The organism is Brevibacillus porteri (assembly GCF_003013475.1).
Taxonomy (GTDB): Bacteria; Bacillota; Bacilli; order Brevibacillales; family Brevibacillaceae; genus Brevibacillus; species Brevibacillus porteri.
The window spans coordinates 1-101,374 of record NZ_PXZO01000006.1 but is presented as its reverse complement, the minus strand read 5'-3'; the positions used below and the strand labels follow the sequence as shown (position 1 = coordinate 101,374).

Here is a 101,374-nt window from a genome sequence, read left to right as displayed (position 1 = left end):
ATCGCCCATGCTGGGCGCACCGAAAAAAAGACCGATGCGCACATGTGCACACCAGTCTTTGCTTGCGATATCGATCGATTCCTAGCTGCGTGGTGGACGAGATTCGCCACTGCGTGGACGGGAGTCACCGCTGCGTGGACGAGAGTCACCACTGCGTGGACGAGAGTCACCACTGCGTGGACGAGATTCGCCACTGCGTGGACGAGATTCGCCGCCGCGTGGACGATATTCGCCATTGCGTGGGCGAGATGGGCGCTTTCCGCCAAAACCGGAACCGGAACCGAAGCCACCTTTTCCTTTTGGAGGTAGCTTTTTCTTCCCTACACGAAGAGGAGCCTCTTCTGTCAGGCGAACAGGAGTCATATCTGGTTCTTTAGTCAACAGCTTGAGTGCTGCGGACACGAGTGTTACGGAATCGACATCCTCCAGCAATTGCTCTGCCAGCGTTTTATAAGGAGACAGATCGTCTCTTCCAGATGCTTCGAGAATTTTGTCTACCGTCATCTTTTGTTGACCTTCCAAAGCCTCAGCCATCGAAGGAACCGCACGGCGCTCCATGCGACGGTTCGTTGTACGCTCAATCAGACGCAGATGGTCGATTTCACGGGAAGTCACAAACGTGATTGCCAGACCTGTTTTACCAGCACGTCCCGTTCTACCGATACGGTGAACGTAGCTCTCGGAGTCTTGTGGAATATCAAAGTTAAATACATGCGTTACACCGCTGATGTCCAAGCCACGTGCAGCCACGTCAGTCGCTACCAGCACTTCGATCGTACCTTCCTTGAACTTGCGGAGCACGCTGTCGCGTTTCGCTTGGTTCAAGTCACCGTGGATACCTTCTGCACCATAACCGCGCTTGGTCAGGGCTTCGGACAGCTCATCCACTCTGCGCTTGGTTCTACCGAAAATGATAGCCAGCTCAGGGGAGTGAATATCCAGCAAACGGCACAGTACATCGAACTTTTGCTTTTCAGCTACTTCCATGTATTCCTGTGCAATGTTTGGCACGGTTACTTCTTTTGCTTTCACTTGAATGATGGTTGGTTCGTTCATGAACTGTTGCGCAATTTCCTGGATCGCTCTCGGCATCGTAGCAGAGAACAATAGCGTTTGACGATTGTCTGGAACCTCTTTCAAGATTTCCTTGATGTCGTCGATGAAACCCATGTTCAGCATTTCATCCGCTTCATCCAAAATAACAACCTCAATGGCATCCAGACGAATGGTTTTTCTTCTCATGTGGTCCATGAAACGACCAGGTGTTGCTACGATGATTTGTGGACGTTTTTTCAACGCTTTGATTTGACGCGTGATGTCTTGACCACCATAGATTGGCAGGGCAGAGATGTTTTTAAATTGGGCAATTTTATTAATCTCTTCTGCAACCTGAACAGCCAGCTCACGTGTTGGAGTCAAAACAACCCCTTGAATATTTCCGCTTGTTTCATCCAAGCGTTCAATCAATGGAATACCGAATGCAGCCGTTTTACCAGTACCTGTTTGTGCCTGACCGATCAGGTCACGACCTTGCAGTGCTACAGGAACCGTTTGATCCTGAATCGCTGTAGCCTCTTCGAAGCCCATGTTGCTCAACGCTCTAACAATGGAGTGATGTAAGCCAAAATCATTAAAAGTCGCCAATGAATGTCAGTCTCCTTTATCAATACCTTCATCTATAAAATTCTCAAAAAAAAGGGCACTATTCCTTACGATCCGGAACATGCCCTTTTATCCCCGATTGTACGTAGCACCCTAAAGAACATAGCTGTAATCGTACCATGCAATGACTGAAAAAGCAAACTGCATATATACCCAAATTGCCTGATTTTGTGATGCTACCGTTTTTAAAAAATAACAAAGCAGCCAAGAATCGGGCTGCTTGTCTGTTATCGGATTATTTTACCCATTTGTTGTAAAGCTCATCAAACATTCCTTGCAGTTTCATCTCGTCCATCCACAGATCCAGGTAGTTAGCGAAGATGGTGTCTCCGCGATGGATCATGTAGCCTTTTTCACTCTTCGTGAACGGATTGTCGGTCAGAGCTGGATACAGGCGGGAATCTGCTTTGGAATACACAATCGCTTCCAGCGTATCTGTGATCATCACATCGTACTTACCGCTTGCTACCAGACCAGGAATGTCGAGGTTGTTTTGTTCAACTGTTACAGTTGCTTTTGTCAGATGTTCACGAACGAATTTTTCGTTGGTGCCACCTGGATTCACACCAATGCGCACCTCTGGCTTGTTGATGTCTGCTACACTCTTGTACTTGTCTTTATCTACTGCACGAATGAGCGGAGCTTTACCGAACATAATATAAGGATCGCTCATGTGCGCTTTTTTCTGACGGTCTGTGTTGCGCGTAACGCCTCCGACAGCAATATCGAATTTATTTGCCAAGAGATCGTTCATCAGTGTTGGCCAAGATGTTTGGACAAAACGCGCCTCTACTCCCAGGCTTTTTGCGAATTCTTTCATCGCATCGATATCGTAACCTTCGAATTCGTTCGTTTTTGGATTCAAATATGTAAATGGTTTGTAGTCACCTGGAGTACCTACGAGGATATAGCCTCTCGCAATGATTTCGTCCAAACGAGACTCAAACTTCTTCGTTTGCGGTTTTTTAGCAGCTTCAGCAGCTACGGTTGGCACAGGCTTAACCGCCGTTGCGGCAAAAGCACCTGTTCCGCCTGTCATGAGCATAGTTGCAGCGAGTGTGCTCGCCAAGATTGTTTTTGTAATTTTTTTCATCTGGTTTCTCCTCCTGTTAAACGGTAATGAATTTAGTTATCAGAAACAAACTCCCTCATCCCCTAATGGCATCCCCCCTTTCAAATGAAGAGGACGTACAACCTGTCGAGCTGCCTCTTACACAGTAAACCTGCCAATTCCTTGCTGTAATTCTTCTGCCACTGCGTTCAAACGCTCGACAGACTGGCCAATTTCCTGGATGGCTTGAAGTTGCTCTTCGGTCGCCCTTGCCACTGTTTGCGCGTCGAGTGAAGCATGTTTTGCAATGTTATGCATTTCATCTACAGAAGCACTCACCTGTTGGGAACCCGCTGACATTTGCTCAGATGCTGCGGATACTTCCAAAATGTGCGCAGCAACGTTACGGGAAGATTCCAAAATATGCCCAAAGATTTCGCGAACCTCTTCGACCAGTTGAATACCTTGCTGAGCGTTTTGGTTGCCCGCGGTCATGACTTCTACCGCGTGACGAGTATCCTGCTGAATTTCTCCGATCAGCATCGCGATTTTGGATGCGGATTCTTCGGATTGATTCGCCAGTTTTTTTACCTCTCCGGCAACCACAGCAAACCCACGTCCATGCTCGCCGGCACGTGCTGCCTCAATCGAAGCGTTCAAGGCAAGCAAATTGATTTGCGAGGTTAACTGACTGATCGTATCGAGAATGCCTTCGATTTCTTTGGAACGATTGTTGAGCTGCTCGATGGCTACTGTCGCCTTCGATGTTCCCTCCCCAATGCTTCCCATCTGGCGAACTGCCTGCTCTACCACAGCAGTTCCTTGCTCTGCCTGCTCTGTTGCTACCTGGGCAGCCTCTGAAACATGTGCAGACGTCTCCGCGATTTTCACGATGCCTGCTGCCATGTCATTCATAGACAACGCGACATCCTGCGAGCTGGTGGCCTGCGCCTCTGCTCCCTCAGAAATCTGTGCAATAGACAAACCGATTTGGTTGATGTTTTCCGTCGCTTGTTTAATACCTTCGGATACTTCCTGACTAAAACGCTGTACTTGATCAGACGACAGAGATACGTCTTCGATCAAATTTTTCAAGTGCGATACCGTCTGGTTAAAGTCACGTGACAGTACTGCAATCTCGTCTTTTCCCTCAACCGTTACGGTCTCTTTCAAGTTCCCCTGCGACACTACATTTACTGCGTGATTCAGACGCTCAATTGGTTTCACCATGCGTACAGCCAAGAAATAAACGAGGACAACCCCAATCGCCAACACGATGAGGGAAATTACCATCAATCGGACTGACAATTGATCGACAGGCGCATGCAGCTCCGCTACGGGTGCAGTGATGTATAGGCCCCAGTTCAAACTGGTAGGAGCATAGGAAGCAAATCGCTCTACATTCTCGTATTTGTATTGGGCGATTCCATGATTCCCTTGCTTGATATCTTCAAAAGCTGTCTGAAGCTCAAGAATACCCATGTCGAGAATCGATTCCTTCAGAATGTACTCGCTTTTCGGATGATAAATAAATGTTCCTGTTTTGCTTACTAAAAAGGCGTAACCAGCTTGGCCAAATTTCTCTTCGGACACCTTTTTTTGGATTTCGTTGATAGGAATAGTAGAACCGATATAACCGTATTGACGATTGTCCTTCATCAATGGAACGACAAGAGTCACGATGTTATTCCCTGTTCGCTTTGAAATGACTGGCTCGGAGACAACAACCTTCCCTTCCCCTTTGCCGGCTTCTTTAATATGCGGACGATCCGAGATGTCGGTCACTTCTCCCTTGAAATTGATTACTTTCTTACCGCTTAAGTCATGTGAAAAGAAGAACGTCTCAAACTCGGGATTTTCCTTTTGAGCTTCTTGAATAAGTTTCAGGTCCTGTTCGACATTTTGATCAGCCGACATCAGCCCTCCCACCGCATCTACAATACTAATTTTTTCTTGAAAGAAACCATCGATACGTATCGAGAGATTGCTAGCTGACAACTCAGCTTCTTTGTCCAGACTGTCTGCCAAAAGATTGGAAGCACTCCAATAGCTTGCACCGCAAACCGTACCCAAACTAATAACCAACAGCAGGCACAAAACGATAATTAGCTTATTCTTCAAACTATTTTTCATACCGATTCACTTCTCCCTTCTGTTTTTTCAACAAAAAAAGACTGCCCACCGACAGCCCATCATGACTACGGTATGGCAACCCGGCTGTCCTAGCTGCGAAAGTCATTTGACTTTCGTCCTTAGACCCGTGGCTTTGCGTCCCTGCCTTTCAACAGGTTTGCCTTTGTCATTCCTTGTTGTTTTTTCAGTTAATGTCCACTTTTTTTCAATCTCACCTTTCATTTCCCATAACTTTTCGCTAATAAACCTCAAAATGGACAAAAAGCTGACAACCTTTTACAGTTGTCAGCTTTTTGTCAAACTTTTTGATTAGCTTAATCCGATCACTTGCCCATCCTCGTCTACATATAACGATTCCGCAGCTGGCTTTTTCGGGAGGCCTGGCATTGTAACCAAGCTTCCGGTCAATGCGACGATAAAACCAGCTCCTGCTGATATGCGCACTTCGCTCACTTGGATCGTGAAGTCAACAGGTGCCCCCAATAGATCAGCGCGGTCCGTAAAGGAGTACGGTGTTTTCGCCATGCATACAGGCAGATGAGACATGCCCATTTCTTCTACCTTTTGCATTGTTTTCAATGCCAGCGGCGAAAAGACAACCCCTGATCCACGGTATACTTCTTTCACGACAGTCTCTATCTTGTCTTTAATGCTGAGGTCTTCCTCATACAAGAATCGGAAGGAGGAAGGTCGCTCTGCTGCACGCGTCACTTTTTCAGCCAGCTCGACACCGCCAGCTCCTCCTTCTGCCCATACTTTGGAGAGTGCCGCTTCGGCTCCGGCCGCTTGGCACAGCGCAATGACGGCATCAATCTCTGCCTGTGTGTCCGTCGCAAAATGATTGATGGCTACCACTGCTGGCACACCGAACTTCTGGAGGTTTTCCAGATGGCGCTTGACGTTTTCGAAACCTTTTTCCAGAGCAGACAAGTTCTCCACAGCCAGGTCAGGTACTTTTACCCCACCGTTGAATTTCAACGAGCGAACCGTAATGACCACAACAGCAGCCGATGGAGTCAGGCCTGCTTTTCTACACTTGATGTCAAAAAACTTCTCTGCTCCCAGATCAGCACCAAATCCCGCCTCTGTTACGACGTAATCCGCCAGCTTCAAGGCCATCTTGGTTCCGATCACGCTGCTGCACCCATGCGCGATATTGGCAAAAGGTCCTCCGTGAATAATGACCGGAGTTCCCTCGATTGTCTGTACGAGATTGGGCTTAATCGCTTCCTTCAAGAGAACGCACATCGCATCGACCGCGTTGATTTCTTCTGCCCGTACAGGCTGGTCATCAAAATCGTAGCCAACGATGATATGGTTCAACCGCTCGCGCAAGTCTGCCAGATTCTCACTCAAGCATAAAATCGCCATGATTTCTGACGCGGTCGTAATCATGAAACCATCCTCACGCGTCATCCCATTGCCGTCACCCAGACCAACAACGATGTTACGCAGTGCGCGGTCGTTCATGTCCATTGCCCGTTTCCAGACGATTTTCTTTGGATTGAGCCCGCGCGGATTGCCATGGAAAATATGATTGTCGATCATCGCTGCCAACAAGTTATGTGCAGCTGTAATCGCATGAATGTCCCCTGTAAAATGCAGGTTAATTTCATCAGCCGGGAGAATTTGTGCTTGGCCGCTTCCCGTTGCGCCTCCTTTGATCCCCATGCAAGGACCCAAAGACGGCTCGCGAAGCGCTGCAATTGTTTTCTTCCCGAGATAATTTAATGATTGTGACAGACCAATCGTCGTGAGCGTCTTCCCTGCTCCCGCCGGATTTGGGTTCATCGCTGTAACAAGAATCAGTTTGCCATCAGGGCGATCCTTCACTTGCTCCCATAGTTCATCTGATAGTTTGGCCTTATACTTTCCGTATAGCTCCAAATGCTGTTCTTCGATACCTGCACTCTTGGCAATTTCAACAATAGACTTCATTTTTGCCTCCCTGCCACACCAGAATGAAATGCACCAGTTACCAATCTTCTACATTCTGCATAATCATCCTTTCTCCTCTCCTCTTCGACACATTACGCAAAAGAAAAAGCCCACATTCCGACAAACGCTCAGAATGCAGGCTCTCTGTTATTTCCCAAAAATTTTTCCCGGATTCAAAATGCCGTTCGGGTCCAGCACTTGCTTCATGGCTTGCATGACGTCCAGTGCATCTCCATGTTCCTTGCGCTGGTATTTGATTTTCCCTACACCCACACCATGCTCTCCGGTGCAGGTTCCTCCCCGACTCAATGCGTATTCCACCAGATGGGCATTTACTTCCTCGGCACGCGCCACTTCTTCGGGGTCATTCAGGTCGATCATCAGGATAGCGTGATAGTTCCCATCCCCGACATGCCCTGCTATCGCTCCATCCAGCCCAGCGCGATCAATCGCTTGCCGCGCATCCACAACAGCTCCTGCCAGCTCAGAAATCGGCAAACAAACATCTGTCACCATCAGCTTTTTCCCGGGGGATTTGTGCAGGAAGGCATACGCCAGGTTATGACGAGCGTCCCAGAGCTGCGTCCGCGCCTTCGAATCGGTTTCAAAAAGAAACTGCGTGCAGCCATGTCCATCGGCGATGTTCTGCGCAAAGTCGATATCATACGCGAGACCTTGTTCACTGCCGTGGAACTCGATAAACAGCGTCGGTGCTTCCGGGTAACTCGTTTCCTTATAAAGATTCACTTGTTGGATAGAACGTTCATCAACCAGCTCGATTCGCGCTACTTGAATACCCGCTCCAAGAATATCCACGACGGTATCGACGGCATCCTGCACGGAAGGGAAGCTGGCACGTGCCGCCGTTGTCGCCTCAGGTATGCCGTAAACACGCAAGGTCAGCTCTGTAAACACACCAAGCGTTCCCTCTGACCCGACAAACAGCCCTGTGAGATGGTAGCCTGAGGAGGATTTGGCAGTCATGCTCCCTGTACGGATGATACGTCCATCCGCCGTCACCACTTCCAGATCACGCACCTGATCACGCATCACGCCATAGCGGACAGAGGTTGTTCCACTAGCGTTTGTAGCAGCCATCCCACCCAAAGTCGCGTCGGCGCCAGGATCGACGGAGAAAAACAATCCGTGCTTTTTCAATTCTTTATTGAGCTGGGTACGCGTCACACCTGGCTGGACTCTCACGAGGAAATCCTTCGGTCGCACCTCCAGCACCTGGTTCATCAAGGAAAAATCCATGCTAATTCCGCCCGCATAAGGAATCGCGTGGCCTTCCAGACTGGTCCCCATGCCAAACGGCGTTACCGCAATGCGCTGTTCGTTGGCCAGCTTCAAGATTTGACTGACTTCCTCTGCTGTCTGCGGAAACACGACCACATCCGGAAGACGCGGGGTATGATACGATTCATCATGGCTGTGGTGCTCCAGTATTGTGGGGTTAGTCGATACTCGTTCTTCCCCCAGCAATCCTACTAACGCTTGCTTGTAATCCACGTTGGTTCCTCCTCCGTTACTTGCTCAAGTTGACAAGGAATAAGCTGATTTCAGGAATGTAGGTGATGAGCATTAAGTCGACGATCATGATGACCAAAAACGGGATCACCGCTCGCTCAATCTCCGTATTCTGGAGCTTCGCAATATTTCCTGCTACCAACAAATTGATCCCAACCGGTGGCGTCAGCATACCGATCGCGGAGTTGACGACCATGATCACCCCGAATAGCACTGGATCAATGCCCAAAGAATTTGTGATCGGCAGCAGGATCGGTGTCAGGAGAATGATCGTAACCGCCGTTTCCATGAACGTCCCCAAAATGAGCAGCAAAATGTTAATAATGAGCAACGTAATGATCGTGCTGTCTGTAATCCCCAGCATGAATTGCGCAATTTCCTGCGGGATGTTTTCCCTCGTCATCAGATAACCAAACGCATTGGCGGTGGCGATAATCAGCATGATGACGGCTGTCATACTCGCAGAGCCGGCGAATATTTCCCCCAAGTCCTTCCACTTGATCTCCCGGTAGACGAAAAGCCCGACAACCAGACCGTAAATCACGGCTACCACTGCTGCTTCTGTCGGAGTAAAGATGGCTCCGTATATACCACCAAGAATAATGATCGGCATGAGTATCGCCAAAATGGCGTCCTTGAATGCCTCCCCTATCTCTTTGGGCGTATGCTTTTCTCCGCCACCCCAGCCGTTTTTCTTACTGATCCAATACGAGTACAGAATCAACGAAATGGCTACGAGAATGCCCGGCCCGATCCCGGCAATAAACAAGTCGCTAATCGAAGCACTCGCTGCTACCCCGTACAAAACCATCGGCACGCTCGGAGGAATCATGACACCGATCGTTCCCCCTGTTGCATGCAAGGCCGCAGAAAAGCGAATATTGTACCCTTTTTTGACCATGTGCGGGATCAATATTCCCCCTACGGCTGCCGTTGTCGCGGCAGAAGAACCCGATATCGCTGCAAAAAAAGTACAACCCATGACCGCCACGATAGCCAATCCTCCAGGCAGATTCCCGACAATCGTATTCGCAAAGCGAATCAGCCTAGCGGAGATTCCGCCTGTTTCCATCAGCTTTCCTGCCAAGAGGAAGAACGGGATTGCCATCAGTGGGAAGGAATCTGTTCCATTGAACATTTTTTGAATGACAACCAGAAGAGGGATGTTTCCCTCCAGCATAAACACGACAACCACGGATAACCCCAGTGCCACCCCAATCGGTACGTTCAGGATCAGGAGCACCAACAGTGTTAAAAACAAAATCGTACCCACAATCTGGTCACTCCTTCCCGGTAATGTCTTTCCACGTCACATGGATCACGTTCATGATGAGTAAGGCACCGCTGATCGGAATCACCATGTATACATAGCCCATGGGAACGAGCAGAGTAGGTGAGGTTTGTGTCATGCTTCTCGCAGATATCAAGTAGCCTTGCTGAACCATGATGAGAAAGAAGACCAGACTACACAAAGCGGCAATAACCAGTACCACCTTGTTCATGCGAGGCGACAAGTACTTTTGAATGTATTCCGTACCGATGTGTGCCTTGATCGACATCGCGTACGCTGATCCCAGAAACGTGATCCAGATCAGCAAATACCGGGCCAATTCCTCCGTCCAGGCCAAGGGCTGGTCGAGCAAAAAACGGAAAAGCACCTGCAGGAAGATGGCGATCACCATAATAGCCAGAAGGGCAATGATGAAAAAACGAAGGATGCTGTTTATTTTGGAAACAAGGTTGCCCACACACAATCTCCTTTCGCAGGAAAAAGGGGAGAAAAGCCAGAGTGGCCCGTCTCCCTTCTGCCGTTTATTTTGTATTTACAATTTGATCCACCAGCTCTTTGCCAAACTGCCCGGAAAATTTGTCGTAGACAGGCTTCATCGCATCGCGGAAAGCTTGCTTATCAACGTCCTCGGTAATGACTACACCTTTTGCTTTAATATTAGAAATGGCCTCATCCTCCATCTTGATCATCAAATCGCGCTCGTACTGACCCGCTTTTTTGGCTTCCTCGGCAAGAAGTTGCTGGACATCTTCCGGGAGCTTATCCCATACAGGCTTGCTGAACAAAATCATCGCCGCTGAGTAGACATGCCCGGTCAAGGCCATTTGCGTTTGCTTGGATTCATATAGCTTGTAGGTCTGTGCGACAATCGCCGGATTTTCCTGAGCATCGACGACTCCTTGTTGCAGCGCCGTCAACGCCTCTGTCCAAGCCATTGGGGTCGGCTTCGCGCCCAATGCTTCGAATGCAGCCAGATGGATCGGGTTTTCCTGTGTGCGTATCTTCAACCCTGCTACATCCTCCGGCTTCTTGATCACCTTCGAGCCATTTGTAATATGGCGGAAGCCGTTTTCAGCCCAAGCCAGCCCGACCAGATTGGCGTTTTCCAAATCCTTGAGGATGTCCTGCCCGACTTGTCCGTCGAGTACCTTGTACGCCTGCTCACGGCTATTAAACAAGAATGGGAGATCCAACACACCCAGCTTCGGATGGAAATTCATCACGGGCGCAGTCGAGGTAATCGACATATCCGCCGTTCCAAAGGTCAGCGCCTCTGTCAATTCACGCTCCGCTCCTAGCTGGCTCAGCGGATACACCTCGATTTTCACTTTTCCGTTCGATCGCTTGTCGACATCCTCGGCCATTTTTTTCAATGCCAAATGGTATGGATGATCCTCCGTCAGTGAATGCCCTGCTTTGAACACATAGCTTTGGCCGTCACTTTTCGGTGCTTCTGTCCCCCCGGCTTGTCCCGCAGGCGGGGCAGTCTGTTGACCGCCTCCTCCTCCGCATGCCGCCAGAAATAAAGACACAGACATGATGCTCGCTAGCACGAAGCTCCCCTTCTTCCGAAACATGCGATAGTACCCCCTGTTGATTCTTTTGTTTTTTAAATAATATGAAAATTTAGTTCATTTTACTAGATCCCTCTTCCGCCGTCTACATTCATGACCTCGCCCGTGACAATTTTGGATAGATCAGAAGCCAAATAGAGAGCCGCATGCGCGATATCCTCTGGCTGAATCAACATGCCCAATGGAACACTGCTGATGAAAATATCTTTTTTCCCGGCCTCTACCTCCGCTTCATCTCCATTGATAAACTTACCGAGCATCGGCGTCTCTGCCGGACCTGGATTGATGACATTGACCCGGATTTGAAAAGGGGCTAGCTCAATCGCCAGTGCCTTGCTCAACATAATAGCGGCCCCCTTGGACGCGCAATACGCATTCAGCCCCGGACGGGCGCGAATCCCGGCAATCGAAGCGATATTGATGATGCTGCCTTTCCCCTTCTCCTTCATGTGGGGAACCGCATGCCTTGTCGTCAAAAAGATCGACTTCGTGTTCACAGACATGATGCTATCCCACTGCTCCAAAGTCAGCTCCTCAATGGGGGTAAACGCTTGGGGAACACCCGCGCAATTGACCAGGACATCGATCGATCCGTACACTTCGAGCGTTTCCTTTACGAGTGCAGCAACGCTAGTATCGTCTGTCACATCTGTTTGCACCGCATGACCTTTCCCTTGTAGCAGCTCTTGAGCCACCGCTACTGCCGCCTCTTTGTTCAAATCAGCCAGGATGACGTTGGCTCCCTCGTCCGCAAAAAGCTTCGCAATGGCCTTGCCCATTCCGGACGCAGCCCCTGTTACAATCGCCGTTTTTCCTTGCAAAAGGTGCCCACTCATAGGTTGATCACCACCATTCGCTCTTCTGTCATTTCTTCGACTGCGTAACGCGGGCCTTCCTTGCCCAGTCCGCTGTTTTTAACTCCGCCGTATGGCATGACGTCATTACGATAGGTCGATACGTCGTTGATCACCACGCCACCATACTCCAGGACCCGTGCCGCTTTCATCGCGATGTTCAAATCACGGGTAAAAATCCCCGCCTGCAAGCCGTACTCCGAATCGTTGGCTTGGGCAAACGCGTCATCGAGATTACTGTACGGAATGATCGTAACGACGGGCGCGAACACTTCCTGGCAAACCACCTTCATCTCTGGCCTTGTATCCACCAACACAGCCGGATAGAAGAGAGCTCCCTCGCGTTTGACAGGCAAGAGCGATCTGGCCCCTTGGCTAATTGCTTCCTGTACCCATTCCTCAGTACGACTCGCTTCTTTTTCACTGATCATCGGTCCGACATCCGTCTCCGGGTCTTCCGGGTTTCCTACCTTCAACTGATGGACATGTGAGATATACAAGTCACTGAACGCCTGCATAACCGATTCATGTACGTAAATGCGCTGGACAGCAATGCACGCCTGACCGGCATTGTGAAAGCTGCGGGCGGCTGTTTGACGGGCTGCCAGCTCCAAATCTGCATCGAGGTGCACGATATTGGGAGAGTTGTTGCCCAGCTCCAGCGCAACGGGACGCATGCCACTTCGTTCCTTGATGCGGCGACCGACTTCTCCTGACCCGGTAAAGGTGTACATGGCAATGCGCTCTTCATCCAGCAGCCATTCCCCTACCTGACTGCCTGCCCCCGTCACGATATTTACATAGCCTTTTGGCAAGCCCGCTTCCTCCAGGATCTCCACCAATAGAAAGGTTGCGATAGGTGTGACTGTAGCTGGCTTAACCACCAGCGTATTTCCTGCTGCTAGCGCTGGCGCGATCTTGTGCGTGCTGAGCAGCAAAGGGTAGTTAAACGGCGTTATGGCACCGATCACTCCCTTTGGCACCCGAATGGTAAAGCCCAGACGGTTTTCCGAGCCTTCTGTTGCTTGCAGCGGAATCATTTCCCCGTGAATCTTCTTGGCTTCCTCTGCCGACAAGCGCAGTGTATTGATCGTCCGATCCAGCTCATTCATCGCATCCTTGCGCGTTTTGCCCACTTCGCGAATCAAGGATCGCTCCATCTCGTCTCGGCGTTCCTCCATTAGCTCAGAGGCTTTCAGCAAGATTTTGTATCGTTGAAAAGGGGTCAATTTGTCTGCCTTAAACGTCTCCCACGCAGCTTCAACCGCTTCCGTTACATGCTGTTGACGGGCCTTGGCAATACGTGCGATGCACTCGCCCGTGTACTTGTGAAGGACGGGAATGTAGCTCTCGGCTTTCACCCATTCTCCACCGATGTACAAATCATACGATCTCGCTTCCATGTCCTCTTCCTCCCTTATATTTATCTCGTTGTTTGATAGATGTGGCGAACGATTTCGTCTCCCAACTCTTTTGTTGTCGCCGTCCCCCCAAGATCAGGAGTGAGCACCTTGCCATCTTGCAACACGTTTTCGATCGCGTTCATGATGACAGCACTGAGCTCTGGCAGATCGAGATGATCCATCATCATGGCGAGGCTCCATACTTGTGCGATCGGATTGGCGATTCCTTTCCCCGCGATATCTGGCGCAGAGCCGTGAATGGGCTCAAACATGGATGGATACTTGCGCTCCGGATTGATGTTCGCAGACGGAGCCAAGCCCAACCCACCAACGATCGCCGCCCCGAGATCGGTCAAAATGTCTCCAAACAAATTGCTCGCGACAACGACGTCAAACGTTTCTGGTCGTGTGATGAAATACGCAGCAAGTGCGTCGATATGATACAGATTGGTCTGGATACCTGGGTATTCCTGACTGACTTCCTTTACGATCTCATCCCAAAATGGCATGGAGTGGTTAATGCCGTTGGACTTCGTAGCCGCGGTCACGCTCTTTTTCGAACGTTTTTCCGCCAGTGCGTAAGCGTATTTGAGGATGCGCTCTGTGCCGTACCGGGTAAATACATTGTTTTGCACCGCCATTTCGTACGGTGTACCTTGGTGCATGCGCCCACCCATGTTGGAGTACTCACCCTCTGTATTCTCCCGCACCACGACGAAATCGAGATCGGCATGCCCCTTATAGCGAAGCGGACTTTCCAGGCCTTTGAGCAGCTTGACCGGGCGAAGGTTCACATACTGCTGGAATGCTCGGCGAATCGGCAAGATCAACTCCCACACAGAGACATGATCAGGAACCTCGGGTGCCCCTATCGCACCAAGCAGAATCAAATCATAGTCTTTTAAAATAGGGAGTCCATTCTCCGGCATCATTTTGCCGTGTTGGAGATAGTAGCTACAGTTCCAATCCATGACATCACGAGCAAACCGAATGCCGCCGTGACTCTCTTCTATGGCTCCCAACACCTTCAGGCCTTCTTCCATGACCTCGGGACCGATTCCGTCTCCTGGAATTACTGCAATGGAATAGTGAAGCAACAGTCTCCCTCCTAAAAATCTAAATTTTTCGACTTCATGCAACGCTATTCACTTGCATGATTAATGCCAAGCTCCGGATCATGCACCCTGACCGAATAAAAGTCTTCCATCCGTTCCTCTCCATGCATCACTTGTCTGGTGACATTGCAAAACAACGCAACAAAATGTTGCAACACGCATTGCAACATTTGTTCTCGCCAAGCTATACCGTTTCATCCATTATCGGGTACAGCCGAGATACATGCAAAAATGGGTCATAGTCTTACTTTTATTTCCAAATGATGATTTTATCGAATTCTCCTGCCATGCCACAAACTGCATTCGAAAAATGACAATTGCTGTAAGCTTGCGACCCAAAATTACTCGTATCTCGGCTGTACCCCTAGATGTGCTACGGCTTTCCTTTGATGGAAAAGAAACAGCAACCATTCATAAATCCGGTTGCTGTTGTATCTCTCATTTTGGTTACTCAACATAACTATGTACAACATTGTGCTACTTTCAATTCATCACTTCTTCTTATCCATAAAGATCCGTCTTCTTTGATCATATAATCTATTTTATTACTCTTTAAAGCTTCTATCTGTTCTGAGGATGCTCCATCAGAAAATCTATAGTAATCATTTCCGGTCCCCACATATAAAAATCCAAATACTAGCACCACAACTATTGCTGTTGCAGCCAAAGACACGATTAATTTATTCTTCATAAATATCACCTTCTTTCAAAAAGGAGAATCAGGAATGATTATTCCTGATTCTCTTTTTTCTTACGTAATAGGGGGAAGATCTTGATCTGCATAATCTTCTTCTTTACCTGTAAATCTCTCTAGTGTCCAGGTACTCTCTTTTTTGTTTGGTTTATTTATTTTTTTAAGCTTTCCGCTTTTGTATAACTCATCAATCGCAATTTTAACGTCTGAACGACTGCTATCACTGTCTATCCCCTCTTGTGCTGCTTTGTATCGTCCTTCTTCATTATTGTGCATATCCATTTTATATGTTAAAGATTTTTTGTTTTGATAGGAAGCGCCATCTTCGTGTGCACTCGTCCACTTTTGCTAAAGTATATTTGGATTCGTATGAACAATTAGATTGTTTAAATGTACAGAAAGAATCTCAATATCTTCGAGCTATATTATACGCAAAGACTACGGATGATATTGAAAAAGCAGTACCATTATTATTAGATTGCTTGCACATGCGCCCGCAAAACGAAAAGTTACCAGTGGTAAATGATCTGCTGGATATTTATATAAGATTAGGTGATGAGTTGGGGGTCGTAGATATTTTTCGGTCAGAATCTTCATTTTTGCCGACTAACGTTGGTACACCGAACCAATGTACTCATCTAGGTTTATATTTTCGCGCAAAAGGGAATTTTTACATTGAAAAAGGCGATTTAGATATGGGGTGTGCCAGTTTATTAGAAAGTGCTATGTATTATAAGAAAATGATGAAATTGGAAGAAGCGATTAAAAGCATTGGGTATATATTTGAGTACTATACAGCTAACAAGGAAAATTTACCTTTCGGCATACTCCAAAAAATGGAAATATTGTATACTGTACATAATACCTAAACCCGCAAGGGGGTGATACTCGTGAAAAAGTTGATGATGTCTTTATGTATTTTATCCGCGTTATTTGTCGTACCAGTTGGGGTAGATACGTTAAGTAAAGAACCTCCGATTGCAAAACACTATCCTGACCCATGGTAAGCCAATTTGCTCCCGACTCCGGTCGGGTTTTTTTGTGTTCAAAGGGGTAGCGCCAACAGTTTGACCGATTTATACGCTTAGCATTAGCGGACATGTATTTTCATCGTTCCTGATGACCTTAGCGGACGTAACTGGCCGTTTTCTGGCATGCTGATGACCGATAATGATGTTTAGCGGTCATTCGCTTAGAGTAAGAGAAATCGGCTTTTTATACGGCTTAACGTCTTTAGCGTATATTTCCGTTAAAATGTTGGCGGTCGCCCTCAAAAAACATGCTTTTTAAGATTGCTCCAAATAGATGCAATCACCATTTTTTGTAAGTGTATGACCCAGAATTACTCGTATCTCGGATGTACCCCATTATGACTATTCCTGATTAATCGCTGCCCCAATCTGGTATTCTTCTATTTTGCGATACAAGGTATTGCGTCCGATTTGCAGCATTTTGGCCGCCCTGCTGACATTACCGCCACTTTTCTCGAGGGCCTTTTTGATCGCTTTTCTCTCTGTTTCACGCAACGAAGGAATGGCATGATCCGAAGACTCAGGCGTATCGGCTTCCATCAATCCCTCTAGCTGGATGTGATCGCAATCAATGATGTCCCCCTCTGCCAAGAACACCGCTTGAATCAGCACGCCTTGCAGTTCCCGGATATTGCCCGGCCACGCATAAGCACACAGCTTATCCTGCGCCTCGGTCGTCAGTATGTACGGTTGTTCTGTGTCGATTTGCTGCAATAGATGTTCCGCCACCTGGATGATATCACTGCGCTTTTTCAACGACGGCAAATGAATGGAAACCCCTTTGAGCCGGTAGTACAGGTCAGCCCGAAAACGTCCCGCCTTGATCTCCTCTGACAGGTTTCGATGCGTAGCGGCAATGATCCGCGCATAAATGGGGCGGGATTGATTGCTCCCCACCGGGGTGACGACCTTTTCCTGCAAAACGCGCAGAAGTGCCGCTTGCGCACGCAAAGACATATCCCCGATCTCATCCAAAAAGATCGTGCCTTTTTTCGCCGCTTCAAACTTTCCGATTCTTCCTTCCCGATGTGCCCCTGTGAATGACCCGCTTTCATATCCAAATAATTCACTCTCGATCAAATTTTCTGGAATCGAACTGCAGTTCACTGCGATAAAAGGCTCATGCGCGCGCGGACCTGTCTCATGGACCATTTGAGCGAACAGCTCTTTTCCCGTACCGCTTTCCCCCAAAATGATCACAGGAAAATCAACCTGTGCTGCCTTTTGTCCGAGCATCTTTGCCTGCAAGAAGAGCGGGCATGACCCAGCTAGACGCGGAAATGGTTTCAGCTGTGCTTTGGGTGCCGCAGACCAAAAGCGCAGGCGATGATCTCTCACATTGCGACTGGCACGCTCTTGCTCCGCACTTACTCTCGTTCCCAAGGCCTCCGCTCCGAGCTGCTGTTGCGCAGCCTCATTTAAGCCCACGATACGCTCGTCCCGATCCAAGCCGACGAGTGCCAGCTTTTCTCGACCGTCTCCTCGCCTTGATGAGACTGGTAAGGCAATCACGCGCTCGGCATCTGATAACAAAAAGCGGTTTTGCAGAGCCTCTGCGATCATGCAAGCAATGGTTAGGGCAAACGGATGGGAATATTCTTTACGCGTACTAATGTCAATGATGCCCAACATCTCACCCGCAGGTGAAAAAATAGGTGCCGCTGAGCATGTAAGAAAGCGATTTTCCAAAAAGTAGTGCTGCTCTCCCTGTACCTGAATCGGCTGTTGTGCGATTAGGGCTGTCCCAATCGCATTGGTTCCTTTGTAGTCTTCTGTCCAATTCGCTCCGATTTGCAGCTGTACTTTTTGTGCCTGGTTGGCGAAGACCGGGTCCCCGATCGTTTGAATAATATTTCCTTCCCGGTCAGACAAGAGTGCGATGTGCTCTGTCGATAACAAAAAGGGAGCAAGCTTGTTCAAAAGCGGGAGACTTTCACGAATCAGAGGGTGATTATCTTGAATGATTTCTTTGATTCGTCGGGCAGAAATGATTTGATCATTGGCCTTCTCCGTAACCTTGAGGTTCGATTCCTGACAGCGCTTCCAAGATTGCTGAACAATCGTCGACAACACGATTCCCTCCCCCAAAAATCATTCCTTCTCAGTATAACATGAGAGTCCTTGCTATTGAAAAACCAGTCGAACCACGAGCACATTTGTCCGACTGGCTGCTATTTACCTGAACTTCCTCGAATAGAAAAATTCCGTAATCGGCGCCACAATGAACGTCAAACCGACGACGACTGCCAACGGAATATTTTGAATGTCATTGAGTGCTGTAACCCCTTCGGACAGAAACAGGACCGCAGCAGACAGCACCATAAGCGCATAGTATCCGATTCTCGCACTTTGCGTCTTGATATGCTTGTCCAACTCGTCACTTTCACTGTATTTCCCGCCCTCGTAATCTCCCCAGGTGATCGAGTTCAACAAGTACGATAGCGCAATACAGCCGAAAATGATCGTGCTGACATCCAGCATCTCATAACGAGCCCACCGATAGCCACCGTGCCCAGCGATCGCCAACAATAGGATGGATGAAACAATCACGTTGAACTTTTTCATAGCTTCTCTCACTCCTCCCTATATGGTTGAAACAGTTCGTCAATCGTAACCCCTAGGTTTTGCGCCAAATCAAAAGCCAATTGAAGGCTCGGGTCGTATTTGTTGTTCTCTATCGCATTGATCGTCTGTCTGCTTACCTTGCACAGTTCAGCCAGCCTGCCTTGCGAGATGTTCCCCTTTTCTCGAAATTCCTTTATTCGATTTTTCATGGAGTTGTTCACCTTCCAATTACGGGGTGTAAAAAACTTTTTACACCCAAACTATAGAACATGACAACGTGATGTGTCAAATATGTTTTACACCCCTAGCCGTCATCGGTCATTTTCCGACAGATATCCACTCTTTTGTCCCAATACGGAACACGACATGATCCATTATGGAACAATTTCTACCCTCTTCCACGCAAGAAAACGCTGTCATTTCGAGCTTTTTCACGTTGGTACGAGACTTGCTTTTAGAGAGGGCTGTAAAGAAATATGTGATAAATGAGGAGGCGCTCGCAATGATCTATGCTCAGCCCGGCCAAGCCGGTTCCAAGGTGACGTTCAAAAATCGTTATGAAAACTACATCGGGGGTAATTGGGTTCCGCCAGTGAAAGGTGAGTATTTCGAAAACGTGTCACCTGTAAATGGCAAGGTCTTTTGCGAGGTAGCCCGTTCGACAGCCGATGATATTGAGCTGGCACTGGACGCTGCCCATGAGGCAAAAGACGCGTGGGGTCGTATCTCTGTTGCACAGCGCGCGAATATTTTGTTAAGAATCGCAGATCGTATGGAAGCCAATCTGGAGATGCTGGCAAACGCAGAGACGTGGGAAAACGGCAAGCCCGTTCGTGAAACACTCGCGGCCGACATCCCGCTGGCGATTGACCATTTCCGTTACTTCGCGGGAGCGATCCGCGCGCAAGAAAGTACACTCGCTGAAATCGATAACGATACGGTCGCTTATCATTTCCATGAGCCACTCGGTGTCGTAGGTCAAATTATTCCGTGGAACTTCCCGCTCCTCATGGCTACATGGAAGCTGGCTCCAGCCTTGGCTGCGGGCAACTGCGTCGTCCTCAAGCCAGCGGAGCAAACACCTGCATCCATCATGGTGCTGATGGAGCTGATCGGCGACCTGCTCCCTCCTGGCGTCGTCAACGTAGTCAACGGCTTCGGTCTGGAAGCGGGTAAACCACTTGCATCCAGCAATCGCATCGCGAAAATCGCCTTTACGGGTGAAACGACGACAGGGCGCTTGATCATGCAGTACGCTTCCCAAAATATCATTCCAGTGACGCTGGAGCTGGGCGGAAAATCGCCAAACATCTTCTTCTCGGATGTGGCTGCAAAAGACGATGCCTTCTTTAATAAAGCGATTGAAGGCTTCGTACTGTTTGCGCTCAACCAAGGTGAGGTTTGCACGTGCCCATCCCGTGCGCTCATTCATGAAAGCATTTACGACCAATTCATGGAGCGTGCCCTGCAACGCGTAGCCAATATCAAGCAAGGAAATCCGCTCGATACGGATACGATGATCGGCGCACAAGCTTCCTTGGAGCAGGTAGAAAAAATCCTCTCCTACCTGGATATCGGCAAACAAGAAGGAGCCGAATGCCTGATTGGCGGCGCTCGTGCACAGCTTGCAGGTGATCTCGAGGGCGGCTACTACATCCAGCCAACAGTCTTTAAAGGTCACAACAAGATGCGCATCTTCCAAGAGGAAATCTTCGGTCCGATCGTCTCTGTAACGACCTTCAAGGATACAGAAGAAGCACTCGCTATGGCCAATGATACGCTGTATGGCTTGGGTGCTGGTGTATGGACACGCGACACGAACACAGCCTACCGCATGGGCCGCGAAATTCAGGCTGGCCGCGTTTGGACCAACTGCTACCACGCTTACCCGGCTCACGCAGCGTTTGGTGGCTACAAAATGTCCGGTATCGGCCGCGAGACACACAAAATGATGCTGTCCCACTACCAACAAACGAAAAACCTGCTGGTCAGCTACAGCGATCAAGCTCTGGGCTTCTTTTGATCCATGAGCCAGCCACAAAAAGTGCTCGCGACAGATGCTGCACTAGCATTAATTGAACGGCTTCGCGCCAAACACGGTGACCTGATGTTTCACCAGTCAGGGGGCTGCTGCGATGGCAGTTCCCCCATGTGTTACCCGCTCGGAGAATTTCTCGTGGGTGAGCAGGACGTCCTGTTGGGCGAAATCGGTGGCTGCCCGTTCTACATGGGCAAAGCGCAGTATGAGTATTGGAAGCATACGCAGCTCATCATTGACGTCGTGAATGGGCGTGGCGGAATGTTTTCGTTGGAAGGACCTGAGGGGGTACGCTTCCTCACACGTTCACGAGTATTTTCAGACACGGAACCGGAATAAAAAGAAGACCGCTCCTGCCTTTTTACGGCGGGAACGGTCTTTTTTTGCTTGGATGGCTATCTCGATTTTTTGCGAGAGGTACGTTTTGCAGGAGCAGTGCTTGCTCGATTGCCTTGCTTTGCATTCGGGCGTGCTGAGCCGCGTTGAGCAGCTACTGGCTTCTTGCCAGAGCTGCTCGACTTGCGATCAAAACCACTTGCTGCACGATTCCCTTCCTTCGGCTTACGTCCAGTACCGCCTGTTGCTCGGCTACCGTCCTTCTGCCTACGATCAAAACCAGCTTCTACACGGTCGCGCTCCTTCGGTTTACGCTCGAAACCGCCTGTTGCTCGGTTTCCTTCCTTCGGCTTACGATCAAAACCGCCTGCTGCTCGGTCACGTTCCTTCGGCTTACGCTCGAATCCGCCTGCTGCTCGGTCACGTTCCTTCGGCTTACGTTCGAATCCGCCTGCTGCGCCGTCCCGATCCTTCGGCTTGCGATCAAAACCGCCGCTCTTTTGTTGACGCCCTTCCTCATCTCTTCGGCGTTCCCCAGAGCCTTGCTGTCTTCGCCCAGCTGACTTACCTTTGCCTCTACCTTGCTTGTCTCCGCGACGCTCGTCCTTCCCGAACCGCTCCCTCTCAGACCCTTGCTGTCGCGTCTGCTTCTTCTGATCACCCGATTCCCCGCGATCCATTTCACGCCGCTCCAGAGACAGATTGATCCCTTCTTCAATCTCCCTGAGTTGCCCCCAATCCTTCCCCGCCACCAACGTGAAAGCCGTTCCTTTTTCCTTGGCTCGCCCCGTTCTGCCGATCCGGTGTATATAACTGTCTACATCTTCTGGAATGTCGTAATTGAAAACATGTGTGACTCCCTCTACATCAAGCCCGCGCGCTGCTACATCAGTTGCGACCAAGTACTGAATCCTAGACTCGCGGAATCGCTTCATGACATCCTCGCGCTTCGCCTGTGACAAATCGCCGTGCAACTCGTCAGACATATAGCCTAAACCTTGCAGAGCAGCATTCAACGTACTAGCTCTACGCTTCGTTCGGCAAAAGATCACCGCGAGAAACGGCCGTACTTCATCCAAGAGACTACGCAACGTCGCTTGCTTCGCTCGGTCTGTCGTCTCCACCGCGATTTGGCGAATATCCTCTAATGTGATACGTTTGCCTTGAACTTTGATATTTTCCGGCTTTTGCATAAAACGCTTCGCAAGTGTTTGCACCTGCTCAGACATGGTGGCCGAAAACAGCAAGGTCTGTTTTTCAAAAGGCGTATTTGCCATAATATCTTCTACCTCAGGCAAAAAACCCATATGAAGCATTTGGTCCGCCTCATCCAGGACAAACATCGAAACTTGCGATAAATCAATCGTCCCTCTTCGCAGATGATCCAGCAACCGTCCTGGTGTCGCGATGACCACATGTATTTTTCCTTTCAGCTTTCTCAGTTGCTGATTGACATCTTGTCCACCATAAACCGCGAGTACTTGGATGTCTTCCAGCTTTTCCGTCAGCTTCTTTACCTCTGCCGTAATTTGCAAGGCAAGCTCCCGCGTAGGGGTAAGAATCAACGCCTGAACATGTGTCGCTTGTGGATCCGCTTTTTCCAAGATCGGCAGGACAAATGCGAGTGTCTTCCCGGTTCCCGTCTGCGCTTGCGCGATTACATCTTTTCCTTCCAGCACAACAGGAATTGCTTTTTCCTGAATCGGTGTAGGCTCGTTAATCCCGTTTGCTTGCAGAGCATCTATCAGTTCCTTATGTATTCCCAATCTCCAAAAATCAGCCAGTTTCGCCATCTCCATTCATAAATCTATCCGTTATTACTTCGTACAAACTGCCATGCCGATAAAGTATCGTACGCCATCGCGGGGGGGTTTTTCAAACGTAACGCCTCTCTGATAGTACATATCCACGTCAGAATAGCGTACAAACAGCTCCGCGAACTCTTCGGGCGTCAACTGATGAACATGGAAGGGCTCGCTCGTCTGCATGCCCCGCCCTCTGCCAAAGGGACTGGACAGCACGAGCGTACCACCTGGTTTCAGCATCCGATACAAGTTTTCCATAAACAGCAAATCGTCTGCGACATGCTCTATTGTCTCAAAGCTCAAAATCGTATCAAACAACCCCAATTGCTCGGGAAGCGTCGGATCAAGCGCGTCACCCTGCTGATACGTAATCTTTTGATGGTTGTATTCCCGATTGGCGTACCATATCGTCGCCTCATCGTTGTCGACTCCGATCAGTTCAGTCAGCTCTCGTTTTCGATCCTTTGCGATCATATGACATCCGTAGCCAGTACCGCAAGCGATATCCAGCACTCGACCTTTTACATAAGGCGCGGCAAAATAATATCTGGCTATATGCTCCAGCAGCATGCCATTCGTAGGTTTTAACAGCTTGGGGATGATTCTCTCCCCGGTCCATTCCAGCAAAAGCAATCACCAATTTTCTTGTATTCTTCCTCACATCTTACCTTATTTATCGGTTTGATCCTATTATCTAGCATTTCCTGAACGCTGTTTATTAAGAAATTTGTAAGACATTTCATTACTGTTTTGTTAGAGCTGGGCGTTAAGATAGTACCATGAATGCATTCATAAGGTGGGACGAATCATGACCAAGTATCAAGTCCTCGTAGTCGACGACGAGGCTGAAATCCGCGACGCAATCGAAATCTATCTCAAAAATGAATCCATGAACGTATTCAAGGCTAGCAATGGACTGGAAGCGTTGGAAGTACTGGAGAATAAAGAGATCCATCTCATCCTGATGGACATCATGATGCCAAAAATGGACGGAATGACCGCCACCTTTCAAATTCGCCAGAAAAAAAACATCCCGATCATCATGCTGTCTGCCAAGTCAGAGGATACCGATAAAATCCTCGGACTCAATATCGGTGCCGATGACTATGTGACGAAGCCTTTTAATCCCTTGGAGCTCATCGCCAGGGTCAAATCTCAGTTAAGACGTTTTACCAATCTGGGAAGCGCTCAAATGACAGAAGATGAGATTCAGGTACGCGGCTTGACCTTGAACAAAAGCACAAAAAATGTAGCGATTGACGGTAACGAGGTCAGGCTGACGGCTACCGAGTACAAAATTTTGGAGCTGTTAATGGAAAATAAGGGTCGGGTGTTTTCGATCGAGGAAATTTATGAACGGGTCTGGAGAGAGCCTTATATGAACGCGGAAAACACGGTGGCCGTCCACGTGAGACGCATTCGGGAAAAAATAGAGATCAACCCGAAGGAACCTAAATACTTGAAGGTGGTATGGGGAATTGGATACAAAATCGAAAAATAAACGCTTTGCGGTGCCCGTGCTCATTGTTATGATCGTGAGTATTTCGCTCGCTCTCGTGACGATGGCCGATCTGTACCATAAACGCGAGAACCTCCAAGAGGATAATTACTTTCAAAGCACAGGCTTCAATCGTGAATTAGAGACATTTGCCGAGCTGGTGAAAAAGGTTCATGTAGATTATGCAGACTACACTCCAGGAAAGCTGGACGAGAAGACAGCGAATCAGCTAAAAAAAGAGCATGAGGAAACCCTCCGATCGATTAAGGAAGATAACCAGCTCTTAGATATGATAAAACGGGCAAAAAGTGAGGGTGACAACGAGAGAGTCGCCCAATTAACCGAGGAACATTCACAAAGCTTGCAAGAAGACATCGCGAAAGCAACGTTGCATTATCAGGAGCAGGTGAACAACAGAATCGCCGAAAGAGATGCCGAGTACGAGGAACAAAAAAACAGCCTCACCTTGCGAAGCGGCTCCTTCAAATACTATGTCACCGATAAAAAGAACAACAGAGCTTACACCAATCTCGCGCAAGAACCTACAGAATGGGAACTGGCTCGATATGCGCGCTATACAATCAACCTCCCTAATACCAACGGGGATCTGGAAAGCATCAATCGCACTTATCAACTGAATCAACTAAGTGGTATTTTTTATGTCCCAAAAGAACCAGACGGATATAGTCAGGTCCACACAGATGCACTCTACTATGATTCCATTCGGGATCGGCTGATTAGCGAGTTTGTCCTGCTCGGGGGCACTCTGCTCATCCTTGCACTCTGCTACTGGTATTTGCCAGTCAGCAAAGCGCTAGAAGTACCGATTGTAGCGAAAAGCATGGCAATGTTCCGCTTTATCCCGTTGGATATTCGAATGGCGCTGGCGTTCGTACTTGGCTTTACGTATTTCATCATGATCGCGAACACGCGCTTTTTCTTCTTACCAATTGATGCTGAGCATTTCTTCACTCTTGCGTTCGTTTCGTTGTTTACTGCTTACCTGCTTCTACAATTCATGGAGGCATGGCTTATGTACAACCAACCTGAGAGATTTACGCAGCAGTGGCAAAAGAGTATTTTAGCCAGACAGCGTGTTCTTCTTAAAGAAAGCTACGCCAACCGCGGCATGTTCTTTAAAATATCCACCTTGTTCATCCTGACTGTCATGTTTGGGATGAGTATCGGTTTTGGATTCGTCGGCCTAGTCGAAGGCTCTGGCGCCCTACTGTTTTTTAGCTTCTTGTATGGCATGTTCTACATGGTCGTCGTTTTCCCATACACGCTACGTCGTTTGGGACTGATGAACCGCATCATGCACGGTGCCTCCGAAATGGCGGGGGGAAATCTGAACGCTACGATTCAAAAGGTGAAAAAAGGAAAGTTATCTGATCTCGCGCACTCTCTCAACAACATCACAAAGGGACTCAAGCACGCGATGGAAGAGCAGATGAAAAGCGAGCGCATGAAATCCGAACTGATCACGAATGTCTCCCATGACTTGAAAACACCGCTGACGTCGATTATCAACTACGTGAACCTGCTCAAACAAGAAAATCTGACGCCAGAGGAACGAAAAAACTACGTGGATGTATTGGATCGCAAAGCAGATCGACTGCGCGTTCTCATCGATGATCTGTTTGACGCAGCTAAAATGTCCAGCGGCGCGGTTGAGCTAAATATCGAGCAAGTGAATGTCGCATCCCTGCTCAACCAATCCATTGCAGAATTCAGTGACAAAATCGAGCAATCGACGCTCACCTTCCGCGTAACGACGGAGCAACCAAAGATTGTCGCCCCTCTGGATGGCAAGAAAACGTGGCGCGTATTTGAAAATCTAATCGGCAACGCCCTGAAGTATTCCATGCCGAATACGCGCGTCCTGATCCATTTGGCAGAGACACAGGATGAGGTCATCCTGACGTTCAAAAATGTCTCCGCCTATGAAATCGACTTTGATGCACAGGAACTGTTTGAACGGTTCAAGCGAGCTGATCAATCCCGACATACCGAAGGCTCTGGCCTCGGCTTGGCTATCGCAAAGAGCATCGTAGAATTGCAAGGCGGCAGGCTGTCGATCGAGATTGATGGCGATTACTTCAAAGTCATGGTCGTATTCCGTAAACACGCGTAAGGATCAAATAGGAAAGCCAGTGCCCGTTCGTCAGGCACTGGCTTTCTTACTTGATTTTCTCCCTGTTAGATGGCAAAGTTCCTTTCAAATAGGGACTCAAGCCTTTCAGCCACTTCTTGCTCGTCGGCCCCCTCCACCTCAAACATAATTTCATCTCCGGTCTTTGCCCCCAGAGCCATTACGCTGAGGATGCTTTTTCCATTCGCCTGCTTGTCATTGTAGATCATCTTGACCGACGAGCTGTATTGATTGAGCAGGTTCACCAAGACAGAAGCAGGGCGAGCATGGAGACCTCCACTCACGGCTACTTCCAGATTCATTCGGATCAATTTCACGCCTCCCTTCCTGTCCAAACTCTTACAGAAAAAACTTCTCGATGACTTCTGCTACCCCATGCCGATCGTTCGTTTCCGTGACATGCCGAGCCAGCTGTTTCAGATCATCAGGAGCATTGCCCATCGCCACACCCATTCCGGCGAATTGGAGCATCTCTGCATCATTGTAATTGTCACCTACAGCCACGATCTCGTCAGGCTGAATCGCAAGTCTCTCACTCACTACCGCTAGACCACTTGCCTTGGAGATGCCCACAGGCAATATTTCCAAATTATTCGCGCCCGATGCCGTCACGCGAATCCCCGAAAGCTCGGCTTTCTCCAGCTCTTGTCTTGCTGCCAACAGACGCTTTTCGTCACCCGTGACGAATATTTTCGGAGCACACACTTCATGTTTTCGAACGTATCCGGCTATCAACCGCGAGGCCTGAATTTTGAGCGGGTATTGATTTTTCCAGAGCTGGCGCAGTGTCCAGGCATTTAACAACGGAAACAAGTCCGTCCACTTCCACGTGCGATTCGTGACAGCATAAGACTCATGCAGCAGCATGACATCCAAGCCATGCGATACGAGTATATCTGTCATCCTCGCCGCTATCTCATACGGAATACGCTGTACATACAACACCTGATCCGTCTTGGGATCTGCGACGTATGCGCCATCATGGGAAACTAGTGGTGCGCTGATCTGGAACTGCTGCGCCAACGATTTGGCCGATGGGTATGCCCTGCCAGTTGCCAATGTGACGTGGACGCCTTGCTTCACTAACTGGGTAATAGCCCGCTCTGTTACTTTGGATAAGGTATGGTTCGACATCAAAATCGTTCCGTCCACATCCAAGGCGAGGAGTTTGTATTTCACACGAGTCCCATCCTTATGTGACGGGCTTGAAAAACTGGGGCAGGTACTCCTTGTGCGCCTCCAGCATCTCATCGAGTATTTTTTTGGCGACCACATCAGACGGCACCAGCGGGTTAATATTCATCGCCAATAGCGCCTTATGATAATCACCCGTTACAGCTGCCTCCGCTGCCACTCGCTCAAACGACTTGATTTGCTGTACGAGTCCACGCACGGGAACAGGCAAATCACCAACAGCCAAAGGAATCGGTCCTTCTCTTGTAATCACGCAGTTTACCTCGACCGCCGAATCATCCGGAATGCTGGCAATCGCTCCATTGTTGCGAACATTTACCGTCTGGATATCGCGCTTGTCGTTGTAAATGGAGTAAATGAGATTGCAGGCAGCTTCACTGTAATAGGCTCCGCCACGCTGCTCCAGCTGCGGAGGCTTAATATCTAAGTCTGGGTCTTCGTAGAGTGCGAATAGCTCCGCCTCCACCTGCTTGACCACTTCAGCCCGCGTACCCTTCTGCTCCGCTTCTTCCAGCTCATGCTCAAGCATCGTACGGGTCTGATAGTAGTAACGATGATACGGGCACGGGAGAATCCCCAATGCTTTGATGAAATCTTTATCCCAACCAAGGTCCAAAATGTTTTGCATCGTAATACCCGATTGGTCGCCCGTTATCTTATCGATTACCTGGGAAATGACGTTTTCCCCATCCAGGTACACACCCAGTCCGAAGATCATATGATTCAATCCGGCAAAATCAATATGAACCCGCGATTGCTCGACGCCTAAAACTGTGGCAACACCCATTTTCATCCCGATGGGAACATTGCACAGTCCAATGACCTTTTTGCGGTTGGTATACCGCAGCACTGCCTCTGTGACCATACCAGCCGGATTCGTGAAGTTAATCAGCCAAGCATCTGGACACAGCTCTTCCATGTCACGACAAATGTCCATAATGACCGGTATGGTACGCAAGCCTTTGAACAAGCCGCCAGGTCCATTCGTTTCCTGACCGATCACCCCGTATTTCAAAGGAATACGCTCATCCTTGATCCGCGCATCCAAGAGTCCTATGCGCATTTGTGTCGTGACAAAATCAGCGCCTGCAAGTGCTTTTCTGCGATCCAAGGTCAAATGGATCTCGATCGGTACCCCTGCCTTCTCCACCATCCGTTTTGCAAGAGCGCCCACAGTTTGAAGTTTTTTCTCGCCCTCTGGAATGTCAACCAGCCACAATTCCCGCACGGGCAATTCATCGTAGCGCTTGATGAAGCCTTCCACCAACTCAGGTGTATAGCTAGACCCTCCACCGATCGTTACAATTTTGATTCCGCTCATACTCCTGCCTCCTTGCCTGCATGGATTTGGCTGTACATCTCAACAAACTCCGTAGCCAAATCCTTGACTGTAATCGCGTTCATCAAATGATCCTGGGCGTGAATCAAGAGCATGCTGATCTCCGTTTTTTCGCCCGCAATTTCCTTCTGGATAAGTGCCGTTTGATTTTGGTGTGCACGACCGAGCTCTTCTCCTGCACGCTTCAACGCGTCCTCTGCGCCTGATAAGTCTCTATTTTTAGCCAGGGCGATCGCTTCCATTGCCAGACTCCGCGCGTTTCCTCCGTGAAGTATTAGTTGAAAAATAACGTCTGTATGGTCCAAATCTATCTCCACCTATCCAAGTTCGCTAAAAGTCACGAGCTGTATTTTTTGATCACGAATGTATTGCTTTAACTCTGCTGCTGTTAAGATTTTCAATTCTGTGGTTCGTTGCTTTGCGTATGAACTACCTGTCAGTACCGCTTCGTCCAAATAAGCAGGGTGCGTCATGATCTCCACTACAGGATAATCTGCCATATCCTCTACGATCCTGACGAAGGATTGTACGGTTAGGTCATCTCCATAAAAATGATGAGAAAAGCCTTCTGTCGTCAAAACACTCGACTGGTCTCGCTGCTCCTCCGTCCCGGACATCCACGGATAGCGAACTGGTACTCTATATTCCTCTGCCAGCTTCAAAATAATCGGCAAAACGGCTGGATGTGCATGCACATGATGATGGCTGTCAATGTGTGTCAACGTAAGCCCCGACGCCACGAAAGCCCCTAGTTGAGCGCGAAGCTCCTGCTCAATCTCCTCCGGTACAGCGGCAACCAAATGATCTTGCCCGCGTCGAAAACGCCCCTCTCCATCCGTTAGCGATGGTACATCCTGACTGACTGGCGATCCGCATGTGAGTACCAGATGAATGCCCACTCCGAGCGTTGGATGTTCTTTGGCCAGCCCTACAGCGTGCTCGAACCCCTCCATATTGACCATCAAGGTCGCAGAAGTAACGACTCCTTCTCGATGCGCTTCGACGATGCCCAGATTGACGCCTTTGGAATAACCAAAATCGTCAGCATTCACAATCAGTTTCATAGATAGCCTCTCCTCTAGCGATTACATAGTCACAGCTGTATCGGAAGCAGCACCCGCTTTTTCTTCGCTAACTTTTTGTTTATCCCACAGTCGGAAGAACGGGTAGTAGATCGCGAGCGAAATGATGAAGTTCACGGCTTGGAGAACCATCCCTGACACTTTTCCGCCCGTAGCCAAATACCCGCTGACAAGCAATGGTGTCGTCCACGGAACAGATACCCCGCTAGGCTTTGCTACCCATCCGAGCGACATCGCAAAATAACTGATAATGACCAATATGACAGGGGTCAGTACAAAAGGAATGATCAAGAGCGGGTTCATGACGATCGGCATACCGAATATGACGGGTTCATTGATGTTAAACAAACCAGGTCCGATCGAGAGCCGGCCGATGTTTTTCATCTGTTTACTTCGTGCCATGAATACCATCAAGAAAACGAGGGCCAAAGTTGCACCTGATCCGCCTGCATATACCCACATGTCAAAAAATTGCGTGGTAACGACGTTTGGCAATTCACCGTTCGGATTTGCCTGAAACGCCGCTCTGTTCTGGTCCATCAAGGTAAGCCAGATTGGACTCATAATTCCGCCGACAACCGCAGCACCGTGCAAACCGACGGCCCAGAGCACGTGAATAAGCAACACGCATATGATGGCCCCAATCAAGCTGCTACCGACCACACTCAATGGTCCGACAAGCAAATCTTTTACAATATTATGAATACTCTCGAAGGAGGTGTTTTCCAGAAGAATCCGAATCAGCCAGACCACGACAAGCACAGCACCCGCAGGGATCAATGCCACAAAAGATCGAGAAACGGCAGGGGGAACTCCGGGTGGCATGGAAATGACGATTTTCATTTGGATGATTTTGCGATAAATCTCCGTTGATAAGATCGCCAATATCATGGCTACAAAAAGTCCCTGACTCCCCATTAGCGTAAGAGGAATGACGCCGCCAACCTCTTGGGCTGCACTCGCTCCCTCAGGGGTGAACATGATTTTATACGGAGTGGCGAGCAAGAAGGATGCGACAGAGATTGCTCCAGCCGACAGCGGATCGACCTTGTACTTCTCCGCCAGTCGATAGGCGACGCCAAAGCTAACAATCAAACCCATGACGTCAAAAGTAGCACCTACCGGATACAACAGCTTCGTTCGCCATTTCTCGCCGAAAATACCACCCATGAATTCGTCATAACCGGGTATCGGTATGAAGCCAATGATGAGGAAAATGGAACCAATGATCAACAAAGGCAAAGTAAGGATAATTCCGTCACGAATGGCCTGCAGATGCTTTTGCTCCGCCATTTTTCCTGCAATCGGCATCATGCGGTTTTCCATAAAAGAAACAAATCCGCCCATACGCATCCCCCTCCTACTGTTTTAGACGAAGTGCAAACTCAAGCACGTTTTTCCCGTTCAACGTTCCGTAATCAACCGTACTGATTACGTCTACAGGAATTCCTCTGGATGCCCCTTCTTTTTTCATCTCTGTCAGCTTGTAACGAACTTGTGGCCCCAGCAAGAGCACTGCTGCTTGGTCGATATGATGCTTCACTTCATCTGCGGAAACTGCCCATATTTTTGCGTCCAACCCTTTTTCTTTGGCAGCTTCCTCCATTTTTTGAACCAGCAAGCTAGTCGACATACCTGCTGCGCAACACAATAAAATATTCATTGTACCCCCTCCTCTCGACGATATGCCTTTTTGTAAGAGCAAGTTACATGCCAAAACACCAAAAAATGTATGCGCTTTCCAAAAAAACCGCATGGCTAGTCATATTTCGCGGCCTCTTCGCTTGTCATCCCTATTAGTGTTTTTATGTAAGCGCTGTAGTGTTTTGTTTTGAAGGTGGAAAAATCAAAAAACAAAACACTGGTTACGCCAGTGTTTTGTTGTGTATAAAGAAATTCATGATAAAACAAACGTCATCTTCGCTGATCGCGACCTCATACTTGTCTTCCAGCGGCAATAATTCATGTCGGATTAAGCTGTACAGCTTGCGGTTCTCCAGCAAAAAACTATCTTTTTGAATATACGCTACGGATTGCGTTCCTGCTTTCAAGCGATCAACCAGGCAGCAGATGTGCAGGTAGGCGCCAATTCGCGTGTCAAAAACCAAAGAATTGTTCAGTCGCTCTTCCATACGGCCGACACACATCCTCACGTCAGCGAGAACATCTTGTCCCTCTACCATTTGCAAGTGCTCCCCCAGCGACTCTTGCATCTTCAGATAGGCCTCTTCCAGATCGATCACTTTCTGGATGTCAGCCATCGCCTCTCCGTTCAAAACATCGTCCATGCTATGGTGACGCAATTCGCGATCGAGAATGTAATTGCTCACCACGAAGAGAATTTTCCTCTCCTCCTTGATTTTTCGAAGCTGATTGCGGGCTTGTGCCTTATCGATCAGTTGCAGCGGCACAAATTCCAGCAGGTTATCATCGTACCTGAGCCTCGATTCCAGCAGCTTTTTCAAAAACAAGGCACTACCTTCCCCAGACAGGCAGGCTGCGACGATCGTCAGCGCGGGAACATGCTTTTGTACCTGCTCTTTCGGCTGCTCCTCCCGCTGGTAGAGCGAAATGCCCAAGACATCTCGGTAAACATCCTCCAGCGAATGGCCGAGCATGGCCTTTCGAGTGGCCTCAATCACATGTGGCGTGCTGACCATCGGAATGACCTTGACTGGGATGCCGATCTCCCGCTCGATGATCTCGCCAAAGCCGAGCAGCGACCCCATATCTACGAGCAACAGCAGTCCAGCCTTGCTCCCGATCTCTCTGGCTACTTTCAGTGCTTTTTCCAAAACACTCATGGAATCTTCTTCGAGCGGCAGATCGATGGCTCTCGCATATTGTGTGACTAGCAATCGGTTCGTCACATCGACCATCGCTGTCGCACCGCCGCTACCGTGCGTAATAACGAGTACCCCGATTGTTTCCCGTTCTTCCTCCATGCTGACATCGTCGAGCACGAAAAACATGGTCAAATATCCAGCCTCACCAATCGGCAGATCCATGAGTATCGCTTCTTCTATCATGCGCACGCACTCTAGCGCCACAGCAAACTCTTTCTTGTATTTGATTCGCACATGGTTGATTTGCGGATTTACGATCTGCTTGCCTTGTGCGAGGCGCTCCTTCGACGTCTGAATATGCAGCGCGAGACCAAAGATCACCTTCTGGCTCAAAATCTTCTCCAGCTTGGCCTCTGCGAAGCGAACGATCTCTTCCACGAGGTGAATGATGAACGGGTCGATAATCCGGGCCATGTCGCCCTTGTTCACGCGTTGGTGGACACCTTTGATAAAGGTCGTAAAATAATTCTCGATGTCAAACTCCAATTCTTCCTCACTCACACCGAGGTTTTGCAGTTCATATATTTTTTGCTCGATTTTTTCATAGACACTGTCCGTCGTATCCTCTGTTTCTCGCCCGATCCAGATGCCCTCTTTTGATGGCTGCACGACATAGCAATTGTGCTCCGTCCCAATGATTTCATCTAGCTCCTGCTTGTAATCCTTCACCAAAAGCAGCCCTTGCTTGACATGATGCGGCAGGTCCTGAACCGATACGTGCAGCTGATTCTTTTTTAACGAAATGAATTCGGCATAGGCGCTGGCGCAGGTGAGCTGAATATCCGTTTTTAACTGCCCAATGTTATTCGGGCAGTGATAGCACAAGAATGCCTGCACAGCATTGGCCGATATCTGAATCTCTCTCCCCAACCGAAAAGCTTCTTCTTGAAAAATTTCCATCGTAATACTAAAACGCTCTTCCAAGCCACGCTCAACCAAAGAGGGCAGCTTGATGACCATGGGAATGCGCCTCATAAACGTTTTTAAGAGACTCGACTCCGGATTTTCTGTCGTGGCCATCACAATCTGGACGTGAGCCGTCCGCTCCATCTCTGTTTCCCCTACGCGGCGGAATATGCCCTTATCCATAAAGGTAAAAAAGATTTCCTGTCCTTCCGCTGGCAGCCGATGTACTTCATCGAGAAATAGAATGCCACCGTCTGCCTTTTCCACTAGTCCTTTGCGGTCCATCTCCGCTCCAGTGTACGCCCCTTTTTTGACGCCGAACAATTGACTGATCAAGAGCTGCGGGTTGTTGGCATAATCGGCACAGTTAAAAATCACGAAAGGAGCATGCTTATCCAGGCGTCCAATATCAACGGCAAACTCGTGAATCATCCCAGCAAACCACGATTTGCCCACACCGGTTTCTCCCAAAATCAAGCAATGCATCCCTCGCGGCGGATACAAGACGGCCGCCTTTGCCTGCTCAATACGCGTGATCAGGCTCTTGTTGGTTTTCGCCAGTCTGTCCAGCGATGTCTCCGCTAAATAGAGCGAATCGTTTTCTTGCTTGGCAAAAAACAGCGTCGGACGCCCTTCTTCCTTCTCGATTCGGCCTTCCTTCCACAAACGGTTCAAATCACTGCTCACATTCGCTCGACTCAAGCCAAGCCGATCAGCCAACTCTGAAGCGCTTACTTTTTTATCAGGACCAGCGTCTACTAACGTCTGGAATATTAAATCTAATCGTTTCACTCTATCACCCGCCGTTGAATAGATAGAAAGTCACGAAACTCACAACCAATCCTTTTCATTTCCACGAATATTTGGAAAAACCTGCTTTCCTATGAATATGATGGGCATATATACATGCGATTTCGAAGACTACGGATAGCTATGTATATTCTGAATATAAACACCTGCATGCTTGTCCATCCTTTATTTTTTCCGTGTCCTTTGACTTATGTACGATATAATAGATAAATAATGTTTGACAGGAGATAGCAAATCCATGATGGTTTTCATCTTGTTTACCATATGGGCATTAGGTCTGTTCGTTCTGTTCACAGACCCGAAACGAACGTCGATCCGCTGGGCTTGTGCGACTGCCTTTGTTGGGGCTGGGGGCTTTATCTCAGGCGTGATTGACGAGACGATCATGCCCTATTTTGCAAATTACCTGGCCGCAAAGCCCGGGACCACGAACACCCTGATATTGGTGAGCCGCATCTCTTCTTTTGTTTGCCAAGTGGGTTTGCCGTACACGTTTCTCATGTTTGCCGTACATTCAGCTGAATTTTTGTCTCGCAAAGTAAAGCTGACGATACAATACGCTGCTCTTCTCATGCCGCTTGGGATGCTTTGGATTACACCCATTTATCCCGAGCTGCTTTTTAACTACTGGATTATGGTGGCATGGGTAATTCCGTTTTTTCTGTTCTCCTGTACGCTGCTTATCGTGCAGTACATGCGAGAAAAAGATCCACTCGTAAAAAAGAACAGCTTTTTCACGAACGTACTCATCATCATTCCGTTGTTTTTCGTCTTTATTTTCATCTATGTCATGCGTATCCAGAACGATTACGAAGCTTGGCGCTACAACATGGTCGTGGTCACAATCCAGTTTATCCTGATCGTTGCCATTAGTTTGAAATACGGCTTCCTTGGCGTCCGTCTCCGCGTAGAAAAACGACGTCTGGACAGTACCTTGCGCGCCTTGACTTCCGGTGCACAAATCATTAACCATACGATCAAAAATGAAGTAGGCAAAATCTCGCTATATGCCGACCGTATCGAGACATATGCAGATGAAACCAACCAGCCGTCGCTAAAAGAAGACGCACTTGTCCTGATGCAATCCTCGCAGCATATGCTGGACATGATGAATCGGATTCAAAACCAGCTGCGGGACGTCGAGCTGCGCGAAGAACCATGTGACCCCGGCCAAATTATCGGGCAAGTCACACAAACTCTGACGCCCTACACCCTGAAACAACAGGTAGAAGTCGTTAGTGAATTAGACGAAACCCTTCGCTTATATGGCGATGGCGTACAACTGCGCGAAGTCATCACCAACTTGTGCATGAATGCGCTGGAAGCCATGAAGTCGGGCGGCAAGCTCCATCTTCAGCTATTTTTGTCCTACAAGCATCTCATCATCACTGTCGCGGACACAGGCACAGGCATTACCAAAGAGAACCTACCTCATGTACTCGATCCTTTTTTCTCGACAAAAAGGACGGGACAAAACTTTGGTCTTGGGCTCTCCTACTGCTACAATGTCATGCAAAAGCATCAGGGCCAACTGGAAATCTACAGTGAGCAAGGCAAAGGAACCACCGTTTTCCTGTTCTTCCCGAAAAAGCGCGTCATCACAAACGACTCTGAATAGCGAAAGGACGCTCACACATGAATCCAATCAGGGTATTTTTAGTAGAGGACGACCCGGTCTGGCGCAAAGGTCTCATTGACTTCCTGAACAAAGAACCGGATCTCACCGTAGTAGGGGAAGCCGGGTTCAAAGCAGAAGCAATCGAGCGCTTTTTGCCTGCCCAAGCGGATGTCGTCCTGATGGATATTAACTTGACCGAGAACAATCTGGACGGGATCGAGACAGCAATCGAATTCATGGCACTCCAAGCTGACAGTAAAATCATCATGCTCACCTCTCTGACAGACGAGGCAGTAATCGTGGAATCCTTCTCAGCGGGTGCCGTCAACTACATCAGCAAATCTAGCTTCAAGGAAATACCCGATGCCATCCGTGCTGCACACAACAGCCAATCTGCCATTCACCCTACGGCAGCTGCGGCACTGCGCAACGAATTTTTGCGTTTGAAAAACGATGAAAATCAAAAGCTGTTATCTCCCGCAGAAAGGGACATCCTACAACTAATTCACCAAGGTCAGACGCAAACGCAGATTGAACAATCTCTCCACATCACGAAGCGTACGATCAAAAATCACATCAACCGAATCCTGAAAAAAATGGGCGTCAAAACAAGCAAGGAAGCGGCCGCAAAAGCCAGCCAAAAAAAGCTATTCTAGGTCTTATTACCAGGTACCAATAAATGTTGGTACTTTTTTTACATGCTCCACTCCTTACAATAAAAGCTATAAGCGAAAAGTAATTACATCATTTGTAAAGGTGTGGTCCACATGGCCCTTATTTATTCTTTCTTAAAAACGATATTGATGTTATGGTTTCGCCCTCGTGTACTTGGACTTTCAAAAATCGACTTGTCGAAGCCATCTCTTATCACTCCTAATCACGTCTCCTTGCTAGATGCGGTACTCCTATCCTTTTGCTTGCCAAAAGAAGCGACCTTTGTCGTCAATACAGAGATCGCCAAGCGGTTTGCGTTTTTCCTCCGCTTCCGCAAGCATATCGCGATCGATCCTCTCAACCCGTACTCCATCCGTCACATGCTCCGCGTCCTCCGCAACGGACAGACGCTGGTGATTTTTCCAGAAGGTCGGATTACGACGACGGGCGGCATCATGAAAATCTACAGCGGTGTCGGCTATCTCGCTCTACGTACTGGCGTACCAGTTTACCCGATCATCATTAATGGCCTGGAGCGTTCGATCTTCTCCTATTTGAAAGGAAAGCTGAAGCTCTCCTGGTTCCCGGATGTGACCATGACAGTAGGCACTCCGTTCACTATCGAGCGCGATCAAAACCTGTCGATGCGCGAACAAAAAGCCTCGGCCAATGATCGTATCCTGCGTATTCTCCAAGAAGGCTTGTTTGAGAGCCGGATGAAGCAAAACGTGAATCTGTTTGATGAAGTTCTCGAAGCAGCTCGCCTGAATGGTGCAAAAATGGAAATCGCCAAGGACTTGACGTCATCGATCGACTACAAGACCTTGTTAATCGGCAGCTACTTACTCGGCAACAAATTACAGCCGATGCTCTTGGGGAAGCCCGTTGTCGGTATATTTCTTCCCAATTCGGTAGGCCATCTCGTAACGCTGCTATCATTGTTCCGCATCGGGACCACTCCAGCCATCCTGAACTTTTCGCTCGGCATTCGTTCCCTTTTGGATTGCTGTGAGACCGCCCATATTGATACGATCCTGACGTCGCGCGTATTCATTGAAAAAGGGAAGTTAGAGCACATCATCGCAGGTCTTTCACCGAGCATGAAAATTATTTATCTCGAGGATTTGAAAGCATCAGCGACTGCTTTTGACAAAGTGTCCGCGCTCTTCTCTTATTTGTGGAAGAAAAAAGCTTCGGCTACTACGAACGAGCTGATCCTTTTTACTTCTGGCAGTGAGAGCAAGCCAAAAGGTGTCGTACTCACGCATACCAACCTGTACGCAAATATCCAACAGGTTACCTGTACAATCGATATTACGAGTCGCGACAAGTTTTTCAATGCGCTACCAATGTTCCACAGCTTTGGACTAACTGTAGGAACGCTTGTGCCAGTCATCAAAGGAATTCCAGTCTTTCTATATCCAAGTCCGCTACATTACAAGGCGATTTCGGAATTGGTTTATGATCAAAACGCGACGATTCTCTTCGGAACCTCGACCTTTATGGCTGGTTACGGACGTATGGCTCATCCTTACAATTTCTACTCCTTGCGCTACGTATTTGCAGGAGCAGAAAAACTAAAGGACGATGTGCGCAAGCTGTGGATGGAAAAGTTCGGTGTACGGATTTTTGAAGGCTATGGGGCAACGGAAACAGCTCCGATCCTGTCGCTCAACACCCCGCTGGCTAACAAACCAGGAACCGTCGGTCGTTTGATGCCAGGAATGACCGCCAAGCTGGGAGCAGTCGAAGGAATCGATGCTGGTGGAGAGCTTTTGGTGAAGGGTCCGAACGTCATGAAGGGTTATATGATTCACGGGAAAGGCTTTGTTCCCGCTGAGGAATGGTACCACACAGGTGATTTGGTTACAGCTGACAAGGACGGCTTTCTCAGCATCCAATCCCGCCTGAAGCGCTTCGCTAAAATCGGCGGCGAGATGGTTTCGCTCAATCTGGTTGAAGAACTGGCTATGCAATGCTTCGGACACTCTGGTTTTGCTGCAATCAACGTGAATGATCCGCGAAAAGGTGAGCGTGTCCTGCTATTTACCACAGATGAATCGGTTCAGCTGAGCCAATTGCGTGCGTATTTGACGGAAAAACAATACTCGCCACTGCTCATACCAGGTACGATGCAAGTCATCAAGGCTCTACCACTTCTCGGAAGCGGCAAAACGGATTACGTCAGCTTGAAACAACTAGCGGAGACTGGAGGAAAATGATGTGAATATACGATTAAAACCACTACAAGCTCTGTACTTCACTCAATTTCTATCGGCCTTTGCCGACAACATGATTTTGTTTGTCATTGCGAATCTGCTGCGGGAGAACGGCTTTTCTCCCGCGATGCTTGCACTCGTATCGATTTCATTCTTTCTTCCTTACGTTTTTCTCGCGCCACTAGTTGGGCCTTTTGCCGACAAGCATGCCAAGTCAATCGTGCTGGTGATTGGCAACCTGATTAAAGCGCTTGGTGTCGTCCTGCTGTTTTTCATTGACCAGTCGAGCATCATCATGCTGATGTTGTGTTACTTCACAGTTGGAGTCGGAGCGGTCGTGTATTCTCCGGCCAAGTACGGAATTTTGCCGGAGCTGACTCGAAATGAAGATGAACTGTTTCATGCGAATGCACGCATCGAAGCCTATACGATCTTTGCGATTCTCACAGGGATCGGTGGTGGTGGAGCCATCGCAAACATGACAGCGCCGTTTATCTCCTCAGGAATTTGTCTGCTGATCTATCTGCTGTCGCTCGGTATGACTTTCTTCATTCCGCGTATGAGAGGGAATTCATCGATTCGCTATGGGGCAGAAGCACGGCGCTTTTTCATCGACTTCCAACACCTGATGAATCGCCCAGAAACGAGCTTTGCCCTGATTGGAACCGGAGCATTCTGGATGTCCTCTGCTGTCCTGCGCGTGGCCGTACTCGCTTGGATTCCCCTCGCGCTGGGGATTAATCCGGAGAGCTTCTCTGTTTCGCTGATTCTCGCAACGACATCCATCGGGATTATCGCCGGAGCTTTTCTCGCTCCCAAGCTCATTCCTTTGTCTCATTTCACTCGATCGCTGACATACGGATTCGGAATGTTTCTCATCATCGTGCTATTTCCTTGGGTGAGCGTCACTTTTATTGCCATCTGTTTACTGCTACTCGTCGGGTTCATGGGCGGCGTGTTCATTATCCCGATGAATACCGTCTTGCAGGATGAAGGCAAGCGGATGGTCGGCTCTGGAAAAACGATTGCGATTCAGAACTTCATCGAGAATCTGCTAATGGCAGTAGGCTCCGGCATTTACTACTTGATCACCTATATCGGTATCTCCATCTCTGGTGCGATTGTTGGTCAAGGACTGCTGCTGCTCGGGTTCCTGTTGTACTTGGTCAAGTATCGCAGAAGAATCGTTCGTTGACAGATTGGCGTCATAGAAAAAGAAAAAGCCGTGACTACTAGCGTCACGGCTTTCTTGCGTTCATCTCTGTTATTTCTTTTGCTGCGTTTTGGTTGGCGGTGTGACCGACTTTTCCGCAGCCTTTCTCGCTTCGTTCAGTTGATGATAAAATTCGCCTTTGGTTTTGACGGTCGCGAACTTCGCTGCATCGACTTTTACTTTTGCAGACAGTTCCGCAATTTCTTCTTTGGTTACCGCGTCCTTGATGTTGATGGAAGCGATATTGGTGTATTTGCCATCTGCTGTTTTCGGAACGCTCAGAATGCCTGCATTGATCAGCTCTACGACGTCCTTGCGTTCAGGTGCAGTGGTATCCATACCTGTAATCTTCCAGTTGTTTTGTACTTTTGGCTCGTAAACGCCCTTTTTCACTTCTTTCAGATACGCAATAGCTCGATTGCGGATCGTTCCACCCGTTTCACCAAACGCCGTATTGTCTTTGGAAGACCACAGTTGTTCGAACTTGCGTCCTTCCAACGCGCCACCTTTTGCCTGCAAAGCTTCCATCCGGTATGAGTTCATTCCGAGCTTCAAGGTATCTTCCGCTTTGATCGGAGTCTCATCGAGCTTGCGCAGGTTCGTGATGCGGCTGCCATATGGCTTCGTCAGGTCGATTTCATATTTCACGCCACCGAAGAAATCGTTGGTGCTGTATTTGGAAGCGCGGCGTTTTGGATCAAAGCTTACTGTCACGTCACCAGGGCGCGTGGAATTGAAGTAGCCCACAGCCCATTCCATATAGTCCTTCAAGTCTTTTCCGGTTACTTTGTAAACAGTGATCTCGCCTCCTGCGTATTGGTAGTTGTAGGCGATATCCTTTTTCTTGATCGGACCAACATCCAGCTTGGCTTTGTCGTTGTCGATCTGGTGGGCAACCACGTCTGCTTTGCTGTAGTAGAGCATCACTTCATGGAAAAAGTCGGATAGAGGCGTCTCCTGAATTTGAACCGTCGGGATGCCCTCGATCTCGTTTTTCGGTACCAGGTTCATGCCTTTGAGCTCTGCTACGACGATGTTGGCATCTGCACGTGCGAACTCATGGAAAGGCTTGAGCTTGGTCTCCAGCTCTGCATCGGATACCGCTGGTGTGCCATCTGCGCCTTTTACAGGGAGCGCTGTCGCTTCCTTGTCAGTCAGCACGAGCTTGCCATCTTTCTTTTCAAAGGTCAGGTCAATGCGGGAGATATGGGTAGCATATTTGTCTGGCTCGGAAATCAGGACCCCGTTGATCTCTTCCTTTTTCACAAGCTTGTGCATGTGACCTGCAAAAATCGCGGTCAGTTCTGGAACGGCGTTCGCGATATCTGCTACGCCCGTACCCGGAATTCCGTTTTCATTCTCGATGCCCATGTGCATGAGACCGATCATGACGTCTACTTTGCCTTCCAACTCTTTTACAGCTTTCTTGGTTTCTTCTACCGGGTTTTTGATCACGAGGCCATCCAGATGATCGGTTCCTTTTTCGAAATCGGTAATCATCGGCGTGTTCATCCCAATGATGCCGATTTTTACACCTGCGCGTTCAATGATCGTGTACGCTGGCAAGAAACGCTCGCCATTTTCTTTATAAATGTTCCCTGCCAAAACAGAGCCTTTGTATTGGCTACTAACCTTGTCCAATACATCCAGTCCAAAATTAAATTCATGATTGCCAAAAGCCCATGCGTCATAGTTCATTTCGTTCATCGCGACCATGATAGGAGACTGCGGTTGGTCGTTGAAAAGCTCTGCCGAGTTGTCTTGGATCGAATCGCCTGCGTCCAGCAACACCGTGTTTGGATTTTCTTTGCGAATCTCTTTAATCATCGTGAACAGCTGCGTCATGCTGCCATTTTGATTCGGGCCATCCAAAGCATAATCCCACGGCATGAATCGTCCGTGAATATCAGATGTACCCAGCAGTGTAATTTTGGTTGGTGTTTCTGCGGCCTTTACCGGTGCGGCGATCCCCATCATCGCACTGCCTAGCACCATGGTTGTAAGTGCTACACTTAATAAGCCCTTCGCTAGTTTTTTCATGTTTTCCCCTCTGTCTCTCTTAATCTGTCAATGCCCCTCGATAGTGTTGCTCTTATTGTCCTCCTATTCTATTATGTAAGAAAATTCTGGGTTGCTATCTAACTATAGCAGGCATATGAAAGGAAAAATAGCAAAAAAGCCGTGACGTAAATGTCACGACTTGATCGCTGCATAGTTCTGCAAACACTCCAGAAAGAGCTCCCCGTACTTCTCAAATTTCGCCTCGCCTACTCCTTTGATCTTGAGCATGGCCTGTTTGTCAGTCGGGCAAACACTGCTCATTTCCTTCAAGGTACTGTCTGGGAAAATCACGTATGGTGGTACTTTTTGTCGCGTCGAGATTTCCTTGCGCAACGCGCGCAGGTGCTCGAACAACTCGTCATCCTCTGTCAGCTGAACAGGACGTATCGAGATTTTTTGCACGACGCGCTCTTCGCCCCGCAGAACAGGCAATGCCCGCTCCCCCAGCTTGACGATTGGATATTGGCTCTCCGTTACTTGCAAATATCCTTCGGCAATGAGGAGCTGGATCAAGTCTGCGATCTCTTTTTCCTTGTATTCCTTCATCAAACCGTACGTAGGCAACTCATCGAAGGAAAACTGGGTGACCTTTTTATTCTTGGAGCCTTTCAGTACCTGCGCGACGAGTGCGGCACCGAAGCGCTCTCTCATACGTTTGACGCAGGAGAAAATCTTCTGCGCTTCAAGTGTAATATCGGACAGCTCTGTCTCATCCGTGCAGTTTCCGCAGCGCCCGCACGCGGCAGCATCTATTTCGCCGAAGTATTGCACGATGTTTTGCTGCAAGCAGCGCGGCGTCCGGCAATAGTCGATCATTGCGTACAGCTTTTTGTATTCCAACTCCTTGCGTTCGTCCAGCACTTGATTCTGCTCGATGAAAAACGTTTGTGTCTGGATATCCTGTGGCTGAAACAGTAGAATACACTCACTTGGCTCCCCATCGCGTCCCGCACGGCCTGCTTCTTGGTAATACGCCTCCAGGTTTTTCGGCATGTTGTAATGAATGACGTAGCGCACATTGGACTTGTCGATGCCCATCCCAAATGCGTTAGTCGCGACCATCGTACGGACGTCATCAAACAGGAATGCTTCCTGGTTGGCCGCACGCTCCTCCTCCGTCAGTCCTGCATGGTATTTGGTCACAGCAAAGCCACGCTTGTCCAAATCTGCATGCAAGGCGTCCACGTCTTTTCTCGTTGCCGCATAAATAATGCCAGCCTGCTGTTTATTCGCCCGCAAGTACGCCTGGATGAATTCTCGACGGTTCTCTCCCTTGCGTACAGACAAGATGAGATTGTCTCTGCCAAACCCTGTGATAAAAAGGCGCTCGTCCTTTAATTCTAGCTGTCGCTTGATGTCCTCGGTTACCTCTGGAGTCGCTGTCGCCGTCAAGGCTGCGACGATCGGGCGCTGTGGCAAGGATTGAATAAAACGAGCAATCGCCAAATAGCTCGGACGGAAATCGTGCCCCCACTGCGAGACGCAATGCGCTTCGTCCACTGCCACAAACGAGATCGGTACATCCTGAATCAGGTTTTGGAACGCTTCAGATTCCAATCGCTCTGGGGCGATATACAACAGCTTGTACTCTCCCCGCGCCGCCATACGGAGTCGATCGCGAACCTCGCTATAATCCAGTGAGCTGTTAATTTGAGTGGCGGGAATGCCCATGCTGACTAGCACGTCGACCTGATCTTTCATCAGCGAGATGAGTGGGGAGATCACGATGGTTACTCCTTCTTGGAGCATCGCTGGGACTTGATAGCAGATCGATTTCCCGCCACCTGTTGGCATGATGCCTACGGTGTCATGTCCGGCTAACAGGCTCGTGATGATTTTCTTCTGGCCTTCCCGAAATGATTCGTAGCCAAAGTACTTTCGTAAAATCTCTTGCGCTTTATCTAACAAAGAGAATCACCTTCTCTTTCGACAGGTATTTTCAATGGGTTTCTATTAGTGTAAACATAGGCATTGGGACAAAACAAGGGGGGACTGGTTTGTTTGAGTCAACATTGTGGAGGAGAAGAAAAAGCACAGTTCTCTTCGACTCTGACACGCCAGCAGGGGGATTGACTGTCCGTCTACACTTCAAAAAGGGGACCGTCGAGCCAAAGCCACCCTACGGGCGGAAGGTTCTCAAAGAAGAAGTGTTCGACAAGCGTGGTCCCCTTTTTGAAGTTCCGACTGGGTAGGCGTTGTCAAGGTCTACGAGCCCTGTGCTTTTTCTTCTCACCGGCTTTGTTGGTTCATCCATACCTTTTCAAAAATAGTAAAAAAAGCACCACATGGGTGCCTTATAAGTAGACTACGAAGTTACTGAAATGATGAACCGTTTTTTCTGTATTACCCAAATGAACAAGTACACGATATATCCGATCATCCCGCCCGCTGTATTCAGGAGCAAGTCATCGACATCAAACGTTCCTACATTCATCACGAGTTGTGTCAGCTCCACACCGAGGCTTAACATCAGGGATAGCAGGGTGACTCTGAACAGTGAGCCAGCTTTTTTGGGAAACAGGAGTGGCAGCAGGAAGCCTAGCGGCATGAAGGCGATCACGTTGCCCACGAAGTTCACGGCACTATGCCAGCTTTGGTAATACCGAATCCCTTTGACATAGTTTTCGATTTCATGAAACGGCACCAAATTACTTTGGTAACGCAAACGCTTCACAATCACAGACGGATCGCTCCAAATGATTTTCCACTGATCTACTAGCAAACTGGTATCCAAACTGCCGAATTTAAACAGCAGTATCTTCACGACGAGAAACAAGTAAAGGGCAAACACTGCATAACCAGCAATAGCAAGCAGCTCTGTCGGTCTCTCCATTTTTTGCACGTTATCCATTGTCAAACCCTCTCTCCATCAGTTTTTTTGTCTCTGTAAAACGAGTGGTATCTTCTTCAGCGCCCATCACGACGGAAATGAGCCGCTTGTCCCCCCGCTTCGCTGTAGCCGTGAAGCAATACCCCGCAGCATTGGTATAACTCGTTTTGAGCCCATCTAGCCCTGCGATACTCCAATCAGCGTTTTTCCCATCGAGCATGAGGTTTGTATGGGATGGCTCGACCGTCCATTTGACAATATCGGGGAAGTCGTTGAGCAAGTGGTACGCGAGCATTCCTACATCGCGAGCCGTCATTTCATTTTGCCCATTTCCAGTATCCAACCCGGTCGCATTCACAAACGAGGAGGACCGCAGATTCAGCTCGGCTGCCTTCAAATTCATTTGTTCCGCAAAAGCAGATGTGCTGCCTGCCAAATACTCGCCGATTGCCACCGCTGCATTGTTTGCAGAGCCAATCGCCATCGCTTCATACAAGTCTTTTATCGGATAGGCTTCTCCTGCGACAAGATGGACCCGTGCTCCCCCAGTCGCAGCCGCATTCTCCGATACGACGATCTCGTCGTCCCAATCGACTCGCTCTTCCTTAATGGCTTCGAGGAGCATATATTCGGTCATCATTTTTGACATGCTTGCTACCGGGTAAGGCGTATCCGCATTTTGTGCGTACATGATTTCTCCTGTCTGGCTATCCAACAGAATCGCTGCCTGTGCATCGACCTTCTCGTATGTTTTTTCCGTTAGCGTAATGGGTCCTTGGAATTTCCAATCTGCTTCTACTGAGTCTGAATCGCGCAAAAGCGTCAACCCGACGAATATGATCAGCATGAGCAAAGCCCATGTTGTTTTCCTCATAAAAAAAGCCCTCCTACACCTGCAAAAACAAAGGCTGTAACCTTCATGCAGTCAGGATAGACTTTTGGATTAAAATAAACGGAAACGAAAGGTAAAGAAAAAGTAAAGCTTTTCTCAAAGGCTTGAAATTGTATGTGGGAGCCAAACCGTGAAGGTCGTCCATTCCTTTGTGCTTTCGACGGAAATACTGCCTTGGTGCAGGTCGATGATGCTTTTAGCGATAGCGAGACCGAGACCCGAGCCTCCTGTCTCTTTCGAACGTGAGCCCTCCACCCGAAAAAAGCGTTCAAACAAGTTCGGCACATATTCAGCCGGGATCGGCGCTCCGTTATTGGCGACAGAAATCGCGATACCTTCTCCTTGCTGGAAGACGCGAATGACAATTTCCGTACCAGCGCGTCCATATTTCACGGCGTTGGAAATAAGGTTTTCCAGAACCCGAACGAGCTTGTCGGTATCTCCTGCCATTTCAATTTTTTGATCAGGCGTATCTACGACTAAACGCAGCCCTGCCTCATTCGCTACGAGTCGAAAGCCTACCGATACTTGCTCAACCAGCTCTACCAAGTCAAACTCCGTTCGGTTTAAATACGCCCCGCGATTGCGGACCTTCGTGTACTCAAACAGATCATTGACGAGCACGTTCATCTGCTTGGCCTTCTCGTAGGCGATATGGGCGTAATGCTTGAGCTTCTCTTCGTCCTTGTATTTGTTCTGCTCAATCAGTCCCAGATAGCCAATGATGGAGGTCAACGGTGTTCGCAGATCATGGGAAACGTTGGTGATCAGCTCATCCTTCGATTGTTCCAGCCGCCGCTCCTCCTCCATCGCATCCAAGGCGCTTTTGACTAGAGCATGGATGCTATCGACGACTTGGCCCAAGCTGCCGTTCGGACGAAGGGAAATCTGGTGATGATAATTGCCTTTTGCAATGAAATGCAGCTCGTTTATGATTTGCTCCATCTGCTTTTGTTCTAGGTACTTGCGGATACGAACGACAGACCACGCCACAAACATACCCGTCGCCAGCAAAATGATCGGGATTTTGAAGGAGTTGATATCGAAATTGATCCGCAATTTCCAGATGAACTCTCTGATTTGCGGGATGGTGTACAAATAGTTGTTGGCAAAAAAATCAGCCATCTGAAAAACAGCGTAGATGATCAAGAGGCCAAGTAGCAAATCGAACAGGATGCGGATAAAATCCTTGGCTCTAAGCTTCAATTTTATAGCCGACCCCCCAGACCGTCTGTATCACCTTTTCGCCATTTGTCGCCTTCTCCAGCTTTTCCCGCAGGTTGCTGATGTGCACCATTACCGTCTTGTAGGAAACGAAATTCTCCATTTTCCAGCAACGGTCAAAAATTTCTTCCGAGCTGAATACTCGATTCGGATGACTTGCCAGAAGATGCAGGACGGAAAATTCCAATGCCGTCAGCTTGATCGGGGTGCCTTCTTTTGTCTGAACGAAGTGACTTTGCCTGTCGATAATTAACGGCCCCACCTCAATCACATGATCCTGTTTGCTTGCCTGCGTGTAGTTCGACCGTCGGAGGAGAGACTTGACCCTCGCAATCATTTCCAGCGGATTAAACGGCTTCGCCACATAATCGTCTGCACCCGTCATCAAGCCCAGGATTTTGTCCATATCATTCGTTTTGGCACTCGCCATCAGAATGGGAATGGTCGAGTTTTTTCGTATTCGCTTGGTAACTTCCAGCCCATCCAGATTGGGCATCATCACATCCAGAATGACGAGATCGATGGGCTTCTGCTCCAGTCTCTCCATCGCTTCCAGACCGTCAAAAGCCTTTTCGATCTCATATCCTTCGTTGCTCAAATAGATCGCCATCAGCTCTACAATCTCTTTGTCGTCATCTACAATCAAAATCCTCACGGACAAACACCTCCGAACTCGTGCATGGTAGATATAGATAGCATCACTATAACAAGAATTGTTAAAGAAAAGGTAAAGCCAAGTGATTGTTCTCTAACATTATCGCCATTCCGTTCACGAGACCAACCGAGCGAATGAGAGAGCAATATTTCAAACACGCCCTTGTGTTATAACTAACTTGAATTTGAATCAAGGGAGATGAAACCATGCGTAATTTGAAAGGAAAAATTGCATTGGTAACCGGAGCAAGCCGCGGGATTGGTCGTAGCATCGCATTACGTCTGGCACAGGATGGCGCATTGGTCGTCGTACACTATGGAAGACGACAAGAAGAAGCAGAAGCTGTCGTTCAGGAGATTGAACGAACAGGAGGCCAAGCATTCGCAATCGGTACGGACTTGCGCACTCTTGACGGCATTCGCGATTTCTATGCGACATTGGACGAAGAACTGCAGAAACGTACAGGATATTATCGTTTTGACATTCTCGTAAATAACGCAGGCATCGGACAAATCTTAACGTTGGAAGAGGCTACCGAGGAATCGTTTGACGAGGTCATGAACATCAATGTCAAAGCACCGTTTTTTATGATCCAACAAGCTTTGCCCCGCTTAAGAGAGGAAGGCCGTATCATCAATCTCTCATCCTTCGTGACTCGTGCAGCTTCCCCAAGCGTGTTCACTTACAGTATATCGAAGGGAGCTGTTAACACACTGACGCTCGCTCTGGCTAAACAACTGGGGAGCCGTCATATTACGGTAAATGCGATCTTGCCTGGCATTATTAACACAGAGATGAATGCTGGCACGTTGCAAAATAATCCAGATGGGCAGAAGTACGCCGCTGGACTTTCCACCTTCAACAGATGGGGAGAGCCTGATGATGTAGCGGATATTGCCGCCTTTCTCGCTTCCTCGGACAGCCGTTGGGTAACTGGTCAATTGATTGATGCAAGTGGTGGTTCGCATCTGTAATGGTTCTCAAAAAAATAACCGATGGCCACAAACATGGGACCATCGGTTTTGTTTAGGAAGATATTATTCTTTTGGATGAATCATTTGTTCAGGGCGCACGACTTGATCGAATTGCTCTTCGGTCAGCAAATTGCTCTTGATCGCCGCTTCCTTGAGTGTGATGCCTTCTTTGTGAGCCAGCTTTGCTACGGCTGCTGCATTTTCATAGCCGATGTGCGGGTTCAGCGCCGTCACCAGCATCAGCGAGTTGTTCAGGTTTTCTTTGATCACTGTCAGATCAGGCTCGATTCCTACTGCGCAATTGTCGTTGAAGGACTTCATCGCGTCTGCCAACAATCTTGCAGATTGCAGGAAATTGTAGATGATCACTGGCTTAAACACGTTCAGCTCGAAGTTCCCTTGGCTAGCAGCAAAGCCAATGGCAGCATCGTTACCCATCACTTGGCATACAACCATCGTCATCGCTTCGCTTTGGGTCGGATTCACCTTGCCTGGCATGATGGAGCTGCCTGGCTCATTCGCTGGAATGATAAGTTCACCGATTCCGCAACGTGGGCCGCTCGCCAGCCATCTCACGTCATTAGCGATTTTCATCAGATCCGCAGACAGTGCTTTCAGGGCACCATGTACATGAACGAGCTCATCATGGCTGGTCAGCGCGTGGAACTTGTTTTCTGCGGTCACGAATTGGTGGTTGGTTTCCATGCTGATTTCTGCTGCGACCATTTCACCGAAGCGCGGATGCGCATTGATGCCTGTTCCTACCGCTGTACCGCCAATCGCCAGCTCACGCAAGTACTCATTGCTCTCCTTGATCATCTTTTCCGATTTTTCCAGCATGCGTACCCAACCGCTGAATTCTTGGCCCAGCGTCAGCGGAGTCGCGTCCTGCAAATGCGTACGACCGATTTTGATAATATCCATATAGGCTTCGCTTTTTTCTTTCAACGTTGCTTTTAACAGCTGGATTGCAGGCAGTACTTGCTCCTCGACAGCAACCAGTCCAGCCATGTGCATCGCTGTCGGGAATGTATCATTGGAGCTCTGCGATTTATTCACATCATCGTTGGCGTGGATGCGAGCGGAGCTGCCCTTCTCTTGCAGCAATTGGTTCGCGCGATGAGCAATAACTTCGTTGACGTTCATGTTGGATTGCGTGCCGCTACCTGTTTGCCAGACAACTAGTGGGAAATGCTCATCCCATTTTCCTTGGATCACTTCATCTGCTGCCGCCACAATCGCTTCTGCCTTTTCATTGTCGAGCTTGCCCAGCTTTTGATTCGCCAGAGCAGCGCTTTTTTTCAGGATGGCAAACATGCGAATCAGTGGAAGTGGCATTTTTTCTTCGCCGATTTCAAAGTTTTGAAAGCTGCGTTGTGTTTGGGCGCCCCACAGCTTATCCGCCGGAACCTTGATTTCTCCAATCGTGTCCTTTTCAATTCTGAATTCCATCTCGCATCCTCCTTGTATAAACAACGGTTTTCTCATATTCTCTATTAAAATGATAATGATTTTCATTCTTGATATCAAGAGATGAAGTGTTAAACCGAGAAAAATGAATAGTTGTCCTCCAACGGTTGTGGTCGGGGGAAGCCCTGCCACATGTCTTCCAGTCGCCTGTATCCTCACTTCGTTCGGGCGGTCTCCTTCCAGACATGTGACAGTGCTTTCGTACAGCTTGTGTTTAGTAGATGCTTTTACATCCTTTTGTTAGTCATACAAAGGAGTTCCAAGAAGCGTTTTTCGCATCATAGACTTTGCTTTCAAAAAAACAAAAACCGCTTCTTCCCTCACGACAGCAATTAAAAAAGACGAAAGCCACGTCATGGCCTCCGTCTTCTATTATTCCTTTTTTATCTGCTTTCTACTTCTACAGAAACAACATGATCTACTGCTTTCAGCAGACTGTAAATATCCGTCGTATACGTGTTTTCCGATGCCGTAATCATCATTTCCAGCTTTTGCAGACTATTGTCCAAGTCTTTGACCTTCACCCGTTTCACTTGTAAATCGAGGTGCTTAATCTGCTTGAACACCAAATCCAAATCGCCCCCGCCTTCGACCACAATCTTGATCGACAAATCTCTTTGTCTGAGCGATTCTGGACCAATCAAGCGAAGAAGGATCGGGAACAAATTAATCGCCAAAATAATGAGGATCGTCGCGGTCACTGCCTCAAAATAAAACCCTGCTCCTACTGCAATCCCAAGTCCAGAAGCCGCCCAGACCATCGATGCTGTGGTCAAGCCCGAAATGACATCATTACTCCGGCGTAGAATAACACCAGCCCCAAGGAAACCTACACCGCTCACAATTTGAGCAGCCAAGCGCAATGGGTCCATATTTGTGTGTCCAGGCAAGGAGAACCGATGCACGGATTCAATCGAGACAATCGTAATGAGACAGCTCGCAACCGAAATAACCATGCTGGTTTTTACCCCCAGCGGCTTGTGTTTGAGCTGTCGATCCATACCAATCATCAAGCCTAGAAATAGTGCAACTCCTAGTTTTAGCAAAAAATCATACGTCGTGAATATCGAGAGTGACATGAGTCTCTCCCCCCATCTGCTTTGATGTCAGGTTTTCTTCCATCGTCTATGATAAGAAGTATATCTGGTCTTTCACCTAGTGTAAACGGGGCTTTCATTCTTCATGCAAAAAGCGGAAAACCCCCACATTAGGGATTTTCCGCTTATCTGTTTCCTTATGAATGGCTGCGAATCATGCGTTTCTGTAACGACAGCAGACGTCCAAAAAGGAAGATGGCACCGGCAGCCAATCCCGTAATCAGACCAATCCAGTATCCGAATGCTGCAAGCGAAGTGAATTTCGCCAAAATGTATCCCAAAGGCAAGCCAATCACCCAATAAGATATCAGCGCAACGATAAAAGTAACGGTCACATCCTTGTACCCGCGCAGTACCCCTTGAATAGGTGCTGCGACGGCATCAGAGATCAGGAAGAGGATCGAGTACATCAAGAAATGCTGGGCAAGTTCCAACACCTCGATGTCGGTCGTATAAAAACCAGCTACCTGCTTGCTAAACATCAGCAAGCTGATCCCGAACAAAAGGGCGATCCCAAGAGCGATACCTATCCCCAAATAACTGTACTGCTTTGCGTCCCGGAACCTTTTGGCTCCGACCTCAAAGCCGACGACAATCGTCAACGCCATGGATATGCTCAATGGCACCATGTACAGGAAGGATGCGAAGTTCATCGCTGCCTGATGCGCAGCAATCGTAATCGTGCTGTATTCACTCATGAACAAAGTGACGGCCGCAAAAATGCTAACCTCACAAAAGATCGAAAATCCGATGGGAAGCCCCAGCTTTAGCAGCTCTTTCCATGCTTTCATCGAGATCCGGTGAAAATGGGAGAACAAACCGAACTCAACAAATGGGTGTACGCGATTCACGACAAACAGAGTAATCAGCAAAATACACCAGTATGTGATGCCAGATGCAAGCCCGGCACCGATTCCACCCAGTCGAGGCAAACCAAAGTTACCAAAGATAAGAGCGTAGTTCAGTAGTACGTTAATCGGCAACGAAAGCAGGGTAATGAACATCGTTACTCGCGTCTGTCCTAATGCGTCAATAAAGCAACGGAGTACCGTATAAAGAAACATCGGAATAATTCCAATAGCGATTGCATGCAGGAAGCCGCGAGCAATCGTACGCACCACCGGCTCCAATTGCATCCCGTTCAGGATCGGATCAAGCACCAAACCACCGCCGATGATGACACCGATCGCAATCCCCACACTCAAATATAAGGCCTGCATAACCGTGTAAGACACCTGATCTCGTTTCCCTGCCCCAACCATCTGTGCAACCATCGGCATGACAGCCATCAAAATCCCCGTCAAGCCTGCCTGAACAGGTGTCCATAAACTAGCCCCAATCGCTACCCCCGCCAAATCTGTCGGACTGGCATGTCCAGACATGATGGTATCAGCGAACGTCATCGAAAACAGCGCCAGTTGTGATATCAAGATTGGAAGCAAAACAGCCAAAAACTGTCGCCATTTTTCTCTTAGCGAATAGGTTTCATTCATTTTTCATATCCTTCTAACCTTATAAGATGGGCTTATCGTTCAAATTATAAGTATATCAAAACAAGTAGGAATCGGCAAAATACTAGCTGCACTTACACAAACAAAGCCCAGGCAGATCACCTGGGCTTTACAACATTATTCAGCCAGCTTCCATACATCGGCTTTCCCTGGCTCTTCGCCTTTGGTCCACCATTTTGCCTCATAAACCTTGTCTCCGTAGTTCACTTTCGCTCCGCCATCATATGCTTTGCCGGAATCCCACGACAGTACGACATCGCTCACCAGTTTCCACGCATCGGAATGGTCTGGCTTTTCTCCAGTTACCCACCATTTTGCTACGAATTCCAGTCCATCATACAAGACGCGGTCGCCCTGTACATACACAGCTGAGGAATCCCACTCGGCGATTTCACCTGGTACTTCAGGCTTTTTCTCCTTTGTGCTTGCAGCAAAAGGTGCGCTCTCTTCGGAAATATTTCCTGCGGCATCAACTGCCTTGACTGTATACGTATAAGACGTTCCTGCCGTTAATCCTTTATCGACAAAGGAAGGTTTTTCAACTGACCCTACGCGGGAACCGTCACGGTACACCTCGTATTTCACCACACCAACATTGTCACGGGAAGGACTCCACATGAGGTCGATTTCTGTCTCTGTTGGATGGTGAGTCATGATTCCTGCTGGTGCAGTCGGCGCTTCTGTATCCACGATATCTTCTGCTTTTGTGCGAACAGTTAGTGCCTTGCTAGCGTTAGACTCTTTCCCTTTGCTATCAACTGCCACAACGGTATAGCTATAAGCCGTAGCAGGCGTCAAATCTTTGTCCGTGTATGCTGTTTCTTTGGTAGATGCGATTAGTTTGCCATCGCGATACACGTCGTACTGCTTGATTCCGTCAGTTGCCACGGATTTTGTCCAGCCAAGCGCAATGCTTGTAGTTGTTTGTGATACAGAAATCACATTACCTGGAACGGTAGGCTTTTCTACGATACCTGTTCCATTGTTAATCAAATTCACGTCAATTGCCTGGTAAAAGGCCATGCCCGTATCGGCAATTTCCCAAACACCCAAAATAATGTGGTAACCGCTACGATCTGTCGGTACATTGCACGAATGCGTTACCGTGAATGGCGGTCTTTTCCCTCCGTCCTGGAACGAGCAGAACAGTTCCAGATCAGCTCGGGAAAGTGGCTTGTTTGGATTCCAATCTTTTTTCGTAATGTAATATTTCCACTCCGCTGTACTATGCGGGGCTGTCAGATTCCACGTAAACGAATTTTGTCCACCCTGCAAGGTAATCTTGGTCCAGCGATCTGCTGTTTGTGTGTAAAGCTCAGGATAGCGACCTGCACCTGTAAATTCACCATCGGCAGGACCAGATTGGGGGAACGAACCGATGCCCTCAACGCTTTGCGGTTCATACTGAATTTGACCGCAGCCTGTGTTTTGCCCCGTCTTACACAAGTAAGAGCGACTCGCTGGCGATTCGATGTACCCGTGTGCCGAGGCTTTCTCAGCAAACACGAGAGTAGCTGCGCCTGCCACCAGCATCATAGCCAGCATGAACAAAAGCGACAGCCCTTTACTGAACAGTGTGTTTCTCAACCCTACGTTATCCATTTATTTAATCTCCTCTTTCCTGGATTAGGATCGAATACCATGTTACAGAAAATTTTTCCAGTTTCCCAGATTCTGAATACCTAAACCAAAACCTACCAAATACCCGAATTCCAGTCAGAAAATAGGGAGATGATTCAGGAGTGTATACCTATGCATGAAAATTTATATGCTTCTTTCGGGACTATTAGATCAAAAAAAGTTGCTTGCCGAAAACTTTCTTTTCAGCAAGCAACTTTTTTACATTAACAACAACGGAACTATTTTCCCGTCGTTTACATCGATCAACCCCAGATCCGTCAGCTTCAAGGCTGGACTGACCGGGAGGGAATGCGTGCTGATCGACATGATCGGGTTGTAGTGATCGTAACCGAGCGACTCCATGGCACGGCGAAGTTGTTCGACTTCCTTTGCAGTCTTTTCCAATGGTTCCTCTGTCAGAATGCCTCCGACTGGCAAATAAAGGCTCGCGATCACCTTGCCATCCTCGACCACGTAAAAGCCGCCCTGGTTGCGGATGACTTCATTGGCTGCGACCATCATATCGTGCGGATTGTGTCCGACAACCAAGAGATTGTGGTTGTCATGCGAATAGCTGGTGGCTACCGCCCCTCGTTTGATCGTATCTCCGCTGATCAAGCCATAGCCACGGTTACCGTTTTTGCCATAGCGTTCAAAGACGGCGATCAAGCCGTACGGGCTCTCCTCCCACAAGAGTTGTCCTTCCCGCACCTCAGCAATTCCACGGTGATCCTCTGTAAAAGTAGAACCGTTTTGAACGAGCATGACCCGGCATGGATAACGATTGTCCGGCACTTCTACTGTGACGCGGAAGTCTTGCTCTGTAAGTGGTGATAGCTTGATGCTCTCATAAAAATGCGCAGGAAACTGCTTCTCTTTGACTACTTGTCGGTACTCTTCCTTGACGTCATAAGCTTTCTTCCCATTTTTGTAGACACGTTCGATCTTGAGTTCATGCAGATCAGACAGCAATAGGAAGTCCGCTATTTTGCCAGGAGCAATCGCCCCTCGATCCGTCATGTTCATACGTCTAGCTGGGGTAAATGTACTCGCGTAGATTGCGCGCTCTGGCTGCATGCCCATTTGAATGGCTTTTTTCACGATATGGTTCAAATGTCCACGATTGACCAAAGAATCGGTCATCACATCATCCGTCACAAAACAAAAATGCTCAGAAACATCTTCCTTGATCAAATAGTCCATGACTTCATCCGTCATTGATTTTTCTTGAATCTCTAGAAACATGCCCGCTGCGATTCTCGCTTCCATGCCCTCACGTGTCTGATGCGTATGATCGGAGTCCACTCCCGCATAAATGACGCGATGCAGGTCCAAATCAAGCAATTTCGGGACGTGCCCCTCGATGACGAGCTTTGGATACGTCTTGCGGATATGCTCCAGGATGCGATTCGTCTTGCAGTCAGGGTCCTTGATGATGTCTACGTAATTCATGATTTCGCCAAGGCAAATGATCTCTTCAGAACGCAAGAGCTCGTCCATGTCCGCAATCTCGACAGACCCACCTGTCGTTTCCATTGAGGTAGCTGGTACGGAGCTCGGGATCGCGTACAGCATATCAACGACACAATCACGGCTCGCACGAATCATCTCTTTGATCCCTTCGATTCCGAACACATTGGCCATCTCATGCGGCTCCGGTACGATCGTCGTCACTCCGTTTTGAATCAAACCATAGGAAAACGTCTCCGGCGTCACCATCGTGCTCTCAATATGCAAATGAATATCGACCAGACCAGGAATCATGTAGCGGCCTTGTCCGTCCACGATCTCGGCAGCCTCAAATGTTTCCGTACTCCGCTCACCAATATAGAAGAATCGTTCATCCAAAACAGCGACGTTTCCTTTGATGAACTTCTTAAAATAGCTGTTAAACACTTGGACGTCTTGAATCAATAAATCGACCTTCACGAAAATTACCTCCTGTCTTTAGTCCACGAGTACCACTTTGTCTTTCGGAAACAGCAGATTGACGTTTAGGCCAGTCTTGTACGGCGTCTCCATCTCTTGATTGACCGTGAAGTCACCCAACTCTGTTTCCACGACATATTGATAGCTGCGTCCCAAAAACGTGCTTACCTTTACCGTCCCGCGCAGACGGTTCATTCCCAGCTCGGCGCTCTCTTCTGTCGTCACGAGGAGGTCATCTGGTCGCATTGCGCATTTTTTACCGGACGGATTCGCCGTACCCGGATTTTTGGACGCGGTAAAATGATGGTCACCGACACGCAGGCCGATTTCTCCGTTCTGCTCAGTGCGCTCTGCGAAGTCGATGAAGTTGGTAAAACCAATAAAGCGAGCGATAAACTCCGTCTTTGGATATTTGAAAATCGTGGCTGGATCGTCGAGCTGCTCGATCACGCCCTTGTTCATGATCGCCACCTGATCGGAAATGGAGAAACACTCCTCCTGATCATGCGATACGTATACTGTCGTAATGCCCAGCTCCTGCTGAATGCGACGGATTTCTACGCGCATGTTGATCCGCAGGTTGGCATCGAGGTTACTGAGCGGCTCATCGAACAGCAGCAAGTCGGGCTGAATCACCAGTGCCCGCGCAATCGCCACGCGCTGTCTCTGACCACCAGACAGTTCCTTCGGGAAACGCTTTTCATAGCCGCCGAGACTCACGACTTCGAGAATTTGCTGTACCCGGGTCTTTACCTCTGTTTCATTGATCTTGCGCAGGCGCAAACCGAATGCCACGTTATCGAATACAGAAAGGTGCGGAAACAGCGCATAGCTCTGAAACACAAACCCGAAATTGCGCTTATTGACCGGAACGCGCGTATAATCTTTTCCTTCAAACATGAACCGACCATCTTTTGCTTCGAGAAAACCCGCAATCAGGCGCAGCGTCGTCGTCTTTCCGCAACCGCTCGGACCGAGCAAAGAGATGAGCTGTCCTTTTTCGATATTGAGATTGAAGTTTTGCAAAATATATTGATTGTCATAGGCAACCGATACATTATCCAGCGTGAGCAATGCCATGAGTTGATGCCTCCGTTATCGTTTTGTAAAGTAGGAAAGCCCCATCAGACGTTCAATGATGAACATGAGAATAGCCGTAAGAATCATGAGCAGCACGGAAATAGCGGCGATCGTTGGATCGAAGTTGTTTTCTACGTACGTCAACATCTGGATCGGCAGCGTGCTTACTCCTGGTCCTGTCATGAAAACAGAGATATCTACGTTGTTGAACGACTCCAGAAAAGCGATCAGAATCGCAGCAATAATTCCGGAGCGAATATTCGGCAAGACGACTTTGAAAAAGGTTTCGAGACGACCTGCCCCAAGGCTTAAAGCCGCTTCTTCAATGGCGAAGTCAAAGTTGGACAAGGATGATGCAATGACGCGAATGATAAACGGAAGCATCAGCACCGTATGACCGACGAGAAGTCCCGCATAAATTGGCAAATTGTACACGACAATGACGTATTTCAGCATGGCAAAGCCCATCACAATACCCGGAATCAGGACAGGTGAGATGAAAATGCCATTCAAAATGCCCTTGCCGCGAAAATCAAAGCGACTGAGCGCATAAGCTGCCGGAATCCCCAATAAGAGCGCCAAAAGATTTCCGAACAAGGAAACGAACATCGACGTCTTGAATGTCGTCATGAACATTTCTACATTAAAAATGTTTTCGTACCACCGCCAGGAAAAGCCCTCCGGCGGAAACTTCAAGACGCTCCCCGGCTCAAACGACGTAAAAGAAATGATAATGAGCGGCCCTAGCAAAAATAGAAAGACGAGAGAGGTAAACAGGGCCAACCCGCGATTTTTCTCCTGCATAGTTTCTACCCCTTCGGATTTAATTTCGTCGCCAGCTTGTTCATGAAATAGATGACGACAAATGTAATGACAATCATGATCGTGGCAATGACGGATGCCAAATGCCAATCATTAAGCGTAATCGCATTTTGATACAGGAACGTGGAGATAACCCGCTGTTTTCCACCTAGCAGGGCAGGCGTGGTGTAGGCAGTCAAGCTTCCGACAAACACCAGAATGCTACCAATGATAAGTCCCGGTACACTAAGTGGCACAATGACCTTCCAGAAGGCAGTCAACTTGGAAGCACCCAAGCTCTCCGCCGCCTTCAGCAAATCTGGGTCGATGTTTTCCATCACCCCTACCAGCGTAATAATAATCAGCGGCAGGAACAAATGAATCAAACCAATCATCATCGCAGTCGGCGTATACAATATTTCCAACGGCTTATCGATGAGCCCGATTGCAAGCAGCGAGCTGTTCAATAAGCCCTTTTTTCCGAGAATAATCATCCAAGAGAACGACCGCACGACAGAGCTGGTCAGCAAAGGAAAAATCGCCAATGCCAGCAGGATGCCCTTTTTGCGTGGGCCTAGCTTGGAAATGTAGTACGCGGCAGGGAAACCGATCAGGACACACGCAATCGTCGTGACCAGACTAACTTGCAGCGTCGTCAGCATAATTTTCAGGAAGTACGCGTCGGTAAGAAATTGGAGATACCCTTGAATCGTAAAGCTACCATCTTGATAAAAGGTGGACGCAATCGTCATCACAATCGGAATGACCATGAACAGCGTCAAAAACAGCACACCCGGCAACAGTAATAAATAAAGACCCGTTTTTCTCATCTGATTAACTCCTGTTCACGGTATCGTCAGGCTTTCAATGCGCCGATAAAACGCGCAAAGAACGCATCTGCATCTACGTCCAGACAGACGTTTATGTTCGGTTCTTTTTGTAGGCGGTTTTGAAAGTCGCAAACCGTTTGCCCATCACACAGCTCACTTCTCGTTTCGATATCTACATACAGCTTCTTGGTTGCCACCAGCTTCGGATCGAGTGCGACTGCGACAGCCAATGGATCATGCATGGCGCACGCATAGATGCCATTTCGTTGAAAATAACGATGGAGGTAATCAGACGTACTCTGTCTTACGTACTCGCCCATCGGTGTATCTCCTAGCTCACGAATATGCTCCTCGTTCAGCAGCACTCTTCGCGTCACATCCAGTCCAACCAGCGTCAATTGTGGGAATCCGGCATGAAACACAACCTTGGCCGCCTCTGGATCGACGTACATGTTATACTCCGCAACCGGCGTCACATTCCCGTGCTCGCGGACCACTCCACCCATGAAAATGACTTCCTTGACGTGTTGGACAAGCTCCGGGCATTTTTTCACCGCCAGTGCCAAATTGGTCAGCGGTCCCGTCATGATGAGCGTAATCTCGCCGGAATGAGCGAGTACGTTTTCCACGATGAAATCAGGAGCAAAGCCAGCAGTTGGCTCCTTGTAAACCGGAACACCTGCCAGAGCACCGCCCAAGCCATCTTCACCATGCACGGCATGCTCGAAAAACAACGGCCGCAACAACGGTTCAGACGCGCCACAAACGACAGGGATTTGCTCGCCGACTTGCAAGAAATCGAGAATTTTGCACGTGTTTTCTGTGGCTTTTCGCAGCGACACGTTTCCATTCACCGTAGTAATGCCCACCAAATCGAATTGCCCGCTCTTCACAGCGAGAATGATGCCAAGCGCATCATCAATGCCCGTATCCACGTCAAGAATGATCTTTTGCACGAGTGGTCCTCCTCACGTTCATTTCTCATGAAAACGAGGGTATATCCACAAATGTCTATACCCTCGCCCTTGTTTTTCTATCGCTCGTTATTGCGTGATTTCACGATTCCAACGGTCAATCCATGCTTTAGAGTGCTCGTTAACGAATTTCATGTCCATCATACGCAGCTTGCTTACGGTTTCTTCCCCGTACGTTACGCCTTTTGCTTCTTCTTCTGTCAGTTGAACCGTTTTGTTTACAGGGGAATCGATTTTTGCTTTTGCTGTTTTTTCCTGAACTTCCTTGCTCAGCTGGTAGTTGATGAAGTCTTCTGCGAGTGCTTTGTTTTTCGAGCCTTTTACGATGTTAACCGTATTCATGACCGCATATCCGCCGCTTGCAGGTTGTACGAAAACAGCTTCCGGAACAGCGGCTTTGATGTCTTTGAAGTACATTTCCATGATCGGTCCTACGCCGATTTCTTCTTGTCCAAACATGTTCACGTATTCGGAGGTCTTGTCGTAGAACTTCACTACACCTTGGTTAACTTCTTTCATTTTCGCGAAGGCTTGATCCTCGTTAAATTCTTTGCTGCCCGCTATCTGGGAAGCACTGTCGAGAACCATCGGGCCAGTTGTGGACGTAATGCTTGGCAATGTCAGCTTGCCCGCCAGTTCTGGGTTCCACAAGTCTTTCCAATCCTTGATCTCGGTTTTCACGAGCTTTGGATTGTAGGCAATCCCGAATTGACCAATCGTGTAAGCTGGACCGTACTCCTCGCCCAGTGGTGCTTTGGCAATATCATAGATTTGATCCAGGTTTGGGATGCGGCTGCGATCGATTTTTTCAAATGCGCCACTCTCAATCCCTTGCTGTGCATAGTAGTCAGAGAGGTAGATCAAGTCTACATCGGAGCTTCCTTGGCGAATTTTGTTCAGGCGCTCTGCATTGTTCCCGATTTCCAGTACGATTTTCACGTTATGTTCTTTTTCAAACGGCTCATATACTTCTTTGCGGAAAAAGTCTTCAGAGAAGCCCCATGTGGAGATGACCAGCTTTTGTGGCTCACCCTTGGCTTCGCCGCCAGCCCCTCCCGCTTGTGGTTGATCATTGCTGCCACAGCCAGCGAGAGCCAGTGACATCATAGAAAAAGACAGGATTCCAGCAAGTAATTTTTTCATCGTAATTCTCCTCCAGTTGGGTTCATTTGATGACAAAATATGGTGGTACAATAAAAAGAAAAGTACCCTTGATTAGAACGTATCATTCTAAACAAGAGCACTTTTCTTCGTAAACAAAGAGAAGTGACACCCGTTTTTACGCAAAGTCTACGGTCTCCCCTTAAGATAGATCAAAAGAGAAAATCCGAACGATTGCGTCAGGTATTCAGTTCTGATTCAGCTAAAATAACATTCGTGATCGCCCACTGCGTAGGCGCATCATAGTCCCGTAGCACAGCTTCCAACGGCAACCCCATCTCTTCCTCCAGTCGCTCTCTCAGTCTCTTCTTATAAAGAAGGGACATGCGAAAATCGACTTCGAGCTTGAGGGCCGGCGCTTCTCCTTCCAACGCTTGTGAGCGCGGAGAGCGGCGATGCTTGGCTTGGAACGTAATCATCTGGTTTTCAATCGTGACTCGGAGCAAAGTCGTTCCAAATCCGAACAACTCTTTTGCTATCTCATTATAGATGGCAGACAGCTTTTTTCTGGTTTCATTGGAGTCCACTAGAGTCATGTCATCACCTGCGATAGCTGGTATCGGGTTCATTCGCTCTCATTATACATATGATTTTTTGATTATTCAATAGAATATTCGTATTTAGATCAATTTCACATTTTTCCACCAAGTCATTCGTTTGCAAAAACAGTTGACACCTAAAAAATCAGTCGTTATAATCCAACTATCCAAATACGAATTAGTGGCAATTGTTTGGACTTTCAATTTCATAGCACATTCTCTTATGAAGAGAGGTTGAGGGACTGGCCCTATGACACCTCGGCAACCTATCTCAAACGATACGGTGCCAAATCCAGCGGAATTTATTCCGACAGATAAGAGAGGTATTGTTGCAGTGTGGTTACATACTCGCAGTTTTCGCCTCTTCTGTCGGAAGAGGCTTTTTTCTTTTCCATCTTACATCCAGAGAAAAGGGGTATTTTCATGAAAAAGACTGGTCTACTGCTCACTACACTACTGCTCGCTGCATCGCTCGTAACGGCTTGCGGCGGTAAACAAGAAGCTGCTCCTGCTAACGGTGGCACTGCTGCTGAACAAACCTCACTCAAAGTGGGCGTCACTGGCGGCCCGCACGAAGAGATTCTCAACAAAGTGAAAGAAGTCGCCAAAGGCAAAGGACTTGAAGTCGAAGTCGTCGTTTTCAACGACTACGTACAGCCGAACCAAGCTCTCGATAAAGGAAATCTCGATGTAAACAGCTTCCAAACCATCCCGTTCTTGGCGAAGTTCAATCAAGATCATAAAACAAAAATTGTCGAGGTCGGAAAAACCGTCACGTACCCGATGGGCCTGTACTCCACCAAGCATAAAAAAGTCGAGGACATCCAGGCAGGCGGCGTTGTCGGCATTCAAAACGACCCAACCAACCGAGCACGCGCCCTGCTGCTCTATCAGGCAGCTGGCTTGATTAAGCTCAAAGATGGCGTGGGCGACAACGCAACACCACTGGACATCGTAGAAAATCCGAAAAATTTGCAATTCAAAGAGCTGGAGGCTGCTTTCCTGGCACGCTCGTTGAGCAACGTAGAAGTCGCTTCGATTAATACGAACTTCGCAATGGAAGCTGGCTACTCCCCGAAAAAAGATGCGATCTTCGCTGAGACGGCTGACTCTCCCTATGTAAACATCTTGGCAGTCAACGAAACCAACAAAGACAACCCTGCTGTCAAAAAGCTGGTGGACATTTACCGTTCGGAAGAAGTGAAAAAATTCATCGACGAACGTTTTGAAGGAGCTGTACTGCCGTCCTGGTAAGATCGACGCCAGGAACATCAAGAACAACAAGGAGAACTCGTTATGATACAGCTAACCGATATTCATAAGTCGTATCAAGTAGGAAACAAGCAGGTAGAAGCATTGAAGGGCGTATCCCTTCAGGTGGAGAAAGGGCAAATCTACGGGGTTATCGGCTTTAGCGGAGCGGGAAAAAGTACCCTGCTCCGCACCATCAACCTGTTGGAGAAGCCGACCAGCGGTTCTGTGATCGTCAATGGCCAGAACATGCTGACCCTCAAGGAAAAAGAGCTGCGGCAAGCTCGCAAAAAGATCGGGATTATTTTTCAACACTTCAACCTGCTCTCTTCCTATAATGTCTTTGACAATGTGGCGGAAATCTTGCGGATGAATCGCGTCCCCAAAGATGTCATTAAACGCAAGGTAGAAGACCTTCTCGGCTTGGTTGGCTTGTCTGATAAAGCAAACGCTTATCCTTCTCAGCTATCCGGTGGACAAAAGCAACGGGTGGGTATCGCTCGTGCACTTGCGACTGATCCGGAAATCCTGCTCTGTGACGAAGCGACTTCTGCTCTCGACCCGCAGACGACTGAATCGATTCTAGAGCTGTTGCTCGACATCAATCGAAAGTTCAACCTGACCATCGTGCTCATTACGCATGAAATGCAGGTCATTAAAAAAATCTGCGACCAGGTAGCCATCATGGAAAACGGTGTCGTCATCGAGCAAGGCTCTGTTCTGGATGTTTTCAGCAATCCGCAAGAGCAAACGACACGTAATTTTATCAAAACGGTTTTCGACGATCAGGTACCACAGGAGATTTTGTCCAAGATAAAAGAAACCGGACCCGTTTCCAAAATTGTTCGCGTTGCCTTTCGCGGGGATGCCGCTCTCGATCCTGTTCTAGGAACACTCTCTGCACGTTTTCCGATTAGCACCAATCTATTGTACGGCTCGATTACGACCATTAAGGGAACGGCGCTCGGCATTTTGCTTTTGCACATTTCTGGTGAAGACCAGGCCATTCAGGATGGCATTCGCTTCTTGCGTGAATCCGTCTACCGCGTAGATATTGTGTCACCAGAGGAGGTGCGGAGCTAATGGAGCGTTTGATTGAAATGATTCCGGTATTCGGACAATCCCTGCAAGAAACCGTCATCATGGTTGGGTTTTCATTATTCATTGCGACATTAATCGGGATTCCGCTCGGGATTTTGTTAGTCATCACACAGGTAAATCACCTTTTCCCGAACAAAATCATCTATCACACCCTGAATACGATCATCAACATTGTGCGCTCGCTGCCTTTTATTATCCTGATGGTTGCGATCATTCCTTTTACGGAGTTGATCGTGGGCACTTCGATTGGGATTGAAGGAGCAATTGTGCCGCTCATCGTCTATACGTCGCCTTACATCTCGCGCTTGATGGAAACGGCCCTGCATGACGTCGATCGTGGCGTTATCGAAGCATACCAAGCGATGGGCGCATCCCGGACGCAGATTATTTTTCGCATCATGCTGCGTGAAGCACGGCCTGGTATCGTCCTCTGCCTGACGATTGCGACGATCGGCTTGATTGGCGCTACGGCTATGGCGGGCGCAGTCGGTGCTGGTGGGCTTGGCGATCTCGCCTTGCGCTACGGCTATCAGCAATGGGACATCGAAGTCATGATCATTACTGTCGTTATTCTCGTCGTCTTGGTCCAGCTCATTCAATCGCTGGGTAACTGGGCAGCCCGAAAACTGAAAAAGAGTGCGTAAAACGAAGAACCCCTGACATGATCGCTTGTCAGGGGCTTTTTTGTAGGTATTTAGACCGATCGTCACTGAAAGCTCGTTGGAATTCCGTCCGATATTCATGTAGACTTATATATACAAGTCATTAAACTGAGAGGGGCTACTCAAATAACATGAAAAAACTCATCATGATGTTGGTTGCCGTAATGCTCGTACTCGCTCCGGCCGGAGGATTCATTGATCATGCCGACGCGAAAGGCTATAAGTCCGGGAAAAAATCCTTCAACTCTAATACGGCTCCTACGAACACACAAACGCCTAACAAAGCAGATACAAATGTAAATGCTTCAACAAATAAAGGTACAACAACAACTCCTGCTGCTACAGCAAGCAAAAGCGGCGGATTCATGAAAGGTCTCATGATTGGTGGTCTGGCTGGTTTGCTTTTCGGATCCCTGTTCGGTGACATGGGTATCCTGGGCTCCATCCTTGGCTTCATGATCAACCTGATGGCGATCCTCGCTGTGATTATCCTGATCCGTAAAGTGATCGTCTACTTCAAAACCAAGCGTGAGAAAGAACAGGAACTGAACGCATGGAAAAGATAACATTTTCCGAACAAGATATCATTAATGCGATCTGTATTCACGCAGCCTACAAAAAGCAGTTGAAGCCACAAGACATCTCCGTCGAACTGATGTGGGACGAAGAATACGGCTTTTCTGCTGAAGTACACTGGATGGATCGCCAACAAATCTTCATCGAGATGAATATGATTGAAGCGATTCGCTACTATCTGGAGACCCAGATGCAGCGCAACCCTTATTCCGCCGGTATCGAGCTGGTATTGGACGACGAACAAGGGATCATCGCTCATATCACCTACTAACACTGGATAATCATTTGTTAACCCAAGGCCAATTTGTTCACGCATGTGAGCAGGTTGGCTTTTTACTTATTGAATTTGACCTCATTACGTTATATACTTTAACTTAGTGAAAATGATTATCATTACTACGGTTGATTATATACGTACATACTTTTTAAAAAGGAGTTGGCCCATTGTGGAGCGCTTATACACGCAAAAGCTGGACATCGGATACGGTGAGCTTTCCATTGTCAAAGACTTGAACATCAGCATTCCTTCTGGAAAAATCACTGCACTGGTCGGTGCAAACGGTTCTGGTAAATCGACGATCCTCAAAACTCTCGCCCGGATTATGAAGCCAACAGGCGGACAAGTATTTTTGGACGGAAAATCGATCCACCAGCAATCGACCAAGGAAGTCGCCAAGCAACTGGCGATTTTGCCGCAAAACCCAACCGCACCCGATGGCTTGACCGTGTCTGAGCTCGTTACCTATGGCCGCTTCCCCCATCAAAAAGGCTTCGGCTCTTTGACCAAGGAAGACAAGGAGATCATAAGCTGGGCTATCTCCATGACCGGCATGTCCGATTTCCATGATCGTCCGGTTGACCAGCTATCCGGCGGTCAGCGCCAACGCGCATGGATTGCCATGGCTCTGGCGCAAGGAACAGACATCCTGTTCTTGGATGAACCTACGACCTTCCTGGATATGGCTCACCAGTTGGAGGTTCTCAAGCTCCTACAAAAGCTGAATGACGAAGAAAATCGTACGATCGTCATGGTCGTCCACGATTTGAACCACGCAACCCGTTATGCACAGCACATGGTTGCCATCTCTCGCGGTACCGTTGTCGCTGAGGGAAGCCCTGCTGAAGTCATGACGCCTGAGATGCTGCGTAAGGTATTCAACATCGAAGCAGACATTCTAATTGATCCTCGCACGGGTGTACCGCTCTGCCTCCCGTATGAGCTGTCTCATGCTGTGGATCAAAAGCAACCAAACGAAAACACTACCCAACCTGTTTACACGGAAGAGCGCAAGCTGGTTGGAGCCAGATAATTGTTAGATTCCGCAAGCAAAAAGCCCGTTTTCACCACGTTTTATGGTGTAACCGGCTTTTTGCTATACCTACTTGCAGTTAGTCACAACTCCGACATACATATACCCTGTATATGTATGTTAGTATTTGTTTGCAAGAAAAATATCCCATTTCAAAGGAGAGATCATCATGAAGGTTGCCATCTTGCTTTTCGACGGCATCACCGCTTTAGATGCAATTGGTCCATACGATGTATTCGCTGCTACGCTGAAATGTGAAGTGAAGTTTGTCGCTAAGAAAAAAGGGTTAATCAAGCTTGACTCCAATATGGGCTATTTACATGCCGATTACAGCTTCTCTGAAGTTACGTCCGCTGATATTCTTGTAGTTCCCGGTTGCAGTCCGCCCAATTATAAAACCCCTATGAATGACGAAGAAACTCTACAGTGGATTCGCCACATACATGAAACAACGAAATGGACTACGTCTGTTTGCAATGGCTCTCTGATCTTGAGCGGCGCAGGCTTGTTACATGGAGCTGTAGCCACCACTCATTGGGGGTCCTTCGAACTGCTCCAATCCCTTGGAACCACTCCAACAGAGGAAAGAGTCGTTCGTCAGGGCAAAATCGTTACAGCGGCCGGTGTTTCCTCTGGTATCGACATGGCCCTCCAATTAGTTGCATGGGAATTGGGAGAAGATATGAGTAAAGGAGTCCAATTGATTTTGGAATACGATCCCCAGCCACCGTTTGACTCGGGTTCACCTAAGAAGGCGCCTGCTTTATTGGTAGAACAAATCAGAGGGATGTTACAGGAGTTTGCAAAACGGGAGCCCCGGGTATAAATCAGCACGTTCAAAAAAATGAAAAGGCGACAGCCCAGGGAATGTCTTACTCCCCTCGGCTGTCGCCACTTTCTTTTCTAGCCTCTTACCACTTAACTTCTTTCAGAACTTCGTCTGCCATGCCAGCGGTAGATACCAATCCGCCACCAGACAAGTACCAGTTGCTAGAATCCAGGTAAATGATGTTGCCAGTCTTGAATGCTTTCGTGTTCTTAATCAGGTCGTTTTCTACAGTTTGCTGTGTAGAAGTAGACACTTCTTTATTCTTGGAAATCGCGTTACCACGATCAATTACGAACAGGTAGTCTGGATTTTTTTCTGCGATATATTCAAAGGAAACGCTTTGACCATGGTTTTCTACAGAAATGTTTTTGTCTACAGGCGTAAATCCGAATTCACCGTGCAGGATACCAAAACGGGAACCAGCGCCGTAAGCGTTCAGCTTGCCTTCGTTAACCATAACGATCAGAGCAGTCTTGCCGCTTGCCGTTGCTTTTGCATTCAATTCCTTGATAGATGCATCAATTTTGCCCAACTCTTCTTCTACTTGTGCTTCTTTACCGAAGATGGTACCCAATGTTTTCATGTTCTCTTTGAAAGATTCCATGTACTTCGCATTGTCTACACCCATGAAGATGGTTGGAGCAATTTTGTTCAGTTCTTCGTAAGCATCTTGTTGACGTCCAGAAATGAAGATCACATCTGGTTTCATTGCATTGATTTTCTCAAAGTCTGGCTCTTTCAAGCCACCAACGTTTGTGTATTTCGCATCTTTGAACTTTTCCAGGTATGCAGGGATGCTGGAAGACTGTGCAACACCCGCTACTTCGATACCCAATTTGTCCAAGGAATCCAGAACACCGTAGTCAAATGCTACAACGGTTTTTGGATTCTTTTTCAGTTTTGCTTCACCCAATTTATGCTTGATCGTAACTTCTTCGGATGTTTGTGCAGCTTCAGGTGCTTTTGTTGCGTCTGCCGCAGGTGTTGCAGGAGCGGCGTTATTGGAGCCGCATGCAGCTGTGAATACAGCCAACAGTACTGCCATAAACAGCATGAGTAATTTTTTGTTCACTTCTCTCACCTCTATATAGAATGTAAAAGTATATAAAATTATTGATAGCTTGCTGATGAAACCCCCGGCAGGCCATCAAAATTTTAACGATAGGAAGATGGAGCTTACGCGAAATAGACACAGATTTTATTTTCTTCAATGTCTTCGATATGGATATCCATGTCATAGACATCTTTCAAGATCGGTCGTGTGATGATCTCGTCTGTAGTGCCTTCCTTCACGACCTTGCCATCCTTGAGAGCGACGATATAATCCGAATAGACGGAAGCGAAGTTGATATCGTGAATGACAATGACAACCGTTTTGCCCCTTTCGTCTACCAGACGTCGCAGCACTTTCATGATCTGGACGGAATGCTTCATATCCAAATTGTTGAGCGGCTCATCCAAGAGGACGTATTCCGTATTTTGAGCGACAACCATCGCGATGTAAGCGCGTTGACGCTGACCTCCACTCAACTGGTCGAGGTACTTGTGTTGAATGTCCGTGAGCTCCAAATATTGGATAGCCTCGTCTACATACTTCCAATCCTCTTTTGTCAAATTGCCTTGTGAATACGGGAAGCGACCAAAGCTGACTAGCTCACGAATCGTCAACCGCACCGTAATGTGGTTCGATTGCTTGAGAATCGAGATTTTCTTTGCCAGCTCACTGCTCTTTGTCTGTCCAATCTCCTGACCCTCAATAAAAACCTCGCCTTGATCCTTGGTCAACAGGCGACTAATCATCGACAGCAGCGTACTCTTTCCGGCCCCATTGGGTCCGATAAAAGACGTGATTTTCCCCTTGGCAATCTTCACAGAGACATTTTCCACGACATTTTTGCTACCATACTGTTTTGTGACATTCCGGACTTCTATCACGCTTTATTCTCCTTTAACAGAAGATAGATGAAGTAAACCCCACCAATAAAGTTGACGATGACACTGAGCGTCGTGGAGAACGCTAGTACACGCTCCACAATCAACAAACCGCCAACCAGTGCAATCACACTGATTAAAGCCGAGCCCAGCAGCAAGTATTTATGCTGATAGGTTTTCATAAACTGATGGGCGAGATTCGCTACCAACAGTCCAAGGAAGGTAATTGGTCCAACGAGCGCTGTCGCGATCGATACGAGAATGGCAATGACGACGAGAAACCGCTTGATGACAAAATCGTACGGAATCCCCAAATTGATCGCCTGATCCCGACCGAGTGATAACACATCCAAGTACTTGATGTATCGCCAGAAGTAAATCATGATTCCGATGACCAGAACAAAGCTCGTAATCAACAGGTCTGTTTTTACATTGTTGAAGCTGGCGAACATTCGGTCTTGCACAACCAAAAACTCATTCGGATCAATCAATACTTGCATGAACGTGGACAAACTGCTGAACAATGTGCCCAAGATCAATCCGATGAGGAGCAGGAAGTAAATATTTTGCCCTTCCCTCTTAAACAGGAATTTGTAGAGCAAGCCTGCGAAAAGCACCATCCCACCTGTCGAGATTAGAAAGTTCACATTGTTGTTCATCAAGGTGAAATGAGTGGAGCCAAACACAAAGATCACAAATGTTTGGATGAACATATAGAGCGAATCGAGGCCGATGATGCTAGGCGTCAAGATTCGGTTGTTCGTGATTGTCTGGAAGATCATCGTAGAGAAGGCGATGATGCAACCGGTTAAAATGATGGCAAGAATTTTCTTAGCCCGCCGAGGAAGGACATAATCCCAGTTGCCACCGGCGTCAATCATCATAAAAATGGCTATCAAAGCAATGGCCACAATCGACAGGGCACCTATCTTCGCTTTCATTGTTCATATGCCTTTCTTCTCATGAGTAAGTACACGAATATCCCGCTGCCTATGACCCCAACCATCAAACCGATGGAAATCTCGTATGGGAAGATGATGAGGCGTCCCAGGATATCACAAGCAAGTACAAACACCGCGCCAAGCAAAGCGGTATGAGATAAGCTTTTTTTCAGGTTATCTCCCAGGTAGATCGTAACCAGGTTGGGAATGATCAGCCCCAAAAACGGGATTGTCCCTACCGTGAGAATGACTACCGAAGTTACACAAGCGACGATGACCAATCCAATGTTGACGACATGCTTGTAGTTCAACCCGAGGTTGATGGCGAACTCTTCACCCATTCCCGCAATGGTGAACTTGTTCGCATACAAGTAAGCGATAATCACCAGCGGAATACTTATGTACAAAAGCTCGTAGCTGCCTTTCATAATGGTGGAGAAATCTCCATGCAACCAAGCAGACATGTTTTGCATCAGGTCATGCTTATAAGCGAAAAACGTCGTGATGGATCCGACGATGTTTCCAAACATCAGTCCCACTAACGGGATGAATATAGAGTCTTTAAATTTGATTCTTTCAAGAATCTTCATAAAGACAAAGGTTCCAAAGAGAGCAAATGCAAAAGCAACGAGCAGCCTCACCCATGAGCTCGCATCAGCGAACACCAAAAGTGAAACCAATATTCCGAATCGAACGGAGTCCTCTGTCCCAGCTGTCGTCGGAGAAACGAACTTGTTTCGGGTCAGCTGTTGCATGATCAATCCGGCGATACTCATGCTGATCCCTGCGATGATAATGCTGATCAAACGCGGAATCCTGCTAATCCACAGCACTTGCACTTTGTCATCTGTGAGATTGAACAAATCCCACGGAGATATATCTTTCACGCCAATAAAAAGTGAAACGAACGATAGCAAAATAAGTGCTACAACCAAATATCTCTTTTTCATCGCGTCCCTACTCTTCTTACTTTTTCCTGGAGTAATGTTCCGTATTGACTCGAGTATTTACGAGAGAGAATAATTCTCATCATCATTAATAAAGAGATTCATTCTCAATTAGAACTACCTTTGTTATATTAGCACTTCTTTATCGGAAGGGAAAGCTTTTTTTCATTAGTCGGCTAATTTTTTCCTCAACCTGTCAAAATACCGACAAGAACAAGAAAGCCGCCAGAGCAAAAGCCCTGACGGTCCTGATTTATTTAGATGTGAACGAGCCTTTTATGTTTAGAACGGTTCGCTCTCCGCTCCCGTCATTTTCAATTCGTACATTTCCTTCGACAGTATCAATGACCATGTCGCCGCTGTCGTCGGATATCTTTATGTCGCCCTTATGATTTCGAATAACCATATCGCCAGATTGATCGTGAATCTCTACATTTCCACCCGTATTTTCCATGAAGATATCACCCGAGTCATCCTCGATCAGTTTGAGGGCAGACGCGTCCTTGATCGTAATGTCACCGGACTGATCGCGAATCTCTACCTCTCCGTTCGTATTCGTTAATTGAATATCACCGGAGTCATCCTCAATCGTGAGCTTTCCTGTTAGATTCGTCATGTCAATATCTCCTGATCCATCGGTAAGGGCTATCGGCAGCTGGGCAGGAACGATTACCGTTAACGTCATATCCACATAGTTAAAACCGATCTCCGTGTTCGTTTCGGATCGTAGTGTTGCGTTATTCCCATCCTTCTCGAGTGTAATGATGATTTCTTCGGGTTTGACACTTTTCGTTTTGATATCGGCTTCTACACGAATCGCGGTTGCTTTTTCATCACCTTTGACGATCAAATTACCTGAATCCGTAACAATATTCAACGCCTCGATGGACTCCGCTGGTAATTCAAGCTGTCTTTTTTCTTCATCAATCTTGATCACTTTATCGCTGATCGTGCATCCGGCCAAGCCGATTCCTACAGCGATTAGACCTACTCCTATCCACTGTTTCACTTGTTTCATCTGTTGTTCCCCTCGATACTGGTTATTTTTACAAGATAAGTTCTATAACATCGTAGCAAAACAGCGTAGAAGAGAAATCAGGCTACAGCGTTGTTCTCATGTCAGTCTGCAGACGGATATTCCATTGTAGAGATCGCGTTTTTTCCCTACACTACAAGTAAGAATATTTTACCAATTAAGTCGCCTCGGAGGGTAAAACAATGGACTTGAATCGAATCCAATTTGTGACGGATGCTTTTCCGTGCTTTTCCCTTGTTTCGGAAGCCGCATGGCGCCATCCTGACATAACAGCGGAACGCTTTTCTCCCCAGCTTACGATGCAGCAGGGTCATCTGTTTGCCCATGCCGCTTTTGTATTGTCAGGCAAGGTCCGCGTCTATATCATCAGCGAGTCAGGACGCGAGGTTACGTTATACCGGGTACAGCGCGGGGGAGTCTGTGTCCTCATGATGGCAAGTATTTTAGGTGAGACGGGCTATGAAGCGTCTGCACAGCTAGAAGAGGAAACCGAGCTGCTGCTTTTGCCTGTAGATGTCTTCAAAGAATGGATGGATCGCTATAAGGATCTGCGTCAGTTTATTTACCGAAACATGATCAACCGAATGGTCTCTGTCACGTCTCTGGTCGAAGATATCGCGTTTAAGCCGATCAACGCCCGCATCGCTGAATTATTGCTCCGTCGTACCACGGATTCTCGCAATCACCTATCGATTACCCATGAAGCGATTGCCATTGAACTCGGGACTGCCAGAGAAGTAATCAGTCGGTCACTCAAGGAGTTTGAGAAAGCCGGATGGCTTCAGTTAGGACGAGGCCGAATCGCTGCTATTCGCCGTGATGCCCTCCAGGAAAAACTTTTTCCTGGTGATTGGTGAGAATGGTGAGTAAGTTACAGAAGCAAACATCTTCTCTCTCTACAATGAAATCGTAGCCACTACCCATGGAATGGAGAGGATGTTTCATGTCAAAAGCACGTTCGTATTATGAATCAGCAAATTTGTCGCATATCCCTGAATTGATGAAATTGGCCCCTGAGGCTGCCGCTTCTTATTTTTCTTTCGAGCGACAAATCTACCAGCAATCCCACCAGCTCCCGGTCAAAACGAAGGAGTTGATTGCCATTGTAGTCGCTCATGTGACTGGCTGCCCCTACTGCATCGATGTTCATGTCAAAAAGTATAAAGAGCTAGGCGGCACCATGGAGGAAATAATGGAGGCTCTACTCGTTGCCGCAGTGACACGTTCCGGTGCCATCTTAAGTCATGGGGTCAATGCCTTGCTCGCCTATCGTGATGCTCCCGGCAAGCCAGATTGCTTTTGCTAACCCAACTATATCAACCATTTGGAAAATAAAACAAACGAATCCAGTTTCATCACGAACTGGAATTCGTTTGTTTTTTTATATGTTCATCCACACTTTTTATGATCAAATGATTGCGACATTTTTCCTATCAGTGTTATGGTAAAAGTAGACTACTTACTAAGAATAACTAACCGTTTCGATACAGGAGGTTTTATGGCTCGTATACTGATAGCAGACGACTCCCTTGTAGTACGAGATTACATGAAAATCATTTTGGAACGGGCGGGCCATCAAGTCATTGCAGAAGCAACGAATGGATTGGACGCCTATCAAAAGTATACGACCCACCTCCCCGACGTGGTGACGATGGATATCAATATGCCAGAAATGAATGGCATAGATACTGTCAAAAAGATCATCGGCACCTTCCCCGACGCAAACATCATTATGGTCAGCACCAACGGATTAAAGCCGCTCGTTTTTGAAGCAATCAACGCTGGAGCGCGCCATTATATTCTAAAACCGATCGATGAAGAACGACTTTTGGCTTCCATTACGAATTCTCTTTAGTCGATCAAACAAAAAAACTGAGGCACGGTCGCCTCAGTTTTTTCTATGGGTCTAGCGAATGTCTTCCAACGGGATTCGGAAGGTAAAGCGGGTGCCCTCTCCTTTTTGAGTATCAACCTGAAGGGTTCCACCCAACTGCTCAACCTCTTGCTTAACAATGGACAGGCCAATTCCTCTGCCCGATACGAGACTCGCATTTTCTTGCACCGTGGCATGCTCCGCCATTGCCAACTTTAGCTTTTCCCTATCTCCGCCCCGCCCATCATCACGAATCGTGACACACAAGGAAGTATCCTCTTGCCAAATGCGGCATTGAATCTTGCCGCTGCGTTCTTTTCCGTATCCCAATCGTTCTTGTTCTTCTTCCATTCCATGATCGATGGCATTGTTGAATACGTGAACCAAGCTCCTCGCAAAATTCTCGAATCGCTCCGGATCGACCAGTACTTCTTCTGCATCCCATTCGACCGGATCGATGGTCTTATTCAGACGGATAGCGAGCTCACCTACATAGTCTTCATACCGGAACAACATGTCCTTCATAGGACGATAGCGAAGCTTGCGGATGCGGTGGAGCAGCTCCTGCTGAGCTTCCCCCTGTATCAGACTGGTGATCTGATGCTCGAAGCTTTCCCATTGCTCTTTTGCAATGGTGTACACATGCTCGTTATGATCCAGGAACCCGACCCCGAGCTTGTGCTGCATGATCGACAAATCTTGTTGCATCGCAGCTTGAACCTCTGCGAATGACTGCTGGGCGCGCACATCCTCGTCGGAGAGGCGTTCTTCGGACTTTGCCCATTGAATCAACCACGATTCCAAATCATGCAGCTTTTGCGGTGTATGAATCAAGTGTAATTGGCTGAAGTCACCTTTAAATTGATGAATCTGAGCGACCACTTTGAATAGTTTCTCGGAATCCGCCATCTCTTCTCCGAGGACTCGCTTCCACCCATCCTCAAAGAAAGCATCAAAATCTCGCAGTACCTTTTGGAAGAGCGGGAGACTAATCGCAACAGTTACGACCATATTCAACCTTTGCCATTCTTGCTCCATCTTGGATTTGAGCGCCCGTTGCTCACTCATATCAGTCAGGATCAGCATCAAGCCCTCTGGCGAATCTCGCCGATCTTCATAAATCGGCTTACATGCCAGCTTCAACGGCATTTGATTGATCTGGATTTCCGTAGGAAATAGACTGAGATACAGCTCTTTTTGCCCTTGGTCTTTTGCTTCAAAGTACTTTTCCAAAAGGGATTCAATAAACATGCTGTCCTCTGGACGATCTGGGTATAGTAGCTCAGCGACCGACACCCCAGCCAGTTCTCGACCAAAAATTCGTAGACATTCCCGACTGTATTCGGAATGGACCAGCAGGTTTTTGGAAAAAGACAGAAAGCCTTGTCCCGCATTGTTTAACAGATTTTTATTCGCTTGCAAAAGGGCCTGAATTTCATTGGTACGCTCTGTCACGATCTTTTCCAAGGATTGATTCCATTGCTCCAATTGATGATACAGTCTCGCATTTTCAATAAAGATCGCAATTTGCGAGAAGATCAGTCTGAGCGGCTCTGAGCGTTTTTCGTTGAACACATGTGTCGTCTCGTTGTTCTCCAAATAAATGACGCCGATCATTTTTCCTTGCTGCCATAGCGGGGAGCATAGAATGGATTTCGGCTCGTGCTTCGCAATGTACGTATCCCGGAAAAAGACGCCTTCAACCGAAGCGTTGTGGAGCACCAGCATCTCTTCTGTACGAATGGTGTAATTCACGACGGCGACAGAGAGCATCCCGCTATGTTCATACGGGACAGACTGCATGATCTCCACGTCCAAATCGACAGAGCCTGCCGCTTCGATGAGCCATTCACCATCTTTTTTCAGCAGGAGGATTCCTTTCTCCGCACCTGCATTGCTCATCACCGTGCGCAGCATCGTGGCCAGCAGCATTTCCAAGCGGAGCTCGCTAGCAATCGTTTGCGATGCCTTGATGACACTCATTAAATCGACGAGGTCTGCTGTCTGGTCAGTCGTGGCAATCTCGGCGGAAGCCCCCAAGTTTCTTACCCGTTGCAAAAGATAAGGGTACCGTTCCCCAATCTCTCGTGCCTTGGCGACCGCTCCCCAAAGCATGTAAACCTCGTGTGCCTCAGTCATGTATACCTTCGCAATCGTATCGAGTCCGAGTGCCAAGTAATGCTGGGCGGCCAATTCATTTGCCATTGCCTCGTTTTGCAAGAAAACATCTTTTTTGGCGAGTTGAACCGCTTGTTCATAAAAAGGACCTGCTTCTTGTTTTTTCTCAGTGACACGCAGCCACTCAGCATGCATCAACAACCACTTGTGCTGAAAATTTTCCGGGCATTCCTTTGCCCACGTCTTCATCTTTTTGATATTTGCTTTGATTTTTTTCCCATACTTCGATTTTTCCTGTCGGTTGGCGTTCTCATAGAGCCCCGTCAATGCCAGTGTTTGCATAAAAACTTGCTGGCTGACAAGAACTTGTCCGCTGACTGAATCCATCCATTGCTCTGCTTCGCCCAGCAGCTCTGCAGCCTCCAGGTGGTTCCCGTACATGAGATGAACCATCGATTTATAGTAGTGGTACATGTACCGCTTGTAGCCGTTTCCTTCTTTTTGCAGGTTGCTTACATATGCCGCTTCGTCAAATCCATCATGGCAAAACGCCGTTCGTTCCTTGTCCGTCCACCGTGTAAAAGTATGCAGCGCCTGGCGCAATAACAGGAGTCGATCATCGTGATCAACGACCTTGATTTGTTGAATCATATCGCTGTATTCCTCGATTTGCTGCTCCAATTCTTCCACTGGCACACCGCAGTAGAGCATGGCCTCCAAAAGCCCATGGGCATTGTAGGCAGCATAAATGTTGCCGCCACCATCCAAGCCGAGCTGAATCGCTTTTTTCAGGAGAGGGATATTCGTCCGCGCATGCTCGCACCAGTGATTGATCAGTAAGGCAAACGCGCCATACGCCTTCGTCATGGCGATCGGATCGGCGAAGCTGTCTGCTACACGGCAAGCCAATTGCCCAAATTCGTAAGCCTCTCGATAATTTCCGAATTGAGCAGCTTGTACGATCCCGTAACCGGTATAACCGTTCGCCGAGGCGACCGCGTTTCCGTGTACGAGCGACAGATGAAGGGCACGCAAAATCGTTAAAGCAAACCAATTGAGATTGACATAGTAAGCAGATGGGCCTGCGTAGCTGATGATGCTCATCGCCATCTGATAATTTTCATCGGGAACATCCGGCAAATACAGCAGCTCATCTATTTTCCGGCCTTTGAGGCGGCGTTTGATGTAAAACATTTCCTTAATGATATCGAGCTTGCCAGGCTTTTTGGGAATCGGTACGCCCAATAACCCCAAGGCTTCGCTTGCGATCTCCATGACACGAGGAAATTCAGCCAGTCGTGTATACATGCGAATTTCCATTTCCAAAATGCGTACTCGTTCTCGGTCTGTTTTGGCATGCTGCATCCCGCGTTCAAACAATTGTTTTGCCTCATCCAATTGGTTACAGAGGTACGTCGTCTCCGCAGTCAACGCACACAACTCCATGGTCAGATCATGATTGTGCTGCCAGCCCTCTTCCCCGACCAGCTCGTGACCACGTTGGAAGTACTGCAAGGCGGACTCAAATGCCGCAGAGGATTTCGCTTTTTGACCAGCGAGTAAATGACAGTACGCTACATGAATACGCTCCGCCTGATCCTCCAGTATCTCTTTGCCCCGGTACATATGATCGCAAATTTCGAACAGGGAGCCAGATTCGCTCCCTTGGGACATTTCCCACATCATCCTGCCCAGCTTGACGTGAATCTGTCCGCGCTCTGCCTCTGCTAACAACGAATAGGCGGCCTGTTGAATTCGATCATGCACAAAGCGGAAACGAATCTTCATCTGAGACGCCACTTCTTCTTCCACGAGCGCAGCGTAATTCAGATATTCCGCTCCTTCAATCGGATAGATGAGACCTTCCTCAATCGCAGGCCGTATATGCTGGATGGCTTCTGACTCCGTTTGATTTCGTGAGTTGGCTATCAAATGAAGCAAAAACGAGTTACCCAGACAAGCAGCATAACCGAGCTGCTGCTGAGTGGAATCAGGCAATCTTCTCATTTTTTCTACGAGAAAATCGGCCACGTTTTCCGTAGTACCCAGCTTCTCGATTTCTGCCAAATCCCATTGCCAATTCCGTTCTTCTCTCACATACCACAGCAAGTTCCGATCATACAGCGTTTTAATGAATTCTCTTACATAAAACGGATTCCCAGCTGTTTTCTGCATGATAATCGTAACCAGCGGCTTCGTCATATCCGGCTCACTATGCAACGCATCCGCTAGCATCGCATTGAATTCGGGTTCTCGAAGCGGCAATAACGTGAATTGACGCAAAATGCGGCTCTTGATACCTGTCTCTGTCAAAAGGGCAATCAACGGATTCATCGTACTGCCATCATGCTCACGATAAGCGCAAATCAGCAGAAAATGACTGATCTGCATATCCGCAACCAACTCTCGGATCAGGAAAAGCGAAGAAGAATCCGCCCACTGCAAATCATCTAGGAACAAGACAAGTGGATGGTCTGGTCGCGCCCAAATCCGAATAAAGCGTTGCATCACCCATTGAAAGCGATTTTTTGCTTCTGTTGCAGGTAGCTCAGGTACGGCAGGCTGTTTGCCAATCACTGCCTCAAGCTGTGGAATGACATCCACGATCACTTGACCAAGTCCTTGCATGGCGTCGAGTATCATCTCTCGCCAAGCGAGCAGCTCGCGTTCGTGGCCTGCCAAGAGCTGCTTGATCAAGTCCTGAAAGATTTGAATGATGGCCGAATACGGAACGGCCTGATTATATTGGTCGAACTTTCCTGAAACAAAACGTCCCCGGCCTCTCAAAAACGCTTTTTGCGCTTCTAGCACGAGAGCAGATTTACCCACGCCTGCAGAGCCACTGAGGACAACCATCCTCGTAGCGCCGTTCGTAACTTGCTCAAATGCATCGATGAGCATCTGGATTTCTTGCTCACGTCCATACAGCCTCTCTGGAATCCGCAAGTGATCAGCACGATCTTCTAAAGCAAGCGGAAAAGGCGTAATCAAACCGTTTTGTTCAAGCTGGTCATAGCAGCGCTGCATGTCTGCCAGTAAGCCAGACATGCTAAAGTAGCGATCCTCTGTATTTTTTGACAGACACTTCATCACAATGTCCGATAGAATCTCTGGAACGGATGGTTTTACACTGGAGGGAGCGAGCGGCTTTCTCGCCATATGAGCATGTATGAGTTCAAGCATGTCCGAAGTTAAAAAGGGCAGCTTTCCAGTCAATAACTCGTAGAGCGTGACACCAAAAGAATAAATGTCGGAGCGGTAATCGACGGTGCGATTCATTCTCCCCGTCTGCTCCGGCGAGACGTAGCGAAGATTCCCCTTCCATTCTTTTGGATTCATCACACTTTGGTATTCTTGGTGGCATTTAGACGCCAACCCAAAGCTAACAAGCTTTACCTCATAGGTTTCAGGATGAACCAGGATATGATCGGGATTTACATCCTTATGAATGATTCCGTGCTGATGGATTTCTTTCAAGCAGGAAGCCATGCGGACCGCAATGAAGAGCATCTCCTTCAGCGACAGTCCTTTCATTTTCATAAGCAAGGCGAGCGGCACTCCCCCGAAATCTTCCGTAATCATTACCGTCTCACGGTTGTGATTAACGAGTTCGATGATCGTTTCCACTGCATGGGATTCCAATGATTGAAGAATGCGATATTCATGCTTCAGTTTCCACAGAGATTCTTTATGGGAAGATCCTTCCATCGGTACTTTGAATAAGACAGGGAGATTGTCGTTATTTCTGTAACCCCGATAAATTCCCAATTTTGAATGAGTGGAAAGAAACTCTGCCACCCTATACCCTGGAACCACGATCATGCCGCTCATACTATCCACTCCATCTTTAGGTAGAACATCCTATCTTTTTAATTGTTGCCCCGGAACAATTAATCTATATTTAATCTATATTCCGTCTTAATATAATCTCTTTTTACTATTTTTCAAGGAGGTATAGTTTTGTCAAATTTAAGTCGCAGTGTAAGTAACCCGCACAATAATGAAGTAGTTACCTTTTTGAAGACAACGGAAGAAACGAATGGCGAATATTTGTTATTCCGTACCGATCTTCCACCGGATAACGGGATTTTTCTACACTATCATACAAAACTTGTCGAAACCTTTGAAGGTGTAATTGGAAATTTAGAGGTAACCATTGCTGGAAAAAAAGTAATCCTGAAGCCGGGAGAGAAGCTAACCATTCCGACAGACAAGATTCATGGGTTCCACAATCCCTCTAACGAATTCGTCAGCTTCGATGTGGAAATCCGTCCGGCAGGTACTTTTGAAGCGTTTGTCCGCTGTGGATACGGGCTCGATACAGATGGGCGTAGCTTTTATTTGCCGATTATCAAGCAGAATATCCCGAAAAATATTCTCCTCTTGGGAACGATCTTTCAGATGGGGCAGTTTTACCTCCCAATCATTCCGCGCTTCCTGCAAAAAGGCATGTTCGCTGTGTTCGCTGCACTGGCTCGTTGGACAGGTTCAGATAAGTCGCTGGAAAAATACTACAAAACCTCTCCAGCTGCCCCAGTCTCCCATACCGAAATCGAGCAAACAGCGCAAAAGACGTTGCAAGGATAAAATGGGAAAGACACCATAGGGATTACTCCAGCTTGGTGTCCTCCACGCTTTTTATATCCACATATTCCAACCTGGATTCATTGTTTTATCGTGTAAGCTCGTGTAACTGCTTCACCGTATCAGAGCGTGAAGCTGCTCTTCCACGTTGTTTTGGCACATGCCTCCATGATAACAAATGATACTAGTAATTTCCAAGTTCTCGAATTTTTTTAATGAGTTTACTGCCATTTCCATATCGAGAGTGTTTTGCGGAATCGGTCCTCGCAGTGCTTCGTTCATGTAGACCATAGCATCGCCTGCTATCAAGGTCTTGCTATCTTGTACATAAAGGCTGATATGCCCCGGCGTGTGTCCGGGAGTATGAATGATGCAAATTCCCCCACAATACGGCAGAATCTCTGCGTCTGCCAGTGTCTTGTGCACCATTGCCTTTGGCGGATTTTCGCAAAGCCATTGCAAGTGCTCGCGTTCCTTTTGAGGCAACATCGCAAGTAATGGGGCCATGCTTTTGGGGTTTGCTTTGAGGAGAGGGCGTGTGCCTTCAATATACGGCTGATCTAGCTCATGCGCGTATATTTCAACCTGTCCGCCAAGCTCACGAACGATTTCTGGAAGACTGCCAATATGATCAATGTCCTGATGTGTCAAAATGATAGCCTGTAAACGCTCAGGTGGTATGCCGGCACGGCTCATCTCCTGACGAATGGTCTCCCATGAACCAGGCATTCCTGTATCTACTAATACCGCTCGGTCATCATCCCAAAGCAAGGTGGGATAGATCACTATCGGCTTGCCAAATGCCTCTCCTTGTAACGGAATCATTTTCACACCTGTGTTAGCTTTCATACCCTATTCCTCCTCACACCATTTCATCGCACAACTACTTTTTATCACGGAGCGAGGAGTTATTTCAACAGAAAAATATTTTATTATATCACAAACAAAAATATTTGTCAATATATTTTCAAGGCGTTTTCTTGTACAACAACGCCCCCCGAAATACGCGGTCGCTCCTACCAGAGCAGACCGCGTTGGCGTTTTATTTACTTAAGGTGTCGTTGTCTGAACAGGCTGCCCGCCCGTTGATGCATCTTGGCTTCGCTCCCCAAGAACGCCACGAACAGGTTGGATGTCAGGCTCGTCCACCATCAACCGATAAACCGGTACGAACACAGTCGGAGGACGGATCGGTTCAGGCTTTGTTTCAGGTGGCTGTACATGCGTACTCGTACCTCCCCAAACCATGTAGCCTCCCCACGCTCCAACACCTAGCAAGACAACTACGCTGGATATCACCGTAGCTTTGTGCCGAAACAGCTTCACGAGCGGATTGGCTGTTTCGCTGCGTACCTCGTCCAAAAGCTTGCGGAAATCAGCATTTCGGATCGCATACCACCGTTTTCGCCATTCTTTGTCCCGCAATCTCTTACCTTTCTCCTCAAGGAAGAAGGCCTTCAGTGCTTGTCTGTATGCAGGCAGCAAATACTTCCCTTCGAAAAACATCCGCTGGCTCATTGTCCATTGGATAAAGGACAGCGTAACGGATTCCCCACCATTTTGCTGAACATACTCCAGCAATTCTGCAAACTGGAAGCCTTCCTGACCAAAATGATCTTCCCGGTAAAAGACCAGCGGCATCTGCGGGAACTCGTCCGCATGGAGCGGTTTACTCAACATATTCTGGATCATTCTTTGCTGCACGGAAATCGCTTCCCGATCCCATTTCCGGAAAAACTCTGCCGGGTGTGGCGTGCTTCTCTCTTCGTGCAGCTTCGCCAGATTCAAGAGCATTTCTTGTTTGTGGCGACTCTCCAGATCCAGCGTTCCGAAAAAGCTCTGTGGCTTCTCCTCCAAGAGGGCGATGAGCACTTGGAAATCATCCTTGGATAGCGTGTCTAGCGCGACGAGCTTCATCAAGGACTTGTCCAGCTCATCCAACAGCTCATCGGCATAGCTGCGTGCCCCATCGATGCTTTCAAAGAACTGATGAATGGTAATGGCGGCAGTGAGCTTTTGACGTTCACGCGCAAATAGACGCAATACTTTTTCCGTCGTGGTAGCAACAAAAACGGCATTGCGCATAGCTTGCGGTTCTGTTTCCGTCCAAAACCGGATTTCCTTTAACATCTGGTCCAAACTGGTCACGGCGGCTACCCGCTCGGTCATATAATCCTCAAAGAGCGGCTTCACCAACTGTGGATAGCCAAAAATCGTCCGCATCATGAAGCCAAACAGCTCCCGGTTGCTGGACAAATGCTTGTACACTTCTGCCACGTAGCTGCTCTGTCTCGAGGTCTTGGCCTTCATCAACACGTCCATCAAGAAGCGGATCAAATCCATTTGCAGGCGTTCCTGCCTGGTGACACGGTAGGACTCAATCATTTGCTTGATCGTCTCACCGTCAGGCAGCTGTTTGGACGAAAGCGCCTCTACCTCGACCCTCATCAGCATTTCCTGAAGCTCGATCAGCCGTTTCTTGCGTGTCAGGCTGCTGTGTCCCAAATAGCTGTTCAACGCCTGCCAAACGCCCGCCCGCTTGCTCTCATACACAGACATTCGTCCCTTTTCAATCAAATACAGGGCACACAGCTCATAGTACGTGCGAATGTTCAAGGCCAGTGCATGGTCTGCTCCAGCCAGCACTTCCTCACAAAATTCGTGGAACGCATCCAAAATCCGTGGCTCATTCACATACTCCCAAGCAAAGTCGAGGTATTCGTGTCCTCCGTCCTGCAAATCGACGTTCTGAACGCGACCAAGGGCGAAGTCGAACAAAAAGTCTTTGTCGCTGTGCCCACCGCCTGGGCGTATGCTTCCTTTTTCCACGAACGTGACGTGGATATGCTTCTTGCTCTGTGGCTCGTTGCTAAAAGTGAGAAACCCAAAATGTCTGCGCATCTCATAAGGCAGACAACTGTACAAAATCTCCAACAATTGAGCAGCACTCTTGGATGAGGCACTAATATCCACATCCAGGCTGATGAACACCTTCTTTTTCGCTGCGAGCGAGGACATCACCGCAAAGAGGAGCTGTTTGAATAAACGCTCATCGACGCCCAGTTGCCCAAGCAGCTGTTTTCGGTCTTGCGATAAGCCTTTTTCTGAAGGGATGTCATCGACGGTAGGAAGCTCCTTGCCCGCTGCATCGTCGTGACGATCCGTAAAAGAGCGCACTCCAAAGATCTTGCCCGGGTTCTTGATAAACTCATCCCGACGCTCTACCGGAATGACATAGTTGTGGCTAAAAAACGTATTGCGCTGACCGGTAAAATCCGCTCCGACAAATACACTTCTACCGAGAACCATCTCTCCTGATTCGGCATGGAAGCTGACAAGCGCCTCCGGGAAGAGCGCAAGATTGCTTTCCGCCCGCTCTTGAAGCTGTCGCGGCGCGTCGTACACGCAAAACGGATGGAGCGCCTTTTTAATGAATTGGTTATCCAGCCCTGGCGTTTTGGCGACAGTATCGTATCCTTCGTTCGAACGGAAAACCCCTTGTCGCCCGCGGGTGTAGTACTGCTGCAAAATGGGCTGACGGTTGCTCACTACCGCTCCCTCCCCTCGATGTAATCAAGCTGGTGCATCAACCAAATAAACGGTTCATCGACGCGAATCGGCGTCACGACACCACTCACCCTTTGATTGACGGGATTGCTCCCCAGCGCAGATACAGCGAAATAGGCCGTATTCGTAAAGTAGACATCCAACGCGTCTTTAAACGGTCTATCCACCTTTTCGATGAACCGGCGGATCTCCCCATCGATGTTCTCAAATTCAGTCGTATTTAAATATTGTTCATGGACGAAATTGCGGAAAACGTTGCTGTTGGACTTGATGTATTCGCCGTCGTCTTCCTTGATCAGATGCAGCATGTCGCTCTTCGTCAATACGACAGCAGTCGGAATATGTGTCTTGCTCTGCTCCTGATAGCCGATGAAGTTCTCAAACAGCGTAATAACGACCTCACGCGGCTCGTCGTACCTTGCCGTGAATTCCCCGGGCTCATCACCTGCTTGCAACATGACCCGATCGCGAATTGTCTTGATTTGCAGCGGATCAACCAGGAACAAGATGCCTGATGAGTTTTTCACATGCGCCGCATACAGCTCCAAATACTCGCGGTCGACCATTCCCTCGCCCGCTACGTCAAAAAACACCAGGATCAACGGTGCCTTGTCGCTATCCTTGAAAATGAACTGGAAGATGAATGGCTCCTGACGCTTTTCTTTTTGCGTAGAATCAAGCAGCTGTCCACGTTCAAACAAGGGTGCCTCGTAGTTCTCCCGGAACTTGCGGCTAATCTGCGCATTGAGCGGCATACACGCAGCATCGAAGTGATTCGCAGTCGTATTCTGCAAGGTATGGATCAATGAGGTCATGTAAACGGACTTCCCGACTTGGGATGCCCCTACAATCGAAATAATGTTGCTCGGCGCTTTGCCAGCTGTAATCGGCAGCTCGTTGTGGCATTTCGGGCATAATCTGCGCTTGGAAACCATGCCATACCGATCGGTCACACCTGCGAGGACGTTATCAACGTACAAATGGTTTTCCTCCGGGATGGATTCAGGATCGATCACCGCTTCCAACTCGTCGACGGCATCGAGTCCGAATTTATCCCGATACGCATTGAGAATCTCATCCTCCTGCAACGCGTAGTCTTCGTCGTCCTGACGATGATGTGTGGCACGGAAGACAACTTGGTCTGGTCCGTATTTGGCGAAGCAGTACGGACAGACAATATCGTAAAAAGGAAGCCGTTCCTTGACCTGCGGCTTCTTTTCAAACATGTTTTTCAAAAACGACAGCATGGCGCATCCCCTCCTATTCAGGAATCAGTTCGTACATTTCTCCGTATTTTTTCCCGTCCGTAAAAAACAGGCGGACAACGTCTTTTTTCCGGACCTCGATCTCCGGCATCAGATTGACACCGGGCTCGAGATCGCGAATGAAATTGTATCGGGTACCATCATCCTTGTGGGCGGGAGGAGAGCCTTCTTTTTTTACGTAGCAGAGTACGTCCCGCGCGATCGGAATCTCTGAAAAAATGCGAATCTGCAACGATTGATGCTTGCTAAACCAGCTTCCGCCCCGTTTGAACGAGTAGTAGATTTTGGCCTTTCCTGTGCTGACGTGGATCACATGGGCATCCCCATCTGGCATGAGCAGAATCGGCTTTCCATTTTCCAATCGGCATGGAAAGATGCGGTATGTGTACCGGCCGATGCCGTCTGTTTTTTCCCGCAGCCCTTTGTGGACTTTGTATTCCTCTCGGGTATACAGCTTGAACTGACGATCATCCAGCTCGTTTACGTCAAAAGGGGCGCCAAACTGCGACTTGTGCACGTACACGCACGGAATATCCTGCGCCCAATGCCAATTGAGCACGTATTCGCTCCCTTGATACTGGCAGGTGACGTCCTTGATGAAGGTTTCTGTTGTTTCCTCCCGATTAATCATGATTCATCATGCTCCCTTTACTCAAACCGCTTGCTGCTTTGGTTCCCGGCGTCCAACGCGCGAGGGTTTTGTCTGGTGTTCAGTCTCCGCTTTGCAAAAGACGATCCACCACTCGTGGAAGCTGGCACAAAGAGAGTGAACAATGTCAGGATGACAGCGAGCATGGAGCACGCCAGCAAACGTACAACCATATCGAGCAAGTCGATTGACGACAGTCCCATTTCCAAAACGAGTCCAGCTAACAGTCCTGATACCGCCCCGCCAATCGTGAAGCTTTTGGCCAGATGGCGATTGTCAAAAATCAGGCCCAGCGCCAAGCCGAGCAAAGCACCGATGATCAGAACACTGACCACACGGGTAATGGCGTAAAACATGCTTTCTTCTGTCGCTCCTGTCCGCTCGGAAACGATATTGCGGTCTGTTCGGCTCATATCGTAAATCTGACCAAAAATTCCTGTCATTTGGTCAGCGTGTTCAACATTGAAGTAGCTGCCGCCAGTCTCAGCAGCGATCTTTTGAAGCAACGCCGTTCCGTCTGCATCGATTTGGCTCATGCCTACGGTATGGACAATCACTTGGTTTTGCTTGTAGGGTGCAAGTGCAGCAGGGACATCCAGATCACTATAGCCGTCTGACATCAGCACGACCGTACTATTCACCATTTGATTGGCTTGCAGCTGATCTAGCCCCGCTTGCAGAGCCAGGTCGATTCGAGTGCCTCCATCCGTTCGCGGATATTGAAGCAGCTTCTTCACAATCTCATCCTTCACGGACTGGCTGCTCAGCTCGGTGAGGGGTTGCAGCACATTCGTTTGATCGTGAAACGTAACCACTGCTATGTTCATGTCACTGTCCATGCGCTGCACCATGTCGGCTGCTGCTTTGAACAATTGGTTATCCGGGTCTGACGACTGCATGCTGCCTGACGTATCCAGAACCATGACAATATTGTTGGCCCCACTAGCCTGTTGAAATGATGACCCGTACAGCAGCTGAAGCAGCATGGCCACTACGCCCACCATCAAAAACGTGCTGGGCACGAGCATTTTCCAGGAAAAGCCCAGATAGCGTTGCTTCCAACCGACTCCATTCAGTCTTGGCGAGATCATTTCCGCAATGAGGCACATCAGTCCTACGAAAAAGGCATATTGACCAAAATAAAGTCCCATTAACAACCATTGCGGTATTTCTCCGGACAGCTTGCCGAGCATGACTTCCCCGACCAAAAATCCGATCACGCCACCTACCAGACTACAAACTAGCATGAGTAAGCTTACCCTTCTCTGACTCATGACGACTCATCTCCTCCCACGCGGCGAAAGACAAACCCGCTTTCCTCATAGGAAGCATGGTATTTCTTGTTATTGCGGTAGAACATCAACTCTTCCATGCCGAATCCACCCATCAGGTTCATTTTTTCTATCCCGCTTTTTTGTTCCTCGTGGATGCAGCCCAGCTTGTAAGTTCGTGTGCTCTCATCTTTGTGCAGCGCATATTGGACGAAGTCGTTGTGAATATCAGCAAACAAGTACTTCTCCTCATAGCGATGCTTCTGCAAGAAATGGAACACTTCGATGTGAACCGCTGCGCGCTCTTCCAACACCAATGCGAGATCGAGGAACAAATCCTCCTTCGTCAGCACGGTTCGGTTATCGTAAGCAGCCCCGACGTTGGCACGCGCAAGCAGCTCCGCCTCAAAAGATAAAGCAAATGGCGCACGGGTGAGAATCTCGTTCCGGCAAAACTGACACAGCCTCTCCACGAGTCCGGCGAGTCGATTCCCGCTGAGCAGAGCGCCGCTACCAATATACCGTTGTTCCATGTAAAAATCACTGCCGCGCGAAGCTTCCAATGACCGGATTGTTTCATGGACCACCGATTCGTAATATTCGTCGACGTTTTTGCCCAAGTAGTCAGTCGCTTCTCGAACGCTCGTCTGGGCGATTTCCCGCAGTTGCTTATGCAAGGCTTCCAGCTGCTCGACTTGCTCACCTAACTGCCGGTGAATCTGCTCTGCCTGTTTCTCATAGCTCACAAGGATGGAGAGCATCATCTCCCAATCCAGCAGCTCCAGCTTTTTGCCATAAACAGCGTCCAGCAAATGGCGAATGAATGTCCGCACACGCTCCTTATCCCGTGTGAAAAATCCTCCTACGCGAATATCCTGCCGCTCCACTCGCTCTTGGTAGAGATCGACAAGCTCGGCTTTAATCTGTTCAACCTGTCGAGATGTCTCTCGAATTCCTGTGCGCAGCTCATCCAGCAGGTTTGCTCCATTGGCGTGTTCGGCTGTGAGATAGTAAGCCGCATACAGACCAAGCCGTTCATCCTCGATAATTCCTTTCTGAATCAAATCAGCCAAGGACTCCTGGGACAGCATGTGATCCAGACGTTTACGCGCCCCTGAAACGACATTCGCCTCAAAAAAGGCTTGGCTGCTACCGTCAAACAAAGCCAGCTCCGCTTCACGCATATTCATACTGCAAAGCTCGCTGTAGCTGATACCAGAAGTCATGAGCCCCGTCATTTCCTCCAGGATGTGATCCTCAGGGAGAATGCCAGCCAATTTTCGCTGCAAATCATGCGCCGTCAATCCGAGCTTTTCTCTCGCTTTTGTTTTCGGCAATACCTCGCCGTCTTGTAGTCGCTCCCAATAGCGGTCAAATACGGCGGATAGTACTGTCAGCGCAATCGCATGAGTTGGTCGCTTCACTTTGGATAGTCCAGCAGACGCGAGCTTGGTCTGCCCATGATCAACTGTGATGCTACGCATAAATTGCAGCTTGTTATAGCCATCATTGCTTTCATGGAACTCCGACTCTACCTTTTTGTTGTTCAAAAGCACCAGCTTGCTGATCAGCTCATAAATTTCCTGCATGCCGCCTTCGATAAACAAGCCATGCTCTGTCTTGTCACTCAATAGGTAGGCCAGTGAAAATAACGGTGCGTTCACATGCTCCACAGGCAGTTTCACGAGATCCTCCGTTACCAAGAGATTCGCTCGATAACTGTAGTCGCTCCGCTGATAGCGATTGACCTCTTCCAAAAAGCTAACCGAGAGCGCTGTCGAGAACCCGAATGCTTCCCCGTTGTTCTTTTCTTGAAGCAGGACGTACAGGTCGACAGATACGTTTTTAAACAGCTCGTTGAGGTAGCCCTTGAGTAGCAACGTCAGCTCTGGCAAAAGGATCGTAGCAGGGTCATCCGCCCTTGCCACGACCGCTATATTGACTTGCTGAAAAGCAGTGAACAACTTGCCCATTTCCGCTACCCGCACGCTTGCCAGCTTCATCACCTTGTTCAGCTCCATGGTGACAGCTTCATCGAGTAAAAAACGCTCGTGGATCGAAGTACGCATCTTTTTCTTGTCGGCATCTGCCTGCGGCAAGCGGCACCCGATTACTTGCGGATGCTCCCACGTTTTGTCCTGATACGCATGGACATAAAGAACACCGTGACCATTTTGCCAATTGCGCTCGTTGTGGGCACGAACAGCTTGCAGTGCCTCTACGCTCTTATCCCCGAGAAAAAGGAAGAGCACGGGGTTTTGAATGCTTCGCTGTCCGTTTCCGCTATCCAGTTGTCTTTCCAAATCCGTAACGTATTGGGTCGCGAACTCTCCAATCAAATCCCTCATGCGTCCTCCTCGGTTATTAAACGATCCTGACTGTTTATTGCAGCGTCTTGCGCATATCGTTTACTTTTGACCAAACCTTTTTGTAGAACTGGAACAGCTCTTCACCGTTTACGTATTCGTCGCGGTCGTACTCCAAATCGTTTTTCGTTTCTTGGAAGGTCGCCGCAATTTCATCGAGTTTTACCAGCAGTTGCTGCGTATCCTCTGCGGAGGTCATCGCGTCACTGCGTTTTGCAGCCTTGCGCTGGATGGTTGCCATGTTCTTGTGATCCAATGCGCGGAACTTTTCATAGATAGCGAATTCGACGTGCTTGTTGACCTTCATCAGGTTGATGAATGGCTCCCACGCATCTTCTTCCTCATCCTTGTCGTAGACGTAGAGTGCACCGCGCTTGCAGATGGTGTTTGTGTAAAGTGCTTCGATGAATCGGGTCACCAGCTCTTCTTCGTCCTTGATGGCACCTACGATCTGCTCCAGCTCCTGGATTTTGGCTTCGATTTCTTCGTATTTGCGCACTTCCTGTTCGATCAGGCGAATCTGCTCTGGATAGCGAATCAGGTTTTCTTTTGCCATCTCTTCATTGATACTGCCGAACACATCACGCGTAAATTCTTGCTCCAGACCATCTCTCAGGAAACCTTTGAGCTCAACCAATGCACGCTTAATCTCGCCAGGGCTCAGCTTGGTCGCGTCTCCTTGCGCTTGGTGCTTAGCCAAGAAAGTGGCCAGCGAGAACGGCTTCGTCACGATGGATTCATAACGGTTGCTGGTCTTGCTGTCGCTGCCTTTTTCGCGGATAGCTCCATAGCGCACCGCACGGTCAAACAGTTCGCGTACGTTGGCGTTGTACGCTTTAATTCGCCCATTTTGGTACGTATCTCCCCACGATTTTTCCGGAATAGGGGATGGGAGGTACGCCCAGTTGTTCTTTTCGGTTTGAACGAGGTGGCGTCCGATACCCTCTCTATCCAGAATGGTACGTTCGTAGCTTTCCTCGTAGACCTTCAACGGTGTGTAAGCGAACAGTGGAACACCGTTTTTCGTATTCAGCCAGAAGATGCGGTTTTTGACTTCGCTTTCTTTGACGGTAAAGCGTGATCCGCTAATCGCTGTATCTTGATAGTTTTTAATCCCCTTCAAAATCGATGGTGCTTTCAGCGGCACGGATACAAAGCCCCAGGAAGGGAAGTGCATATTGCCGAGATTGTTGCTCAGATGGAAGACCGGAATCGCCTCTTCATCCAGCTTGCTTGCAATCTTGCGCTCTACGATGCGATCGAGTGTCTCGTCCTGACCGTATTTGATCACGAGGAATTCTTCCATCGACTTGGTGATCAGCTCACCGAACTTCTCCGAAAGGAATTCCGAGATCGAGCTAACGATATCCAGCTCTTGCTCTTTGACCCACTGATCGGAGTGTCGCAGCAGCTCGCTGGTGAAATCACGGATCAGGTCATCCGCATCTTTTTGCTCCAGGATGTTGCTGACTACCTTGGAGATATCCGGCACACTGACGATGTTCCAGTAGTACGTCTTGTTGCCCGTACGGTCGCTCTCTTCGCCGCCCTTGATCAGGATGTCGCCGTTTTGCTCGAAAATTTGGTTGAGTGCGTTCAAAATCTCAGTAAATACGTTATAAATGCGGTTGTTTTCTGCATTCAACAAACGGTGCAGCTCTTCGTAGAATTCGATCATTTGCTCCAGCTTTTCTTGATCAGCCAGGAGCTGGTATTCGTTGATCTTTGCTTCGATGTAGCTGTTTTTCTTCTTCTCCTTGGAGATGAAAGCACTGCGGGCATCGCCCAGCTTTTCATTCGCATTTTCGCGCGCACCCTCAATCTCACGCGGGAAGCTCTCCAGATTCGCCTTGAGGCTCTCGATGTAGGAGAGGATCATTTTCATCAGGCAATAGCCTTTGTCCGAATGAATCAGACGGGACGCATAGAATGGTCCTTGCTGCGGGTGCAGGAACACGCGCGTAATCATTTCGCCGAAAACAGAGATCATGTCGCCTGGCGTCTGCTTCTTGCATTTGATGTACGCTTCGCGCGCTTTGGCGAGATAACCCTGCTCCAACTCGTGGTCGATGCTCACGACTTGCTGAGTGATCACGTTGCTGTAGTTCAGACGCTCACTGTTTTCATAGCCTGGCAACGGTTCAGGAACGCGCTCCTCGAACTTGCGGGAAATCGAGTCGATGTCGATTCCGAGTTTGCGGGCGAATTTCTCCGCATCTTCCTGTGTTGGTGCTACTGTGAACATTTTTTCCATCTTATTAAACAAGCGATATGCCAAGTACGTTGTCATCTCTTCGATCGGCAAGACAGCAGAGGAAGCACCGATGACGTTGTATTGGTAGTTCGCTGCGTACGCTTTTGGCATCTGGTTGATGTTCGTACGGATGTTGCTGATATAGTCGTGGATCGCAAACTCTTCACCCGAACGCTTTTCTTCGCTCGCCATGAAGTTCGTGATGTTCTCCGCGGTTACGTTCATGCAGTAATCGTAGGCGTTTTCCAATGCTTTGCCTTCGAGATTGGTCGCAGAAATCAAATGACACAGGTTGAATGGTGGCATTGGCGATTGGACAGTGAGTACAGTGCCGTATTGCTGGCGGAAACGCTCATTTCGCTCATCCGCATTCATCCAGTAGTCCAGCTCTTTTAATGCCGCATAACCGTTTTTCATGATGTAGTCGCGTGTGTGCGAGCTGAGACTCTTGTTCGACAGGTTGACGTCAGGCGTGAACAGGTAGCCCAGCGTATTCACCTTGTCTACCCCCGCACTGCCGAAGTCGCGCTCCAAAATGCCTCGTACGATATAGGCGATGTCGAGGAAGCAACCGCTCCCCGTTCCCCCGGACAATCCGCTCAAGAGGAATACAGTCAGCTTTTTGTTCGTGCCCTCGCACAGCATCTTGACCTTTTTCTCAATGGTTTGTACGACTTGCGTAATTTTCGTAAAGAGAAGAAGTCGACCTGCCTGACGAACACCCGATGCTCCGCTGATTCCATCCGTAATCGTCAGCTCTGGTGAGAGCCAGTCAGTGATGTACGGCTCCAGAATGCTGCGATTCTGCAACACACCGCCGATCTCAGGATTGGACAGGAGTACGAACTCCGTCACTGGATCGAGTCCGATGCCCTTGTACTTTTTGTTACGGTCATGTTCATTCGTTTCAAACGCGATGAATTCAATATTGTCCGGCTTTTCCTTGCGCTTCTTAGAAAGCTGGTCTACTGGCAGCTTGAAGCGTCTGTTCACTTGGTATTTCAGGCGCAATAGCGCATCAATTCCTGTACCGCCAAGACCGATGACGAGCATCGGGTTATCGATTGTATCTACGCGAATCTTGTCACTGACGATTCCTCCGCCGAGGGATACGTCCAATTGTTGAATGTGTTCTCTCACAACTGCTTTCATAATCGACTCACTCCTAGACGATGTAATCTACATATAAGGACTTGTTCACATTCGTTAACGAAATTTTGATGCGATCGTTTTTCTTCAGCTCTTTGCCTTTGCTTGCATCGAGCACACGTCCGGCCTTTTCGATTCGGCAGCTTGAACGGTTTTCGATGATCAGCGTATCGTTTTTCCCTGGTAAAAAGATGACTTTCTCTGTCTCCGCAAACTCAGGGGCGAGCTGCAAGAGTTGGTGCAGCTTCACTTTTCCTTTGAACGCGTTCAGTTTCTTGTACTGCGGATTGGACTTTTCCCCTGTATCCTCATCCACGATCTCGATGGCGATTTGGCCCGCGAAGCCCTTGTTCGCCTTGCGATAGATCGACAGTGCGTACAAGCCTGCACCGATCAGCAGGATGAGAACCACGGTACCTCCTACTACGGTCATCCATGGAAATGGTTTCGATTCTGCCGCAGGATCAGTAGTTGTGTTCGGCTTGCTCGCTCCAGAGCCTGCCGTTTTGGAAGCATCTACAAGGAGTGGTTTTGTCTCCCGGTAAAAGCTGGTGTCTTCTGCCTTGATTTTGATCTCATACGCATGGTCAGCCGGGATTGTGAAGCTGCCTTCGAACCCGCTGCCCGTATTGTTCAGGACGACCTCATTCGTCTTATTATCCGTCTTGTCATTGACGATCAGTGTCGCCTTCATCTGCTTGTACAGATCAGGACTCGCTACCTTCTGTCCGTTTGAAACAAGTGCAGCCTTGATCGGTACGACATCGCCAGCCTTGAAGCTCTTGGCTGTGACTGGCTCCATCTCCAATTGCAGATCGTAGTTGAAGATGAGGTTAATATCGATTTTTTCCTTCGGGGCACCCTTTACCTGTAGCTTCCAATCGCCCTGCTGTGGCTTGACCAGCTTGATCATCGTGTACGCATTGGATTTCGACAGTCTGACCTGGTTGGAAGGGATTTGTACTTCCTTGCCTGCTGGGTCATACAGCTTCACTTCCACTGCTTTTTGCGACATGATCGAGATGTTGGCTTCCATGACGCTGCCATTCGGGATTGGGATCGGAATCTCCTGAGCCTGACCGTTTGCAACGAAGCTTTTCACCGGGACAACCTTCAGCTTCAAGTGATTTGCAAAGATTTCGCTCAAGATTTGCGGGAGCTTGTCCGCTGTGCTTGTTTCGAAAAATTTACCATTTGTATCCGCAGCAATCTGTTGCAGGGTCGTGCGGTTAAGCTGACCGTCTGCGTTCAAGCCAATCGTGTAAATCGGATAGCCTTTGTCTTTGGCCTCTTTCACTGCTTGCTGTAGCTCTTGATCAGATTGTGCTTGGGTACGGCTTGATGCTTTGTTCAAATAGTTGTTTCCGTCTGCCAACAACACGATGATCGGCGCATTGTTTGGATTGCGTCCCGCATCCAGGATTTTTACTGCTTCCGTAACCCCTACAGCAATATCGGTGTAGGCTCCTTTTTGCAGGCTGTCGATGAAGGCTTTGATATCGTTCTTGTCTTCTTCGGAATTAATCTCAAGCAGTGCCTTTTCCCGCTCGATCTTGTCGGTATAGGCGACGACACCAATCTTGTTCGCTTGGATCGACGTCATGTCGACGAACATTTTCATCGCTTCGTTGCTGACTTTGTTCTTATCGCTTTGGGTCATGGAGTTGCTGACGTCCACGACCAGGACAGCGTCCATATTGTTTCCGCTCGTTTGCGCAAAGCCTGGGTGAGCGACGGAGAGGACACTGACCAAAAGCAGGGCAAGACATGCTACGTATCGACATAACATTCGGAATCGTATTATTTTCATGAGAGCTCCTTTTCTTGTTCGTTACAAAGAATTTGTGAAGTGTTGCAAAGGAAGTAAGACTATGACACTATTACCACTAGATTCAAGAAGTAGAAGACAGATGATAAAAAAGTACTAGAATGATTGCCCCTTACTCGTAATACGATACGACATGATTCTTTGTTACAGATTTCGACAACTTCGTTAGGAGAAATTTTATGTTAACTTACTTTCTGTTGTTTGCGGCTTTTTTGCTGCTAGCGGTCCGATTCCTCAAGCTGCTGCGACTAAAACGGCGCAATCTCTCCAACGCCGAAATCGATCAGCATCTTCATGCCTTACTGAATGAGAAGAGGGATTCACCATGAGAAAACGAATCGGCGTCCAATTCCGCAAAACCCGTAAAACCACTCATACGTATGAAAGAATTCAAGCGTGCACGCGATGCCATACGTACCATGTCCTGTGGGAGACACATTGTGAGACCTGTGGGAGAGCCTACACACCGATCCGCCAGGTTTCCCACGCTGTGACGCGCCGTTATGTGCAGACGCGCTTTTTGCTCTTGGGCTTGTTCGTCTGTCTTGCTCTCCTTTCTGCGGATACCCTTTTGCAATTAGCTCTCGCAGGAGGTATTGGCTGTGTGTTGTTCGTTCTGTTTTTCGTGATGCAGAAAAAATACGGCACCTATGAAAGAGACATACAATTTCAACACTTTTTGACAAAGGAACTGGATACGCTCAAGAAGTCACTCCTCCGTCATTTGGAGGAAGTGGGCAACGACGTCAAAGAAGGACATCTCAAGGAAGCTTATGAAAAAACGAGAGAGATCGGGCATTTCGTCGATTCCGATACGATCAAGATACGCAAGATCATGTTCCTCAATCATTACGTCCTGCGAAAAGACATGGAACTGGAGCTCGAAACGCTCATCCCGTCTATGTACGACAAGGACTTCATGGAATATGTGCGCGAAGTCATCAAGGTCCAGCCTTCGCTCGTCAAAAAATCTGTTCTCAATTATGTCAGACGTTATAAAAATCAAATATTGTTACTAGAAAATGGGGATCAGCTCATCGGTCAAGTGGCAGGTGCAGCGCTCCGCATGAAGTCTTATGTGGATGAATATCAGGATCTGATTATCGAATTTATCGATTTTTTGCCTCGCGAGCGCCTTCTGCGATTGGCAAAAATGGTACAAACCCATAAGGTTGAAGGTTGGGAACAACTATATCATTCTACCAAAAACAGGGTGGATACGCATTACGCGTTTGACCCGGATTTCAAAGGCTTACTGTGAAGGAGGAGCCTTTCATGCTGCCTATCTCTCCCTATCATAGGTCCCTCTGGGTCCGTAATATTTTTCTTGGACTCTTTGCCTTGGGTTTGATCGCCGTTCTGTTCAAGCTCGGATTTGGGTACAAGCAGATTACGTTATATAAACAGGCAAAGGCGTTTTATGAACAAAAGAACCTGCTGCAAGCCGAGGAAACCTTTTCTCGCGCGCATGATATGGCTGTCCTGTCCTACGGGGATGACGAATGGAATTCCATCATGTTCCTACTGACTTCTATCCGTGCTGAACTAGAAGGGCTTCACCTGCATTCACGTTCTGCCATCTCGGAAAAGAAGGTCGCAGAAATCGGTGTAGTCTATGAACAATACCAAGCAGTCAAACAGAAATACCAAAATCAAAAGGACGTACCGGGGATGTTTTTCCAGCAATTGTCCGCTCACTTGGGTATGGATAAGAGCTTTTCCGATTATTACTTGAATGCCTTGCAAACAGCGAAGGCTCAGGCACAATCGAATCTCGAAAAGGAAAACTATCAAGACGAATCTTTCATCGAAACACTCCTGGTCATTCCGGATGAATACTACGGCGGCAAAAAGAAGAAGCAGGCTGAGCTCACGGCCTTGTTCCAGGACTATGAAAAGACCAAGCTGCGGGCGCTGATCGCTTCGGCTCCTTTTGAAGAAGTCATCACCAAAACGGCTACAAGCATACGTCATTACGAAAAACTGGGTATCGAGACAGATTGGTTAGTGGGTCAGTTGGAAAAGTATGCACTAGCTGAAATCAAGGAAGTTATCCGTTCGAAGGATTTGAGTGCCTTCGTGGACATGGCAGCCGCCTATCGCAAAATCGAGGATGTGCTCTCTACTGATTCGCCTGTACTCGATTCGATCACCCGCTATCTGGAGGGCAAGCTCAAACAGGCAGAACAATATATCAAGTCGTTCGAGTTCACCAAAGCGCGTGAATTGTACGAACAGTTAAATCCGCTCCAGGATACAGCTACACTCCTGTCCGATCTGGAAAAGCTCTGGTTGGAATACGATCCAGCACGCTTATTGCAATTGAGATATCCAGACAGAACGTTCACCGACATGCTCTCCGGCACAGATCGCTGGGGAGCAAAGCTTTACGCATTTGGACTCTCCAAGGCAGATCAACGTCTTTATTTCGCAGCGAAAATGCCAAATGACTCGTTCCTCTATCTGGATCAGTCGCTCGATGTGGACATGAAATCAGCAAAGGCGAAGATCGACGATACGCTCGGAAGTAAAGAAAAGCCTGTGATTATCGTGAGTGCATCCGGCAAGGAGCGTGCTAACGCCTACGCGGCACTGTCTCCGAATTTGATAAAAGAGTCACTCGATAAGCGCTTTTCGGTGGAGGCGGATGAACTCAGCGTAGAAGACTCCGAGCACGTGATCATGAAAAATGCGGTAGGCAAAGGGGAAAAGGAAATCGCTCTGTTCAAGCTCGAGGACAATGGCTTGGATTACATAGAAAAGCTGGCTGACTTAGAAGAGAATCCCGAAGAAACGACCGAGGGTAACGAGTCAGGAGAAGCGACCTCCCCCGCTGACGGCTCAACAGAAGGGACGGATCAAACTCCCCCTGCCACTCAAAAAATCGATGTTTTTGCGGGGCCGGGTGATGAATATGAGAAGATCGGTCAGGTAGTAGCAGATGGTTCCCTCCAAGTCATCGCCGATCTGAATGGCTGGTACCAGATTGTATTTAATGGAAAAGAAGGCTGGATACGCGCTACTGAATCGACGCCGTAATCCGTTTACTTGAATAATGAGCTCCCCGCGCGATCATGATACACTTTCTTTGATCTGCGTCAGGAGCTTTTCCTCATTTTTCGCATTGCTTTAAGTGTCAGATTATTCTATAATCTATTTTTATTTTATAGATAGACAAGGAGTGGGAAGCGATGTTTGGAATCGTTCATTATGAAGCATTTCTGATGACTGCAATCATGTTGAACCTGATACCCGGCTCAGACACGATGTACATCATCACCCGCAGCATTTCGCAAGGAAAACAGGCAGGAATTCTTTCGGTTCTCGGCATTTTGACAGGCTCACTCATTCACACACTCTTGGCTGCTTTCGGCTTGTCGCTCCTTTTGGCGCAATCCATCGTGCTTTTTAACATCGTCAAAATATTGGGGGTCGCCTATCTCGTCTATTTGGGCGTTCGCATGCTCATGACGAAGGAATCACCAGCTTTTGATACGGCCGATTCCAAGAAGCTGAAGGGTGAAAAGGTCTATCTGCAAGCGATCCTGACAAGTGTCACGAATCCAAAGGTCGCCCTGTTTTTCATCGCCTTCCTCCCGCAATTTGTTAGCGCGACGGAAGCAGGACCACTCCCTTTCCTTATTCTCGGCCTTACTTTTACCGTTACGGGTGGCATCTGGTGCAGTCTCCTCGCCTTGTTTGCTTCCTTCGCTACGCAAAAATTGCGCAATAATCAGAAGTTCTCTATCATACTCAACAAGCTGACGGGGATTGTTTTTATCGGGATGGGGTTGAATCTATTGCGGGCGAAAGCCAATCCTTAGGAGGTTATCTATGAAAAAGATTATTTCTGTACTCGCACTCATTCTGTGCTTTGCTTTTTTACCTGTTCAAATGATTGAAGCGCATCCAGGCAGAACAGATGCAAATGGTGGACACACCTGTAGAACAAACTGTGAAAAATGGGGATTACAGTATGGAGAATATCACTATCACAACGGTGGCGGTGGTTCTTCTAACAGCCAAGTGAAAAAATCGGCTCCTCCAAAACCATCGGCCCCCCGTACACAACCTAAAATACTACCTTCGAAAACAATTGTAGCCGTAGACAATGCTAACGTTTATTCTGCTCCATCCCTTGACTCTGTCGTTACTGCAACCCTATGGTATGGTTTTGAAATCAAAGCATCAGGTACACATCCGGAATTTATCTCCATGGATCAAGGATACGTTTCCAAAACAGTGGTCACCTCGTATACACCGATCACTCCGAAGACTGTCAAAATTCAAGGAGAGAAAGGCTATTTCTTCTCGACCCCTTCGACAGAAAGTCCAGGCAGGGGCTACGCTGTCAGAGAGGCACTTGTTCAAGTAGTCGGTGAACGTGGCGATTGGTATTACGGCTCCACCATCGATGCAAATGGGAAAGTCTTAGTTGGATTTGTTGCAAAAAGCGTCGCCTATTAACCATAGAATGAGACCGAAAAAGCCAGCCAGGAGAGTCTTTCTCCTCTGGCTTTTTTCATGTTCAGAAATTGTTTAGGTCGAAAGATTATGATAGCTCTAGGCATTTTTTCACAATTGGAACAGTGGGTGTATCTGTTGTTCTCGACTACATGATTTGTACAACGAAGAATCCTCTTGCTGAAAAAAGTTTAGTGTAACTAAAAATTAAGACAAGGGGGGGAAAGTTGAATTGAGTTAACGGTGCGAAAAGGGAGTTGAAGAATGTGCGAGTGCTGTTAAGTGCTGGGTTTATCCTGGCAGGCTTATTCCTCCTTTTCTATCCTCAATGGGAAACGGCGGTATCTGCACAAAAGCAAGAACAGCTCATCGAAGCGTTCGAACAACTGAGCAACGTCAGCGAGCAGATAGAAACGGCTGCATCAGAGGACCCACCAGATCCTCAGATACAAGAGCCGTTCGCTATGTTGAAAGGTGCCAGAGGCGTGATTCGGATTCCCACAATTGATCTGGAAATGATGATTTTTGAAGGCGCGGACAAGCATGCCTTGAGTAAAGGTGTTGGCCTGATCGAGCCAGACAAGGAATTCGGTGTGAACAATGTTGGACTGGCAGGCCATCGCGGGATTACTCATGGCAAGCAATTCAATCGCTTGGACGAACTAGCACCTAACGATGAGATTGAGATCAAGACGAAAACGGCAACCTACCAATTCGTTGTCGTGAAAGCCTTTGTCGTAGATCGTACACAAGTAGAAGTTCTAGAGGATCAAAAGAAGCCATTGATCACCTTGGTCACATGCACCCCTGTTGGAGCAAAAGATCCGAAGGACAGACTGATCGTTCAAGCTGAATGGAAACAAACGACTTCATCTCAGCCCTAACCCTTCCTACTGCAAGACGGAACGAGCAAGTTTTAATTTAGTACAGGAGGAGCATATGCAAAGGAAATCTTGGGTCGTTGTGGTGGCACTTTTGCTCATCATCCAAAACTTTTTCGGTTTCACGACAACCTCGTATGCCCAAACACAAGGTGAGGTTGTCATTAACAATAGCGGGGAACCGGGTACAGGCGATCCTACTGATCCAGGCACGGGAACTCCTACCGATCCGGGCACGGGGACTCCTACCGATCCAGGTACAGGAACTCCTACCGATCCAGGTACAGGAACTCCTACCGATCCGGGTACGGGAACTCCAAC

84 protein-coding genes, 1 pseudogene and 2 riboswitches are annotated in these 101,374 nt (G+C 48.2%); of the genes and pseudogenes, 28 read left to right on the top strand and 57 right to left on the bottom strand.

Annotated elements, in window-relative coordinates:
• Positions 1–81: 81 nt before the first annotated feature.
• The 13 genes and pseudogenes from cshA to C7R92_RS05795 form a co-directional block, all read right to left on the bottom strand.
• On the bottom strand, positions 82–1,644 hold the full coding sequence (gene cshA, locus C7R92_RS05855) for a degradosome RNA helicase CshA (protein ID WP_069849788.1): 1,563 nt from the start codon (positions 1,642–1,644) through the stop codon (positions 82–84).
• 253 nt (positions 1,645–1,897) lie between these two features.
• Entirely contained in the window at positions 1,898–2,755 is an 858-nt protein-coding gene (locus C7R92_RS05850) for a transporter substrate-binding domain-containing protein (protein ID WP_106833535.1), read from the bottom strand.
• Between the two features lie 117 nt (positions 2,756–2,872).
• Positions 2,873–4,846 (bottom strand): methyl-accepting chemotaxis protein, encoded by a 1,974-nt coding sequence (locus C7R92_RS05845; RefSeq protein ID WP_106833534.1) that lies wholly within the window; start codon positions 4,844–4,846, stop codon positions 2,873–2,875.
• Positions 4,847–4,917: 71 nt separating this feature from the next.
• Positions 4,918–5,018: riboswitch (cyclic di-GMP riboswitch) on the bottom strand.
• A gap of 137 nt (positions 5,019–5,155) precedes the next feature.
• Positions 5,156–6,784 (bottom strand): formate--tetrahydrofolate ligase, encoded by a 1,629-nt coding sequence (locus tag C7R92_RS05840; RefSeq protein ID WP_106833533.1) that lies wholly within the window; start codon positions 6,782–6,784, stop codon positions 5,156–5,158.
• A 147-nt stretch (positions 6,785–6,931) separates the two neighbouring features.
• The gene (locus C7R92_RS05835; protein ID WP_106833532.1) at positions 6,932–8,296 is read right to left on the bottom strand and encodes an FAD-binding oxidoreductase; all 1,365 of its coding nucleotides are present in this window, start codon (positions 8,294–8,296) and stop codon (positions 6,932–6,934) included.
• A gap of 16 nt (positions 8,297–8,312) precedes the next feature.
• Positions 8,313–9,587: a TRAP transporter large permease gene (locus C7R92_RS05830; protein WP_106833531.1), complete on the bottom strand. Its 1,275-nt coding sequence runs from the start codon at positions 9,585–9,587 to the stop codon at positions 8,313–8,315.
• A 7-nt stretch (positions 9,588–9,594) separates the two neighbouring features.
• Complete coding sequence (locus C7R92_RS05825; protein ID WP_106833530.1) at positions 9,595–10,062, bottom strand: TRAP transporter small permease; 468 nt, start codon at positions 10,060–10,062, stop codon at positions 9,595–9,597.
• Positions 10,063–10,126: 64 nt separating this feature from the next.
• Positions 10,127–11,182, bottom strand: coding sequence for a TRAP transporter substrate-binding protein (locus C7R92_RS05820; protein WP_106833529.1), 1,056 nt, complete (start codon positions 11,180–11,182; stop codon positions 10,127–10,129).
• A gap of 62 nt (positions 11,183–11,244) precedes the next feature.
• Positions 11,245–12,015 (bottom strand): SDR family oxidoreductase, encoded by a 771-nt coding sequence (locus C7R92_RS05815; protein ID WP_106833528.1) that lies wholly within the window; start codon positions 12,013–12,015, stop codon positions 11,245–11,247.
• Positions 12,012–13,436 (bottom strand): aldehyde dehydrogenase family protein, encoded by a 1,425-nt coding sequence (locus tag C7R92_RS05810; RefSeq protein ID WP_069849804.1) that lies wholly within the window; start codon positions 13,434–13,436, stop codon positions 12,012–12,014. Before C7R92_RS05810 ends, C7R92_RS05815 begins: the two co-directional genes overlap by 4 nt.
• 20 nt (positions 13,437–13,456) lie before the next feature.
• Positions 13,457–14,533: a tartrate dehydrogenase gene (locus C7R92_RS05805; protein ID WP_017252551.1), complete on the bottom strand. Its 1,077-nt coding sequence runs from the start codon at positions 14,531–14,533 to the stop codon at positions 13,457–13,459.
• 478 nt (positions 14,534–15,011) lie between these two features.
• Positions 15,012–15,242 carry a hypothetical protein gene (locus tag C7R92_RS05800; protein WP_007724549.1) on the bottom strand — a complete coding sequence of 77 codons (231 nt, stop codon included), beginning with the start codon at positions 15,240–15,242 and terminating at the stop codon, positions 15,012–15,014.
• 60 nt (positions 15,243–15,302) lie between these two features.
• A pseudogene (locus tag C7R92_RS05795) lies at positions 15,303–15,542 on the bottom strand (DUF6973 domain-containing protein); the annotation flags it as partial.
• A gap of 32 nt (positions 15,543–15,574) precedes the next feature.
• On the opposite strand from C7R92_RS05795, the gene C7R92_RS05790 reads away from it, so the two are divergent.
• On the top strand, positions 15,575–16,114 hold the full coding sequence (locus C7R92_RS05790; protein ID WP_244195657.1) for a hypothetical protein: 540 nt from the start codon (positions 15,575–15,577) through the stop codon (positions 16,112–16,114).
• A gap of 504 nt (positions 16,115–16,618) precedes the next feature.
• Here the strand turns inward: C7R92_RS05790 and C7R92_RS05785 are convergent.
• The 3 genes from C7R92_RS05785 to C7R92_RS05775 all read right to left on the bottom strand — a co-directional run bounded on the left by C7R92_RS05785 (position 16,619) and on the right by C7R92_RS05775 (position 19,050).
• Positions 16,619–18,346 carry a sigma-54-dependent Fis family transcriptional regulator gene (locus C7R92_RS05785; RefSeq protein WP_106833537.1) on the bottom strand — a complete coding sequence of 576 codons (1,728 nt, stop codon included), beginning with the start codon at positions 18,344–18,346 and terminating at the stop codon, positions 16,619–16,621.
• 105 nt (positions 18,347–18,451) lie between these two features.
• Positions 18,452–18,841, bottom strand: a complete 390-nt coding sequence (locus tag C7R92_RS05780) for a hypothetical protein (RefSeq protein WP_106833527.1) — start codon at positions 18,839–18,841, stop codon at positions 18,452–18,454.
• An 8-nt stretch (positions 18,842–18,849) separates the two neighbouring features.
• Positions 18,850–19,050, bottom strand: a complete 201-nt coding sequence (locus tag C7R92_RS05775; RefSeq protein WP_106833526.1) for a helix-turn-helix transcriptional regulator — start codon at positions 19,048–19,050, stop codon at positions 18,850–18,852.
• A 293-nt stretch (positions 19,051–19,343) separates the two neighbouring features.
• Between C7R92_RS05775 and adh the strand changes: the two genes are divergently transcribed.
• Both adh and C7R92_RS05765 read left to right on the top strand, forming a co-directional pair.
• On the top strand, positions 19,344–20,864 hold the full coding sequence (gene adh, locus C7R92_RS05770; RefSeq protein WP_106833525.1) for an aldehyde dehydrogenase: 1,521 nt from the start codon (positions 19,344–19,346) through the stop codon (positions 20,862–20,864).
• Between the two features lie 3 nt (positions 20,865–20,867).
• Positions 20,868–21,218 carry a DUF779 domain-containing protein gene (locus C7R92_RS05765; RefSeq protein ID WP_069849808.1) on the top strand — a complete coding sequence of 117 codons (351 nt, stop codon included), beginning with the start codon at positions 20,868–20,870 and terminating at the stop codon, positions 21,216–21,218.
• 56 nt (positions 21,219–21,274) lie between these two features.
• On the opposite strand, the gene C7R92_RS05760 is transcribed toward C7R92_RS05765, so the two are convergent.
• Together C7R92_RS05760 and C7R92_RS05755 are read right to left on the bottom strand one after the other, a co-directional pair.
• Positions 21,275–23,014, bottom strand: coding sequence for a DEAD/DEAH box helicase (locus tag C7R92_RS05760; RefSeq protein ID WP_106833524.1), 1,740 nt, complete (start codon positions 23,012–23,014; stop codon positions 21,275–21,277).
• Between the two features lie 18 nt (positions 23,015–23,032).
• Entirely contained in the window at positions 23,033–23,647 is a 615-nt protein-coding gene (locus C7R92_RS05755) for a class I SAM-dependent methyltransferase (RefSeq protein WP_106833536.1), read from the bottom strand.
• A gap of 181 nt (positions 23,648–23,828) precedes the next feature.
• Here C7R92_RS05755 and C7R92_RS05750 point away from each other — a divergent pair, with 181 nt between their 5' ends.
• Both C7R92_RS05750 and C7R92_RS05745 read left to right on the top strand, forming a co-directional pair.
• On the top strand, positions 23,829–24,521 hold the full coding sequence (locus C7R92_RS05750; protein WP_106833523.1) for a response regulator transcription factor: 693 nt from the start codon (positions 23,829–23,831) through the stop codon (positions 24,519–24,521).
• A complete protein-coding gene (locus C7R92_RS05745) occupies positions 24,499–26,652 on the top strand; it encodes a sensor histidine kinase (protein WP_106833522.1) in 2,154 nt (717 codons plus the stop codon). The genes C7R92_RS05750 and C7R92_RS05745 overlap by 23 nt, the downstream gene beginning before the upstream one ends.
• Positions 26,653–26,717: 65 nt before the next feature.
• Here the strand turns inward: C7R92_RS05745 and C7R92_RS05740 are convergent, their stop codons facing one another.
• The 8 genes from C7R92_RS05740 to C7R92_RS05705 form a co-directional block, all read right to left on the bottom strand.
• The gene (locus C7R92_RS05740; RefSeq protein WP_017252559.1) at positions 26,718–26,981 is read right to left on the bottom strand and encodes an HPr family phosphocarrier protein; all 264 of its coding nucleotides are present in this window, start codon (positions 26,979–26,981) and stop codon (positions 26,718–26,720) included.
• Positions 26,982–27,009: 28 nt separating this feature from the next.
• A complete protein-coding gene (locus C7R92_RS05735) occupies positions 27,010–27,849 on the bottom strand; it encodes a Cof-type HAD-IIB family hydrolase (RefSeq protein ID WP_017252560.1) in 840 nt (279 codons plus the stop codon).
• A gap of 13 nt (positions 27,850–27,862) precedes the next feature.
• Positions 27,863–29,185, bottom strand: coding sequence for a 6-phospho-beta-glucosidase (locus C7R92_RS05730; protein WP_106833521.1), 1,323 nt, complete (start codon positions 29,183–29,185; stop codon positions 27,863–27,865).
• Complete coding sequence (locus C7R92_RS05725) at positions 29,182–29,508, bottom strand: PTS sugar transporter subunit IIA (RefSeq protein WP_069849822.1); 327 nt, start codon at positions 29,506–29,508, stop codon at positions 29,182–29,184. Before C7R92_RS05725 ends, C7R92_RS05730 begins: the two co-directional genes overlap by 4 nt.
• A 12-nt stretch (positions 29,509–29,520) precedes the next feature.
• A complete protein-coding gene (chbG, locus tag C7R92_RS05720; protein WP_106833520.1) occupies positions 29,521–30,267 on the bottom strand; it encodes a chitin disaccharide deacetylase in 747 nt (248 codons plus the stop codon).
• Positions 30,268–30,288: 21 nt separating this feature from the next.
• Entirely contained in the window at positions 30,289–31,632 is a 1,344-nt protein-coding gene (celB, locus tag C7R92_RS05715) for a PTS cellobiose transporter subunit IIC (RefSeq protein ID WP_167403186.1), read from the bottom strand.
• 13 nt (positions 31,633–31,645) lie between these two features.
• Positions 31,646–31,948, bottom strand: coding sequence for a PTS sugar transporter subunit IIB (locus C7R92_RS05710; RefSeq protein ID WP_017252565.1), 303 nt, complete (start codon positions 31,946–31,948; stop codon positions 31,646–31,648).
• A 202-nt stretch (positions 31,949–32,150) separates the two neighbouring features.
• Positions 32,151–34,829 carry a sigma-54-dependent transcriptional regulator gene (locus C7R92_RS05705; RefSeq protein ID WP_017252566.1) on the bottom strand — a complete coding sequence of 893 codons (2,679 nt, stop codon included), beginning with the start codon at positions 34,827–34,829 and terminating at the stop codon, positions 32,151–32,153.
• A 256-nt stretch (positions 34,830–35,085) separates the two neighbouring features.
• On the opposite strand from C7R92_RS05705, the gene C7R92_RS05700 reads away from it, so the two are divergent.
• The 4 genes from C7R92_RS05700 (at position 35,086) to lplT (ending at position 40,533) form a co-directional block, all read left to right on the top strand.
• Complete coding sequence (locus tag C7R92_RS05700) at positions 35,086–36,465, top strand: HAMP domain-containing sensor histidine kinase (protein ID WP_106833518.1); 1,380 nt, start codon at positions 35,086–35,088, stop codon at positions 36,463–36,465.
• Positions 36,466–36,482: 17 nt separating this feature from the next.
• Positions 36,483–37,121 (top strand): response regulator, encoded by a 639-nt coding sequence (locus C7R92_RS05695; RefSeq protein ID WP_069849829.1) that lies wholly within the window; start codon positions 36,483–36,485, stop codon positions 37,119–37,121.
• A gap of 111 nt (positions 37,122–37,232) precedes the next feature.
• Positions 37,233–39,341, top strand: a complete 2,109-nt coding sequence (locus tag C7R92_RS05690) for an AMP-binding protein (RefSeq protein ID WP_106833517.1) — start codon at positions 37,233–37,235, stop codon at positions 39,339–39,341.
• Position 39,342: 1 nt separating this feature from the next.
• Positions 39,343–40,533 (top strand): lysophospholipid transporter LplT, encoded by a 1,191-nt coding sequence (gene lplT, locus C7R92_RS05685; protein WP_106833516.1) that lies wholly within the window; start codon positions 39,343–39,345, stop codon positions 40,531–40,533.
• A 69-nt stretch (positions 40,534–40,602) separates the two neighbouring features.
• Here lplT and C7R92_RS05680 read toward each other — a convergent pair whose 3' ends face one another.
• The 6 genes from C7R92_RS05680 to C7R92_RS05650 all read right to left on the bottom strand — a co-directional run bounded on the left by C7R92_RS05680 (position 40,603) and on the right by C7R92_RS05650 (position 48,219).
• Positions 40,603–42,546 (bottom strand): bifunctional metallophosphatase/5'-nucleotidase, encoded by a 1,944-nt coding sequence (locus C7R92_RS05680; RefSeq protein WP_412678987.1) that lies wholly within the window; start codon positions 42,544–42,546, stop codon positions 40,603–40,605.
• A 198-nt stretch (positions 42,547–42,744) separates the two neighbouring features.
• Positions 42,745–44,520 carry a DNA helicase RecQ gene (recQ, locus tag C7R92_RS05675; RefSeq protein WP_106833515.1) on the bottom strand — a complete coding sequence of 592 codons (1,776 nt, stop codon included), beginning with the start codon at positions 44,518–44,520 and terminating at the stop codon, positions 42,745–42,747.
• Between the two features lie 397 nt (positions 44,521–44,917).
• Positions 44,918–45,463 (bottom strand): VanZ family protein, encoded by a 546-nt coding sequence (locus C7R92_RS05665; protein WP_106833514.1) that lies wholly within the window; start codon positions 45,461–45,463, stop codon positions 44,918–44,920.
• A complete protein-coding gene (locus C7R92_RS05660) occupies positions 45,456–46,316 on the bottom strand; it encodes a D-alanyl-D-alanine carboxypeptidase family protein (protein ID WP_106833513.1) in 861 nt (286 codons plus the stop codon). The genes C7R92_RS05665 and C7R92_RS05660 overlap by 8 nt, the downstream gene beginning before the upstream one ends.
• A gap of 114 nt (positions 46,317–46,430) precedes the next feature.
• Entirely contained in the window at positions 46,431–47,540 is a 1,110-nt protein-coding gene (locus tag C7R92_RS05655) for a sensor histidine kinase (RefSeq protein WP_106833512.1), read from the bottom strand.
• Positions 47,530–48,219 carry a response regulator transcription factor gene (locus C7R92_RS05650; protein ID WP_211434902.1) on the bottom strand — a complete coding sequence of 230 codons (690 nt, stop codon included), beginning with the start codon at positions 48,217–48,219 and terminating at the stop codon, positions 47,530–47,532. Before C7R92_RS05650 ends, C7R92_RS05655 begins: the two co-directional genes overlap by 11 nt.
• 200 nt (positions 48,220–48,419) lie before the next feature.
• Here C7R92_RS05650 and C7R92_RS05645 point away from each other — a divergent pair, with 200 nt between their 5' ends.
• Positions 48,420–49,187, top strand: a complete 768-nt coding sequence (locus C7R92_RS05645; protein ID WP_106833511.1) for an SDR family oxidoreductase — start codon at positions 48,420–48,422, stop codon at positions 49,185–49,187.
• Positions 49,188–49,250: 63 nt separating this feature from the next.
• On the opposite strand, the gene fumC is transcribed toward C7R92_RS05645, so the two are convergent.
• From fumC to C7R92_RS05585, 11 genes are all read right to left on the bottom strand, one after another.
• Positions 49,251–50,639, bottom strand: coding sequence for a class II fumarate hydratase (gene fumC / locus C7R92_RS05640; protein WP_106833510.1), 1,389 nt, complete (start codon positions 50,637–50,639; stop codon positions 49,251–49,253).
• A gap of 401 nt (positions 50,640–51,040) precedes the next feature.
• Positions 51,041–51,736, bottom strand: a complete 696-nt coding sequence (locus tag C7R92_RS05630; protein WP_017252581.1) for an MgtC/SapB family protein — start codon at positions 51,734–51,736, stop codon at positions 51,041–51,043.
• Positions 51,737–51,891: 155 nt separating this feature from the next.
• Positions 51,892–53,247, bottom strand: coding sequence for an MATE family efflux transporter (locus tag C7R92_RS05625; protein WP_106833508.1), 1,356 nt, complete (start codon positions 53,245–53,247; stop codon positions 51,892–51,894).
• Between the two features lie 135 nt (positions 53,248–53,382).
• A complete protein-coding gene (locus tag C7R92_RS05620; RefSeq protein ID WP_106833507.1) occupies positions 53,383–54,867 on the bottom strand; it encodes a lytic polysaccharide monooxygenase in 1,485 nt (494 codons plus the stop codon).
• A 237-nt stretch (positions 54,868–55,104) separates the two neighbouring features.
• Positions 55,105–56,814 (bottom strand): adenine deaminase, encoded by a 1,710-nt coding sequence (locus C7R92_RS05615; RefSeq protein WP_106833506.1) that lies wholly within the window; start codon positions 56,812–56,814, stop codon positions 55,105–55,107.
• 18 nt (positions 56,815–56,832) lie between these two features.
• The gene (locus tag C7R92_RS05610; protein ID WP_069849856.1) at positions 56,833–57,894 is read right to left on the bottom strand and encodes an ABC transporter ATP-binding protein; all 1,062 of its coding nucleotides are present in this window, start codon (positions 57,892–57,894) and stop codon (positions 56,833–56,835) included.
• Positions 57,895–57,909: 15 nt separating this feature from the next.
• The gene (locus C7R92_RS05605) at positions 57,910–58,698 is read right to left on the bottom strand and encodes an ABC transporter permease (RefSeq protein WP_106833505.1); all 789 of its coding nucleotides are present in this window, start codon (positions 58,696–58,698) and stop codon (positions 57,910–57,912) included.
• Between the two features lie 5 nt (positions 58,699–58,703).
• Positions 58,704–59,525, bottom strand: a complete 822-nt coding sequence (locus C7R92_RS05600; RefSeq protein ID WP_007724617.1) for an ABC transporter permease — start codon at positions 59,523–59,525, stop codon at positions 58,704–58,706.
• A gap of 26 nt (positions 59,526–59,551) precedes the next feature.
• On the bottom strand, positions 59,552–60,481 hold the full coding sequence (locus C7R92_RS05595) for a nucleoside hydrolase (protein ID WP_106833504.1): 930 nt from the start codon (positions 60,479–60,481) through the stop codon (positions 59,552–59,554).
• 87 nt (positions 60,482–60,568) lie between these two features.
• Positions 60,569–61,642 carry an ABC transporter substrate-binding protein gene (locus C7R92_RS05590; RefSeq protein WP_069849860.1) on the bottom strand — a complete coding sequence of 358 codons (1,074 nt, stop codon included), beginning with the start codon at positions 61,640–61,642 and terminating at the stop codon, positions 60,569–60,571.
• Between the two features lie 197 nt (positions 61,643–61,839).
• Positions 61,840–62,196 carry a hypothetical protein gene (locus C7R92_RS05585; RefSeq protein WP_015893853.1) on the bottom strand — a complete coding sequence of 119 codons (357 nt, stop codon included), beginning with the start codon at positions 62,194–62,196 and terminating at the stop codon, positions 61,840–61,842.
• Between the two features lie 221 nt (positions 62,197–62,417).
• Positions 62,418–62,520: riboswitch (SAM riboswitch) on the top strand.
• 102 nt (positions 62,521–62,622) lie between these two features.
• Here C7R92_RS05585 and C7R92_RS05580 point away from each other — a divergent pair.
• The 7 genes from C7R92_RS05580 to C7R92_RS05550 all read left to right on the top strand — a co-directional run bounded on the left by C7R92_RS05580 (position 62,623) and on the right by C7R92_RS05550 (position 67,925).
• On the top strand, positions 62,623–63,453 hold the full coding sequence (locus C7R92_RS05580; protein ID WP_106833503.1) for a MetQ/NlpA family ABC transporter substrate-binding protein: 831 nt from the start codon (positions 62,623–62,625) through the stop codon (positions 63,451–63,453).
• Between the two features lie 42 nt (positions 63,454–63,495).
• Positions 63,496–64,533, top strand: a complete 1,038-nt coding sequence (locus C7R92_RS05575; protein WP_069849864.1) for a methionine ABC transporter ATP-binding protein — start codon at positions 63,496–63,498, stop codon at positions 64,531–64,533.
• The gene (locus C7R92_RS05570; protein WP_106833502.1) at positions 64,533–65,195 is read left to right on the top strand and encodes a methionine ABC transporter permease; all 663 of its coding nucleotides are present in this window, start codon (positions 64,533–64,535) and stop codon (positions 65,193–65,195) included. Before C7R92_RS05575 ends, C7R92_RS05570 begins: the two co-directional genes overlap by 1 nt.
• Before the next feature lie 149 nt (positions 65,196–65,344).
• Entirely contained in the window at positions 65,345–65,779 is a 435-nt protein-coding gene (locus C7R92_RS05565; RefSeq protein ID WP_017246620.1) for a hypothetical protein, read from the top strand.
• Positions 65,767–66,060: a YxcD family protein gene (locus C7R92_RS05560; protein ID WP_106833501.1), complete on the top strand. Its 294-nt coding sequence runs from the start codon at positions 65,767–65,769 to the stop codon at positions 66,058–66,060. The genes C7R92_RS05565 and C7R92_RS05560 overlap by 13 nt, the downstream gene beginning before the upstream one ends.
• A gap of 175 nt (positions 66,061–66,235) precedes the next feature.
• Positions 66,236–67,099, top strand: coding sequence for an ABC transporter ATP-binding protein (locus C7R92_RS05555; protein ID WP_069849870.1), 864 nt, complete (start codon positions 66,236–66,238; stop codon positions 67,097–67,099).
• 169 nt (positions 67,100–67,268) lie between these two features.
• Positions 67,269–67,925, top strand: coding sequence for a DJ-1/PfpI family protein (locus C7R92_RS05550; RefSeq protein ID WP_069849872.1), 657 nt, complete (start codon positions 67,269–67,271; stop codon positions 67,923–67,925).
• Between the two features lie 85 nt (positions 67,926–68,010).
• On the opposite strand, the gene C7R92_RS05545 is transcribed toward C7R92_RS05550, so the two are convergent.
• The 5 genes from C7R92_RS05545 to C7R92_RS05525 form a co-directional block, all read right to left on the bottom strand.
• Positions 68,011–69,000, bottom strand: a complete 990-nt coding sequence (locus C7R92_RS05545) for a siderophore ABC transporter substrate-binding protein (protein ID WP_035290734.1) — start codon at positions 68,998–69,000, stop codon at positions 68,011–68,013.
• A gap of 104 nt (positions 69,001–69,104) precedes the next feature.
• The gene (locus tag C7R92_RS05540; RefSeq protein ID WP_017246625.1) at positions 69,105–69,863 is read right to left on the bottom strand and encodes an iron ABC transporter ATP-binding protein; all 759 of its coding nucleotides are present in this window, start codon (positions 69,861–69,863) and stop codon (positions 69,105–69,107) included.
• Entirely contained in the window at positions 69,860–70,801 is a 942-nt protein-coding gene (locus tag C7R92_RS05535; protein ID WP_106833500.1) for an iron chelate uptake ABC transporter family permease subunit, read from the bottom strand. The genes C7R92_RS05540 and C7R92_RS05535 overlap by 4 nt, the downstream gene beginning before the upstream one ends.
• A complete protein-coding gene (locus C7R92_RS05530) occupies positions 70,798–71,751 on the bottom strand; it encodes an ABC transporter permease (RefSeq protein ID WP_017246627.1) in 954 nt (317 codons plus the stop codon). Before C7R92_RS05530 ends, C7R92_RS05535 begins: the two co-directional genes overlap by 4 nt.
• A gap of 250 nt (positions 71,752–72,001) precedes the next feature.
• A complete protein-coding gene (locus C7R92_RS05525) occupies positions 72,002–72,766 on the bottom strand; it encodes a DUF4097 family beta strand repeat-containing protein (protein ID WP_069849878.1) in 765 nt (254 codons plus the stop codon).
• A gap of 200 nt (positions 72,767–72,966) precedes the next feature.
• Between C7R92_RS05525 and C7R92_RS05520 the strand changes: the two genes are divergently transcribed.
• The 3 genes from C7R92_RS05520 (at position 72,967) to C7R92_RS05510 (ending at position 74,639) form a co-directional block, all read left to right on the top strand.
• The gene (locus C7R92_RS05520; protein ID WP_106833499.1) at positions 72,967–73,641 is read left to right on the top strand and encodes a Crp/Fnr family transcriptional regulator; all 675 of its coding nucleotides are present in this window, start codon (positions 72,967–72,969) and stop codon (positions 73,639–73,641) included.
• Between the two features lie 86 nt (positions 73,642–73,727).
• Entirely contained in the window at positions 73,728–74,090 is a 363-nt protein-coding gene (locus tag C7R92_RS05515; protein ID WP_106833498.1) for a carboxymuconolactone decarboxylase family protein, read from the top strand.
• A gap of 192 nt (positions 74,091–74,282) precedes the next feature.
• Positions 74,283–74,639 (top strand): response regulator, encoded by a 357-nt coding sequence (locus C7R92_RS05510; RefSeq protein ID WP_106833497.1) that lies wholly within the window; start codon positions 74,283–74,285, stop codon positions 74,637–74,639.
• 51 nt (positions 74,640–74,690) lie between these two features.
• Here the strand turns inward: C7R92_RS05510 and C7R92_RS05505 are convergent, their stop codons facing one another.
• Positions 74,691–80,606, bottom strand: coding sequence for an AAA family ATPase (locus tag C7R92_RS05505; protein WP_106833496.1), 5,916 nt, complete (start codon positions 80,604–80,606; stop codon positions 74,691–74,693).
• 129 nt (positions 80,607–80,735) lie between these two features.
• On the opposite strand from C7R92_RS05505, the gene C7R92_RS05500 reads away from it, so the two are divergent.
• The gene (locus C7R92_RS05500) at positions 80,736–81,362 is read left to right on the top strand and encodes a cupin domain-containing protein (RefSeq protein WP_069849888.1); all 627 of its coding nucleotides are present in this window, start codon (positions 80,736–80,738) and stop codon (positions 81,360–81,362) included.
• Positions 81,363–81,473: 111 nt separating this feature from the next.
• On the opposite strand, the gene C7R92_RS05495 is transcribed toward C7R92_RS05500, so the two are convergent.
• From C7R92_RS05495 to C7R92_RS05460, 8 genes are all read right to left on the bottom strand, one after another.
• Entirely contained in the window at positions 81,474–82,208 is a 735-nt protein-coding gene (locus tag C7R92_RS05495; RefSeq protein WP_106833495.1) for an MBL fold metallo-hydrolase, read from the bottom strand.
• 201 nt (positions 82,209–82,409) lie between these two features.
• Positions 82,410–84,908, bottom strand: a complete 2,499-nt coding sequence (locus tag C7R92_RS05490) for a GAP1-N2 domain-containing protein (protein ID WP_106833494.1) — start codon at positions 84,906–84,908, stop codon at positions 82,410–82,412.
• Positions 84,908–86,173: a TRAFAC clade GTPase domain-containing protein gene (locus C7R92_RS05485; protein WP_017246636.1), complete on the bottom strand. Its 1,266-nt coding sequence runs from the start codon at positions 86,171–86,173 to the stop codon at positions 84,908–84,910. Before C7R92_RS05485 ends, C7R92_RS05490 begins: the two co-directional genes overlap by 1 nt.
• 13 nt (positions 86,174–86,186) lie before the next feature.
• The gene (locus C7R92_RS05480; protein WP_069849893.1) at positions 86,187–86,822 is read right to left on the bottom strand and encodes a beta-mannanase; all 636 of its coding nucleotides are present in this window, start codon (positions 86,820–86,822) and stop codon (positions 86,187–86,189) included.
• 17 nt (positions 86,823–86,839) lie between these two features.
• Positions 86,840–88,114 carry a vWA domain-containing protein gene (locus C7R92_RS05475; RefSeq protein ID WP_106833493.1) on the bottom strand — a complete coding sequence of 425 codons (1,275 nt, stop codon included), beginning with the start codon at positions 88,112–88,114 and terminating at the stop codon, positions 86,840–86,842.
• On the bottom strand, positions 88,111–90,459 hold the full coding sequence (locus tag C7R92_RS05470; RefSeq protein ID WP_106833492.1) for a hypothetical protein: 2,349 nt from the start codon (positions 90,457–90,459) through the stop codon (positions 88,111–88,113). Before C7R92_RS05470 ends, C7R92_RS05475 begins: the two co-directional genes overlap by 4 nt.
• 34 nt (positions 90,460–90,493) lie before the next feature.
• Positions 90,494–93,883: a tubulin-like doman-containing protein gene (locus C7R92_RS05465; RefSeq protein ID WP_106833491.1), complete on the bottom strand. Its 3,390-nt coding sequence runs from the start codon at positions 93,881–93,883 to the stop codon at positions 90,494–90,496.
• Positions 93,884–93,896: 13 nt separating this feature from the next.
• The gene (locus tag C7R92_RS05460; protein ID WP_106833490.1) at positions 93,897–95,690 is read right to left on the bottom strand and encodes a vWA domain-containing protein; all 1,794 of its coding nucleotides are present in this window, start codon (positions 95,688–95,690) and stop codon (positions 93,897–93,899) included.
• Positions 95,691–95,887: 197 nt separating this feature from the next.
• On the opposite strand from C7R92_RS05460, the gene C7R92_RS32250 reads away from it, so the two are divergent.
• From C7R92_RS32250 to C7R92_RS05430, 7 genes are all read left to right on the top strand, one after another.
• The gene (locus C7R92_RS32250; RefSeq protein WP_007724683.1) at positions 95,888–96,037 is read left to right on the top strand and encodes a hypothetical protein; all 150 of its coding nucleotides are present in this window, start codon (positions 95,888–95,890) and stop codon (positions 96,035–96,037) included.
• Complete coding sequence (locus C7R92_RS05455) at positions 96,034–96,969, top strand: hypothetical protein (protein ID WP_106833489.1); 936 nt, start codon at positions 96,034–96,036, stop codon at positions 96,967–96,969. Before C7R92_RS32250 ends, C7R92_RS05455 begins: the two co-directional genes overlap by 4 nt.
• A 14-nt stretch (positions 96,970–96,983) precedes the next feature.
• Entirely contained in the window at positions 96,984–98,747 is a 1,764-nt protein-coding gene (locus C7R92_RS05450; protein ID WP_106833488.1) for an SH3 domain-containing protein, read from the top strand.
• 152 nt (positions 98,748–98,899) lie between these two features.
• On the top strand, positions 98,900–99,532 hold the full coding sequence (locus tag C7R92_RS05445; RefSeq protein WP_106833487.1) for a LysE family translocator: 633 nt from the start codon (positions 98,900–98,902) through the stop codon (positions 99,530–99,532).
• A gap of 10 nt (positions 99,533–99,542) precedes the next feature.
• On the top strand, positions 99,543–100,175 hold the full coding sequence (locus C7R92_RS05440; protein WP_106833486.1) for a YHYH domain-containing protein: 633 nt from the start codon (positions 99,543–99,545) through the stop codon (positions 100,173–100,175).
• 263 nt (positions 100,176–100,438) lie between these two features.
• Positions 100,439–101,056 carry a class D sortase gene (locus tag C7R92_RS05435; RefSeq protein ID WP_106833485.1) on the top strand — a complete coding sequence of 206 codons (618 nt, stop codon included), beginning with the start codon at positions 100,439–100,441 and terminating at the stop codon, positions 101,054–101,056.
• Between the two features lie 55 nt (positions 101,057–101,111).
• Positions 101,112–101,374 (top strand): hypothetical protein (locus C7R92_RS05430; RefSeq protein WP_208636183.1); only part of this gene is annotated, 263 nt, incomplete at its 3' end.

Excerpts from the sequence above, each read along its gene's own strand:
- celB (WP_167403186.1), bottom strand. The coding sequence starts at position 31,632 with ATGGGCGGATTTGTTTCTTTTATGGAAAACCGCATGATGCCGATTGCA.
- C7R92_RS05690 (WP_106833517.1), top strand. The coding sequence starts at position 37,233 with ATGGCCCTTATTTATTCTTTCTTAAAAACGATATTGATGTTATGGTTT.
- C7R92_RS32250 (WP_007724683.1), top strand. The coding sequence starts at position 95,888 with ATGTTAACTTACTTTCTGTTGTTTGCGGCTTTTTTGCTGCTAGCGGTC.
- C7R92_RS05600 (WP_007724617.1), bottom strand. The coding sequence starts at position 59,525 with ATGAGAAAAACGGGTCTTTATTTATTACTGTTGCCGGGTGTGCTGTTT.
- C7R92_RS05445 (WP_106833487.1), top strand. The coding sequence starts at position 98,900 with ATGTTTGGAATCGTTCATTATGAAGCATTTCTGATGACTGCAATCATG.
- adh (WP_106833525.1), top strand. The coding sequence starts at position 19,344 with ATGATCTATGCTCAGCCCGGCCAAGCCGGTTCCAAGGTGACGTTCAAA.
- C7R92_RS05580 (WP_106833503.1), top strand. The coding sequence starts at position 62,623 with ATGAAAAAGACTGGTCTACTGCTCACTACACTACTGCTCGCTGCATCG.
- C7R92_RS05665 (WP_106833514.1), bottom strand. The coding sequence starts at position 45,463 with ATGGATAACGTGCAAAAAATGGAGAGACCGACAGAGCTGCTTGCTATT.
- fumC (WP_106833510.1), bottom strand. The coding sequence starts at position 50,639 with ATGGAATTCAGAATTGAAAAGGACACGATTGGAGAAATCAAGGTTCCG.
- C7R92_RS05455 (WP_106833489.1), top strand. The coding sequence starts at position 96,034 with ATGAGAAAACGAATCGGCGTCCAATTCCGCAAAACCCGTAAAACCACT.
- C7R92_RS05515 (WP_106833498.1), top strand. The coding sequence starts at position 73,728 with ATGTCAAAAGCACGTTCGTATTATGAATCAGCAAATTTGTCGCATATC.
- C7R92_RS05535 (WP_106833500.1), bottom strand. The coding sequence starts at position 70,801 with ATGAAAGCGAAGATAGGTGCCCTGTCGATTGTGGCCATTGCTTTGATA.
- C7R92_RS05575 (WP_069849864.1), top strand. The coding sequence starts at position 63,496 with ATGATACAGCTAACCGATATTCATAAGTCGTATCAAGTAGGAAACAAG.
- C7R92_RS05730 (WP_106833521.1), bottom strand. The coding sequence starts at position 29,185 with ATGAGCGGAATCAAAATTGTAACGATCGGTGGAGGGTCTAGCTATACA.
- C7R92_RS05750 (WP_106833523.1), top strand. The coding sequence starts at position 23,829 with ATGACCAAGTATCAAGTCCTCGTAGTCGACGACGAGGCTGAAATCCGC.
- C7R92_RS05565 (WP_017246620.1), top strand. The coding sequence starts at position 65,345 with ATGAAAAAACTCATCATGATGTTGGTTGCCGTAATGCTCGTACTCGCT.
- C7R92_RS05450 (WP_106833488.1), top strand. The coding sequence starts at position 96,984 with ATGCTGCCTATCTCTCCCTATCATAGGTCCCTCTGGGTCCGTAATATT.
- C7R92_RS05505 (WP_106833496.1), bottom strand. The coding sequence starts at position 80,606 with ATGAGCGGCATGATCGTGGTTCCAGGGTATAGGGTGGCAGAGTTTCTT.
- C7R92_RS05850 (WP_106833535.1), bottom strand. The coding sequence starts at position 2,755 with ATGAAAAAAATTACAAAAACAATCTTGGCGAGCACACTCGCTGCAACT.
- C7R92_RS05710 (WP_017252565.1), bottom strand. The coding sequence starts at position 31,948 with ATGAATATTTTATTGTGTTGCGCAGCAGGTATGTCGACTAGCTTGCTG.
- C7R92_RS05570 (WP_106833502.1), top strand. The coding sequence starts at position 64,533 with ATGGAGCGTTTGATTGAAATGATTCCGGTATTCGGACAATCCCTGCAA.
- C7R92_RS05620 (WP_106833507.1), bottom strand. The coding sequence starts at position 54,867 with ATGGATAACGTAGGGTTGAGAAACACACTGTTCAGTAAAGGGCTGTCG.
- C7R92_RS05510 (WP_106833497.1), top strand. The coding sequence starts at position 74,283 with ATGGCTCGTATACTGATAGCAGACGACTCCCTTGTAGTACGAGATTAC.
- C7R92_RS05470 (WP_106833492.1), bottom strand. The coding sequence starts at position 90,459 with ATGAGGGATTTGATTGGAGAGTTCGCGACCCAATACGTTACGGATTTG.
- C7R92_RS05845 (WP_106833534.1), bottom strand. The coding sequence starts at position 4,846 with ATGAAAAATAGTTTGAAGAATAAGCTAATTATCGTTTTGTGCCTGCTG.
- C7R92_RS05840 (WP_106833533.1), bottom strand. The coding sequence starts at position 6,784 with ATGAAGTCTATTGTTGAAATTGCCAAGAGTGCAGGTATCGAAGAACAG.
- C7R92_RS05475 (WP_106833493.1), bottom strand. The coding sequence starts at position 88,114 with ATGAGTCAGAGAAGGGTAAGCTTACTCATGCTAGTTTGTAGTCTGGTA.
- C7R92_RS05440 (WP_106833486.1), top strand. The coding sequence starts at position 99,543 with ATGAAAAAGATTATTTCTGTACTCGCACTCATTCTGTGCTTTGCTTTT.
- chbG (WP_106833520.1), bottom strand. The coding sequence starts at position 30,267 with ATGAAACTGATTGTGAATGCTGACGATTTTGGTTATTCCAAAGGCGTC.
- C7R92_RS05480 (WP_069849893.1), bottom strand. The coding sequence starts at position 86,822 with ATGATTAATCGGGAGGAAACAACAGAAACCTTCATCAAGGACGTCACC.
- C7R92_RS05465 (WP_106833491.1), bottom strand. The coding sequence starts at position 93,883 with ATGAAAGCAGTTGTGAGAGAACACATTCAACAATTGGACGTATCCCTC.
- C7R92_RS05780 (WP_106833527.1), bottom strand. The coding sequence starts at position 18,841 with ATGAAAAAGTTCAACGTGATTGTTTCATCCATCCTATTGTTGGCGATC.
- C7R92_RS05800 (WP_007724549.1), bottom strand. The coding sequence starts at position 15,242 with ATGAAGAATAAATTAATCGTGTCTTTGGCTGCAACAGCAATAGTTGTG.
- C7R92_RS05560 (WP_106833501.1), top strand. The coding sequence starts at position 65,767 with ATGGAAAAGATAACATTTTCCGAACAAGATATCATTAATGCGATCTGT.
- C7R92_RS05495 (WP_106833495.1), bottom strand. The coding sequence starts at position 82,208 with ATGAAAGCTAACACAGGTGTGAAAATGATTCCGTTACAAGGAGAGGCA.
- C7R92_RS05660 (WP_106833513.1), bottom strand. The coding sequence starts at position 46,316 with ATGAGGAAAACAACATGGGCTTTGCTCATGCTGATCATATTCGTCGGG.
- C7R92_RS05520 (WP_106833499.1), top strand. The coding sequence starts at position 72,967 with ATGGACTTGAATCGAATCCAATTTGTGACGGATGCTTTTCCGTGCTTT.
- C7R92_RS05680 (WP_412678987.1), bottom strand. The coding sequence starts at position 42,546 with ATGGTGCTAGGCAGTGCGATGATGGGGATCGCCGCACCGGTAAAGGCC.
- C7R92_RS05590 (WP_069849860.1), bottom strand. The coding sequence starts at position 61,642 with ATGAAAAAATTACTTGCTGGAATCCTGTCTTTTTCTATGATGTCACTG.
- C7R92_RS05775 (WP_106833526.1), bottom strand. The coding sequence starts at position 19,050 with ATGAAAAATCGAATAAAGGAATTTCGAGAAAAGGGGAACATCTCGCAA.
- C7R92_RS05525 (WP_069849878.1), bottom strand. The coding sequence starts at position 72,766 with ATGAAACAAGTGAAACAGTGGATAGGAGTAGGTCTAATCGCTGTAGGA.
- C7R92_RS05585 (WP_015893853.1), bottom strand. The coding sequence starts at position 62,196 with ATGACTCTAGTGGACTCCAATGAAACCAGAAAAAAGCTGTCTGCCATC.
- C7R92_RS05625 (WP_106833508.1), bottom strand. The coding sequence starts at position 53,247 with ATGAATGAAACCTATTCGCTAAGAGAAAAATGGCGACAGTTTTTGGCT.
- C7R92_RS05485 (WP_017246636.1), bottom strand. The coding sequence starts at position 86,173 with ATGCTGTCGTTTTTGAAAAACATGTTTGAAAAGAAGCCGCAGGTCAAG.
- C7R92_RS05645 (WP_106833511.1), top strand. The coding sequence starts at position 48,420 with ATGCGTAATTTGAAAGGAAAAATTGCATTGGTAACCGGAGCAAGCCGC.
- C7R92_RS05760 (WP_106833524.1), bottom strand. The coding sequence starts at position 23,014 with ATGGAGATGGCGAAACTGGCTGATTTTTGGAGATTGGGAATACATAAG.
- C7R92_RS05630 (WP_017252581.1), bottom strand. The coding sequence starts at position 51,736 with ATGTCACTCTCGATATTCACGACGTATGATTTTTTGCTAAAACTAGGA.
- C7R92_RS05460 (WP_106833490.1), bottom strand. The coding sequence starts at position 95,690 with ATGAAAATAATACGATTCCGAATGTTATGTCGATACGTAGCATGTCTT.
- C7R92_RS05815 (WP_106833528.1), bottom strand. The coding sequence starts at position 12,015 with ATGAGTGGGCACCTTTTGCAAGGAAAAACGGCGATTGTAACAGGGGCT.
- C7R92_RS05605 (WP_106833505.1), bottom strand. The coding sequence starts at position 58,698 with ATGCAGGAGAAAAATCGCGGGTTGGCCCTGTTTACCTCTCTCGTCTTT.
- C7R92_RS05765 (WP_069849808.1), top strand. The coding sequence starts at position 20,868 with ATGAGCCAGCCACAAAAAGTGCTCGCGACAGATGCTGCACTAGCATTA.
- C7R92_RS05610 (WP_069849856.1), bottom strand. The coding sequence starts at position 57,894 with ATGGCATTGCTCACGCTGGATAATGTATCGGTTGCCTATGACAATCAA.
- C7R92_RS05550 (WP_069849872.1), top strand. The coding sequence starts at position 67,269 with ATGAAGGTTGCCATCTTGCTTTTCGACGGCATCACCGCTTTAGATGCA.
- C7R92_RS05820 (WP_106833529.1), bottom strand. The coding sequence starts at position 11,182 with ATGTTTCGGAAGAAGGGGAGCTTCGTGCTAGCGAGCATCATGTCTGTG.
- C7R92_RS05810 (WP_069849804.1), bottom strand. The coding sequence starts at position 13,436 with ATGGAAGCGAGATCGTATGATTTGTACATCGGTGGAGAATGGGTGAAA.
- C7R92_RS05530 (WP_017246627.1), bottom strand. The coding sequence starts at position 71,751 with ATGAAAAAGAGATATTTGGTTGTAGCACTTATTTTGCTATCGTTCGTT.
- C7R92_RS05700 (WP_106833518.1), top strand. The coding sequence starts at position 35,086 with ATGATGGTTTTCATCTTGTTTACCATATGGGCATTAGGTCTGTTCGTT.
- C7R92_RS05695 (WP_069849829.1), top strand. The coding sequence starts at position 36,483 with ATGAATCCAATCAGGGTATTTTTAGTAGAGGACGACCCGGTCTGGCGC.